This is a genomic window from Nocardia asiatica NBRC 100129, assembly GCF_000308415.1.
Taxonomy (GTDB): Bacteria; Actinomycetota; Actinomycetes; order Mycobacteriales; family Mycobacteriaceae; genus Nocardia; species Nocardia asiatica.
The window spans coordinates 1-115,343 of record NZ_BAFS01000209.1; the positions used below are offsets into that span (position 1 = coordinate 1).

The 115,343-nt window shown below is 67.4% G+C and carries 106 protein-coding genes, 1 tRNA gene, 1 other RNA gene and 5 pseudogenes (1 of these 113 running past the window's edge); 58 read left to right on the top strand and 55 right to left on the bottom strand.

Translation table 11 applies throughout. The features are described 5' to 3' along the window. The first annotated feature begins 100 nt into the window (after positions 1-100). From ON27_RS20010 to ON27_RS20030, 5 genes are all read left to right on the top strand, one after another. Positions 101-547 carry an ABA4-like family protein gene (locus ON27_RS20010; RefSeq protein ID WP_043729740.1) on the top strand — a complete coding sequence of 149 codons (447 nt, stop codon included), beginning with the start codon at positions 101-103 and terminating at the stop codon, positions 545-547. Continuing rightward, positions 547-1,077, top strand: a complete 531-nt coding sequence (locus tag ON27_RS20015; protein ID WP_043729742.1) for a DoxX family protein — start codon at positions 547-549, stop codon at positions 1,075-1,077. The genes ON27_RS20010 and ON27_RS20015 overlap by 1 nt, the downstream gene beginning before the upstream one ends. A 53-nt stretch (positions 1,078-1,130) precedes the next feature. Next, the gene (locus ON27_RS20020) at positions 1,131-1,676 is read left to right on the top strand and encodes a TetR/AcrR family transcriptional regulator (protein ID WP_043729745.1); all 546 of its coding nucleotides are present in this window, start codon (positions 1,131-1,133) and stop codon (positions 1,674-1,676) included. After that, positions 1,676-2,101: a DUF6463 family protein gene (locus ON27_RS20025; RefSeq protein WP_051046789.1), complete on the top strand. Its 426-nt coding sequence runs from the start codon at positions 1,676-1,678 to the stop codon at positions 2,099-2,101. The genes ON27_RS20020 and ON27_RS20025 overlap by 1 nt, the downstream gene beginning before the upstream one ends. A 92-nt stretch (positions 2,102-2,193) precedes the next feature. Beyond that, entirely contained in the window at positions 2,194-3,147 is a 954-nt protein-coding gene (locus ON27_RS20030) for an alpha/beta hydrolase (RefSeq protein ID WP_043729748.1), read from the top strand. Positions 3,148-3,152: 5 nt separating this feature from the next. Here the strand turns inward: ON27_RS20030 and ON27_RS20035 are convergent, their stop codons facing one another. Next, entirely contained in the window at positions 3,153-4,571 is a 1,419-nt protein-coding gene (locus ON27_RS20035) for an MFS transporter (RefSeq protein WP_051046790.1), read from the bottom strand. Positions 4,572-4,650: 79 nt separating this feature from the next. Between ON27_RS20035 and ON27_RS20040 the strand changes: the two genes are divergently transcribed. Next, entirely contained in the window at positions 4,651-5,271 is a 621-nt protein-coding gene (locus tag ON27_RS20040; RefSeq protein ID WP_043729759.1) for a TetR/AcrR family transcriptional regulator, read from the top strand. On the opposite strand, the gene ON27_RS20045 is transcribed toward ON27_RS20040, so the two are convergent. Continuing rightward, on the bottom strand, positions 5,256-6,353 hold the full coding sequence (locus ON27_RS20045; protein WP_245560020.1) for an MFS transporter: 1,098 nt from the start codon (positions 6,351-6,353) through the stop codon (positions 5,256-5,258). The genes ON27_RS20040 and ON27_RS20045 overlap by 16 nt on opposite strands. 41 nt (positions 6,354-6,394) lie before the next feature. Here ON27_RS20045 and ON27_RS20050 point away from each other — a divergent pair, with 41 nt between their 5' ends. Next, the gene (locus ON27_RS20050; protein WP_043729762.1) at positions 6,395-6,751 is read left to right on the top strand and encodes a LysR substrate-binding domain-containing protein; all 357 of its coding nucleotides are present in this window, start codon (positions 6,395-6,397) and stop codon (positions 6,749-6,751) included. Positions 6,752-7,001: 250 nt separating this feature from the next. Further along, positions 7,002-7,652, top strand: coding sequence for a TetR/AcrR family transcriptional regulator (locus ON27_RS20055; RefSeq protein ID WP_043729765.1), 651 nt, complete (start codon positions 7,002-7,004; stop codon positions 7,650-7,652). 132 nt (positions 7,653-7,784) lie between these two features. Here the strand turns inward: ON27_RS20055 and ON27_RS20060 are convergent, their stop codons facing one another. The 6 genes from ON27_RS20060 to ON27_RS20085 form a co-directional block, all read right to left on the bottom strand. Beyond that, entirely contained in the window at positions 7,785-8,096 is a 312-nt protein-coding gene (locus ON27_RS20060; RefSeq protein ID WP_043729767.1) for a hypothetical protein, read from the bottom strand. Continuing rightward, positions 8,089-8,655 (bottom strand): RNA polymerase sigma factor, encoded by a 567-nt coding sequence (locus tag ON27_RS20065; protein ID WP_043729773.1) that lies wholly within the window; start codon positions 8,653-8,655, stop codon positions 8,089-8,091. Before ON27_RS20065 ends, ON27_RS20060 begins: the two co-directional genes overlap by 8 nt. A 259-nt stretch (positions 8,656-8,914) precedes the next feature. Next, positions 8,915-9,793, bottom strand: coding sequence for a metal ABC transporter permease (locus ON27_RS20070; protein WP_043729982.1), 879 nt, complete (start codon positions 9,791-9,793; stop codon positions 8,915-8,917). Positions 9,794-9,819: 26 nt separating this feature from the next. Beyond that, the gene (locus ON27_RS20075) at positions 9,820-10,554 is read right to left on the bottom strand and encodes a metal ABC transporter ATP-binding protein (RefSeq protein ID WP_043729780.1); all 735 of its coding nucleotides are present in this window, start codon (positions 10,552-10,554) and stop codon (positions 9,820-9,822) included. Continuing rightward, positions 10,551-11,495: a metal ABC transporter substrate-binding protein gene (locus tag ON27_RS20080; protein WP_083887680.1), complete on the bottom strand. Its 945-nt coding sequence runs from the start codon at positions 11,493-11,495 to the stop codon at positions 10,551-10,553. Before ON27_RS20080 ends, ON27_RS20075 begins: the two co-directional genes overlap by 4 nt. 94 nt (positions 11,496-11,589) lie before the next feature. After that, positions 11,590-12,837, bottom strand: coding sequence for a cytochrome P450 (locus ON27_RS20085; RefSeq protein ID WP_043729783.1), 1,248 nt, complete (start codon positions 12,835-12,837; stop codon positions 11,590-11,592). A 231-nt stretch (positions 12,838-13,068) separates the two neighbouring features. Between ON27_RS20085 and ON27_RS20090 the strand changes: the two genes are divergently transcribed. Next, positions 13,069-14,433, top strand: coding sequence for a flavin monoamine oxidase family protein (locus tag ON27_RS20090; protein WP_043729785.1), 1,365 nt, complete (start codon positions 13,069-13,071; stop codon positions 14,431-14,433). A gap of 17 nt (positions 14,434-14,450) precedes the next feature. Here ON27_RS20090 and ON27_RS20095 read toward each other — a convergent pair whose 3' ends face one another. Next, positions 14,451-15,263, bottom strand: coding sequence for a DUF1206 domain-containing protein (locus tag ON27_RS20095; protein ID WP_043729788.1), 813 nt, complete (start codon positions 15,261-15,263; stop codon positions 14,451-14,453). A 183-nt stretch (positions 15,264-15,446) separates the two neighbouring features. Between ON27_RS20095 and ON27_RS20100 the strand changes: the two genes are divergently transcribed. The 4 genes from ON27_RS20100 (at position 15,447) to ON27_RS20115 (ending at position 19,971) form a co-directional block, all read left to right on the top strand. Continuing rightward, positions 15,447-16,256: an alpha/beta fold hydrolase gene (locus tag ON27_RS20100; RefSeq protein WP_043729790.1), complete on the top strand. Its 810-nt coding sequence runs from the start codon at positions 15,447-15,449 to the stop codon at positions 16,254-16,256. Continuing rightward, the gene (locus ON27_RS20105) at positions 16,253-17,509 is read left to right on the top strand and encodes a PP2C family protein-serine/threonine phosphatase (protein ID WP_043729792.1); all 1,257 of its coding nucleotides are present in this window, start codon (positions 16,253-16,255) and stop codon (positions 17,507-17,509) included. The genes ON27_RS20100 and ON27_RS20105 overlap by 4 nt, the downstream gene beginning before the upstream one ends. 186 nt (positions 17,510-17,695) lie before the next feature. Continuing rightward, complete coding sequence (locus ON27_RS20110) at positions 17,696-18,862, top strand: glycoside hydrolase family 18 protein (protein WP_245560021.1); 1,167 nt, start codon at positions 17,696-17,698, stop codon at positions 18,860-18,862. 491 nt (positions 18,863-19,353) lie between these two features. Next, positions 19,354-19,971 carry a hypothetical protein gene (locus ON27_RS20115; RefSeq protein ID WP_043729795.1) on the top strand — a complete coding sequence of 206 codons (618 nt, stop codon included), beginning with the start codon at positions 19,354-19,356 and terminating at the stop codon, positions 19,969-19,971. Between the two features lie 38 nt (positions 19,972-20,009). Here ON27_RS20115 and ON27_RS45595 read toward each other — a convergent pair whose 3' ends face one another. Further along, positions 20,010-20,591 (bottom strand): MarR family winged helix-turn-helix transcriptional regulator, encoded by a 582-nt coding sequence (locus ON27_RS45595; RefSeq protein ID WP_306306954.1) that lies wholly within the window; start codon positions 20,589-20,591, stop codon positions 20,010-20,012. A gap of 181 nt (positions 20,592-20,772) precedes the next feature. Between ON27_RS45595 and ON27_RS20125 the strand changes: the two genes are divergently transcribed. Further along, positions 20,773-21,483, top strand: a complete 711-nt coding sequence (locus ON27_RS20125; RefSeq protein ID WP_157227244.1) for a DUF3159 domain-containing protein — start codon at positions 20,773-20,775, stop codon at positions 21,481-21,483. Here ON27_RS20125 and ON27_RS20130 read toward each other — a convergent pair. Then, positions 21,435-22,478: a hypothetical protein gene (locus ON27_RS20130; RefSeq protein ID WP_157227245.1), complete on the bottom strand. Its 1,044-nt coding sequence runs from the start codon at positions 22,476-22,478 to the stop codon at positions 21,435-21,437. The two genes, ON27_RS20125 and ON27_RS20130, sit on opposite strands and share 49 nt — an antisense overlap. A 499-nt stretch (positions 22,479-22,977) precedes the next feature. Between ON27_RS20130 and ON27_RS20135 the strand changes: the two genes are divergently transcribed. Beyond that, complete coding sequence (locus ON27_RS20135; protein ID WP_157227246.1) at positions 22,978-24,093, top strand: serine hydrolase domain-containing protein; 1,116 nt, start codon at positions 22,978-22,980, stop codon at positions 24,091-24,093. 224 nt (positions 24,094-24,317) lie between these two features. On the opposite strand, the gene ON27_RS20145 is transcribed toward ON27_RS20135, so the two are convergent. After that, the gene (locus ON27_RS20145) at positions 24,318-25,136 is read right to left on the bottom strand and encodes an alpha/beta fold hydrolase (RefSeq protein WP_043729815.1); all 819 of its coding nucleotides are present in this window, start codon (positions 25,134-25,136) and stop codon (positions 24,318-24,320) included. A gap of 214 nt (positions 25,137-25,350) precedes the next feature. Between ON27_RS20145 and ON27_RS20150 the strand changes: the two genes are divergently transcribed. Next, positions 25,351-26,037, top strand: coding sequence for an AraC family transcriptional regulator (locus ON27_RS20150; protein WP_245560022.1), 687 nt, complete (start codon positions 25,351-25,353; stop codon positions 26,035-26,037). A 141-nt stretch (positions 26,038-26,178) separates the two neighbouring features. Here the strand turns inward: ON27_RS20150 and ON27_RS20155 are convergent, their stop codons facing one another. From ON27_RS20155 to ON27_RS41360, 3 genes are all read right to left on the bottom strand, one after another. Further along, entirely contained in the window at positions 26,179-26,382 is a 204-nt protein-coding gene (locus ON27_RS20155) for a hypothetical protein (RefSeq protein ID WP_068057770.1), read from the bottom strand. Between the two features lie 446 nt (positions 26,383-26,828). Further along, positions 26,829-27,986 (bottom strand): tyrosine-type recombinase/integrase, encoded by a 1,158-nt coding sequence (locus ON27_RS20160; RefSeq protein WP_157227247.1) that lies wholly within the window; start codon positions 27,984-27,986, stop codon positions 26,829-26,831. Positions 27,987-28,155: 169 nt separating this feature from the next. Next, positions 28,156-28,605: a helix-turn-helix domain-containing protein gene (locus ON27_RS41360; protein ID WP_083887683.1), complete on the bottom strand. Its 450-nt coding sequence runs from the start codon at positions 28,603-28,605 to the stop codon at positions 28,156-28,158. 197 nt (positions 28,606-28,802) lie between these two features. Here ON27_RS41360 and ON27_RS20165 point away from each other — a divergent pair, with 197 nt between their 5' ends. Further along, entirely contained in the window at positions 28,803-29,672 is an 870-nt protein-coding gene (locus ON27_RS20165; protein ID WP_043729832.1) for a hypothetical protein, read from the top strand. A gap of 530 nt (positions 29,673-30,202) precedes the next feature. Here ON27_RS20165 and ON27_RS20170 read toward each other — a convergent pair. Next, positions 30,203-33,448, bottom strand: coding sequence for a hypothetical protein (locus ON27_RS20170; RefSeq protein ID WP_157227248.1), 3,246 nt, complete (start codon positions 33,446-33,448; stop codon positions 30,203-30,205). Positions 33,449-34,181: 733 nt separating this feature from the next. Here ON27_RS20170 and ON27_RS20175 point away from each other — a divergent pair. Beyond that, on the top strand, positions 34,182-34,994 hold the full coding sequence (locus ON27_RS20175; RefSeq protein ID WP_157227249.1) for a hypothetical protein: 813 nt from the start codon (positions 34,182-34,184) through the stop codon (positions 34,992-34,994). Positions 34,995-35,267: 273 nt separating this feature from the next. On the opposite strand, the gene ON27_RS41365 is transcribed toward ON27_RS20175, so the two are convergent. Further along, entirely contained in the window at positions 35,268-38,111 is a 2,844-nt protein-coding gene (locus ON27_RS41365) for a PrgI family protein (RefSeq protein WP_083887684.1), read from the bottom strand. After that, the gene (locus ON27_RS43930; RefSeq protein ID WP_051046796.1) at positions 38,108-39,637 is read right to left on the bottom strand and encodes a TrbL/VirB6 family protein; all 1,530 of its coding nucleotides are present in this window, start codon (positions 39,635-39,637) and stop codon (positions 38,108-38,110) included. Before ON27_RS43930 ends, ON27_RS41365 begins: the two co-directional genes overlap by 4 nt. 10 nt (positions 39,638-39,647) lie before the next feature. Here ON27_RS43930 and ON27_RS39940 point away from each other — a divergent pair, with 10 nt between their 5' ends. Further along, the gene (locus ON27_RS39940; protein ID WP_051046797.1) at positions 39,648-40,016 is read left to right on the top strand and encodes a hypothetical protein; all 369 of its coding nucleotides are present in this window, start codon (positions 39,648-39,650) and stop codon (positions 40,014-40,016) included. Here ON27_RS39940 and ON27_RS20190 read toward each other — a convergent pair. Both ON27_RS20190 and ON27_RS39945 read right to left on the bottom strand, forming a co-directional pair. Next, complete coding sequence (locus ON27_RS20190; protein ID WP_051046798.1) at positions 40,003-40,407, bottom strand: pilin; 405 nt, start codon at positions 40,405-40,407, stop codon at positions 40,003-40,005. The genes ON27_RS39940 and ON27_RS20190 overlap by 14 nt on opposite strands. Further along, entirely contained in the window at positions 40,404-41,333 is a 930-nt protein-coding gene (locus ON27_RS39945; RefSeq protein ID WP_157227251.1) for a hypothetical protein, read from the bottom strand. The genes ON27_RS20190 and ON27_RS39945 overlap by 4 nt, the downstream gene beginning before the upstream one ends. A 473-nt stretch (positions 41,334-41,806) precedes the next feature. Between ON27_RS39945 and ON27_RS39950 the strand changes: the two genes are divergently transcribed. The 9 genes from ON27_RS39950 (at position 41,807) to ON27_RS20240 (ending at position 50,829) form a co-directional block, all read left to right on the top strand. Next, positions 41,807-42,454: a hypothetical protein gene (locus tag ON27_RS39950; protein ID WP_051046800.1), complete on the top strand. Its 648-nt coding sequence runs from the start codon at positions 41,807-41,809 to the stop codon at positions 42,452-42,454. Positions 42,455-42,503: 49 nt separating this feature from the next. Then, entirely contained in the window at positions 42,504-43,520 is a 1,017-nt protein-coding gene (locus ON27_RS20205) for a TRM11 family SAM-dependent methyltransferase (RefSeq protein ID WP_051046801.1), read from the top strand. Continuing rightward, positions 43,517-45,994 carry a type IV secretory system conjugative DNA transfer family protein gene (locus ON27_RS20210; protein WP_051046802.1) on the top strand — a complete coding sequence of 826 codons (2,478 nt, stop codon included), beginning with the start codon at positions 43,517-43,519 and terminating at the stop codon, positions 45,992-45,994. The genes ON27_RS20205 and ON27_RS20210 overlap by 4 nt, the downstream gene beginning before the upstream one ends. 120 nt (positions 45,995-46,114) lie before the next feature. Continuing rightward, on the top strand, positions 46,115-47,026 hold the full coding sequence (locus ON27_RS20215; protein ID WP_051046803.1) for a replication-relaxation family protein: 912 nt from the start codon (positions 46,115-46,117) through the stop codon (positions 47,024-47,026). Between the two features lie 7 nt (positions 47,027-47,033). Beyond that, complete coding sequence (locus ON27_RS42955) at positions 47,034-47,525, top strand: WXG100 family type VII secretion target (RefSeq protein ID WP_051046804.1); 492 nt, start codon at positions 47,034-47,036, stop codon at positions 47,523-47,525. After that, entirely contained in the window at positions 47,522-48,910 is a 1,389-nt protein-coding gene (locus ON27_RS20225; protein WP_043730017.1) for a WXG100-like domain-containing protein, read from the top strand. Before ON27_RS42955 ends, ON27_RS20225 begins: the two co-directional genes overlap by 4 nt. Continuing rightward, on the top strand, positions 48,907-49,164 hold the full coding sequence (locus ON27_RS20230; protein WP_043729844.1) for a hypothetical protein: 258 nt from the start codon (positions 48,907-48,909) through the stop codon (positions 49,162-49,164). The genes ON27_RS20225 and ON27_RS20230 overlap by 4 nt, the downstream gene beginning before the upstream one ends. A 133-nt stretch (positions 49,165-49,297) precedes the next feature. Next, the gene (locus ON27_RS20235; RefSeq protein WP_043729848.1) at positions 49,298-49,729 is read left to right on the top strand and encodes a YbaB/EbfC family nucleoid-associated protein; all 432 of its coding nucleotides are present in this window, start codon (positions 49,298-49,300) and stop codon (positions 49,727-49,729) included. 161 nt (positions 49,730-49,890) lie between these two features. Beyond that, positions 49,891-50,829, top strand: a complete 939-nt coding sequence (locus tag ON27_RS20240) for a phosphotransferase (protein WP_043729852.1) — start codon at positions 49,891-49,893, stop codon at positions 50,827-50,829. Between the two features lie 195 nt (positions 50,830-51,024). On the opposite strand, the gene ON27_RS40845 is transcribed toward ON27_RS20240, so the two are convergent. The 3 genes and pseudogenes from ON27_RS40845 to ON27_RS42425 form a co-directional block, all read right to left on the bottom strand. After that, positions 51,025-51,780 carry an HNH endonuclease gene (locus tag ON27_RS40845; protein ID WP_043729855.1) on the bottom strand — a complete coding sequence of 252 codons (756 nt, stop codon included), beginning with the start codon at positions 51,778-51,780 and terminating at the stop codon, positions 51,025-51,027. Continuing rightward, complete coding sequence (locus ON27_RS20250; RefSeq protein ID WP_218003019.1) at positions 51,777-53,216, bottom strand: AAA family ATPase; 1,440 nt, start codon at positions 53,214-53,216, stop codon at positions 51,777-51,779. Before ON27_RS20250 ends, ON27_RS40845 begins: the two co-directional genes overlap by 4 nt. A 209-nt stretch (positions 53,217-53,425) precedes the next feature. Then, positions 53,426-53,814 (bottom strand): annotated as a pseudogene (locus tag ON27_RS42425) (IS701 family transposase); the annotation flags it as partial. Positions 53,815-54,094: 280 nt separating this feature from the next. On the opposite strand from ON27_RS42425, the gene ON27_RS20255 reads away from it, so the two are divergent. Genes ON27_RS20255 through ON27_RS20265 form a run of 3 tightly spaced genes read left to right on the top strand, consistent with a single transcriptional unit; the run spans position 54,095 to position 60,208 of the window. Next, positions 54,095-57,049, top strand: coding sequence for a DEAD/DEAH box helicase family protein (locus tag ON27_RS20255; RefSeq protein ID WP_218003020.1), 2,955 nt, complete (start codon positions 54,095-54,097; stop codon positions 57,047-57,049). Beyond that, positions 57,042-58,649, top strand: coding sequence for a restriction endonuclease subunit S (locus tag ON27_RS20260; protein WP_063711350.1), 1,608 nt, complete (start codon positions 57,042-57,044; stop codon positions 58,647-58,649). Before ON27_RS20255 ends, ON27_RS20260 begins: the two co-directional genes overlap by 8 nt. Next, on the top strand, positions 58,646-60,208 hold the full coding sequence (locus ON27_RS20265; protein WP_043729865.1) for a class I SAM-dependent DNA methyltransferase: 1,563 nt from the start codon (positions 58,646-58,648) through the stop codon (positions 60,206-60,208). Before ON27_RS20260 ends, ON27_RS20265 begins: the two co-directional genes overlap by 4 nt. 146 nt (positions 60,209-60,354) lie before the next feature. Here ON27_RS20265 and ON27_RS45850 read toward each other — a convergent pair. After that, positions 60,355-60,639: pseudogene (locus tag ON27_RS45850) on the bottom strand (tyrosine-type recombinase/integrase); the annotation flags it as partial. 276 nt (positions 60,640-60,915) lie between these two features. Further along, positions 60,916-62,676: an HNH endonuclease gene (locus ON27_RS41385; protein WP_083887687.1), complete on the bottom strand. Its 1,761-nt coding sequence runs from the start codon at positions 62,674-62,676 to the stop codon at positions 60,916-60,918. A 171-nt stretch (positions 62,677-62,847) separates the two neighbouring features. Between ON27_RS41385 and ON27_RS20275 the strand changes: the two are divergent. Both ON27_RS20275 and ON27_RS45855 read left to right on the top strand, forming a co-directional pair. Next, positions 62,848-63,302: pseudogene (locus ON27_RS20275) on the top strand (transposase); the annotation flags it as partial. 77 nt (positions 63,303-63,379) lie between these two features. Continuing rightward, a pseudogene (locus ON27_RS45855) lies at positions 63,380-63,756 on the top strand (XF1762 family protein); the annotation flags it as partial. A gap of 126 nt (positions 63,757-63,882) precedes the next feature. Here the strand turns inward: ON27_RS45855 and ON27_RS42965 are convergent. The 10 genes and pseudogenes from ON27_RS42965 to ON27_RS20330 form a co-directional block, all read right to left on the bottom strand. Further along, positions 63,883-64,794 (bottom strand): hypothetical protein, encoded by a 912-nt coding sequence (locus ON27_RS42965; protein ID WP_157227252.1) that lies wholly within the window; start codon positions 64,792-64,794, stop codon positions 63,883-63,885. Positions 64,795-64,914: 120 nt separating this feature from the next. Then, on the bottom strand, positions 64,915-65,589 hold the full coding sequence (locus tag ON27_RS20290) for a hypothetical protein (protein WP_157227253.1): 675 nt from the start codon (positions 65,587-65,589) through the stop codon (positions 64,915-64,917). 761 nt (positions 65,590-66,350) lie between these two features. Then, positions 66,351-66,533 carry a hypothetical protein gene (locus ON27_RS20295; RefSeq protein WP_043729875.1) on the bottom strand — a complete coding sequence of 61 codons (183 nt, stop codon included), beginning with the start codon at positions 66,531-66,533 and terminating at the stop codon, positions 66,351-66,353. Between the two features lie 254 nt (positions 66,534-66,787). Beyond that, a tRNA-Ala gene (locus tag ON27_RS20300) sits at positions 66,788-66,860 on the bottom strand. A gap of 667 nt (positions 66,861-67,527) precedes the next feature. Next, a complete protein-coding gene (locus ON27_RS20305; protein WP_051046807.1) occupies positions 67,528-68,229 on the bottom strand; it encodes a DsbA family protein in 702 nt (233 codons plus the stop codon). A 673-nt stretch (positions 68,230-68,902) separates the two neighbouring features. After that, positions 68,903-70,094: pseudogene (locus ON27_RS20310) on the bottom strand (MFS transporter); the annotation flags it as partial. Further along, a complete protein-coding gene (pgm, locus tag ON27_RS20315) occupies positions 70,084-71,727 on the bottom strand; it encodes a phosphoglucomutase (alpha-D-glucose-1,6-bisphosphate-dependent) (RefSeq protein WP_043730029.1) in 1,644 nt (547 codons plus the stop codon). The gene pgm and the pseudogene ON27_RS20310, both read right to left, overlap by 11 nt. A gap of 47 nt (positions 71,728-71,774) precedes the next feature. Then, complete coding sequence (locus tag ON27_RS20320) at positions 71,775-72,074, bottom strand: hypothetical protein (protein WP_157227254.1); 300 nt, start codon at positions 72,072-72,074, stop codon at positions 71,775-71,777. After that, positions 72,071-72,433 carry a DUF190 domain-containing protein gene (locus ON27_RS20325; RefSeq protein WP_051046808.1) on the bottom strand — a complete coding sequence of 121 codons (363 nt, stop codon included), beginning with the start codon at positions 72,431-72,433 and terminating at the stop codon, positions 72,071-72,073. The genes ON27_RS20320 and ON27_RS20325 overlap by 4 nt, the downstream gene beginning before the upstream one ends. Before the next feature lie 515 nt (positions 72,434-72,948). Beyond that, positions 72,949-74,448 (bottom strand): MFS transporter, encoded by a 1,500-nt coding sequence (locus ON27_RS20330; protein WP_043729887.1) that lies wholly within the window; start codon positions 74,446-74,448, stop codon positions 72,949-72,951. A 117-nt stretch (positions 74,449-74,565) separates the two neighbouring features. On the opposite strand from ON27_RS20330, the gene ON27_RS20335 reads away from it, so the two are divergent. Together ON27_RS20335 and ON27_RS20340 are read left to right on the top strand one after the other, a co-directional pair. Beyond that, complete coding sequence (locus ON27_RS20335) at positions 74,566-75,246, top strand: TetR/AcrR family transcriptional regulator (RefSeq protein ID WP_043729890.1); 681 nt, start codon at positions 74,566-74,568, stop codon at positions 75,244-75,246. Positions 75,247-75,300: 54 nt separating this feature from the next. Then, complete coding sequence (locus tag ON27_RS20340; RefSeq protein ID WP_043729893.1) at positions 75,301-76,599, top strand: D-arabinono-1,4-lactone oxidase; 1,299 nt, start codon at positions 75,301-75,303, stop codon at positions 76,597-76,599. Positions 76,600-76,630: 31 nt separating this feature from the next. On the opposite strand, the gene ON27_RS20345 is transcribed toward ON27_RS20340, so the two are convergent. Further along, on the bottom strand, positions 76,631-77,377 hold the full coding sequence (locus tag ON27_RS20345) for an SIR2 family NAD-dependent protein deacylase (RefSeq protein WP_043729895.1): 747 nt from the start codon (positions 77,375-77,377) through the stop codon (positions 76,631-76,633). A gap of 108 nt (positions 77,378-77,485) precedes the next feature. Here ON27_RS20345 and ON27_RS20350 point away from each other — a divergent pair, with 108 nt between their 5' ends. The 3 genes from ON27_RS20350 (at position 77,486) to ON27_RS20360 (ending at position 79,754) form a co-directional block, all read left to right on the top strand. Further along, positions 77,486-78,397, top strand: coding sequence for an oxygenase MpaB family protein (locus ON27_RS20350; protein WP_043729897.1), 912 nt, complete (start codon positions 77,486-77,488; stop codon positions 78,395-78,397). Positions 78,398-78,881: 484 nt separating this feature from the next. Beyond that, entirely contained in the window at positions 78,882-79,295 is a 414-nt protein-coding gene (locus ON27_RS20355; protein WP_043729899.1) for an arsenate reductase ArsC, read from the top strand. 54 nt (positions 79,296-79,349) lie between these two features. Continuing rightward, positions 79,350-79,754, top strand: coding sequence for a VOC family protein (locus tag ON27_RS20360; RefSeq protein WP_043729902.1), 405 nt, complete (start codon positions 79,350-79,352; stop codon positions 79,752-79,754). A 49-nt stretch (positions 79,755-79,803) separates the two neighbouring features. On the opposite strand, the gene ON27_RS20365 is transcribed toward ON27_RS20360, so the two are convergent. Both ON27_RS20365 and ON27_RS20370 read right to left on the bottom strand, forming a co-directional pair. Further along, positions 79,804-80,568, bottom strand: coding sequence for a helix-turn-helix domain-containing protein (locus ON27_RS20365; RefSeq protein WP_051046809.1), 765 nt, complete (start codon positions 80,566-80,568; stop codon positions 79,804-79,806). A 76-nt stretch (positions 80,569-80,644) separates the two neighbouring features. After that, positions 80,645-81,052 (bottom strand): hypothetical protein, encoded by a 408-nt coding sequence (locus ON27_RS20370; RefSeq protein WP_157227255.1) that lies wholly within the window; start codon positions 81,050-81,052, stop codon positions 80,645-80,647. Positions 81,053-81,453: 401 nt separating this feature from the next. Between ON27_RS20370 and ON27_RS42970 the strand changes: the two genes are divergently transcribed. From ON27_RS42970 to ON27_RS20380, 3 genes are all read left to right on the top strand, one after another. Next, on the top strand, positions 81,454-81,615 hold the full coding sequence (locus tag ON27_RS42970) for a hypothetical protein (RefSeq protein WP_157227256.1): 162 nt from the start codon (positions 81,454-81,456) through the stop codon (positions 81,613-81,615). Beyond that, a complete protein-coding gene (locus tag ON27_RS20375) occupies positions 81,606-82,544 on the top strand; it encodes a serine/threonine dehydratase (protein WP_043729908.1) in 939 nt (312 codons plus the stop codon). The genes ON27_RS42970 and ON27_RS20375 overlap by 10 nt, the downstream gene beginning before the upstream one ends. Positions 82,545-82,648: 104 nt before the next feature. After that, the gene (locus ON27_RS20380; RefSeq protein WP_043729912.1) at positions 82,649-83,197 is read left to right on the top strand and encodes a thioredoxin family protein; all 549 of its coding nucleotides are present in this window, start codon (positions 82,649-82,651) and stop codon (positions 83,195-83,197) included. Here ON27_RS20380 and ON27_RS20385 read toward each other — a convergent pair. Beyond that, the gene (locus ON27_RS20385; RefSeq protein WP_043729915.1) at positions 83,178-83,450 is read right to left on the bottom strand and encodes a hypothetical protein; all 273 of its coding nucleotides are present in this window, start codon (positions 83,448-83,450) and stop codon (positions 83,178-83,180) included. The two genes, ON27_RS20380 and ON27_RS20385, sit on opposite strands and share 20 nt — an antisense overlap. Positions 83,451-83,589: 139 nt before the next feature. Here ON27_RS20385 and ON27_RS39965 point away from each other — a divergent pair, with 139 nt between their 5' ends. Then, positions 83,590-84,105, top strand: coding sequence for an ester cyclase (locus ON27_RS39965; RefSeq protein ID WP_051046810.1), 516 nt, complete (start codon positions 83,590-83,592; stop codon positions 84,103-84,105). 4 nt (positions 84,106-84,109) lie between these two features. Further along, entirely contained in the window at positions 84,110-85,096 is a 987-nt protein-coding gene (locus ON27_RS20395; RefSeq protein WP_245560024.1) for a hypothetical protein, read from the top strand. A 22-nt stretch (positions 85,097-85,118) separates the two neighbouring features. Here ON27_RS20395 and ON27_RS20400 read toward each other — a convergent pair whose 3' ends face one another. Both ON27_RS20400 and ON27_RS20405 read right to left on the bottom strand, forming a co-directional pair. Next, positions 85,119-85,733: a dihydrofolate reductase family protein gene (locus ON27_RS20400; RefSeq protein ID WP_043729917.1), complete on the bottom strand. Its 615-nt coding sequence runs from the start codon at positions 85,731-85,733 to the stop codon at positions 85,119-85,121. Positions 85,734-85,840: 107 nt separating this feature from the next. Then, positions 85,841-86,803 carry a GlxA family transcriptional regulator gene (locus ON27_RS20405; RefSeq protein ID WP_043729921.1) on the bottom strand — a complete coding sequence of 321 codons (963 nt, stop codon included), beginning with the start codon at positions 86,801-86,803 and terminating at the stop codon, positions 85,841-85,843. A gap of 152 nt (positions 86,804-86,955) precedes the next feature. Here ON27_RS20405 and ON27_RS20410 point away from each other — a divergent pair, with 152 nt between their 5' ends. Beyond that, positions 86,956-87,411: a hypothetical protein gene (locus ON27_RS20410; protein ID WP_043730043.1), complete on the top strand. Its 456-nt coding sequence runs from the start codon at positions 86,956-86,958 to the stop codon at positions 87,409-87,411. Positions 87,412-87,414: 3 nt separating this feature from the next. Here the strand turns inward: ON27_RS20410 and ON27_RS20415 are convergent, their stop codons facing one another. Together ON27_RS20415 and ON27_RS20420 are read right to left on the bottom strand one after the other, a co-directional pair. Beyond that, entirely contained in the window at positions 87,415-88,320 is a 906-nt protein-coding gene (locus ON27_RS20415; protein ID WP_043729924.1) for a universal stress protein, read from the bottom strand. Positions 88,321-88,399: 79 nt separating this feature from the next. After that, positions 88,400-88,798 carry a hypothetical protein gene (locus ON27_RS20420; protein ID WP_043729926.1) on the bottom strand — a complete coding sequence of 133 codons (399 nt, stop codon included), beginning with the start codon at positions 88,796-88,798 and terminating at the stop codon, positions 88,400-88,402. Between the two features lie 212 nt (positions 88,799-89,010). Here ON27_RS20420 and ON27_RS20425 point away from each other — a divergent pair, with 212 nt between their 5' ends. Then, a complete protein-coding gene (locus tag ON27_RS20425; RefSeq protein WP_051046811.1) occupies positions 89,011-89,919 on the top strand; it encodes an EamA family transporter in 909 nt (302 codons plus the stop codon). A 27-nt stretch (positions 89,920-89,946) separates the two neighbouring features. Here ON27_RS20425 and ON27_RS20430 read toward each other — a convergent pair whose 3' ends face one another. After that, positions 89,947-90,834, bottom strand: coding sequence for a helix-turn-helix transcriptional regulator (locus ON27_RS20430; protein ID WP_043729929.1), 888 nt, complete (start codon positions 90,832-90,834; stop codon positions 89,947-89,949). A gap of 101 nt (positions 90,835-90,935) precedes the next feature. Between ON27_RS20430 and ON27_RS20435 the strand changes: the two genes are divergently transcribed. Beyond that, the gene (locus ON27_RS20435; RefSeq protein ID WP_043730048.1) at positions 90,936-91,688 is read left to right on the top strand and encodes an SDR family oxidoreductase; all 753 of its coding nucleotides are present in this window, start codon (positions 90,936-90,938) and stop codon (positions 91,686-91,688) included. A gap of 201 nt (positions 91,689-91,889) precedes the next feature. Here the strand turns inward: ON27_RS20435 and ON27_RS20440 are convergent, their stop codons facing one another. The 3 genes from ON27_RS20440 to ON27_RS20450 form a co-directional block, all read right to left on the bottom strand. After that, on the bottom strand, positions 91,890-92,780 hold the full coding sequence (locus ON27_RS20440) for a phosphotransferase (protein ID WP_043729931.1): 891 nt from the start codon (positions 92,778-92,780) through the stop codon (positions 91,890-91,892). Positions 92,781-93,247: 467 nt separating this feature from the next. Then, positions 93,248-93,618, bottom strand: a transfer-messenger RNA (tmRNA) gene (ssrA, locus tag ON27_RS40850). A gap of 118 nt (positions 93,619-93,736) precedes the next feature. After that, the gene (locus ON27_RS20450) at positions 93,737-94,984 is read right to left on the bottom strand and encodes an MFS transporter (protein WP_083887693.1); all 1,248 of its coding nucleotides are present in this window, start codon (positions 94,982-94,984) and stop codon (positions 93,737-93,739) included. A 66-nt stretch (positions 94,985-95,050) separates the two neighbouring features. On the opposite strand from ON27_RS20450, the gene ON27_RS20455 reads away from it, so the two are divergent. From ON27_RS20455 to ON27_RS20465, 3 genes are all read left to right on the top strand, one after another. After that, a complete protein-coding gene (locus ON27_RS20455) occupies positions 95,051-95,416 on the top strand; it encodes a MerR family transcriptional regulator (RefSeq protein ID WP_043729938.1) in 366 nt (121 codons plus the stop codon). A 194-nt stretch (positions 95,417-95,610) separates the two neighbouring features. Beyond that, positions 95,611-96,924, top strand: a complete 1,314-nt coding sequence (locus ON27_RS20460; RefSeq protein WP_051046813.1) for an ABC transporter substrate-binding protein — start codon at positions 95,611-95,613, stop codon at positions 96,922-96,924. Positions 96,925-96,935: 11 nt separating this feature from the next. Beyond that, positions 96,936-98,234 (top strand): ABC transporter substrate-binding protein, encoded by a 1,299-nt coding sequence (locus ON27_RS20465; protein WP_051046814.1) that lies wholly within the window; start codon positions 96,936-96,938, stop codon positions 98,232-98,234. Positions 98,235-98,267: 33 nt separating this feature from the next. On the opposite strand, the gene ON27_RS20470 is transcribed toward ON27_RS20465, so the two are convergent. The 5 genes from ON27_RS20470 to recQ form a co-directional block, all read right to left on the bottom strand. Next, positions 98,268-99,131 carry a DMT family transporter gene (locus tag ON27_RS20470; RefSeq protein WP_174377860.1) on the bottom strand — a complete coding sequence of 288 codons (864 nt, stop codon included), beginning with the start codon at positions 99,129-99,131 and terminating at the stop codon, positions 98,268-98,270. Continuing rightward, the gene (gene smpB, locus ON27_RS20475; protein ID WP_043729939.1) at positions 99,128-99,601 is read right to left on the bottom strand and encodes an SsrA-binding protein SmpB; all 474 of its coding nucleotides are present in this window, start codon (positions 99,599-99,601) and stop codon (positions 99,128-99,130) included. Before smpB ends, ON27_RS20470 begins: the two co-directional genes overlap by 4 nt. A 56-nt stretch (positions 99,602-99,657) precedes the next feature. Then, a complete protein-coding gene (locus ON27_RS20480; RefSeq protein ID WP_043729942.1) occupies positions 99,658-99,900 on the bottom strand; it encodes a WLR motif membrane protein in 243 nt (80 codons plus the stop codon). Positions 99,901-99,967: 67 nt separating this feature from the next. Next, positions 99,968-101,047: a metallophosphoesterase gene (locus ON27_RS20485; RefSeq protein WP_043730063.1), complete on the bottom strand. Its 1,080-nt coding sequence runs from the start codon at positions 101,045-101,047 to the stop codon at positions 99,968-99,970. Positions 101,048-101,123: 76 nt separating this feature from the next. After that, positions 101,124-103,007: a DNA helicase RecQ gene (gene recQ / locus ON27_RS20490; protein ID WP_051046815.1), complete on the bottom strand. Its 1,884-nt coding sequence runs from the start codon at positions 103,005-103,007 to the stop codon at positions 101,124-101,126. A gap of 188 nt (positions 103,008-103,195) precedes the next feature. Here recQ and ON27_RS20495 point away from each other — a divergent pair, with 188 nt between their 5' ends. Then, positions 103,196-104,167, top strand: coding sequence for an NHL repeat-containing protein (locus ON27_RS20495; protein ID WP_043729945.1), 972 nt, complete (start codon positions 103,196-103,198; stop codon positions 104,165-104,167). A gap of 229 nt (positions 104,168-104,396) precedes the next feature. Here ON27_RS20495 and hisN read toward each other — a convergent pair whose 3' ends face one another. Together hisN and ON27_RS20505 are read right to left on the bottom strand one after the other, a co-directional pair. Further along, a complete protein-coding gene (hisN, locus tag ON27_RS20500) occupies positions 104,397-105,182 on the bottom strand; it encodes a histidinol-phosphatase (protein WP_043730067.1) in 786 nt (261 codons plus the stop codon). Between the two features lie 220 nt (positions 105,183-105,402). Then, entirely contained in the window at positions 105,403-105,999 is a 597-nt protein-coding gene (locus tag ON27_RS20505; RefSeq protein ID WP_043729946.1) for an NADPH-dependent FMN reductase, read from the bottom strand. A gap of 142 nt (positions 106,000-106,141) precedes the next feature. On the opposite strand from ON27_RS20505, the gene ON27_RS20510 reads away from it, so the two are divergent. From ON27_RS20510 to ON27_RS20540, 8 genes are all read left to right on the top strand, one after another. Beyond that, the gene (locus ON27_RS20510; protein WP_043729949.1) at positions 106,142-107,002 is read left to right on the top strand and encodes a helix-turn-helix transcriptional regulator; all 861 of its coding nucleotides are present in this window, start codon (positions 106,142-106,144) and stop codon (positions 107,000-107,002) included. 355 nt (positions 107,003-107,357) lie between these two features. Further along, positions 107,358-108,470: a peptide chain release factor 2 gene (gene prfB, locus ON27_RS20515; RefSeq protein ID WP_043730071.1), complete on the top strand. Its 1,113-nt coding sequence runs from the start codon at positions 107,358-107,360 to the stop codon at positions 108,468-108,470. Positions 108,471-108,531: 61 nt separating this feature from the next. Further along, on the top strand, positions 108,532-109,392 hold the full coding sequence (locus tag ON27_RS20520; protein ID WP_043729951.1) for a mechanosensitive ion channel family protein: 861 nt from the start codon (positions 108,532-108,534) through the stop codon (positions 109,390-109,392). A 16-nt stretch (positions 109,393-109,408) separates the two neighbouring features. Then, complete coding sequence (locus ON27_RS45395) at positions 109,409-109,534, top strand: hypothetical protein (protein WP_280411434.1); 126 nt, start codon at positions 109,409-109,411, stop codon at positions 109,532-109,534. Between the two features lie 84 nt (positions 109,535-109,618). Then, positions 109,619-110,308: a cell division ATP-binding protein FtsE gene (gene ftsE / locus ON27_RS20525; protein ID WP_043729953.1), complete on the top strand. Its 690-nt coding sequence runs from the start codon at positions 109,619-109,621 to the stop codon at positions 110,306-110,308. Next, positions 110,308-111,213, top strand: coding sequence for a permease-like cell division protein FtsX (gene ftsX / locus ON27_RS20530; RefSeq protein WP_043729956.1), 906 nt, complete (start codon positions 110,308-110,310; stop codon positions 111,211-111,213). The genes ftsE and ftsX overlap by 1 nt, the downstream gene beginning before the upstream one ends. Before the next feature lie 503 nt (positions 111,214-111,716). Next, positions 111,717-113,111: an acyl-CoA dehydrogenase family protein gene (locus ON27_RS20535; protein WP_373282772.1), complete on the top strand. Its 1,395-nt coding sequence runs from the start codon at positions 111,717-111,719 to the stop codon at positions 113,109-113,111. Positions 113,112-113,142: 31 nt separating this feature from the next. After that, positions 113,143-114,372, top strand: a complete 1,230-nt coding sequence (locus tag ON27_RS20540; protein ID WP_043729959.1) for an acyl-CoA dehydrogenase family protein — start codon at positions 113,143-113,145, stop codon at positions 114,370-114,372. A gap of 173 nt (positions 114,373-114,545) precedes the next feature. On the opposite strand, the gene ON27_RS20545 is transcribed toward ON27_RS20540, so the two are convergent. Then, a protein-coding gene (locus ON27_RS20545; protein WP_043729961.1) for a phosphatidylinositol mannoside acyltransferase crosses the window boundary here: on the bottom strand, positions 114,546-115,343 show its 3' portion. The gene runs 114 nt beyond the window's last position; 798 of the gene's 912 nt are visible here — the last part of the coding sequence; the start codon falls outside the window, past its right edge — the gene reads right to left on this strand; it ends in the stop codon at positions 114,546-114,548.

Here is a 115,343-nt window from a genome sequence, read left to right on the forward strand (position 1 = left end):
CGGCCTTCGCGGCCGTCGCGCTCGGCGCAGCGGTGTCCGCAGTCTTGGCAATGCGCGCGAAAGAAGTCGCCGTGCGCGGTCTCCCGATAGGAGCGAGCCGATGACCGAACTGCTGTTCGACCTCACCTTCTGGTTCGCCGCGCCGTTCTGGGCACTGATGATCCTGGCGCCGACGTGGCGGCGGACCGCCTCGATCGTCGCGTCACCGCTCATCTGCCTGCCGCCCCTGCTCGTCTACGCGGTAGTGATCGCACCCGAGATCGGCCCGTTCGCCGCCGCGCTCGTCGACCCGGAACTGTCCGGGCTGCGATCAGTGCTCGGCCAGGAGTCCGGGGCCGCGGCCGCGTGGGCCCACTTCGTGGCCTTCGACCTGTTCCTCGGCCGCTGGATCTTCCAGGACGGTCGTGCGCGCGGCCGCTCGCCACTGCTGATCAGCCCGCTGCTGCTGCTCACCATCCTGTTCGCGCCGATCGGCGTCCTGCTCTACCTGCTCATCCGGCTCACCCCGAAACCGGCGCCCGACCGGGCTCTCGCCATGGAGGCATGATGGAAACCCTCGTCGTTCTGCTCACCACCCTGTTGCTGCTGCGCACGGCAGGCGCCCTCGGCGCGCGCCGGTTCGGCGACTGGCCGACCTGCGGCGCCTACGCCCTCGGCGTGATGCTGATCATGACCGGCACCACGCATTTCCTCCCCGAGGCGTTCGCCGGCTCCCCCGCCCCGACCCATGCCGATTTCCTCCCGATGGTGCCGCCGTTCGTCCCGTTCCCCGGCCTGATGATCTACCTGACCGGGGTGCTGGAACTGCTCGGCGCGGTAGGCCTGTTCCTCGCCAGGACACGCCGGCCCGCGGGGCTGGGGCTGGCCGCCCTGTTCGTGGCGATGCTGCCCGCCAATATCCATGTGGCCGTATCCGGCATTCCGTTCAACGGCGCACCCGCGACACCCCTGTGGATACGCATCCCGGAACAGGCGCTGTACATAGGCATCGCCTTGTGGGCAGCGGGTGTCCTGCGGTTCCCGCGACAAGACCGAAGCCGTCAGGCCGGTAGCGCCGCGAGCCATCGGATGGCCTGATCGACGGCCATTCCATACGGTATGGTATGTTCGGGTGCGGCTGAGGAGGTCGGATGGGCAAGCGGGATTGGCTCGACGCCGGATTGGCGGTGCTGGCCGAGGACGGGGCACGGGCGCTCACCGTGGAGCGGTTGTGCGCCGACCTCGGCCTGACGAAAGGGTCGTTCTATCACCATTTCCGAGGCATGGCCGGTTACCAGGCCGACCTGCTCGACCACTTCGAGACCGAGTACACCGGTCGCTACATCACCGAAACCGAGCGGCACGACGCCCCGGCGGCCGACAAGCTGGCCCGGCTGGCGGATCTCGTACTCGCCGCCCAGGACGCGGACAACGCGGTAGAGATCGCCCTGCGCGCCTGGGCGATGCAGGACCCGCAGGTCTACCGAGTCCAGCAGCGTGTGGACCGCAGACGAGTCGAGTATCTCGAGTCCCTGTTGGGCGACATCGCCGCAGACGGCTCCGAGATCCGGCCTCTGGCGCGCCTGCTCTATCTCGCGCTGGTGGGCGCGCAGCAGGTCGTTCCCCCGCTGCCCGCCGCGGAGATCGCCGACCTCTACGCCTTGGTGCTGCGCCTGGCGATCCGGAAGGAGAACTGATGCCCGCGCTCGGCCCCTGGGTACCGCGCCTGATCTTCGCGACGGCGGCAATTCATTTCGGCTACGCGTTCATCCAGCCCAACGACTGGTCCGGCATCGCCGCCGGAGGATTCCTGGCGACCGCCTCCGACACCAGCGATCCCAGCTACTTCGCCCGCGACGCGAGCGTGTGGTTCATGATGTGCGGCATCGCGCTGCTGTCCATCGGCGCCCTCACCCGCAACGCGCTCACTGCCACCGGACGCGTTCCTGCGCACGTCGGCTGGTGCCTGATCGCGATCGGAATCCCTTTGACCGTCATCTATTTCCCGGTCACCGGTGGCTGGCTGATGCTCGCGATCGGAGCGGTGGCACTGGCCGCGGCCTACCGCCCAGGTCCAGCCTGGCCGGTGACGGCGCACCGGCGCGGACCCGCGCCGCACTGAAAATTATTGCTTGCGAGAGCATTTCACGCTGGCAATGATCGGAATCGCGTCAGTGGCCCGAGTACGGCGACCCGGGTGGGTACAACGGAATCGTGAGTGCTTCCAAGTATTTCGGTTCGCTCGTCAGTGCGCTGGCGACCGCTGTGGCGGTATCCGTCCTCTCCGTTCATCCTGCCCAAGCCGAATCCGCCCGGTCGCGCGTGGTCGCGGAAGTTCCGCTCGGTGGCTCGGCGTCCCAGATCGACGTCTACTCGCCGTCCATGGACCGGGTGGTCACCAATCGGGTGATCCGCGCGGCGGGCGGCGGGCCCGCGCCCACGCTGTATCTGCTCACCGGAATCGGCGGTGGGGTAGACGGGATCTCGTGGTGGGACGACACCGACGTCCGCGAGTTCTTCGCCGGCAAGCACGTCAACGTGGTGATGCCGGTAGGCGGCGCCTACAGCCTGTACACCGACTGGCTCGCCGACGATCCTGCGGTCGGACGCAATCGCTGGCAGACCTACCTCACGCGGGAGCTTCCGGTGGCGCTCGACACCGAACTCGGCGCGACCGGACGCAACGCGATCGCCGGAGTGTCGATGAGCGCGGCCTCCGCGATCGACCTCGCGATCCAGGCGCCCGAGGTGTACAGCGCGGTGGCGGCCTACAGCGGCTGCCCCTGGGCGGCGGACGCGGCCGGCGCGGCGATGGTCTCCGCGCAGGTCATCCGCGGCGGGGGCAACCCGGCCAACCTGTGGGGCTCGCCCGGCGACGCGATCTGGCGGGCACACGACGCGTTCGCCAACGCGACCGCGCTGGCCGGCAAGACCATCTACTTGTCGGCCGCGACCGGCACTCCGGGCCCGATCGACCGAGGTGGTCTGCCCTTCCCGCCGCTCGAGGCGATCGCGAGTTCCTGCACAGCGGCTTTCGCCGATCGCCTGGAACAGCTCGGGCTGCCAGCGATTCATGTCAACCGCCCGGAGGGCTCGCATACGTGGGGGCAGTTCGAGACCGACCTGCACGATTCCTGGCCCCACCTGGCCCGCGCGCTCGGCGCCTGACCGAACTATCTCGCCTCCTCGGCCAAGGCACTCGGTTCGGCCTCGGCGGCGGTCTCGGTAGACGGAACGCGCAGCACCAGGACCGTGAGAAGGCAGCCGAGCAGTGCCAGCGTGGCCGCGGCGGCGAAGCCCGCGCGGATCCCGTCCGCCGAAGAGCCGCCCGCTTTTTCGGCCACCGTCTGCGCGAGCAGGAGCACGGCCGTGACGCCGATCCCGGAGCCGACCCGCTGCGCGGTGTTGACAACGCCCGCGGCGATGCCGCGATCCGCCTCGTCCACCGCCGTGACGGCAGGCACGGTGACGCCCACGAACGCGGCCGGTAGCCCCAGGCCGAGAACGATCGCCCCCGGCAGCACATCGATGAGATATGAGGCCTGCTCGGGTAACCGGGCGAACCAGGCCAATGCCGCCGTCTGCAGCGCCATACCGGCGGTCAGCACACCGCGGGGGCCGATCTTCGCCAGCGCGAACGGGATGAGCGTACGGGAGACGACGATATTGACCACCGCGACCGGCAACACCGCCAGTCCCGACAACGTCGGACTGTAGCCCTGGATGTTCTGCAGATACAGGGCGAGCAGGGCGAACGCGGGCACGTGCGCCGCGCCGACGAGCGCGTTCACCGCCGAGGAACCACTCACCTGGCGAATCGCGAACAGCCGCAACGGCATCAGCGGGTGCGGGCTGCGCAGTTCGATGACCAAGAAGCCCGCGAAGAGGGCGGCGCCGAGGGCGAGCAGTGCCGAGGCCAGTGTCCGGGTGCCCGGATCGCCCCACGCGCCGATCGAGTAACCGATGATCAGCAGCGCGCCGGTTCCGGTGAGCGCACCGGGGACATCGAGCCTTCCCGCCGCGGCCGTGCTCGTGGAGTCCGAAGGCAGAGCGCGCAGCAGTGCCAGCGCGAGCAGCCCGACGGGCAGATTGATCAGGAAGATCGACGGCCAGCCGAAACCGTCGGTCAGCGGACCGCCCACCGCGGTGCCGATCGCCGCACCGGCGGCGCCCATCGCGCTCCACACTCCGAATGCCCGGCGTCGCGCGGCGGGATCGGTGAACGCGGTGGTCAGCAGCGCCAGTTGCGCCGGAATCACCACGGCCGCGCCGATGCCCTGCGCGGCCCGCGCGGCGATCAGCAGCCACGCCGTGCCCGCCAAGCCGGCCAGGGCGGATGCCACGGTGAAGACCGCCAGACCCACGCCGAACATGCGGCGCGGCCCGTACAGGTCCGCCGCGCGCCCGCCCAGCAGCATGAACCCGCCGAAGGCGAGCAGATAGGCATTCGTCACCCAGCCCAGCCCGGCGGCGCCCAAGTCGAAGTGGTTGCCGATCTCCGGCAGCGCCACGTTCAGCACCGTGGTGTCCAGGAAGATCACCAACTCGACCACGGTGAGCAACAGCAGCCGCAAGCGCCCTATCCCGCCCATCACACACACCTTTCACTAGAGCATCGGTATAGCGAGATAATTCACTAGAGCACCGCTTTAGTCAAGTAGAATGCCGTCCATGTCGAAGAACACCGGAGTGCGCGCGGCCCGAACCTCGGCCAACCGGGCTCGCATGCTGAGCGCGGCGCGGGAACTGTTCACCACCCGCGGCTACACCGCGACCACCATGAAGGCCATCGCCGATGTAGCCGGAATGGCCGTGCAGACCCTGTACTTCACCTTCGCCACCAAGCGCGCGATCCTGGCGGAGCTGCTCGACGTGGAAATCGCCGGCGACACCGAGCCCGTCGCCACGCTGGACCGGCCGTGGTTCGCCGAGGCCGTGGCCGCACCTCCGCTGGAGCAGATCCGGCTCCAGGTGGCGGCCGCCGGGGCGATCCTCGCTCGGGTCACTCCCCTGCTGGAAGCCGTCCGCTCGGCCGCGGCGACCGATACGGAATTGGCCGAACTGTGGCAGACCAATATCGCCCAGCGCCATACCGTGCAGCACCGCCTCGCCGCGGCGCTGGCCGCCAAATCCCCACTGCGCGAAGGAATCGACGCCGAGCGCGCCGCCGACATCGCCTTGGTCGTCCTCGCACCCGAGACCTATCACCTGCTCGTCCACCACCAGGGCTGGACCAGCCAGGATTGGGAGAAATGGGCCGTCGACGCCCTGGTCCGTCAGTTACTGCCCTGATCGACGAGCGGTCGCTTCGGATCGGGCCACTCCAGGAGCCGGGATCGCCGCATCCGCGACGCGAGGACGAGCGCCGAGCCGAGAGCGACGAGAAGCGCTGCCACAGCGAAGGTTCCGTGCGCGCCTCGCGCGACCTGCTCCGGCGCGGCGGTGGTGACATCGCCGGAGCCCGCCGCGATGGCGAAGACAGCACCCATGACCGATGCGCCGGTGATGAGACCCAGATTCCGGGCGAGATTCAGCATGCCGGAGACCACACCGCGTTGGTGCGGGGCGACGTCTTTCATTACGGCCGTGTTGTTGGCCGCTTGGAACAGCGCGTAGCCGGAAGTCGTGATCACCAATGGCAGCACGTATCCGATGGCCCCGATGGACGCGGGCAGCACCGCGAGCGTGGCGGAGCCGCCGATGACGCCGCCGAGCCCGACGACGACCATGGTCGCGGCGCCGAAGCGATCGGCGGCACGGCCCGCGGGCACACCGGTGAGCGCGGACACGACCGGGCCCGCCGACATCACCGGTCCGACGAGGGCGGGATCGAGGTGCAGGGCACGGGACAGGTGGAAGGGTCCCACGACGAGCGTGGTCATCACGACCATCGAGACCAGCGCACTGGTGGTCAGACCGGCGGCCAGGACGGGATCGCGCAACATCGCGAGGGTGAGCAGCGGCGCGGACACGCGGCGCTCCACTAGGACGAACAGTCCCAGGCACACCGCCGAAGCGCCGAGCAATCCGATGCCGAGCGGGCCGAACGACGTCCCCTCGATCGTCATGGCCAGCGCGTAGCCGCCCAGGGTGACGGCCAACAACACCGTGCCGAGAACGTCGAAACGCGCACGTGCCGCATCGGTCGCGGGGACGGAAACCGGCAGCACCCGGGTCGACAGCGCGAGTGCGAGCAGCCCGAGCGGCACGACGACGAGGAAGATGGCCCGCCAGCCGAATGCCGTGATGAGGATTCCGCCGAGGGAGGGCCCCAGCGCGGTGCCCACCGCCGACATCGTCCCGAGCATGCCCATGGCGCTGCCGGTGCGCTCCATCGGAACGATTTCCCCGACGAAGGCCATGGTCAGCGCCATCATGCACGCCGCGCCCGCGCCCTGCAGGCCGCGCGCGGCGAGTGATCGAGCGCGAGCTGCCCCCGGACATCGCGAGCACGCCGCTGTTCACCGACCGCTTCATCGGGGTGGTGCGCGGCGAGCATCCGCTCGCCACAGGGGTCGTCACGACGGCCCGCTATGCCTCCGCACGGCACGTGCACATCTCCCGGCGGGGATTGCGCGAGGGCCTGGTCGACGAGGCTCTGCACCCCACCGGCCATCGACGCGACATCGTGACGGTCGTGGACGGCTTCGGCGCCGCACTGGCGCTGGCACGAGCCTCGGACCTGGGCCGTAGTCGATCGCTCCCGGAAACGGCGATACCCGGGTGCCGCAGCTCGCCGCCTCGAGCTCACTGCATCCCCGACAAGCCATAGCCGTCCGACGTTCACACCCCCGAGGTCTCCTCGAACGCTTGCGGCAGCGATGCCCGATAGATGCGCAGCTTGCGAGCGCGGAGGATCGCCTACTCGGCCGACCACCCGCAGCGTCGCTTCCCTGCCGCCCGTTGAGCATCGACTCGTTCTCCCAAAACTAGCAGCGCAAGTTTCGCTCCACAGTGCGACTAGCGGCGCAAGTTCTTGTCGGCCGCCTGCGAGAATGCGGAAGACCGAAAAGGAGACGCCCATGGCCCGACCGCGGCGGCCGCTACTGACCCGCGACCGCATCATCGAGACCGCGCTCGCCCTCGTCGACGCCGAGGGACTCGCCGCCGTCTCCACGCGGCGGCTGGCCACCGAACTCGGGGTGCAGGGACCGTCGCTGTACAACCATGTGCGCACCAAGGACGACCTCATCGATGCCGTGGTCGACGCGGTACTCGGCGAGGTCGACATCTCGATGTTCGACGGACTCTCGGCCCGGAACCCGAACTGGCGCTCAGCACTGAGCGCTTGGGCACGCTCGTACCGGACCGCGATGGCCGCGCACCCGCACATCGTCCCCGCACTGGCCGGCGGCCCCCGCCACCGGCCCAACGCGCTGCGCATGGCCGACGCCGTCTTCGGCGGCCTCGTCGCGGCGGGCTGGCCGCGCCGCGAGGCCACGACGGTCGGGACCACCATGCGGTACTTCCTCACCGGAGCGTCGCTGGGCTCGTTCGCCGCAGGCTTCCCCGCCGACGCCGCAGTGTACGCCGACGCCTACCCGCATCTGAACGAGGCGCATCTGCTGGCCGAGCGGCAGCAACGGCTCGATCGGGACGCCTTCGAAGTAGGTCTGGAATCGCTGCTCGACGGACTGGAGAGCCGTTACCGGCTACTCGCCGGTGGCGGGTAACTCGATCGCCGCGAAATGCGGCGTCGCGAGGCGCGAACGGTCTGGAAACGCTGTGCGTCGGCGGCGGTCAGGGGAACGCGGCCATCTTCGAACGCTCGACCGCTCGTCCAGGAGACAGTCGGCCGGGCTGGGCTACCGGTCGAACTCGGCGCTCGATCGGCTGTCGCCGGGTCCGGACCGAACGTGCCCGGCACCGGTCAGCCGACACTGACCGTCCACACACGAACGCCGCAATCGGCCTCGGGAGACGGTCTGCATCAAGCCGATCGCCCAGCACGTCGGGCACCCGCGCAGCGCGAGCAGGCCCGCCGGTGCGAGCAGCAGGCTGTACGCGCCGAGCACAGGCAGCAGCGCGATCGCGCCGATCAGCGCACCGAAGCCGACGACGCCGCGGATCAGGTGCCGGGGCACCGAGGCGCTGGCGAAGTCGCGATCGTCAGTCATCACGTTCGTTCCTCTCCGAAGCCGGGTGCGGTGGGTTGCGCAGCTGGTGCTGGACCGCCGCCCGGGCGCGGTGCAGCCGTGACTTCATCGCCGCCAGGCTGAGACCGAGCCTGCCCGCGACCATCCGGCCGCTGTATCCCTGTACGTCGCGCATGATCAGCACTCGCCGCTGGTCGGCGGGCAGCGCGGCGATCGCCGCCGCCACCCGGCCCGCTTCCAGCCGCAGCACGGCCTCGTCCTCCGCCGACGCCACGGCGGAATCCGGCATCGGTTCGGGTCGCCGTGTCATCGTTCGCCACTGCCGCAGACACTCGTTGCGGACGATGCGGAACATCCACGACGCCAGCGCGCCGGAGGCCCGCAACGTCCCGATCTTGCGATAGAGGATGATCAGCGCTTCCTGTGCCGCGTCCTCCGCGTCTTCGGCGGAGGCGCACAGTGTGTGAGCGAACCGCCGCACGTGCGGGTAGGAGCCCGAGACCAGGGCGGTGATCGCCGCGGCGTCGCCTTCTCGCGCGGCGGTGACCAATCGCTCGTCGGGCCAGGTCCGGTCAGTCACGGGAGCGGCTCCGGCGACGCAGCAGCGTCACGCTACACCAGCAGACCAGCACGGCGGCGACAGCGACGGCGGCAATGATCACAACGACCTCCTCGATAGGTGCCGACCCGGTTACCGGCACGACTATGAGAGGACCGAACGTCACAGAAGGATTCACATCGATCACCGGACCGTCTGCGCCATGCGGAATCCGGGCAAGTGGTCCCACTGACCGACGCGAGTCCGCACAGCTCGAGGGCGTGGCCGCGACGGCCCCGGCTCACCCTCGAACGCTCACCGCGCTGCGCAGCCGGCGCGCCGCGGAGATCCGCCGCCCGATCACGCCCTGCCTGGGCGCGAACAGGTACACGGCCGTGAAGGCCAGCCCTTGGACGACCACGACCATGCCGCCGGGAGCCGTGTCGAGGTGGTAGCTCAGATACAAGCCCGTCACCGCGCAGGTCACCGACACGACGGGGGCGATGACCAGCATTCGGCCGAACCGGTCGGTGAGCAGGTAGGCCGTCGCGCCCGGGATGATCAGCATCGCGACCACGAGGACGACGCCCACCGCTTGCAGGGCGACTACGGCGGTGAGGGCCAGCAGGCCCAGCAATGCCGTGCCGAGCAACCGGGGACTGAGACCGATCGCGTGCGCGTGGGTGGGGTCGAAGGCGTAGAGGGTGAAGTCGCGGCGCTTGAGGACGAGCGCGGCGAGGGTGATCGCGGCCAGGATCACGACCTGGACCAGTTCGCCTCGGCTGACGCCCAGCAGGTTGCCGAAGACGATGTGGTTGAGGTCGGTCTGGCTGGGCGTCACCGAGACGAGCACCAGGCCGAAGGCGAACAACGTCGTGAAGACGATGCCGATGGCCGCGTCCTCCTTGATCCGGCTGGTGTCGCGGACCACGCCGATCAGCGCCACCGCCAGGAACCCGAACACGATCGCGCCCACCGCGAACGGCAGCCCGACGATGTAGGCCAGCACCACACCGGGCAGCACCGCGTGCGAGACGGCGTCGCCCATCAGCGACCACCCGATCAGCACCAGCCAGCAGGACAGCACCGCGCACACCAGTGCCGCGGTCACTGTGGTGGCCAGCGCGCGCACCATGAACTCGTAACGCAGCGGGTCGACGAAGATCTCGGTCAGGCTCATGCTTTCGTCCCACACTCGGCCGGGGTTCACACCCGGTTCATCACGTCCAGGCCGAATGCCCTGGCCAGGTTCTCCGGCCGCAGCACCGTATCGGGATCGCCTTGGGCCAGCACCGTTCGCATCAGCAACACCGCCTCGTCGGCCAGGCCGGGCAAGGCGTGCAGATCGTGCGTCGACACCAGGATCGTGGCGCCGTCGCCGGCGAGTTCGCGCAGCAGAGCGGTGATCGTGGCCTCCGACCGCTTGTCGACGCCCGCGAACGGCTCGTCGAGCAGCAGAACCGTGGCGCCCTGCGCCAGCCCGCGCGCGACGAAGGCGCGCTTGCGCTGCCCGCCGGACAACTGGCCGATCTGCCGGTCGGCCAGGTCGGTCAGTTCCACGCGTGCCAAGGCGTGCGCGACGGCGTCGCGATCGGCCCTGCGCGCGCGACGGGTGAAGCCGAGTCGGCCGTATCGGCCGGTCATCACCACGTCGCGCACCGAAAGCGGGAAGCTCCAGTCGACGTCCTCGCTCTGCGGGACATAGCCGAGGATGCCCGCCTTGCGTGCCGCCGACGGCGCGCCGCCGTTGATCCGCACCGTGCCGCGCTCGGGCCGGGCCAGACCCATGATCGTCTTGAACAACGTCGACTTGCCGGAGCCGTTCATCCCGATGAGTCCGCACACCCGCCCCGGGTGCACGGTCAGATCGACGTCCTCGAGCGCAGGCGTCTCGGCGTAGGCGACGGTGACCCCGCGCACTTCGATCGCGGGCGCGTTCACGGCCTGCGACCCGTCAGCGCGTTGCCGATCGTCTGCGCGTCGTGCCGGAGCAGGGCCAGGTAGGTCGGCACCGGTCCGTCGGCCTCCGACAGCGAATCGACGTACAGCACGCCGCCGAACGCCGCGCCGGTGGCCTCGACCACCTGGCGCATCGGCGCGTCCGACACCGTCGACTCGCAGAACACCGCGGGCACCCGCTGTTGCCGCACGAAGTCGATGGCCGAGGCGATCTGCTGCGGCGTGGCCTGCTGCTCGGCGTTCACCGCCCAGATGTACTTCTCGGTGAGGCCTGCGTCGCGGGCCAGGTAGGAGAAGGCGCCCTCGCAGGTCACCAAGGCGCGCTCGTTCGGCGGCAGTGCGTGCAAGGTGCGGGTCAGCTCGTCCTGCACCTGGCGCAGTTCGGTCTTGTACCGCTCCCCGTTGGCACGGAAGTCGGCCGCGTGGTCGGGTGCGAGATCGCTGAACGCGCGGACCATGTTGTCCACGTAGATCTGCGCGTTCTGCGGCGACATCCACGCGTGCGGGTTCGGTTTGCCCTGGTAGGCGTCCTCGCGGATCGGCATGGGGGCCACACCCTCGCTCACCACGACGTGCGGTACCCGCACGTCGGAGACGAACTGGGCGAACCACGCCTCCAGGTTCAGGCCGTTGTCCACGATCAGATCGGCCTTGGCCGCTTTCTTGATGTCGCCGGGCGTCGGCTCGTAGCCGTGGATCTCCGCTCCGGCTTTCGTGATCGACTCCACGGCCAGATGCTCACCGGCCACGTTCCTGGCGATGTCCGCCAGCACGGTGAACGTGGTGAGCACCACCGGGCGATCGTGCGATCCGGCCCCGCTTCCGGCGCAGGCGGTGAGCGCGCAGGCCAGCGCGGACACGACGATTGCCGCCGCCCATCGACGTGGAGACAGGGCGAGCGAACGGTGGAGCCGAACCTTCATACATGGAGATGATAATGTTCGCCTATCCGAACTTTCAAGTTCGAGTCATTGAAATAGGGGGTCGTCAGACGCGGCCCCGACACGGCGGCGCGCCCTACGGCAGCGGCAATGGCGGCGACTCGGGGAACACCACCGGCAGAGCGGTCAGCGCTCGATGGAACGGACCTGGACGCCAACTCAGCTCGTCGGCCGGTACCGCGAGGCGCAGTTCCGGCAGGGCGTCGAGCAGCTGATCGATGGCGTCCTGGGCGATCAGGTAGGCCAGCGAACTCGCCGGACACACGTGCGGCCCGCCACCGAAGGCCAGATGGGCGCGATTGCCCGCGTACCGCTCGGCGCTGATCGCGGGATCGGTGTTGCAGGCGGCGATGCTGATCACCACCGGCTGATGGGCGGGCAACCAGACGTCATCGATCAGGATCGGCTGCTTCGGGAAGCTGAAGCAGAAATTCGCCATCGGCGGATCGTTGAACAGCACCTCGTCCAGCGCGTCCCGGGTGGACAGGCTCCCGCCCAGCACACTGCCGCCGAACCGCTCGTCGGTGAGGATCAGCAACAGGGTGTTGACGATCAGATTCTGCTGCGGCTCGATTCCCGCGCCGTACAGCGTGCCCAGCTGGTGCACCATCTCGGTGTCGCTGAGCCCGGCCGGATGCGCGAGCATCCGGCTCGCGATGTCCTCGCCCGGTTCGGCTCGCTTCAGCAGTGTCAGCTCGCCCAGCGAATCGATGAGCAGCTTGTTCCCACGTTCGGCATCGACACCCTCGAAGATCGCGGCCATGCCGGTCGCGGCGCGCTGCGCGATCTCCGCCGGACAACCCAGCAAGGCGTTGAGCACCGCGAACGCCAGCGGAAACGCGTACTGACGCACCACATCCGCGGACCCGTCGGAGCAGAACGAGTTGATCAGCGGCACCGCCAGCCGCGCCACCGTGTCGCGCAGGCGGTAGAGATCCACCTTCTCCAGGCCCGCGACGTTGGCTTGCCGATAGCGGGCATGCTCGGCTCCGGCATTGCGCAACGCGTTCGGTCGCCACTGCATCATCGGCAGCACCGGGCAGTCGGCGGCGATGTTCTGCTGCCACGTGCGCGGATCGGCCGGAAAGTGCTCGGGATCGTTCACGATCCGCACGGCGGTGTGGTAGCCGATCACCAGGGTGGCCGGTACGCCGGGCGCGAGTTCCACCGGCGCCAGTGATCCGTACCGGTCCCGCATCCGCCGATAGGCGCTGTGCGGGTCCGCCGCGAATTCCGTTGCGAACAGCGGAATCCGCGGTCCGGCGGTGTCGATCGGCGAACCGTGCGGTGCACGGCTGTGCGCGGAGGACGGGGACGTCGTCATCGGAGCGGCTCCAGGCAGTCGGCAACAAGCTCCGTGAGCCTAGGCAGCTTGCCGACCGCGCGTACCGGAAACGACGGGAGATGCCCTGGAAACCGGTATTCGCTATAGAATTGCCGAAGATTCGCGTAGTCCTGATCGAAGGTTGTCCGCACCCGCTGGGTCGAGGTGCGCCGATCGAGCGCAGGTCGCGCGGCGGCCGTGCGCGGTACTGCGACACGAGGACGGCACGCTATGACAGACGTCGACTTTTGCGTAATCGGCGGGGGATTCGCGGGATTGACGGCGGCGCTGCGACTGAAACAAATGGGTCGCTCCGTCGCACTGCTGGAAGCCCGGGACCGGGTCGGCGGCCGCACGTTCACCGAAGTGCGCGACGACGGATCGTGGATCGATCGCGGCGGCGCCTGGATCGGCCCGGGTCAGGACCGCATCCAGGCACTGATGACCGAATTCGGGGTACGGAGTTACAAGCAGTACACCGACGGCGAAGCCATGATGGTGGTCGACGGCAAGCAGCACCGTTACACGGGCACTATCCCGTGGACCATGAGCCCATGGGCGGCGATGAACCTCGGCGCGGTGTTCCTGGAGTTGGGGCACATGTGCAAGTCGGTCCCCTTGGAAGCGCCGTGGGCGGCGAAGAAGGCCGACAAGTGGGATCAGGTCAGTCTGGCGCACTGGCTGGAAAGCAATATCCTCTCCAAGCCGGCGCACGATTTGCTCGAGACCGCCATTGCCGGTTGCTACACTTCCGCGGCTTCGGAGGTCTCGCTGCTTTTCGTGTTGTACCAAATGGCGTCCGGTGGCGGCCCGAGCTTCGTTCTGGGCATCAAAGACGCAGCCCAGGACTCCCGGCCGGTCGGGGGTATGGGCGCGATCTACCGGCCGATGGCGGCCGAACTGGGCGATTCGATCCACCTCGCGCAGCCGGTCCGGTGCATCCATCAGGACGCCGACGGGGTGCGGGTCCGCACAGCCGATCTGACGGTGCGCGCCCGGCGCGCGATAGTCACGGTTCCCCTGGCCATCGCCGACAAGATCTCCTACCAGCCGATGTTGCCCGTCGATCGCTCGTTCCTGCATCAGCGGATGCCGAGCGGGTCGGTCATCAAGATCTCCGTCGTCTACGACGAGCCGTTCTGGCGCGGCGACGGGCTGTCGGGCCAGTCGGCCGCCCCCGGTTCCCCGGCCACGATCACCATCGACGCGTGCACGGATACCGGGCGTCCGGGCGTGCTGTGCGTGATCATCGAGGGACCGATAGCGCGCCGAGTAGGCCGGCTCGACGCCGCGGAGCGCAGAGAAATGGTTCTCGGCGCACTCGTCGAGCGGTTCGGCCGGAAGGCAGGCTCACCCGTCGAGTTCATCGAGCAGAACTGGAGCGCCGAGCGTTACTCCGGCGGCGGGATGCTCAGCCACGCGCCGACCGGGGTGCTCACCCAATTCGGCCACGCGCTGCGCGAGCCGTGCGGCCGCGTCCACTGGGCAGGCACCGAGAGCTCCGCGGTGATGTGCGGCTGGATCGATGGGGCCATCCGCTCGGGCGAACGAGCGGCCAGCGAAGTGCTGGAGCACGAGACCGCCGTGGTGGGCTGAGCACGCGCCGGCCGACCCTACATCTTCGCGCTGCGAGCCATGACGAAGCTGTAGAGCCCATAGGTGATGATCCCCAGCCCGGCGACGAGCAGCAGTGCCACGCCGAAGGGTTGCGCGCCGAGCGTCTTCAAGGCGCCGTCGAGTCCCGCGGACTTGTTCGGATCGGATCGCGTCGCGGCCAGGATCACCAGCAGCCCGACCGCGGCGATCGCCAGCCCCTTCGCGAGATACCCGACGGTGCCCAGGCGCCGTACGAAAGCGCTCGGGCTCCCGTGCAGGTCATCGAGGAAGCTCTGGCTCGCTCCCTTGTACATGTGGTAGCCGCCGACCGCGATGATGATCAGCCCGCCCACCACGAGGGCGATCGTGCCCGCGGTGTTCTGCATCAGGCGTGCGGTGAGCCCGACGCTCTGGCTGCTGCTCGACTGTCCGCTGCCCTGCGCGAATCGGAAAGCGGAGAAAGCCAACGCGAGATAGACCGCGAACAGCGAGAACGCTTTGACGCGGTCGAAAGCTTCGGACTTCTTGCTGTCGGAATACGGTTTGGACGAGCTGCCCAGCACCGCCTCCACCAGCCGCCACAGCGCCAACAGCAGGAACGCGACCACGCCCAGCCAGAGCGTGACGGCACCGCCCGGCTTGTCGGCCAGTTCCGCCATGGCGCCGGATTGATCGGCGCTGCCCCCGCCACCGAGGGCGAGGCGGATGGCGATGTAGCCGACGAGCAGATGCACGATGCCGGACATGACGAAACCCGCGCGGGCGAGTCGCTCGAAGGCACCGTTCTGGGCGATCCGTCCGGCGGTGTCGGAAAGGTTCGTGTGAGCCATGCTGCATCTCCATACGGGTACTGCGGCCCGGGGCCGCTCGCAGAACATCGACCGGATACCCACGTCCGCCGGAAAAGCACGCGCCTTTTGAGTCCGATGGCCTCGGCTCGGGCGTCGCGCGCCCTCAGCAGGCACAACAGCGGGCAGCGGGCATTCGCGCCGGTTTTCTGCGAGGGTGGTCATGTGGAGGTACTGAGCAGACACCATGTGACCGTGACCGGTAGAACCGGTGCCCCGGTGGTGGTGCTCGCCCACGGCTTCGGATGCGACCAACACATGTGGCGCCTGGTGGTGCCCGCCCTGGAACGGGATTTCACCGTCGTGCTGTTCGATCACGTGGGCGCGGGCCGCTCGGACCTGTCGGCGTGGAGTCCGCAGCGGCACTCCAGCATGAACGGCTACGTCGAGGATGTGCTGGCGGTCCTTCGTGAATTGGAGCTGGGACCGGTGGTCTTCGTCGGGCATTCGGTCAGCGCGACCATGGGTGTGCTCGCCGCCGCGCGCGAGCCCGCCGCCTTCGCCGGGCTGGTGCTGCTGGCTCCCTCGCCGTGCTTCATCGACGATCCGTCCACCGGATACCGGGGCGGGTTCAGCGCCGCCGACATCGAGGAACTCCTCGAGGCGCTCGATGCGAACTATCTGGGCTGGTCGGGTGCGATTGCGCCGGTCATCATGGGCAACCCGGACCGTCCGGAGCTGGCCGAGGAGCTCACCAACAGCTTCTGCCGCACCGACCCGGAGATCGCGCGGGTCTTCGCACGCGTCACGTTCCTCTCCGACAACCGCGCCGACCTGGGCGCGGTGGGCGTGCCCACGCTCGTTCTGCAGTGCTCCGACGACGCCATCGCCCCGCTCGAGGTCGGAGCCTTCGTCCACGAACGGATTCCCGGCAGCAAACTGGTCACCCTCACGGCTACCGGCCACTGCCCCCAGCTCAGCTCTCCGGCGGAGACCGCCGCCGCCATCGCCGCCTTCGCCAGCGAAACCGGATGACGAGCGCGGCGGGCGACGGCGAAGCCGGCAGCGGCCCAGTCGCCGGGCCGGACGACCACGCGGCCTTCGCCGCCCTGCTCGAGGACAGCGTCGAGGACCTGTACGAGAACGCGCCCTGCGGATACCTCTCCACCTCGCTGGACGGCCGCATCGCCAAGGTGAACGCCACCCTGCTCGACTGGCTCGGCTACCAGCGCGAAGAGCTGGTCGGCCGCAAACATTTCTCGGAACTGCTCTCCGTGGGCGGCCGCCTCTATCACGAGACCCACTTCGCTCCCCTGCTCCGTATGCAGGGCGAAGTCCGCGGCATCGCCCTGGAAATGAAGACCACCGACGGTCGCCGGCTACCCGTCCTGGTGACCTCCCTCGTCAAAACCGGCAGCCAGGGCCAACCACTGCTGATCCGCACCACGGTCTTCGACGCCCGTGAACGCCGCGCCTACGAGACCGAGCTGCTACGGGCACGGCGGGAAGCCGAGCAGGAACGCGAGCGCCTGCAACGCCTGAACGCCACGCTGCAGACCACGCTGCTGCCGCCCGAACTCCCCGAGGTTCCCGGCCTCGAGGTCGCCGCGCACTACCACATCGCCTCGGCCGACGAGGTCGGCGGCGACTTCTACGATCTGTTCCCCATCACCGGCGACACGTGGGGGATGTTCCTGGGCGACGTCTGCGGCAAAGGCGCTCCCGCCGCGGTACTCACTTCGCTGGCCCGCTACACATTGCGTACGGCCACCGCCTACACCCGCGATCCGGCCGCCGTGCTCGACGCGCTCAACACCACTCTCACCGAGCGTTGTCACGGCCACAACCCACGGTTCTGCACGATCATCTTCGGACTGATCACACCCACTCCAGAACGCGGCGGCTGTGACATCGTCCTGGCCGGAGGCGGCCACCCGCCGGCCCTGCTCGCCCATCCCGACGGCAACCTCGAGGAGATGCACACTCGTGGTGGTCAGCTCATCGGGGCGATCCCGCACGCCCGAATCGTCACCAGAAGCTTCCGGTTGGAGGCCGGGGACACCCTGCTCCTCTACACCGACGGACTCACCGAGGCGCGCACCACCGCGAACGGCGGTCGCTACGGCGACCGAGCCCTCCTCGACTTCGTCCGCGCCCTGGCGCCGGCCACCGCCGCCCACACCATCGAAGCTCTCCGAGAACTGCTCGACTCCTTCGAATCCGGCCTGGAAGACGACACGGCCATCCTCGCCGTCCATGCGCTGCCGCCGACCGGCACCACACGCTGAGCACCCGACTCAGGCGCCGGAGGCTCTGTCGCCCCGCTGCGGCGCGTCGAGCGCGTGATGCCGGACGGACGCATACCGACGAGCTACCGATGCTCGGCCACATCGAGGAAGCTACGTTGCTTCGCAGCACCGAAGTCGTACTACCACTTGACATTCCGACAACCCGCAAAGGACGGTTGAACGCTGATGGGGAACAGTGGTTTCGTCGGGCGTGCGGCGGCCGAGATGCGACGAAGATGGCAACGGTGGTCGCGATTGCGCCGCGCCAACATGATCGGTTTGCTGGTCGCGGTGGTGCTGCTCACTCCGGTAGTCGCTGTGGCGGCCTTGCGGCTCGAATACACGGGTGAGCCCTCCGCCGATGCCCGCACGCGGAACCGGGATGCGGTCTGGCTGGGCCACGCCTGGGTGGACGGTCGCAAAACCGAAACCGATATCGACCAGCTGGCAGCCTTGGTAACCGACACCGGCATCAAGGATCTGTTCGTGCACACCGGGCCGCTGGAACACGACGGCACGCTGCGACGCGAATTGTCCCCGCGGGCAGACTGGTTCGTCGACGCGGTGCATCGTAAGTTGCCTCAGGTTCGAGTGCAGTCATGGCTGGGCGATGTGGTCCGACCCGAATTCGACGGATTGGACGTGGAAGATCCCGCTACCCGGGAGCGGATCCTCGCCTCCGCGGCACAGGTGCTCGACCTCGGTTTCGATGGCATCCATTTCGATCTGGAACCGATTCGCTCCGGTTCTCCGGGTTTTCTCGCGCTGCTCGACCGAACCCATACCGCGACGTCTGCACGACAAGTGCTGCTGTCGGTGTCAGCCCCGCAGATCGATCCCTTACCCGGGCTGCATGCGGTGGGCGTCGCACTCTTCGACCACGGAAAGTGGTGGTCGCAACAGTATTTCGCCGATGTGGCGCGTCGGGTGGATCAAGTCGCGCTGATGTCGTACGACACCGCGATGCCGACGAAAGCTCTCTACGGCGGATACGTCGCCCACCAAACAGCTCTCGCCTTGGCCGCCACCGCGACCGATGTCGACCTGTTGATGGGCGCGCCCGCCTTCTGGGCCGACGACCCGGGCCACCACGGTTCGGCGGAGACGGTCGCTGCGGCGATCCGCGGCATCCGCCTCGGACTCGATCGCCGATCACCGGGGCGGCAAGCATTCGGCGTGGGCGCTGTACGTCGACTTCGCCGCGACCCCCGCGGACTGGGCAGCCTATCGACGGGACTGGGGCAGTGCACCCTCCCACGGACCCGAAAAGCCCCTCGAGGGCCGATAGCCGAGTCTGCGCAGCGCCACCGCACCACGATCCGAACGGTCATCCGGGTGGACGAAGCGACCTGATCGATACAAGGCGGATCAGCCCGGACTCGCCACCGGAACCAAGCGAGGGTGAGGAATGCGGCTGGATTCGAAGCAAATCCTCCGGATCGAATCCCGGCAGCTCCGGACGGTCCTGTCCGATTCGCTGCGGCGAGTCCCCCTATCGGTCAGCATCGGCGAAGGGTCGGCACAGATGGGATAGCATATAGACAAGCTTCTTGCCTATAGTGGTGGGCAGCTGGCGATTCCAGCGGTCATTGCGGAGGAGATGGTCGTGTTTAAATACAAGGGCCTTGTCGGCCATGCGGCACCGGCCACGGCGGTGTGTCCCCATCGGCCTGGTGAACGATCGGCAGGCTCAGCCGCGATGCATGCGGTTATCGGCGCGGCCCCCATCGGTGGGTTCTCAGCGAAGCTCTCCGGTGAGCCAGGAACTCGAAGCGACTTGATCGGCATCGCGCATCGCAGCGAATCGGCGAACTGGGCGGCCTCGGCACCGGCTGGCGCCGGATATGATCGCCATCGCACAGATGGGATCGACGGCCGTGGCTGACGAAGCGACATCTTTCCCCAGGTATATAACTCACGATATCGAGCTTCCTCTGCATCTCCCGGTCGGCGAGTACTCGGAATTTTTGAGATGCGCCATCAAGACCGGCGAGTTGGCGATCGACAGGCTAGCGGACCTGCTGCGTCCGGGCACTCCGGACGATCCCTCCCGGGCAGTGTTCGTGCAGCGGCACGAGGTGCGGTTGGACAGGCTGGAGGAGATCAGTGGAAATTTTCTCCTCCACCACAGATATATGAATGCGGTCAAAAGGACGGAGGTCGTAAGGGAGTTGATCGCCAATTCCTCCGAGGCCGTGCGCGATGCCAAAGGTGAGGTTTCGACCATCCTCAGCCAGTCGCTTGGGCGCATCGAGGACTCCGTTCGGTCCCTCAACGAGAAGTTGGACTCTGCGTCCGTCGGCGCTGGAAACAGCATTCCGCTCCAGACCCAGGCAGACCTGGTCGAGGCTATAGACAGGACCCTCGGAACTGCGGTGGACGAGGTTCGCGGCGCCGCGGATAAGATACGTGAAGTGGTGCGTGATATCGACTGGCACAGTTCTCGAGTGGACGACAGCTAGGTGTCTGGACATCAATCGCGGTGTGTGGCCGGACCAGTTCAGCCCTGTCTGTCCACCAGGATGGTCAGGGTGCGATGCAGCTCGGTCATCCGCTCTGGGCCGAGAACGCTCTCCCACTCTCGTTCCAGTGCTCGCATGCTGCGGTGGAGCACGCGGGTGGCCATGCGGCCGCGTGGCGTGAGGCAGACCAGCTTGGCGCGGCGGTCGCCGGGGTCGTCGATGCGGGTGAGGTAGCCTGCGCGTTCGAGTGTTCCAACGACCTGTGCGGCGGCTTGACGCGTTACTCCGAGCTTGGCCGCCAGATCCGACGCCCGCACACCGCCACCCAACAGGAGAGGGAGCAACTGTAGGGCGTGCCGTGGGAGTAGATCGGGCATGCCGTTGTCTGCGAACGCTTCAGACAGTTTCAGGCTGTTCAAACGGGCAAGGCGGTAAACCAAGCCTGGGGGCGCGGCCGGGGGAGGCATGGTGGGGGGTTCGCTCACCCTGCGTATTCTGCCACTTGCAATATGACAGGTACCTTGCATAATAGTCGGGCGGCGACCAGGATGAATCCGTGACTCTACAGTCGCGCTGTTCCGCGCTCCTCCGCAGGCCCCAATGGATGGTCGATCATGCATTTACGAGGTATTCACTCGAAAGTTCTGCGGAACCGCGCACCAGGGTGCTGACCGTGGCCGTGCGATCGCCCTCAACTCGCCGGTGTCGATCGCGATGTTCGCGTGTGTCGGGTGAATGCCCGCCGGGGTCGCCAGTGAAGCCTGGCAGGGGTGCGCCCGGTTCGCGCAGACTGCCGGTCGTATGGTAATCGCGGCTTATCGTAAGGAATGGGCGGGGCGCATTGCCCGAGTGCGTATCGGGTTCGCCGCGCTGATCACGTCGCCGGACTTGTCGCTGACGGATGTTGTTCGTGGTAAACGTGGTCTGCTGGACGTGGCGTCGCCGCATCTGCTGTATGGCGTGGTGTATGCCGTGACTCAGGATGTGCCGGTTTCGGTGTGGTCGGCACTGATCTGGGGCGGTGGCCTGGTATCAGCTCGGATGATCTTTGGGCAACCCACACGACAAGCCGTCGGCGGACTCGCACTCGCAGTGTTGTCGGGACTGCTGGCTGTTACCACAGGCCGCGGTGTCGACTTCTATCTGCCGCACATGCTGCGCGGCATGGCATGGGGAGTGCTTCTGCTGCTTTCGCTACTGGGACGCCGCCCTCTTGTCGGTGTGCTCGTCGGGCCGGTGGTCGGCGGGACGGCCTGGCGTCAGGACCGGAACTTGCTGCGGGCTTATCGGCAGTGCACCGCCGTCTGGGCGGCCATAATCGGCTTACGGACGGCGGTGCACATACCGCTGTACTTCGCGAACAATGTTGTCGCTCTCGGGATCGCGCATCTACTCGCAGGGGTTCCGTTGTTCACTGTCATGGTGTGTGTCAACCTGCGGATTCTGCGCCGCGGCTATGCCGCTTACCGGGCCGGGCAGCCCGCGGCCTCTACTTCGGCCTTGGACGTGTAACGAATCTCGGGGTAATACGGCCCCATGCCCGACTTCGGGTCGTCGGGGTCAGCGTTCTGGATCGAGTGCCGAAAATCCTTGTCCGGCAGCATATTCCGCATAATCAACAGATTCGATCCGGAGTCGTTGGGCAGCCATCCGATGCCGCAGCCGCCGGTGGCATTCGCTGGCCGATCGTTCGAGGGTGACGCGACGATGGTGTAGAAGCCGTCGGCGTCAACAGCCGTCTCGTCATCGACGACGCATGCGGCAACGGCGGTCGAGACGGGGTTATTGCTGCACAGCGACCAGTACCGCACTTGCCCCGAGCCCATTATCGACTGCTTTTGGTACGTGGCCGGAGTGGTCGGCAGCTTTCCCCGGATCACCGCCACTCGGTTCGGCTCGAGGAGGGTGGCCAGGTACTTGTTGTCCGGGTTCGGGTAGTAGCCACCGCCCGCGGCCGGTTTCCAGTCCGATCCGTGCGGTGATGTCCTTCGGGCGGGCAGTCGCACCGGTTCAGGCGGATTCAGGGCGTGTGGATCGTAGGTCGTGTCGTCAGCGATACAGCCGGACAACTCGTGCTCCACACCATCGGACAGAGCGAAGGTGAGGCGGGGCAGTTTGGTGCCGCCCGTGGAATCGAGCCCCGCGTCAGGCCGGTAGACGCGGTAGGCGACTGGGATGACGCCCGTGACCTCACCCAAGTAGAGGGTGTTGGCCTCCGGCTGCGGAGGCGGGGCGCCCACTACGACGCGAACGGTGTACTCGCGCGCCGAGGCCTCGCGATCGGCGCCGCTGCCGAACGGGTTGACGCTGCCGGCATCGGCGGTGATGACCTGATCATTGAGCGCTCCGATCACCTCTCTCTTGGAGTAAGCCGTAAACGACATGTACCGCGCATGGGGAAAGGTGCCACGGATGGTCAGGATCGCCCCGGGAATCGCTGGCAGGATAGTCGTCCAATAGTTTGCGAATGTGTCCGGGAAGGCGGCGTTGACCGTGCCGGCACCCATCCGCGGGCTCCAGCCGCAGGCAAGGTTATCCGCGACACTACTGTCGGGAGCGGCCGCAGCGGGGGCAGGCCCTGTCGCAGCCGGCACGGCCATCGCGCATCCCAGGACCGCCGCCGATACCGCCGCCCGTACACCAGGGCGCCGACTTGGCGACACGCCTCCGGCTCGGGGATTAGCAAGGAGCTTTATTATTTTCAAGATAACTCTCCGTCGTAGATTGAGGCATCAGCCGATTTCCCTATTGTATAGGCAAGTATCTTGCCTATACTAGCGGAGGGCGTCTGGAACCTGGTTGCGGGCCGACCCGGCAGGCTCGTGCTCGAGAGCGAGGCTCATGAGCCCCTGGCCCGGTGTTGATTGGAGTTGTTACGTGCATCGGACAGATGGATACGAGGGATCGAGAACTGAGCCATGGATTTCGTGCGACACCGGCTTCTCCCAGATAGGTAGCCCATCGGCCGAGTCAATCGGTCGGCCGTCATCGGTGCGGTGGCGGCGCGTGGTCGCCGCGGCTGTCACCGCCCTCGTTGCGGCGTCGGCCTGCTCCATGCCTTCCACATCATCTGATGTTCGCCCGGAAGTAACAGGTGCCGGGGCCGTCTTTCCTGGTTCGGGATGGGAGCAGGCGGACCCAACCGATGCAGGTTTCGAGCCTGTGGTGTTGTCTACCCTCGTTTCCGAGGCGAAGGCAGCCAGCTCGTCGTGTCTGGCGGTTGTGCGCGACGGCAAGGTCGTGGTCGATGAGCACGGGCCGGGTCCGGATATGAATCCTCGAGAGGCGTTCTCGGTGACCAAGTCGTTGACCGGGCTTCTGGTCGGTGTCGCGGTGAGGCGTGCCGAGTTGTCTTTGTCCGACAGAGTCGCCGACTACATACCGCAGTGGCGTGAGACCCCCTCGGCGGGGGTGACGGTAGAACATCTCCTCACCAACACATCGGGTCGGGAATGGGATGCTGCAATCGACTACGGGGAGATGGCAGTGAGGGCGGCGGACAAGTCGGCGTTCGCTATCGGCCTCGGCCAAGAAGCCGAGCCAGGGACCGAGTGGGTATACAACAACTCGGCGGTGCAGGTGCTTGCAAAGGTCCTGCAGACAGCGACCGGGGTGCATCCATCCGACTATGCGGAGGAGCACATCTTCGGCCCACTCGGGATGGATGCTTCCCGACTCGGACGGGATCCTTCCGGCGGAGCGATGACGTTCATGGGCCTGAAAACGACCTGCCTCGACCTCGCTCGCCTCGGAGTCTTCATGCTTCACAATGGGAATTGGAAGGGCATGCAGATCGTGGACGCCGACTATATACGGGCCTCGGTTACCCCGAGTACCAACCACAACCGAGGCTACGGGCGCCTGTGGTGGGTGAATGCCGAGGGAGTCGTAGCATCACCTGCGCTCGCTGTCACCGGTCGAGGCGATCAGCAAATCCGTATGGGCCCGCTGGTTCCGTCCGCTCCCCGCGACACCTTCTGGGCATTAGGTTTCAACAACCAGATACTCGCCGTGGTGCCAGAACAAAACGTCGTGGCCGTCCGGCTAGGCCCGAAACCGCCCCCAGCAGCGCCGTTCGGGTTCCAACAGCTCACCATCAGTGTGCTCGAGGCGATCCGGTAACCCCTTGCGATAGAGGAAGCGATGACCAGCCTTGATCCGCGAACCATCGTGTACCGCTTGATATCTGGGATCATCCCGCAGGACGAGCGCGAGAGCCGGGACCGGACGACCGCGCTCGAACGGATCGACTCCGGCGCTCCGCTGTTTCGCATTGCCCGTCCGGCTACCCCGGACCCCCATTTGTGCGTATATACAGTGCCGCCGGCCAGGACGTTCGGGACGACCTAGAGTGCGCGGTCGAGAATCAAGCGGGCGAGGGCATCGCGGTCCTCGAGCATCGCGATATGCCCGACTCCGCGAAGGTATTCCAGCTTGGCACCCGGCACCGCCTCATACTGACGCGCCGATGCCGGGTCCCAACGAGGGTCGGAATCCCCGAAGATCACGAGGAGTGGCTTTCCGGCGTCGACGAGGCGCTGGGGCACGGTCCGCGCGGCGATGTAGTCGCCGTTGGCGGCGAGAATCGCGCGGAAAGCTCGATAGGACGTCCTTCGCAAGTCGGCCACAGCCCCGTCGGGCACCGTGATCGGAGCCGCCGCTGTCGCTGCCAGTCCGCGGCGGATCATCGAGTCGGTACGGATCGCCCACACGAGCGGACCGAAGGGCGGCGAGGCGAGTACCCGGATGATCGCCGGCTCGGGGAGAAGCGCTGCGTGACTCGGCCCCGTGCTGACCAGGACCAGGTCGCCGACCAGGTCTGGGCGACGCTCCACGAGGGCGGTAGCGACGTACCCTCCGCTGGAGTGGCCGACCACCTTCAGATTTCGGAGGCCGAGCTCGTCCAACACCGCCGCGGTCCGATCCGCCTGCTGCGGAACGGCGTACGTCGACGCCGCCGTGGACTGGCCGCATCCCGGAAGGTCGATCGTGATCACCCGGTACTTCGTGGCGAGCGACGGCACCACTGGCGCCCACATCGAACCGGTTGCGCCCGAGCCGTGGATGAGTAACAAGGGCGGTGCCGCCGGGTTCCCGTCGATGACGACGTGCAATCCGCGGACTGTCGTGTCATCGCGTGTCTGGGTGGGACTCGATTCGCTCATACCGACAGCTTCGTCGCGGGCTGTCACGCCGTATTGGACGAATGTCACGTTATCCCGCTCGGCTAGCCTGGGATGCATGACCGCAACGGGCGGATTGGACTGGGGTCGGGTCGACGTCGCCGTCCCGGTCGGACTACCGACTCCGGGAGTCCAGATGGCGGGTTTCCGGTACCAAGACGTTGGTCCCGTTGACATCACGATGATCCCGCATCCCATGGTGACGCTCCTGCTCGATCTCAGCGAGCACGGAGTCGTCTACGACGTTCTCGGGCGCCCGGTCACGGGGAACGCGATCGTCGGCCTCCGCGCCGGCGCCTTACGCATCACCAGCACAGGGGCCGGCGACGTCCTGCAGATCCGCGTGTCCCCTGTCATCGCCGCAGCGATTCTCCGAGACACCGACATCATCGGCGGCGCCGTGACACCGCTGCCGGAACTGTGGGGCGGCTGCGCTGCCATCTTGACCGAGCGACTCCGTTCGACGCCGTCGTGGGACGACCGGTTCGCAATCGCAGCCGCGTTCCTCCGAAGCCGGGTACCTCGCAAATTCGGTGTAGCACCCGAGATCGCGTACGCCTGGGACCAGACCGTCCGCACCAGAGGCCTGCTCCGCATCGAGACCCTTGCCGCAGAGACCGGCTGGACCCGCCAGCGACTCTGGTCTCGCTTCCGGACCCATATCGGGGTCTCGCCCAAGCATGCATCCGAACTCGTCCGCTTCGACCATGCCGCCCATCTCCTAGCGACAGGGCGCTCGCCTGCGGATGCCGCCGTCGAGGCCGGCTACGCCGACCAATCCCATCTTCACCGTCGAACCAAGGCGATTACCGATATGACCCCCACCGTCGTCGCGAGGGCACCGTGGCTCGCGATCGACGAAGTCGCCTGGCCGACAACCTGATCCCCGCAGCCGAACGAAGATCGACGGCCTATCCGACGGGCACATGAGACCGGAGTGAGCACCGCTCGTCCCGCGAGGTCAGCATGCGATCCCGCCAGATCTGCTGGGGCCGCGATCCCGTTGCGAGCTGGTCTGCTTCGTTCAGACTGCGCTTCGTGCCGACAACGCCCCAAGTGCACGTATGGCCTCCGCGGTCTCCCGCTGGGCTTCCGCCTGCGCGAGGGCAGCATGTGCCTGCGCCTGAGCGATCACGTTCCGCCGCTCCGCTCCGCTGACCGCCTCCCCGGCGGTGAGGCCACTGAGCAGTGCCTCGGCGCGCTGCTTGTGAGTGGTGTAGTCATCCATCGGGCGATTCTCGCACCCTGCCCCATCGTGGGCGATCCACCCCCGCACGCTCATCCGAGTACCGCCTCGAGCCGGCGGCAGCGGTCCCGGTAAACGCGGGGCCTTACACGCAAAACAGGTCAGGCCCGGTCGTAGACCGGGCCTGACCTGCTATCCCTGTGGAGCTAAGGGGACTCGAACCCCTGACCCCCACGCAGGGGTTCTAGATGTCTCGTGGTTCCCATCGCTTCCCGAAACATCCTCTGAACTGCGGGAACGGTACGGTGGTTGGTCCCGACGCTTCCCATTGGTTTCCGTGGTTTCCCGTTCAAACCGGGGGGTTAGCGCGGGGGCGGTCAAGTTTGCACGGTTCCCGGCGGCGGATGTCCTGCGGCCCCGTAGCGGTGCGGGGTGCCTGCCGGGCTGTGGGCCCGGCGGCAGGGCGTCGACAGATTGTCGCGGGTTTCCTACCTATTTTGGTTCCGGGGGTTGTCCTGGGCAGTGCCGGAGACGAATGGTGCTAGCTGGTTGAGAACGGCGGTGGAATCGGGGGCCAGCGCGGGCCGGTCGATGTAGTGCTGTTCGGTGGTGGCACTGTTGCGGTGTCCGGCCTGCCGCTTGGCCTGTTCGGGTCCGAACCCTTCAGCCACGGCGGTCAGGTTCGTCTTGCGGTAGGTCTTCGGGGTGATCCAGGCGTAGGTGGTTCCGCGTGCGGCGCGCCAGGTGCGACCGAAGTTATGAGGGTCGCGCCAGCCGCCACGCCGCGAGGGAAAGAGCGGAGTTTCGTCATCGGGATCCCAATCGTCGGCACCGAGTGCCCGCAGGGTCTCGATGGTGAACGTGGGTAGCACGACAGTGCGGTACCCGGCGTCGGTCTTGGTCCACTCCTGCCGGTACAGCCCAACGCCGGACACACGGACGATGGTGCCGCTGATGGTCATCTCCCACGGGGTCGCGGAGGTGTCGACATCGCAGCGACGGAACGCGAGGCATTCGCCCGGCCGGGCTCCGGTTCCCAGGAGTATGTCGGCGGCGTTGAGGATGTCGGGGTCGCGCGCAGGGCCGCGCGTGTAGGCGGGCGTGCCGGGGATCGCTTCCCCGGCGAGCCAGGTCTCGAGCTGGGCGCGTAGCCCGTTGCGGGTGATCTCGTCCATCGCTTTCGGTTTCGTCCTCTTGCGTTTGATCTTGCCGACTTCACGCATGGGGTTCTCACTAATCGCCCCGTGACGGACGGCCAGGCTCATCATGCCGGTGAGAATGAGCTTGTGGCACTGGGCTTTACGGGTGTGCCCGTTCTTCTGGATCATCTTCAGGTGAGCGTCGAGGTAGGAGGTGTCTGCCTCGAACAGTCGCACGCCGCTCATCGCCGTTTTGATCTTCACGGTGTCTTTGCGGGCACGTGGATCGTCGGAGGGTTCGATCTCCTCCCGATACCATTGCAGGGTTTGCGGGGCCACAGTCTCGTCGAGTTCCATTTCTTCAAGCCAGAGGTCCGCCAGTGCGGGGATCAGCGTGTTCCGGGTGACGGCACCGTTCCGCTGACCCCCCTCGGACTTGATCCGTTCCTGAACTACTTCTTTAAGGCGGTGCTCTGCGGCGGTTTTGCTGGTTCCCCATCCTTCCACCCGGACGGTTTCTCCGCTGTAGGAGCGGTATCGGGCCCGTGCCCGGAATTGCCGTGTTCCGAGTTTCGTGCAGCTTATCTTGCCGTATGTTCCAATTGCCAACGCCTGCCGAGGCATCTCTCCAGCACCTTTCCACACTGTTTGGTCTGCGATCCGGATCTGGTCGGATTCACGCGCTTTCCCCGAGTTCGAGCTGGGCTTCCTCCCAGGCGAGGAGGTCGCTGAATCGATATCTCCGATATCTGCCCATTCGAGCAAAGCGAGGACCTTTTCCGAGCGAGGCCCAGTTCGCGAGGGTTTTCTCAGGGATCTGCAATCGCTGAGATACTTCCTCCGTGCTGAGCCAGTGGTCCGTCACCGAATTCTGAATACTTCCATTTCCCGGCGACGGGCCTACATTCACGCTCGAAATCGGTGCACGGTCAAGCGGTTCGGTCGAGTTGTTTTTCGATCTGCTGCTATTTCCGCTGTTGCCGGCTCTGTGACTGGCAGCCAATCGGCGTGTCCGGTGCGGGGGAAGCGCGCCGCTCGCCCGGTCGGGGCTGGCTGGTGTTGTGTTCGAACCCGTGCGGTCACAGGACTGCAGGGGCGGGCAGGGTTCGGCGGGAGGTCGGGTCATCGTGGTAGCTCCAGACTGTCGGGTCGGACTGGTGTACTCACCTACTTCCGGAAAAATCGCCAATTGGGGACGCCCGGCCCATAGGTAATTCGTCACACCGCGCTATCAACCTCTCGTGTCGGTGGCTGCCCCTACCATGGACTGGTAGCGACCGCGCCAGGGGTGGACTGCGTCGCTACCCAGGGAGGGGTGAACTGATGGACCAGGCTCGGATCGCGACGACCGACGAGATCGTGGACGCGACAGATCTTCTGGCATGGGATCCGGATCTGGTGCAGCGCACCGACTTCACGTGCCCGTCAATCCTGTGCAGTGCGAAGCTCGCCGCGTGTGCGTGGCGTCCAGGCCAGAAGGTCAGGCCGTACTTCTCCGCCAAATGGGGCCATGCCACAGGTTGCGACGTCGACGGGCGGGTCAAGCTGGTGGATCCGCCGGAGCGGCCCGACGATCCCGAACCCCTTGAGGTCGTCGCTGGGTATGTGGCCAAGCTGGTCCTGTCCGATGTCCGACGTATCCAGTCACCGCAACCACCAGCCGACTCTGACGAAACGGAGCCAGTCTCCGAGCCACAGTCGGCAACGGTCACCGATCAGAACACTGTGCGGCTCGGTACATGCCGCACGATTCGCACTCTGTGCAGCACGTTCCTGCACAACCCACCGGAGCTGCGGGCAGCCATGAAACTCGACGTCCCCGGCGTTGACGCCACCCGGTATGCAACCGGGTTCCGTCGCCTGGAACGGTTCGAGATCCGCCGCTACGCCGAACAGCGCATCTTCTACGCGCCGATCCGATGGTCAGCAGAACCCACCGAAACACCTCGAGCACTCACTATCGACTTGTACTGCGGCGACAACGACCCCAGCGGGCTACTCGGACTCGCCCGCCGTATCAACTCCGCATCGACTGGACGCACTGGAGCCCCCGCCAACGCAACTCAGTCACTCGGGAAGTGGAGCATGCCCGCAGCGAAGGCCGACAGCGATACTCACCGGGCAGCCAAGCGGGCTGCTGGGCCTTCTTCCTTGGCAACCAGAACCCCGCAGATCCGGCGACGTTCCACGTAGACGACCACCGACTCGTCTGCTTCCTCGCCGCCGACGGTGTCCACCACGACAGCCAACAATCACCGTGGCGTACCCCCGGTTCAACCGCGGCACCCTCGCGTTGATCAACGGGCACAACGTCGACGGGCCACAGTCACCGCACCTTCTATGGGTCCGGATGTCATCGGTGACGGGGACGCGGTCAGTTGCCACTGCCCATAAGTAACCCGACATCAACGCCCGACACTGATGGCGCCTGACGATTGTCCGCCGTCCTGCTCGTCGAAAATCCCCAGGCACAGCAGGTTTCGACGTTAGCAGTTCGGCCGATGGAGCGGTACAACAATGGTCTCTGTCGGGATGCTGGGCTGGGCCGCTTCCGGCGTGGTGAGCAACGCGACGATCGTGATTGGCTGAACACAGTGCGGGCAGTCCCGGGTGGCAGTCGGCTGCGGCTCGTGAGCCGACGGCCGGTCGGGCGTGATGAGGGCGCGCTGCCGCAGAGCACGGTAGCTATCCAGGCCCTGAACTGGGGATGGCTACTGCCCTGGCTAACCAGCGACCGGCGGCACCTGCCCATCTGTGGGTAGCACTACGTTGCGTGCGGCAAAGTAGCCCAGGTCGATCAGACGCGCGCGCAGCTTGTGCGCTGATGTCGTTACTGCTGTCGGCCAGGAACGCAGCATTTCGATTGCTTTTTCTGCGATGTACTGGCGGTCCCATGGGTTCTCGGGATGGTCGAGCATTGCGAGGCTGATGGTGCAGCTGTCGTCGGTCCCGGGGATTCGCGCGATCCTGTCCGCGATCCACATCTGGTTGCCGATCCGGCTCCCGGTTACCGTGAGAGTATCGGCGGTCATCTGTAGCCAGCGGTCGTCGTCGATGTGCTTCACAAACGCCCACCGACCGGTTCCCTCGAGAACGACTTGCTTGTCGGCGACTGTGTCGGCGCTGATGAGGTGATCCCAGGTCTGGATGGCCCGTGTGAGTCGAACCGAGTCTGGGCCGGCATCTTGGACGAAGAAGGCGATTCGCTCAACCACCTGGGCCAACACCTGCGCCTTGCCGGCGAGACGGTCGATGATGGTGGCGATGTCGTAGCCGGGCTCGTTGCTCAGCAGACCGGTCGCGATGGCGGCGGTGGCATTGTCCACCTCGCGTTTGGCCGCGTTGAACAGATCATCGCGGCACGCGGCGCGAAGCCAAGGCGTGGGATAGCTCCACTTGACGGTGAGGTCGAAAGTCTGTCGACCGAACGGATCTTCTATGAACACGCAGCGCAGGCGGCTCTCGAGCCATTCGGTGGCGATTACTTCGAGGAGCGGACGATGGGATGCGATCACTGCGCGCAGCTCAAGCCCGGATGCGGTTGACAGGGCGATCACCATATCGAGCGTGGCGGTGAATTCGCGGCGGATGCTGTCACGATTGCGGCTTTCCCAGTGCGCCAAGGTCAGCAGCGTGAGCATGCCCTCGCCCCACGGAGAGTTGATGGCGCGCTCGAGCGGATCGGAGCTGACCTCGCCGGTGGAAGGTGCACTCGCAATCAACCTGGAACAGATGTCCCACAGCGTGTCGAGGTGTGCAGCTATGTCGCCGTCCTGGTTTGCCAGCGCCTGAACGAGGCCGAGCATCACCTGTTGGAAACCGTCCGGACCGGTCAGTCCTGCCCTCGGCTCCGAAGGGTCCGGCAATTCGAATGTCTGCTGAAGGCGAGGAACCGTGACGTCGAGGATCTCAGCGGTGCGAGGAACGGCGTCGTTGGGGTTGGCGCGTAAGCCTCGCAGGTAGGCCTCGACCAACTCTCCCGACTGTAGGCCGGTGAACACTTCAAGGCAGCAAGCGCTCCACGTCGCCGGATCGGAATTTACCGTTTCCTCGAAGGCGCCCTCGACCGCGAAGTACCGACGCGATGCCAGGCCATCACCGTCGGAGTTGTATGCGGCGAGCAGACCAATGGCCTCTGAAGGAGGTAGCGAGGACAGCCTCGACGTGGTCAGTGGGTGGTCGATCTCCTGAAACTCGATTTGTGGCCTCTGCTCGACAGTCAGCGCTGAGGTGTCGGGGCGGCCGAAGTGTTCGGACAGCCGGTCGACCGCTTCTGTCCATGCGCTCAGGACGCTTTCGGGCAGAATCGCAGCCCAGCGCCACATCCTGCGCCAATCCGCTGGAACGTAGTCCTCGTCGAGCCAGGCTGAGGGCGTTGCGGATGCCTGGACCCATGGCCCAAGGTCGTCTGCGGTGGGGCTGCGATCCATGATGCTGTTGACCAGGACCAGGTCCTCGGCCGTTGCGCCAGCCGACTTGATTCGCGTCGCGACGTGAGCGATTGCTTCGGGGAGGTGCTGGTCGGTTGCGGTCGCGAGGACTTGAGAGCGGAGCCGGTCACCGACTTCGCCTTCAACTCTCTCGACCCAAGCCCACAGTTCATCGAAGGAGACGTCGTGCTGCGGTGCGATAGAGATCATCCGCGACAGATGATGGGCAAACAACGGCAACGTCTGCGGACGATCAAGCATCTCCAGGCCCAGAGCCTCGACACCGAGCCAGCGCCACGCTGCCTTCTCCGACTCGTCCTTCGCCTTTCGCCGGGTCTTGCCGGCCAGCATGCGTCCGCGCTGGACAAAATTCTCAGGGGTCAAACCATCGACCAGATGGGACAAGATCTCGGCGGTCTCGTAGTCGGCCGACCGCGGGAACGGGCTGGTGTAGTTGAGCACCGCATCCGCGACCGAATCGACGAACGGATCATGCGGGTCAGCCTCCAGAGCCCCACGAACGGCAAGGGCTTGCACGGACCCGTTGTCTGCGTGCAACCCCGCGACCGCGGCCACTACGGATCGGCCTTCGGTCCCGAGATGGATAGCGACGCGCAGTATCTCGAAACGTGGATCGAGCCGCTGATCTGTCGGCAGCTGCACGACATCACATAGCACCCGCTCGAGTAGCTCGGCGACCCGAGCGGGAGGAATGTGTCCGGCACCGCCAGCCAACGCGGCAACCGGCCAACCCTCCTCACGCGAGGGCACTGTCACCAGGCCTGCCGAGTACAACGCCGACAGCCATGCCGGGTCTTGCACCTCGGCGAAAAACAGCCGCAGGTGGTGGCTGTTGGCGACCAGATGCTCCAACTTCTGGGTCTGCGTCGGGGAAGTCCATGGCTGCGCCGCCAAGTCCAGAATTTGATCGGCAACCTCGTCGGGTGGAGCAAACACTCGTCCGAACCACGCGAGAACCCGATCGAAGAGCCGCTCCGCTTGGAGGTCTGACAGGTCGCCGTGCAAGCCCTTGTTGGCGACATCGAGGAGTTCTTGGAATTCCGCCACCGGGTCCATCGCACTATCGAGGGGCTCGACACCGGCGCGGAACCGTAGCTGGGCGATGAGCCTGCGCGCGTAGCCCGAAGCGCGGGATTCACCCGACGCCACTTTCCGCATCACGGATTCGAATATCGCCCGCGCTGCCTCGCGGTCGGAATTGGGGCTGGAAACCTGTGCCTCGTAGGTGGCCCAGGCGGTGAGCACCAGCGGAAGTCCACCTTCGGCCGGATCATGGCTTCCGACAACACGATTTAGGGCTTCACGCAAGTTGTAGGCAGCGCTGGCGGCCAGACGGAGCCCACGAGTGTCGGTTTCCAGTTGCCGCAGCAGCTCTTGGGCGGTCCGTAGGCAGTTGATCACTTCGTCGGCGTCTTCGTCGCCGATTTCCATGCGCAGCCGATGTTGGACTGCTGGGGCGAGGTCGAGGACCGTGCTGTCCTCTACCTCGGTGCCGCCTACTGTGGAGTGTTCCTGCACATGAGCAGGTTAAGCGAGACGTCAACCCGGGTGAATAAACTTTGCGTACTTGCACGGTCGCTGTGACTGTCACGGAGACAGCTAGGTTTCTCCACCGGCGGACGTCCCCCCCGGCGTGCCTGACGCGAAGGTTCAGACTACCCCCCAGTTGTCGAACCACAGCGGCGGACGCTGCGGGTCTATGCCGCCGGCGAGGACGGTTGCCTACCAGGCCGTCGCCTTCGACGAGGTCGACCCGCGTCGGCACCTGGCGTAGCGGCCAAATGCGCGAAGTCCTCGGACGGGGCCAGACCCCGCGCCAGCGACTGGAATGCGCCAGCGCACCGACCAGCAGATGCGCGTGCCGACCCAATCCCCAGCCGACGGGCGGGTCGGGCAATTCGACTCAGTCCCACTGAGTTTACTCGCCCGGCGGGTGCTCGATGATCCCGACGTCACGGCCCTTCGCCGCGTGGCAGGGCTCGCAGTGCGCAAGCCCAAGGGTACGGATCGCCGGTGATCAGCGACGGATACGACCCGGTGAACCCCAGCGCGACGATCTCGTCGGGTGGAGCGAAGAGCGAGTTCGCCGCCGCCGTCGAGAGTAGAGCCCAGGCATAGCCTGCGCCTGGGTAGCTGGCGCGCGAATTCTCCTACAGCGGGGTTCGACCTCGCCGATAACGCCAAGCGGGGGTCGGGCCGTACCGTTGAATTCCCCTGGAAAGACGGGCAAGTTCGGTGATTCACTAATTCCGTGTCCGAACCGCAGGATTTACCCGCTGAGGTCATCGACGCCGTATGGGACAAGATCGGTCCTGCTGTCGACTCAATGCTAGAGCGTGTCCGTTCCATTCGCGCGTTTCACACCGCTGCAGGATCTGTTCTCGCGGGTGACGACGCAGGGCTCAGACCAACCCCCTACTCCGTTAGTGCGGCTGCGGTATCGTGTCTGACCTCGGCTATCGACCACCTACATGCGCTGAAGTCCTATGCCGTCGACGGACCCGTGCTCCACATCTCATCGCCGTTCAGCCTCGCCCGCGGAGCTCTAGAAAATCTGTCGATCGCGTACTGGATCCTGCATCCAGCCGATCGAACCGATCGACTGCAGCACGCCCTTCGGTGGTGGGCGCAGAACTTCCTGGATGCTGAGCGGGCTCTCCGCCCGGTAGGAGGTATAGCAGACGGCGCTACAGAATCGGCTCTACTCCAGCTGGAGGAACTGGCACGACGGACCGGCGTCACCGCCACCCTGATCCGCAAGGGCCACAGCAGTAGCGTGGCGGTGAAGTACACCAACCAGCACGCGATAGAGGCTCGGCAGGTCCTCTTTGCATGGCAACTGTGCTCCGGATTCGCGCACGGTCGAGGCTGGGCGATCCATGGAGTGTCCAGCGCCGAGACTATCCGCGTTGCCGGACAGGACGAACAGATTGTCCGGTTGTCGTCAAACGACACAGTCTTACTGTGGGTGACTCTTACCTCGCACAGGCTGGCCACAGAGGCGTTCCGCATTCTCGACCAGAAGTGTGGCGACATTTCCGGGCAAAGTTCGGCGGCCGAGTGACAGTGTGGAAGGCGCGAAGCGATTGGGTCGAAGCACCACTTCGTACGCAGAGAACCACCAGTTGGGTCCGGGGCCGATCGTTGTGTCCTGCGCGGCCACCCACAGCCGCCTGACACGAAACGATAGCCGCGAACATCCGTCGCCTGCGAACAAGGATCGCGGAGACGCTAGCTGGCGATCCTGCCTGCGTCACTCGAGTCACCGACCCGCCCTGAAACTACATCTCGACCGGTGATGAGTGGAATGTGCTGGCTCGGTGTGTGTTTGGATCAGTCATGGCCATCCGTCGAGGTCGATGTCGCTGTCGTCAGTGTCTGTGGTGGCGGCTAGTTCGCTGGGATCGGTGGTGATGAGCGCGTTTTCGGTGTGCGAGGCGAGGGAGCCGAACACCGCGCGGTCGGTGCCGCCGACCGCGAGCAGTCCCGATCCGCGTGCGGCCGAGAGCAGGAACTGCTGCTCACCCTCGGAAAGGTGGAAGGCGGTAGCGACCTCGTCGATGGCCTGGGGTGCCTGGCGCAGCAGGATCTGAGTCGCGGCGTTGGAGATGATCGCGCGCCCCAGCTCGGTTGAGCACACATCCGCGCAGTCCTGCGTGGCGACGGTTAATCCGGCCCAGTGTTTGCGGAAGCTCTTCGCTGCCCGGAACAGGAACGCTGCTCCGGCGGGCTGGCGAAGGAGCAGCCATGCCTCGTCCACGGTGATCATGCGGGGCCGCCGCTGCCCCGGATTCGACACCCGCCGCCACGTCGCATCCAACACGAGGAGTGTGCCGATGGTTTTCAGCTCGTCGGGTAGCTCTCGAAGCGAGAACACGATCAGCCCGCCCTGGGCCTCGGTGGCGGTCGGCCCGTCGATCAATCCCGCGTAGGCTCCCTCGCCGACGTAGGGGTGCAGCCCGGCCGCCAGTTCGGTGGCGGCGGCCGAGCCGAGCCGGTCGAGCTGGTCGCGCAACCCGCTCAACGTGGGCGCGGGGCGGGTCCAGGTGGCGGGGTCGTCGGTGATCCCGGCAGCGGCGTAGGTGGCGGCCAGCGCGGCGTCCAGGGCCGACCGTTGTGCGGCGGTCTGGTCCCCCAGCAGCACCTGGATCAGGGTGTGCAAGAAGAGCTTGCGGCGGGTGAGGGCATCGGTGGGAGCGCTGCGGCGGCCATCTGCTCGGGTGTGGACTTCCAGGTCGAACGGGTTGAGCCGCACCCCGGGAGCGCCGAGGCGGATGTGGGTGCCGCCCACGGACTCGGCGAGGCGCCGGTATTCGTCCTCGGGATCGATCACGACCTGCTCGATCCCGCGATACAGCGCACGCAGGATCTCGGTCTTGACCAGGTAGGACTTGCCCGCACCACTGCGCCCGAGCACGACAAGGTTGTGGTTGTGGGCCTCAGGGCCGAACCGGTCCACGAACAGCAGCCCGGAGGCAGCGTCGCGGCCGTAGAGAACGCCCTGCGGGCGGTCGGCCTGCGCCGGGTCGGCGGCGGGCAGTTGTGGGGAGTCGAAGGGGAACGCCGCGGCGAGGGCGGTGGTGTCGAAGGTCCGCTGCACCCGGATCAGATCGAGCCCGAGAGGCAACGTGGTGACCCACGCTTGAGCGGCGCGGTAGGACAGCGTGCAGGTGTCCACGAGCAGGCTCGCCGCCAGCGCCCGCGCGGCGGCGACCTCGTCGGCCAGTTCGGTTTCCGAGGCGGCGTGCACGGTGACGTACACCCCGACCCGGAACAGTCGCGCTTCGGCGCGCGCGACGCGGGCCGAGAGGTCGGCGGCGTCTTCGACGGCGACGTCGACCTGCGGGTCGGTCAGTCGGCCTCGGCCGAGGTCGTGCATACGGGAGGACTCGAGGCGTGCTTGTTGGCGGCGTAGGCGGGTGGCGGCGGTGGCCGGGTCGACGGGCTCGATGTGTACCGCGACCTCGACCCGGCCCGGGTGTGAGAGCAGCGGCGCGAGCCAGCCGGCCGTCACCTCGCGCGGGTATCCGGTGACCGCGAGCGTCGCGCTCCAATCGGATCCGATCTCGAGATGCCGGGTGCCGATGGTGAGGGATTCCGGCGCGAACCGGTCGAGGTCCTCACCGGTGAACGGGTCCGGTGCCCGGGTGTCGGGGTCGGTGGTGATGATCGTGTCGGCCGTGGTGATGTCGGCGGCGGCTGAGACAAGGCTCTCGGGGTTGGTGCAGCTGGTCAGCACTGCCGTGGCCTGTGTCTCATCGAGGGCGGTGACCGAGATACCCAGCGGGGAAAGCACATCGGCGGCCTCGTGCATGCGGCGCAGCAGCCGGGACTCGGCTGCACGGCGAGCACCGCTCGACAGTGCTCGCCGTGCCCGGCTCCGGCCGGGCAGCCGTGCGCGCAGCCCTGTGGCGGCCAGGGTCTCGGTCTGTTCGCGCCAGATCAGCAGTACCTGTCGGTGGACCGGGTCCTCGCGGGCGGTCAGTTCGGCGAGGTGATCGGCGTGGTCGAGTGCTGCGGTGGCGAGGTCGGGTGACATGTGTTCGGCGGCGGTGTGCAGGCCGGTGATGTGTTCGGTCAGGTCCAGGCGTGCCGAGCGGACGAGGATCTCTACGGGTTGGCGCAGGGTGTGTAGCCAGCCCGCGAGCTGACCGACGAGGCTGTCCTGTTCGGCTGGAGTGCGCAGGCTCAGGTTGAGGGTTCCGGTGACGGCGATGACGGCGAGTCCGTCGGCGCCGAGGTCGATCACCCCGACCCCGCCACCTCCACCACCGCTCGCGGTCACCGGCTCCGGTAGCCGTGCCGCCTGCGCGGTCAACGCGGCTGGTGTCGGCGGACGCGACCGGGTCCTGGTGGCGCGGTGGGAGATCCATCGCGGGGATTCCTGCACGCGCGTCCTGACGAGGCGGCGGGGGCGGAGTCGGTGGCGGATGGCGGCCACGAGCAACAGGTCGGCCGACAGTCCGTCACGGCGGGTGAGGACCGCGACGCCGACCACGACCAGGACCGGGGAGGCGACGGCGGCGAACACCGCAGGGGCGATCACGGTCCTGGTCGCGGTCCAGGCCGAGTACGCGATCAGGGCGGCGGTGGCGAGGACGGCGAGCTGGCGGGCGGTGAAGGGGCCCAGGATGCGGTCCGAGCGGTCGACGTCGGCGGGGATGCGCACGATGGTGCTCATCGCAGGGTGCCTCCTCTCGGTGCGCGTGGCGCGCGGCGGCGCACGGGCAGATCGGGCATGGGCAGATGCAGCTGCCGCCCCGTTGGGCGCGCCGGGGCGGGTGCGGGTGGCTGTGGTGGGTTCGGTGGCGGCGTTACGGGTTTGACGCGGGTGACCGGGAACGGCAGCGGGTACTGGCCGCTGCGGGTCGGCCGCAGCCGCGCGTAGGGATCGGCCGGGGTGGGTTCGGTGAAATCGAAGGCGAGCTGTTCGGGCCGCCGCCGGGGGCCGGGGCGTTCCGGTGGCGGGGCCGGTGCCGGGGGTGTGGGCCGGACCCGGCGCACCGGGATCGGGAGCGAGTACTGACCCCCGGCCCCGGCCCGGATGCCTCGGTACGGGTCTGGCGGGGTGAAGTCGAACGCGAGTTGCCGTCCACGCGGCGTCCGGGGCGGGCGAGGGGGCGTGGTATCGGTCGAGTCGGCCGGTGTCGGGCTGGGTTGCCGCGCGACGCGGCGCACTCCTTCCAGGGGCAGCATGAGCTGTCCGTCGTGTGTCGAGCGCGCCCGCGCATACGGGTCGGCAGGTCCGGCGCTGCCGGTGGCGGTGCGTGGTGCTCGCGGGACACGGGCGGGACGTGGGCCGCGCCGGGCCGGTGTCGCCGAGGCGGCGGTGCGGGCGCTGCTCGCGGTGGTGGCTCCTTTGAGGAGGCCGAGGGTTTTGTAGGCGATGAAGCCCCGCGCGATCGACCCGACGAAGCTGCGGCCTTGGCCGATCTTGAGCACCGACAGCAGCCAGAACGGGGTCTTGATCAACACGAACATCAACGCCAAAGCGACGGTGAGGTCGGCGATCTCGTTGGCGTCCGGGCCGAAGAGGTGCCATCCGCCCGGGGCGAGCAACACCCGCAGCACGGTCACCAAGATCAGTGACTGCACGACCTGGATCGCCAGGCACGCGGCGAACGAACGCCACCACCACCGCGCCACGCCGTCGATGCCGGGCAGTGCGTGACACATCAACGCCAGCGGTGCCGCCACGATCAGCACGATCGTGATCGAGACACGGATGACGTAGCTGATGAGCAGCACGAGCAGCATCACCACCAACGCCAGGTGCAGCAGCAGGAAAAAGCCGTGGCTCTGGTGGCTGGTCACCGCGAGCTCGGCCAGGGCATCGGCTGCCGACCCGGAGTCGACACCGTCTCCGGCCACCGCACCTGCGAGGGCGTTGGCGAACCCGATCCCGGCCGTGGCGATCATCATGCTCAACGCCCCGGTGACGAACCCGACCACCAGCCGGGGCGCGAGTTCGCGGATCGACCATTGGGTCTGCAGGGTCTCGCGCATCATCAGCAGCACCCCGGCCGCCATCACGACCAGGACGTAGAGGGCGGTGACGATCTGCCACGACTGGTTCCACAGCACACCGATCTGCGGTATCCGCCCCGGTTCAGGGGTGGTCAGCAGGGTTTCCGACAGCAGTTCGAGCAGCGGGTTGAGCGAGGACTCGACGATCCGCTGGAAGAACCCGTCGATCGCGTTCTCCACGCACCCGTTGATGTTGGTGACCCCGCACTCGGCCGACCCGGACCCCGACCCCGGCGTGGGGGTCGTGGTGCCGGGCGTGGTCGTGGTCGGCGAGGCCGGGGTCGGGGTGGTGGAGGGCGGGGTCACCCACCGGCTCGGCGGAGTTGTCGTGGTCGGTGGTGTGGTTGGCGGGGCGGGTGTGGCCGGTGTCGGGGTCACCGGCACGGTCGGTGTCGGTGTCGGGGGCTGGGCGGAGGCACCGGTAGCGCCGGTGACGGCGATCAGGACCGCGGCGAGAACCACCGCTGCGGCGGCAGCGGTGCGCGCGGTTCGTGAGTACTGGACGGGGACGGCTGCGGGTGGGGCCTGTGCCGAGGTGTTCACGGTCAGGCTCCGATGATGGACTTGAGAACGGTGACGATGACCGGTGCCAGCATCGCCAGCGCGTAGCCGAGGCAGGCGGCGCGGAAGGCGGTCTTGGCCTTCTCGGTCTCGCTGGGATCGCCCCCACCGAGCAGGTAGCGGGCACCGGCGATGGTCAGGAACAGGGTCGCCAGCCCGGCGAGGATTCCCACGATCCAGTTGCGCGCGTTGTTGATCACCTGATCCAGCGATGAGGCGACCGCCAGCACCGCCGTCTGCGGCGGTGCGGCCGTCGCCGATCCGGCCATGAGCATCAGCAGCGCCACGGTGGTGCCCAGCGCCGCGAGGATCCTCGGCCACCGGCGTCGCAGCACCAGCTGTCGAATCGGAGCCTGCGCCTGGCTGAGGTGTTTAGGGTGCGCGTTCATGCCGCAGCCTCCTGCCCGTGCTCGGTGCTCGACTGCACCGGTGCCGCAGAGTGCCGGTGCGGCCGGCGACCTCGCCGCGGTGACCGGGCGGGCGGCGCGAGGGCGGTGACCGCCTCGGCCTCGACTGTGCTCGTCCGCTGCGGGTCGACGTCCCGGCGGCGGTCGCTCAGCCACGCCAGCAGCGCGCGCTCGGCGCGGGGGCGCGCCTTGCGGAGCTTCCACAGCGACACCCCGCGCTCGGCCGCCAGCGCGGTCAGCGATCGCCCCTCCCATCGCGAGGCCGCGATGAGTTCGGCCGCCTCTTGCGAGATCACTCCAGCGGCCACGGCGTGTGCCAGGACTGTCTCGGGGTGGCCCGGCCCGGCCACGATCGCCTGCACCCGTTCACCGAGCGGGGCGAGGTCGCGATCGAGGTCTGCGACCACCGTCACGCCGGTTTGCTGCTGGTATGCCGCCCTGAGCATGGCGCGGTAGGCACCCCACCGCAGCCGATGCCACACGCCCGGCTCTTCCAAGCCGACGCGCCGGAGGTGCCCCAGAAAGGCGGTCAGCACTTCGGACTCGATGTCGTGGCCCGCGGTGTAACTCGGTGTCGCGTATTCGCGTGCGGTTCGCGACAGCATCGGTGCGGCCAGTGCGGCGCACACCAGCATCGCGTCCTCGTCCTCAGCGCGGACTCGTTCGAGCAGCCACACCCAGATCGCGTCGACCTCATCCATCGGTGTCACCGGATCCCACAGCCGCTCGCGCAGCTGCCCCCACGTCCGCACCGGACCGGCGGGGGCGGCCTGCGCTGTCGGCACCGGGCGCGGATCGGTGGGCAGCGCCTCGGCGGCGATCTTCTCGAAACCGGACCGCACCACGGCCAGCGGCAAGCCCGGCTTTTCGACCGGTATCCGATATTTCGCGACGTGCGTATTCGTCACCACAGATCTCCTTGATCGATCAAAACTTCCGACCTCACAAGGACACCGAACACCCCTATCCGAAAGGCATCCAAACCCTATCCAAACCACACCCAAACCTATCCGAAACATATCCAAGTCACATCCTGGGTGAGCTGGCGAATATCGCGCTACCAGATCGACACCCCTCCACCGCCCGAAGCGACCAACCGATCATCGGCCCTGCTACCAGCGGATGTGAATGTGCGGATAGGTCCAAGATATGACTTGGATATGTTTCAGATAGGGTGCGGATAGGCCCTCCTGACGCATGGGCAACCAGTCGAAAAGTTTCTCGAAAAATTTTTGACCACACCCTTGCGCCGAACAGAGTTCCGGCCCGCAATTTCCGGCATAGGAAATTCTCAGAAAAATTCTTGGATTGCCGTGTCCCGAAATCGGCTTTTTGGCGGAAGTAAGCGAGTACACACCGCTCTCTCGCTCAGGAGGCCGTTATGACCGCCAGCTCCCGCCGACCCCGTTCCACCTCCGCCGCCGTGCGGGTCCCCTCGACCCTGTGGGCGCTCGGTCCCGAGCCGCTCGATCCCGACGACCGCTGGCCCGACCGGGCTCTGGCCCACACGGTCACCGAATTCTCCGAACCGGGTTCGCGAGTGATGCTCCTCGGCTGGCCCGCCCCCGTCGCCCGGGGCGCGCTGCGGATCATCGAGCCCGACACCGCCGCAGCGCTCGCCGCGATCGGTGAGCTGGACCGCCACGGCCTCGACGCCCCCACCGACCGGAACTGGCCCGCCGAGCCAGTGGATCTGGTCATCGCGACCCTTCTCGCCGAGCACCTCGACCCGATCGCCGCCGCCGAGCACGTCACCGCGCTCGCGACCGAGGTGCTGGCGATGGGCGGTTTGCTGGTCGTTCTCTCCCGCTGCCGCCACAGCGACTCCGGCGTTCTGCACGACCCCGCCGGTTCGGTCGTGGCCGCCGCCCAGGCCGCCGATCTGCTCTACCTCCAGCACATCATCGCCGCACCCGTGCGCGGCACCACCATCACCGCCGCGCCCGCCGACCCGGCCGTCTCCGGCACCGCGCGCCACCGGGTCGCGCACACCGACGTCTTCGTCTTCCTCCAGCCCGCCCATGGCTGAGCCCACACAGCCCTTGCCCCGCTCGGACTCTCACGCGAAGGACGCCTCCATGACTGTCGATCCCATCGCCACCAACGCCGCCGACGTCGACTCCGCGACCCCCGCACAGATCCCTCCGGCGGCGCGGCCGGTGTCGGTGTGGGCGACCGCGCAGAACGCCCCGACCGCGCAGCGGCGGGGCCGCTACCACCCCGACAGCACCGCCCACCCCGCGAAGATGTTCCCCGCCATCGTGCAGCACGCGGTCGCCACCTACACCCGTCCCGGGGACCTCGTGCTGGACCCGATGTGCGGGATCGGCACCACCCTCGTCGAGTCCCTGCACCTGGGCCGCCGCGCGGTCGGCGTCGAATACGAGTCCCGGTGGGCGGAGCTGGCGCGCACCAACATCGACCTCGCCCGCGAAGCCGGGATCGATCTCGACGCGAATGTCTACCACGGGGACGCCCGCAAGTTGCCCGAGCTGATCCCGGCACAGCTGCGCGGCCAGGCGAGCCTGGTGATCACCTCACCGCCCTACGGCGACAGCTTGCACGGGCATGTGCGCGCCAACCGCAGGCAGCCGGTCCTCAAGACCAACCACCGCTACGGGCAGGTCCTCGACCGAGGCAACCTGGCCAACGTCGGACTCGGCCGCCTGCTCTCAGGATTCACCAAGATCCTCGCCGGGGCCGCCGAATACCTCGCCTCCGGCGGACATGTCGTGATCACGGCGCGGCCGTGGCGTCAGCACGCCGAGCTGGTGCCCCTGCCCAGCCACCTCTACACCTGCGGCGAGCTGGCCGGGCTCGTGCCGGTGGAGCGGTGCGTGGCACTGCTGGGCCGCCTGTCCGACGGCGAACTCGTCGCACGGTCGAGCTTCTTCCAGCGCGACTTCGTCGTCAAGCAGCGCTCGGCCGGGCTGCCGATTCACCTCATCGCCCACGAGGACGTCGTCATCCTGCGCAAGCCCGAGACCGCCACCGCCGTGTCCGAGCGCCGCCGCGCGAGCGGGCGATTCCCCTTCGGCACCTCCGCGACGCTGCCGACTCCCGATGCGACCGGCCCGGGATCGGTGGCCGCGTGAACATCGCACAAGCCCCCGAGCAGGGGTGGCTGGGCCGGGCGCTTGTCGCGCCCGGCCGGGCCTTGGCCGATCTGACCCACGCCGCCGAACGAATCGCCTCGACTGGGGATGGGCTCGTCGCTGTCCTGGCCGTGCTCGGGGTGCTCGCCGCGGTGCCGTTTCTGGGCCGGTGGCGTCGGCGCCGGCTGAGTGCACGTGCTCGCCAAATCACCGTGCTCACCCCACCCGAGGTCGACGCCAAAGGCGCGCAGGCGTTCTGGGCGCACCTCATCGGGCAGCTGCGGCCCGCCTGGGCGCGATTCCTTGTGGGGCAGCCGCATCTGGGGTTCGAGTACACCGTCACCCCGGAGGAGGGGGCCGCGATCCGGCTCTGGGTGCCCGGCGCGATCCCACCCGGTCTCATCGAACGCGCCATCGCCTCGGCGTGGCCCGGCGCACACACCGACACCCTCGAACCCGCCCGGCCCCCGCTACCGATCCCGGTGAAGGGTGTGCGGCGGGTCGTGGCCGGGGGCGAGTTGCGGCTCGGGCGCCGTGAGGGACTCCCGTTGAGTACCGATCACTCCGGTGATCTGGTGCGCAACCTGATCACCGCCGCCGACGACCTCGCTCCCGGGCAGGCCGTCTGCGTGCAGATCCTCGCCCGTCCGGTCACCGGCCGCCGCGTCGCGCGAGCCACCCGCGCCGCGGCGAGCACCAGCACCCGCGCTGGCCTCGTGGCAGGGCTGCTGCGCGAGGCCCTCACCCTGCTCACTCCCGGCACGAGCGCCGCCCGCGTCTCCCACACCGCCGCTGGTGTGGGAGACGCGCGGGCCACCGACCGCCAAACCTCCCTGGAATACAGTGCCGCCGCCCGCGCGGCAGCGGCCAAAGCGCGAGGGGCGCACTGGGAGACGGTCGTCCGCTACGCCGCCTCGATCCCGGTCTCCACCGATCCCGACGACATCGCGCCGAAAGCGCAGGCGCGAGCGGTGGCGCGCGGTCGCGCCGACGCTCTCGCCACGGTGTTCGGAGCGTGCACCGACCACAACTACTACCGGCGGCGTCGTCGCCTGCGCCTCGAGCGGTTGATGCGGCAGCGGCGTCTCGGGCGTGGGGATGTGCTGTCGGTGCCCGAGCTGGCCACGATCGCGCATCTGCCCACCGACGACGGGCTACCCGGCCTGCAGCGCGCCGGAGCCCGTGCCCTGTCCCCCGCCCCCGAGATCCCTGTCGGCGGCGAGCACACGAAACCGTTGGGCATGGCCGACACCGGAACTCGCCGCCCGGTCGCGGTCAAGATCTCCGATGCCCGCCATCACCTGCACATCCTCGGCCCCACCGGTGTCGGCAAGTCCACCCTGTTGGCGCGCACGATCCTCGATGACGCCGAGGCGGGGCGCGGGGTGATCGTGATCGATCCGAAGGGCGACCTCGTCACCGACGTCCTGTCGAGGTTGCCGTCGCGCATGGGTGAGCGGGTGGTGCTCTTCGACGCCGACTCGGCCGCGCCGCCGCCGTGTGTGAACCCGCTCGATATCGGCCGGATCGGGCGCGCCGGAATGGATCTGGCGGTCGACAACCTCGTGACGGTGTTTCACCGGATCTTCCATCAGTGGTGGGGGCCGCGCACCGACGACATCATGCGCGCCAGCCTGCTCACGCTGTGCGCGCAACCCGGCACCGCCACCCTGGCCGACCTGCCCCGCCTGCTCACCGAGCCCGCGTTCCGGGCGCGGGTCACCCGCACAGCGAAAGACCCGGTCCTGCGCGGGTTCTGGGATAGCTACGAGCAGCTTTCCGACACCGGCCGCGCTCAACTCACCGGCCCCTTGCTGAACAAACTCAGAGCGTTCCTGCTGAGACCGTTCGTCCGCTCGGCCATCGCGGGAGGACCCAGCACCGTCGAGTTCGCCGACATTCTCGACAACGGCGGCATCTGCCTGGCCCGTTTGCCGAAAGGCTCTCTCGGAGAGGAAACCTCACGCCTGGTCGGGTCGCTGCTGGTGGCGCGGACGTGGCAGGCGGTGACCGCACGGGCGCGGGTGCCCGCCGCCGACCGGCCCGACGCCGCCCTCGTGCTCGATGAGGCGCAGAACTTCCTCAACCTGTCCACCCCGATCGAGGACATGCTCGCCGAAGCCCGCGGACTGCGCCTGTCGCTGCTGCTGGCACACCAGAACCTCGGCCAACTCTCCCGAGAACTGCGCGACGGCATCTCAGCCAACGCTCGCAACAAGGTGATCTTCGCCGTCAGCCCCGATGACGCCCGCGACCTGGCCCGTCACACCGACCCCTTGTTGTCCGAGCACGACCTGTCCCACCTCGACGCCTTCCACGCCGCCGCCCGCCTGCTGGTCGACGGGCAGAACGCGCGACCGTTCACCCTCACCACCCGGCCCCTGGACCCGCCGATCCCCGGGCGCGCCCGCGAGATCGCCGCCGCCGCCCAAGCCCGCCTCACGGCGCAACCCCCGGACTCCCCACGGTCCTAGCCCCGCTATGCCCCGAGAAAGGCTCCCGTACCGATGATTTCCCGTCCCGACAGGCAAGCCGATACCCGTGCCCCGCGCCCGGCCTGGTCACCTACTACCAGCCCGGAAAAGAGTTCGGTGGTGCGTGCGTTGACCGGGCGCGACCGCTGGATTGTGCGCATGGTCTACGAGCACCGGGTCCTGACCACCGACCACCTCGCCGACCTGGCGTTCCCGACCGCCAAGATCGCCCGCCGCCGCCTGGCGATCCTGCACACCTACCGGGTCCTGGACCGATTCCGGCCCATGCGAACTCGTGGCACCGCCCCCTACCACTGGACCCTCGCCCCCGCCGGAGCAGCGATCCTCGCCGCGGAAGCAGGCGTGAGTGTGCGCGAGCTCGGCTACAACCACCAAACCACGCTCTCGGTCGCCCACAGCCTGCACCTGACCCACACCCTCGGCGTCGCCGAATGGTTCACCGCCCTGGTCACCCACCCCCACGGCGGGCAGGTGTCGCGGTGGTGGTCCCAAACCCGCTGCCAACGGCTCTGGGGCGACCTGGCCCGCCCCGACGCCCACGGCCGCTACACCTACGGCCAGGACCTGCTCGACTTCTTCCTCGAATACGACCTCGGGACCACCTCCCTGCCTCGGGTCGCGGCCAAGCTTCACGGCTACGGCGAACTGGCCCGAACCACCGGGGTCATCGTCCCGGTCCTGTTGTGGGTGCCGACCACCGCGCGGGAGGTCAATGCCCGTGTGGCTCTGCGGCGAACCTGGGAGCGGTTGCCCGACCCCGAGGCGGTACCGGTCGCTACCGCCGCCGCCGAGTTCCTCGGCTCCATCTCCGGGACCAGTCCGGCCGAGCAGGTGTGGCTGCCGCTGCACACCGACTCCGGCCGCAGGCACCTGCACGAACTCGGCACCGTCTGGCCGCGACGGACCCGACCCGAAGACGGCATCGACCCGGAGGTGACCTGGGCACCGCTGAGCGGAACCGTCGCCCTGGCCCCGCCGCCGCCGAGTCCCCCGGCTTCCGAGCACTGGTGAGGTAGCGATGCTGGTCAAGACACTCGGAGCGGGATTCGCGGGGTTCGTGTTCCTCACGGTCGTGATCGCGGCCGTGGTCAGCGCCGTCGTCGTGTTCGACCACGCGCTCACGCCCGCCCCGGGGGCCTCGACCGGCACCGGCTCGTCCCCGAGTACCGAAGCGCAACAAGATATCCCGGCCGAGATGCTCGTGCTCTACCAGGCCGCTGCCGGGGATTACCGCGTCGATCTGGCGGGAATGCAGGCCCTGGTCGATCAGGCCGCTGATCTGGAGACGCGAATCGATGATCGGCTACGCGACATCCAGTCGCGCATCGCCGACCTGCACATCAACTGGACCGGCCAGGTCGCCGACGCGCACCGCGCCGCCGCCACGGAATGGGCCAGCGGTGCGGCAGAGATGAACGCCGCTCTTGGGGAACTTCGGCAAGCACTGGGGCGGGCACGAACGGTCTATCACAGTGTGGGCCAGACGAACGTCGGGATGTGGCCCCGGTGACGGCACCGACCGTCCCGGTGATTGTTCACCGTGCTGATGAATATGGTTCTGCTGGCGACGTTTTCGGCCAGATGTCGACCGACATGGTGACCACGCACTCATCGCTTGTCGCGGTGTTGACTGCGTATGCGGGAATGGCCGGCAGTGACAGCGTCGGCGGGCAGTGGGCCGCCGGCTACGACGAGGCCGCGCAACTCGCGGTCTCGACGTCGTCGAAACTGGCGACCTCGTGTGGTCAGATCCGAGACTTGATTGTCGTCGGTGCTCACAATCATCAGGTGGCCGAAGCCGCGGCTGCTCACCGTGAACTCCCGCCGCCCCCAGCGCCGTCGCTGTCGGTGGATCCATGTCTGCCCGAGAGCATTCCTTCTGCGGCGGGCGACGGGATCCCGGAGCCGTTCGGGTGGTCGTTCATCAAGGATGCCGTCGGCTTCGGGTGGCCGAACGGGCACCAAGACCAACTGAACGCGGCCAAGACCGCCTGGCATACCGTTGCCGCCGACTTCCGCACGGTCGCCGGGCAAGTCCCTCACGCCGTCGACATGCTCACCAACCAGCAGTCACCCGAGATCGACATCGCGGTGACCACCTGTCGAGCGCGGCAATCAGATCTCCACACGTTGGCCGACACATGCCAGACCCTCGGGGATGCCTGCGGCGAGTACGCACACTACCTCGACGAAGCCCACCACCAGATCCTCGACGAACTCGAAGCTCTCGCCATCGAGACGGTCGCTGCCGAGGCCGCATTCGCAGTCCTCGCACCTTTCACCGCGACCGTGTCCGAATGGGTCGGCAATGCCGCCCTGGCCGGGCGAATCGCTGTGAAGGCTCGGCGTATCGCAACGATCATCGGCGAGCTCTCAGCGAGGGTGGCGAAAATCGTCACCAACACCGTCCGTCCCCTCGTCGAGCGGCTGAAACCTCTGCTCGAGAAGATCCGGCTCTGGGTGGAAGCGGCGAGAACCAAGTTCCTCGGTCGCGGCCGACCCGCTGCGTTGTACTCACGCTCCGGCGCCCTGTCGAACCGAGAAGTCCTCGAAGGCAATGTCGGACTACCCAGAACCATGGAAACGATCGAATACTACGCAAGACTGGCCGGTGTAGACCTCCGCGGCACCAAACTGGAAATCCTCGATGACGCCGACACAATCTCCTACCTGGACTTCCAAGGAGCTATCGCCAGAACCGACTCCCTCGGTGTACAGCTCGGGCCAGCGGCGTTCCAGGACGCGGAAACGCTTGTCCGCACGCTGGCACACGAGAGCGTGCACGTCCGGCAATACGCGGACGGTAGCATCAGCTCGATGACCAGCGCGCTGGAACAAGAAGCCTACGCAGCCGAGGACGCATTCGTCGCTACCTGGCGGAGGAACACACAATGACCGAATCGCGCTTGATCGTCGAAAGAGTCGACTTCCTCCCCACGCGCGCGCAATGGGTATTCGTCACCGGCACGCTGTCCGGCGACCCCGTCCATATCGGCGACACGGTGGCCGTCGAAGACGCGAACCAGCGAACCGTCACCACCATCAAATCCATCGAAATCCACAGTCCACCAGGCAAGACGACGATCGCGCTGGACGTCGCTCTCCGGCCGCTGATCACCACGGGCACGGTGATCAGCCGTCAGGGATGAATACAGGTGAGCGAGCAATTGTCACCCGCCCTGCCGGACACGGACTTCCTCGTCGCCGCCAAGGCTTCGTCGTGCGCCAAACCGAATGACCTATCTATTCGCCGCAGGTAGCCCAAGGAACCGACTCACAGCCATGACCAACCTCCAGCAATGGGAGCAGCGGCTCCAGCAAGACCTCGCCCAGATCCGCCGCAACGGCCAGCAACTCGCCAGGCAGGCAGCCAGCCTCCGGGGCCGCGGCGAAGTCCGCGGAGTCCTGATCGAAGTCGACACCACAGGCGAGATCACCGACCTGAAGATCGCACCCGGCGCCATGAAATGGACCAGCACCCAGCTCACCAGCGCCCTGCTCGACTGCCACCGCAAAGCCCGCACCGAAGTGCGAGCCAAAGCCGAACGCCTCCTGCAGAAAGCCGATCCCCGCATCCGCGACCAGGCCAAACTCCTCGAAACCCCACCCACACCCACAGGCCAGCGAAGCAGGCCGACCAGCGAAGCCGACGTCCAAGCCGCCGACGATGCGTACTTCGAACGCCGAAACCTGTACGGCGGCTGGACCGACTGATTTCGGCCCCACCACCTTTGCCGCCGTGTTCGGCCCAAGCTGCCTCTGCCGGTGTTCAGGGCGAGCGCCCCTCGCGAAACCGGCGGGCCCCGGACATAGTCCAGGCGCCTGCCTCGAATAAATGACTAGAGGTCCACGGCGCTCCAACCGATCATCGTGCAATGTCCGATAGTGAAGGCACCGCGAGTCGGATCGAGTGGCACGAGTTGCCGCAGCCGGTACGTACCGGGATCGAGGCCCGCCTCGGCGCGCCGGTGCGATCGGCGGTCACGCAGACGGGCGGGTACAGCCACGGCGCGGCCGTGCGGCTGCTGTTGAACGACGGCCGCAGAGCGTTCGCCAAGGTGATCAACCGTGATGACAAACTGTGCGGGATGTACCAGACCGAGGCACGCACCGCAGCGCGGCTACCGCCCACGGTCCCGACACCGGCGGTCCAGTTCACCGCCGAGCTCGCCGGGTGGTTCGTCATGGTATTCGACGACGTCGCGGGCCGCCATCCACGTCTCGATCAGCCGACCGAGCTGGATGCGGTACTCACGGCAGTGGAGCAGTTGGCGAACGTGCTGACGCCCAGCCCGATCCCCGATGTGCCCACGATGGCCGACAGCTACGGGCCAGAGCTGAACTGCTGGCGGCACTTCGCCGAGCACGGGGCGCCCGTCGACCTCGACAGCTGGTCGCTGCGCAATCTGGATCGGCTGGCCGAGTTGGAATCGACCTGGGCCGAACCCACAGGCGGCGTGACCCTGCTGCACACAGATCTGCGGCCGGACAACATGCTCCTTCGCCCCGACGGCACAGTCGTGGTGATCGACTGGGCGTGGCCCTGCGTCGGCGCCGCCTGGCTCGAACTCGTCTCGCTGGCACCCTCGATCGCCGCCAGCGGAATTGACCCCGACCCGATCCTTGCGGCCCATCCGCTGACCCGCACAGCCGACTCGGCCGCCGTCAATGCCTTTCTCTGTGCACTGGTCGGCTACTGGGCACACAACAGCCGCATGCCCCCACCTCCACATTCGCCGAAACTCCGCCATCACCAAGCATATTCGGCGCAAGTGTCGGGAGAATGGCTGCGTCGACGACTTGCATGGCCGTAGCTGCCACACGGCATTTATCGGTGACGAGTTTCTGATTCCGACGACAGCGGAGACAGATGCCTGCAGGGGTCGCGGGCTAGTGGTTGGTGCGCCAGCCGAGGCGGTTCATCAGCTCGAAGTAGGCGTCATCGGCGGCTTGGATCTCGTCCTCGCTCATCTGGCGCCGAGGTTGCGGTGTGGTGCGCCGCTGCGCGCTCAGGCTAGGATTGCCGCGCGCAACTCCTCGTCTCTCAGTAAGGCGAGGATGCCCGGGTCTGTATCGACGAAGGCTCCCTCGGCGCGCTCGGACGCGGCCTTGTGTAGGGCCGCGTGACATACATCGGCGAAGGGCTCATCACGCATGCACCAGGTGTAGAAGTGTATGTCGTCTTCATTCCCCAGGTCACGAGCGCGCGACCAGTTCTTAAGGAAAGACCCCAGCTTCATCCAGGCTTTTTGTCTGGCTCGGGGGCGCGGCTCCTTGTTGAGCCCGCACACCTCGATCGTCCATTGCCCTTTCTTCGAGCCGTCGACAGCGCGGTAGATACCACTCACCAACTGGAGATCGAGATGGTCGAATGGGTTCTCGCGTGTCGGATCGATCAGGAGTGATCCGAGCAATCCGTCACTCCGGTGCTTGTCGCGTTTGAACCGCGAGTTGCACGTCGAGCAGGCGAGCAAAAGGTTTGGCCAGTAGAACGTGCGCAGAGAGCAGTGAGACCTCGGTACGAAATGATCAACTGTGTCGGCCATATGGTTACCGCAATACATGCAGCAGTCCAGGCCAGGTGCCATGGCCTCAAGAGCGTCTTTTACTGGTTTATATACGTCACGGCGAATGGAGTCCCGTTTCCACATCCGCTCGGCGTGATCGGTACGGTCTGGGATTGAGGTGTCCGCAAGTTCCTGCGTCAGCTTCAGAAGCGAGGATTCCAACTCAGAATTCAGACGCGGTCGTACGATCTTGATCAAGAACCGCCTGCCCCCCGCCTTCTCACATCCAGGTCAAACTCCTCCAACCGTGTGGTCTGAGAGCTTGCCAATTTCCTGCGGAGTTCACGGAACCGTTGCAATGTGGCCTCGTCAGCTCGCCGGGTTGCAACCTGGTACTCAAGGTCTGCCAGTTCTTCTCGCATCTTCTCTGCACGGCGGGAAAACGGCCGCTCCAACCCGAAGAATTCCGACAGGACAGCGTCATCTCCCGTGCCATAGACGACCCTGCCGTAGATCTTCTCATCTACTACTTCGGGTGGAACCTGTTCAGTCGGGCCTGGTAGCCGAATCAACCCGCCAGGGTCGGCGGCTTGGCAGACATAGGGGCTGTGTGTCGTGACGATGAACTGGACGTTGGGAAAGTGAGTCTTGAGCCACTCGCCTATGCGCTGTTGCCAGGACACATGGAGATGCGCGTCGACCTCGTCTATGAGGACGACCCCGGGATACGGCAAATACGGCCGGGCGCCATCCCGGCGTAGCTCCAGCGTTCCGTAGGCTGCGTGCATCTGCCGGATGACATCGAGGACGAGTGCGGTGACGGTACGCAAGCCATCACTCATGCGCCGCAGTGCGATGACGGGTCCTTCATCATCGATGGACTGCAACCACAGCCCGCGTGAGGTAACCCGCTCTACACGGAAATCGCCGGGCAGCAGCCCATCGTTGATGAGGGCTAGAACCGATTCGAGCAGTTGGTCGGCTCCGGCCTCGCCTTCAAGCTGGCGCATGCGGATAGATATGAGCCAGTCGACCGACTCTACGAGGGCCGACTCTTCCTGGAATAGAGTGCGTAGGGCCATAGCTCGGTCGGGGTTCTGCGGATTGCGTTCATACAGACCCGTGCCGCTGAGCCGCCGGAAGGGGCCATACGCCGCGTGAAACCAGCCGGTTGGAGGCGACGGCGACCAAAGTAGATTGGCGAACCTGCTACCGGTATGTGCCGTAAAACTAACCTGGGTCGGGGGATGATCTTCGGGTGCGAGCGGCTCCCGATCCGGCTTCCATGTGACTGCTACCGTCACCTGACTAGTGGTCGAAAGAGCTCCGAGGTCGAACTCTGCATCCGCCTGGAGGGCCAACTCGACATAGCCACGGGTCTGCCCGTATGAGAGATGATCCTCGATCTCGTCGTCTAACTGGCTGGCCCGGTACGGCCCTGCCAGCGCCAAGCCAATCGCCCTCAAGAAAGTTGTTTTGCCCGAGCCGTTACGCCCAGCTAGCACCGTCCAGCCAGCGAAACCACCATCCGGGCGCGTGAAGTCAAGGTCGCAGGCCCGGGGGCCGTGGAACCCACGTACGCCGTCGAACCGGAGCCTTGTCACATACACCGGACTGCCCTTCCCGTGACCTTCCTGTTCATCCGAGGCCTTGGACCCGCGGCAAACTAACTGCCCAACTGTACGGGTGCTCACTGACAGTAGACGACCGCCATCCGGCGGGCCTTAATACTGCAACTGCACTCAGGTGAGTGGGTGACCGCGTCGTCGGTAGTGCGAGAGCCGGGCTTGATGTTGTCGGCGTCGTCGCCAGCGTGACCAGGCCCAGATATGGTCGGCGGGATTGAGTCGGGTCAGCACGAACGCGACCAGCAGGCGCCGGATCTCCGGTAGCGTAAGCGCGATCATGCCGTCCTCGCTGTCGGCGAGTCGCCCTTTGCAGCAACGGTTTTCGTGGCGGCTAGCCAGGCCAGGGGGGCGAGCATCGACAGGGTGATGTGGGCATACCAGGCCCCGCCATTTGCGGACCTGGTAGTGGTCGAGCCCGGCCCGGCCCTTGGCCCTGCTGAAACGCTTCTTCCACGTGCCAGCGCGACCCCGCGATCCAGGCCAGGTCGACCAATCTGGCGGTGGCCGGGCCGTAGCAGAGGTAGTAGGCGATCTCGGCCGGGTTGCCGATGCTGCGGCGGGCCAGCAGCCAGTGCCCGCGCCCGGACGCCCAGGTGCCGTCGATCTGGCGGCGTGCCCAGTCGTATTCGCGGGGTCCGTGCGCGCCGACACCGACCGACAATGGGTTCCAGGCCCGCCACCAGACCCGACACATACTCACCCGGCCGCCCCCGCGGCTCAGCACGGGTAAACCGTCCCCCAATCCTCACCGTCAACGAATCCAGCTCGGCCACAGCACGATCCAACACCACCCGACAGATCTACCAGCACCGAACCATACGAGTGCAGTTGCGTTATTAAGGCTGCGAAGCGGGTCGTGCATGTGTGCGGAAGTTGGTCTAATGGGTGGAAGACAGGATAGGTGGGCGGAACCGCGTCGTGACGATTGTCCAGAGGGGAGTGCCGTGAGCACTGCAGGCATGCTGGCGGGCTACGGAGCTGAACGAGTTCTGCGGGAGTCAGGGTGGCGCGTGTGCTCGCCAGCTGAGCGCGACCTCAAATCGGACGCAACAGCTGTCCGTACCGATCACCTGGATGCCGACCGCCTCTGCATCTACCTCCTCTACGTTGACAGAGATCTATGTGGACTTGTTGTGGCGGGACCCAATACCGCTGACCCCCGCGAACTCATCGCCGAGGCAGACCGACTTGCTGCCCCACTCGCCGAAAAGAACCCCAAACGTGCCTGGCAAGGCCGGCCACTGCCCTTCCGCTACGGAACCAACGGCGTCGTATGGCGCTTCCGAAATGCCCTCGATACCGAGGCTCTCGATGGCACGCCTGTTCCCGGTGCACCAGAGGGGGGAGCACGCGGCCGCCTCGTATTCGCTCCAGCCCGCCCGGCCACAGTCGCACGCTGGAAGCGTGAAGCCTTGCGCGCTCCCGATACGCCGACACTTCGCGCCCGGCTGCGGCACCTGCCCACCGTTCTCCTCGACCCGAAGCGGCAGCTGTACGACGCGCAACGCCGCGCGATTAAGGGCTTGGAACAATCTCTGGCTGAGGACAAGCCTCGGGCGCTCATCCAGATGGCGACCGGTGCTGGCAAGACATACACCGTCGTCCAGGCGAGTCACCGGCTACTTGAGCACGCGGGTGCCCACAGGGTGCTGTTCCTCGTGGACCGCACCAACTTGGGTGACCAAGCCTTCCTTGAGTACCGGGACTTCGTCCCGGCGGACTCCAAGAAACCGTTGCACGAGGAATTTCCGCTCAAACACCTGACGGGCGGAACATCAGGCCTCGCTGACTCTGACAAAATCGTGATCACCACAATTCAAAAACTGTGGTGCAAGCTGTCGGGCAGCCTCCTGCCCGAACCAGGCAGTGAAGAGGCGGGCGAGTACGAGGCGAATGGTGCCGGTGGACTCGGTGTCGGCCTTCCCCGCGTCCGCTACTCAGCTGATCTCCCGCCTGACTACTTCGACTTCATCGTCATCGACGAATGCCACCGTTCTATCTACGGCAGGTGGCGGCCAGTGCTGGAGTACTTCGACGCGCACATCGTGGGTCTAACTGCGACCCCGATCGGGCCGACGTTCGCCTTCTTCGACGAAAACCTGGTTAGCCAATACACATATGAGGAAGCGGTGGCCGACGAGGTCAATGTGGATTACGACGTCTACCGGATCTCGACCCGGATCACCCGCGAGGGTTCGACCATCCCGGCTGTGACCGAGACGGTCGCGCCTGACGGGACGATCGAGCAGTTGAACACGGTTCTGGCCCATGTGGACCGCCTGACGCGCGAACAGCACTGGCATCAGCAGGATGAGGACGACGAGTACACCCCGGCCGAGCTGAATGCCCGTGTGGAATCCACTAGTCAGATTCGTACGATCATCGGCACCTTCAAGAGCAAGATGTTCAGCGAGATCTTCCCGCCGGACGTGGATCCCGACACTGGCGACGTTCTACATGAGCGGACGGTCGTGCCCAAGACATTGATATTCGCGGCCACGGACAAGCACGCGGACACCATCGTTGACGAAGTGTTGCGCGCATGGGGTAAGGGGGACGACGGGGAAACTGGCTTTTGTAGGAAGATAACCAACACGGCGGCACAGACCGGCAAGGCTATCCGCGATTTCCGCAATAAGCCCGAGATCAGGATCGCTGTCACAGTCGACATGATCGCCACCGGTACCGACATTCCTGCCCTGGAGTGCCTGGTGTTCATGCGAGATGTTAGAACCTGGTCATATTTCGAGCAGATGAAGGGCCGCGGAGCCAGAACCATCAAGCCCGAGGACCTGAGGAAGGTCACCGAGGACGCTCTGTGCAAGGACCGCTTCGTGATCGTCGACACTGTGGGCGTTACTGAACACGCCATGGTCGACGCGCGACCGCTCGTACGGGACGGGCAACTCGAGATGCCGAGCCTGGAGCGACTGCTCAAGGCCTGCGCGGAAGGACGCCCCCTATCCCCAGACGACGCCGCCACCCTCGCCGGTCGGCTCAGCCGACTCGGGCAGCGGCTCGACGACGAGCAGCTCGCCCAGATCGAGGGAAGTGCAGGTGGCCGTAAGCTGACAGAGCTAGTGACGGGACTGGTCCTAGCGACTGATCCGGATCGCATCGCGAAGGAACGCGCGCAAACGGCTGTCGAGCACAGGACCGAAGCAGGTGTGGAGGAGTCCTTCAGCGATGCCATGCTGGCTGAGGCACTGCGCCCTTTTGTCGAGCTCGAGGCACTGCGGCAGGCTCTGCTGGAAGCTGCAAGAGCACGCCGCTGGATCAAGATCGACCACCTCAGCCAAGACGGCAATGTGATCGCCGAGGGTGTGACGGACGTCATGCGCGCCGAGCGGACGATTCAGGACTGGCGCACCTATATGACAGAGCACCGGGACCGGCTCACCGACCTGCGCATCGCCTTCGAGGAACGGCGGCCTCTGAGGGAGGTGCGGGACCGTATCGAGGAGATTCTTGGCGCTGTCCGGTCACCGCAGCAGCGCTGGACCCAGCAGCAGCTCTGGAAAGCGTACGTCGATCTCGGTCTTGCCCGTGCGGGGCGACGGCGGGGTGCAGGGCTTCCGGAACTATTGTCTGTTCTGCGGTTCGAGCTCGGACTGGACGAAGAGTTCCGGCCGTACCGGGATACTGTCGAGCTCCGTTTCCAGGAGTGGCTCGCGCGGCAGGAGGCGGCAGGGAGTACCTTCACCGACGAGCAGCAGGCGTGGCTGCGGCGGATCGTAAGCGTCGTAGCCACATCGGCTACCGTCTCGGTGGAGGCGCTGGACCAGCATGCGTTGTGCCGGGCAGTCGGTGGCTGGAGCAAGTTCAGGGAGGCGTTCGATGCAGGCCCTCGGACGCCGGACGAGTTGATCGACGAAATGGATCGGGAGCTGGGTGCATAAGGGCGGTAGCGAGGGCTTCAAAGCTGGGAGCTCCAACGAAGGCGCACTGCCGAACGGGTGGGCACGAGCGAGACTCGCGGACATTCTTAGCCAGCCGACAGCCCAGGGGCGTTCGGTGCGTACAAGTGATGATGATGAGGGTTTTCCGGTCCTCAGGCTCACAGCGCTGAGGAGCGACCGCATCGATTGCTCTGCATACAAGCTGGGCGATTGGACGGCTGAAGAGGCGGCCCCCTACCTAATCAGGCCTGGGGACTTCCTAGTCGGTAGAGGAAGTGGAACACTTAGTTTGGTAGGCCGGGGTGCGCTAGTCACGGATGTGCCAGAGCCTGTGGCTTTCCCAGACACTATGATTCGTATTCGAAGCTATCCGGACTGGGTTGAGCCGCTGTTCCTGGCGTATCTCTGGAATTCCCCAGTCGTCCGTCGGCAAATCGAGAAGTCAGCGAAGACGGGCACCGGCATCCACAAGATCAGCCAGCCCGAAATTCGGGGAATTGAGCTCCCGCTTCCCCCGACGGCCGAGCAACACCGGATCGCCAATGCCCTAAACAAGCACATGGCTCGGCTGGATGAGATCGAGGTCTGCCTGCGGGCTGCTCGTCAGCGTCTCGAGACGCTCCGCGACCTCGTCATGACGGCTGCGGCTACTGGCGCCCTCGCGGGGGAGGTCAAACAACAAGACATGCCCATCGCGGGCTCCCCAGCAACCACAGACACCCCGCTGCCTCCTCTCGCTGCTGGTTGGCGATGGGGCCGGCTTCAGGAGATCGCCGATGTCATCGGTGGCGTCACCAAGGACTCCAAGAATCAGCACGCCCTTGATCAGCGCGAGGTCCCGTATCTGCGTGTGGCCAATGCCCAGCGCGCACGGTTAGAGCTCGCGCAGGTAGCCACGATCCGCGTTCCACCGAAGACCCTCGAAAAGCTCCGACTTCGTCGCGGTGACCTACTGATGACGGAGGGCGGCGATCGGGACAAGCTGGGGCGCGGGTGGATCTGGGAGGACCAGATCGAGGATTGCATCTACCAGAACCACTTGTTTCGTGCACGGATTCTGAAGCAGGCTACTCACCCCAAACTCCTTGGCTGGTATGTAAATTCAGCAGCCCGCGCTTGGTTCGAGGCCAATGGCAAGCAAAGTGTGAATCTTGCTTCTATCAGCATCACCACCGTCAGGCAGCTCCCTGTTCCTCTGCCGCCAGCAGGGGAACAGGAGCAGGCGAAACTCGTCGAGCTCGGGGAGCAGGTCCTCGCACGCGTGGATCGCTTGATGTCCGTGTGCGATCAGGGTCTCGCTCACTGCGTCGAGCTCCGTAATGCTCTGCTCGAAGAAGCGTTCTCCGGTAGGCTCATCCCCCAGGACCCGGAGGACGAACCTGCCGAGCATTTCCTCATGCGCATTCGCGCCGAACGCGAGGTGGCTGGGGCCGACCGGAAACCAGCTCGGCGTCCGGCTGGTATCCAGAGCTCACCACAGCGCCCGGCCATGCCCAAGGTTCTTGCCCGAACGGACATTTCGCCACCAGATTCCTCTACCACTGGGACCCCCATCGCTGCAGGCGAGCAGACTACCCTTCCCCTGGAGTTCACCGCATGAAGTTGGAAGCCCGCCGTCTGGTCGACCGTCTCTGGAACTATTGCAACGTCCTGCGCGACGATGGAGTATCGAGCCTTGAGTACTTGGAGCAGCTCAGTTTCCTAGTATTTCTCAAAATGGCGGCCGAGATGGAGGCAGCCGACAAGACCCTCCCCCAACATAAGCGCCGACACGTTCTGCCGGACACCGAAGAGTGGCGCGATCGCGGGTGGTCAGAACTGCTCGACCTTACGGGTACAGCCTTGGAGGAGGCGTATACTCAGCTGCTCACTGATCTTGGCAAGCATGGGGAGGATCAAAACACCACTCTGGGCCTGATCTTCTACCGCGCCCGCAACCGCCTTCAGAATCCAGCCAACCTGCGCCGCCTCATCGTCGATCTGATAGACAAAGAGGATTGGTTCAGCGCTAGCAAGGACATCAAGGGCGATGCCTATGAGGCACTGATCGCCCGCAGCGCCGAGGACACCAAGGCCGGTGCGGGCCAGTACTTCACCCCTCGAGTGCTTACCGAGTCGATCGTGCGCTGCATGCGGCCGACCCCTGACGACACCATCACCGACCCAGCCTGTGGCACCGGCGGCTTTTTGCTCGCCGCGCACGATTACATCGTGCAGGAATACGGCGACCAAATGTCTACGGAAGAGTCAGCTCGTTTCGATGAGGGCGCGATCTGGGGCACCGAACTTGTCCCGGCAACCGCCCGCCTCGCTGCGATGAACCTCCTCCTGCACAAGATCGGCAGACCCGATGGCAAGCCCCTGATCCACGTGGAGGACGCACTCTCCAAGCCGCCTGCCAGGCGCGCCTCGTTGGTCCTCGCCAATCCACCCTTCGGTAAGAAGTCCTCGATCGTGATCACCAACGACAATGGTTCGGTCGGTCGCGAGAACACCTCGTATCACCGAAGGGACTTCTGGGAGTCCACAACCAACAAGCAGTTCAACTTCGTCCAGCATATAGCGAACTTGCTCACCGATAAGGGGCGTGCTGCTGTCATCGTTCCCGATAACGTCCTCTTCGAAGTCGGGCGGGGCACTAGCATTCGCCGTGAACTGCTCAAGCGGTACAACCTTCACACCATGCTTCGTCTTCCCGACGGCATCTTCTACGCGGGTGGGGTCAAGGCGAACGTGCTTTTCTTCAATTCGGCCCCATCTCGCCGCAGTGACGATGAGCCCCCGCGCACCGTGAAGCTGTGGGTGTATGACATGCGTACCGGCAACCGCTTCACACTGAAGCAGAATCCGTTACTACCAAGCCATCTGGTGGATTTCGAAAAGCGCGCGTTCGGGGTCGGTGAATGCGACCTTGACGTTGCCATCGCCCGTCGTGAACCCTCGGGACGCTTCCAGGTGTTCGACGGTGCCGAACTGGTAGCTACGAAGGACGTGAATCTCGACATCGGGCTGATCGAACGGGATGCAGTGACGGGCAAGTCCCTGAGCGAGCTGACAGTCGCACTGTCCGCCGACTTGCGCGGAGCGCTATGTGAACTGGTGGATCTGGCGGCCGAATTGAATATAGAGCTCCCGCCACCAACGCTTGAAACGACGTAACAAGCATCCGGAGTCCCTGAGTCGACTTCACCGACACCCCTGCCCGGATGGCGAGAAACGCTGCGGTGTGGCGCAACTCGTGCGGGTTGAGACCTGCGGGCACACAGGCCGTCTTCGACTCGCGCCCGGCGGTTCCACCAGTCGCGCCGGACATTGCGCAGCCGCAGCGGCTCGCCGTTGGCGGCGGGGAACACCAACTCATGCGGAGCCCTGTCCTCGGTCAGCTCCGTGATCATCGCCATAACCGACTTCGGCACCGCCACGTCGCGCGCCTTCCCGGTCTTGGTAGAGCCGTAGACCATCTCGCCGTTCACCTGCGTGACCGACCGATACACGCGCAGCCGCGAGCGCAGCACGTTCACGTCGGTGACCCGCAGCGCTGCCGCCTCGCCGAACCGCAGCCCGGTGTAGGCGAGGACGTAGACCAGCACCCGGCGCGCGTCGGCCGCGTTGAGCTGCGCGGCGTAGCGCTTCTCGCCGATCTTCTCGGCGTCGGCGGTGACGGTGCCCGCCGCCTTCGACGAACTTCGTCATCTACGACCGCGCTCAGGTGCTCACCGAGACCTTGAGCGCCGAGCTGACCAACACGCGCCCATCCGAAATCCCCTTGCACGAGAGAAACTTTTCGCCGTGCTTGCCGAGCAGGCCGCCTACAACGAGGCCGCCCGAGCGCTCATCGCGGCTGCGCTGGAGCGGCGCGCGAGCCTCTAGCGGGCCGCTCGGGCTTGGGCACAAGTCAGGCAGCGTACCTGTTTGCCACTATTTGGATCGGTAACAAAATCATGGTAGAACAACTTGCGGTGCCCTCTATTGCGCTCACATGCTCGGCAGTTCCGCCACCCATTCTTGAGCCTCGTGTTCTGCGGAGTGAATTCGTGCCCGGCCGGGCAGAATCGAGACACCGCATACTTCTCTTCATAACACACACGACAACGGCGTACAGTAGTCGGATTTCTCATATCAATGACATACTCATGCCCATGCTTAGGAATGTGACGAGAATTCAGTCGGCACAACACACAATTTCGCTGCCCCTTCGCTGTGTATTCCGTCGTCTCCTTGGTAAATTTATGACCGTTGACGCAATACTTCGGAGGCGGGTTCAACCTTCGACAGGTTAGACACCGGCGCTTCTTGACCGGGCCACCCGGGTCAGGGACGAACGAGTGCCCATAGTCCGGTATATGCGTCCGATCCCAGGTGCATTGCTGGCAATATCGTTTTCCGTCGCTTCCAATCCTCTTGTTCTCAGGCGTGTATTCGTGTCCCTTCGGACAGAACTGCGGCGTCGATTCCTCACGTTGCCGACAGATGAGGCACCGTCGGCGCAGATTGCTCACATTCTCGGGGTCGGCGACAAATTCGTGCCCGCGCTTTTCGAGGTGATACCGGTCCGTGTTGCACTGGCGGCATCGCCGATGGCCGTCTGGGCTGTAGTCTGTGTTCTCGTCGTCGTAGGGGTGGCCTTGTGGGCAGGCGAGGATCACCATTGCGGCACGCCTTAGGTTCTCGCCAATCGTCACCGCCTCAAGATGTCGGGGATTGCAACACAACGGAACGCCGCACAAGTGGTCAATCGTGAGGTTGAGCGCTGAACCCTCGCCGTTCGCAAGCTCATAGGCGAGGCGGTGTACTTGGACGACGCGCCCCTTACGTTTCTGGCCCGGCACCCGCACATACATGCGCCCGTACCCCATCTTGTTCTTGGAACCGGTCCATACTTGGCAGTCACCCGTGAGCCCGTACATAGTCCTGCCGCGCTCCGAGACCGACTGGGGAACAAGCCCCTTCCTCAACTTAACCGCCGGAGAAACGGCAGGTCCGCTCATGACGCCGTGCCCATCAAGATATGCGACTGCGACAGCGATGTTGGCCGCGACGGCTATCAGTTCACCGCACCCGCAACCGCATTTGACCTTGTTCGGGTCGCCGTATTTCTCCAAGCGCCGAAGGTGCGCCTGGCACAGTCCGCGCCCAGCGATTGGGCGTGGACATCCGTCGAGCTTGCATTCACGACCGACCACCGGGGCCTGCCGCACGGGTTGGTCAGCAGGCAGCCCCGCTGTGATCTCGGCTCTCTCAATATTGAATTTGCGAGCATTACACGTCCAATGAGCAGCGCGACAATTTTCCATCGTATGGGGGCCGCCTCTGGACAGCGGAATTACATGATCGACCGCCGGGGACAGCGGATCATGTTTGCCGCCAAGAACTCGGGATGTTCGCAACCTCTCCGGGATTAGCTCGCCACACAGGTGACATATCCAGCCGTCCCGCTCGAACACCTCCCGCGCGATGACAAGTTCCGTCTCAACCCCCCATTTCTTGGCGCGGTTGAGCGCGTCACGAGCCCGGATCAACTCCGCCTTACGGAGCTTGATGTGTTCCTCGCACCGCTGACGGCTCGGCCCGCGCCCCGTGGGCCGAGGGTCGAACATCACGTCGCAATCGGCGCACTTAATGAGCATGAGGCCTCCTCATCCCATTGGACCATCGCCCGGTGACAACATTCAGTGCTGCTGCACAGGTCGAACGCCCTGCCACCGCTAGGCTCAGGCCGGATTTCTTAGACGATGTCTCACATGGATGTAATTTGTTGTCGCTGCATCGTAGTGGGTTGTGCTACATGATGTTCGGTCGTGGTGGATGCGTTGTCGCGGCGGTTGGTGCCGGACGAGTTGTGGGAACTAGTGGAGCCGTTGCTGCCGGAGTTCAGCCCGCGCCCGCAGGGTGGCGGTGTCGCTCCGGTCGATCAGCGAGCAATGCTCATGGCGGTGGTGTACGTGCTGGCCAGCGGTTGTGCGTGGCGGATGCTGCCGCCGTCGTTCGGGGTGAGCGTGCCGACTGCGCATCGACGGTTCACGGTGTGGACCGATTCCCGGGGTCCCGTCAAGTGTGGCGGCGGCTACATCGGGCGGTGCTCGACGAGCTGGGCGGCCAAGGGCTGATCGACTGGTCGAGGGCAGTAGTGGACGCCGCGAGCGTAAAGGGGGGCGATCTGACCGGTCCGAATCCGGTCGACCGCGGCAAGCCCGGCTCGAAGCTGCACGTGCTGTCCGACCGGGCGGGAATTCCTCTGGCCGCGGCGGTTTCAACTGGTAAGGCGGGCGTATTCGAGCCCCGTGAATTCTCGCGGTGGGAACTAGATCCGTCGGATCGGGGGTCGGCGTGATGACGCGTTTCGATTCAGATCCAACGAAGCGTGCGGTGCTTAGCCTGTGTCCGGCATCCCTCGCTGAGGCAGTCGATTTTGTGCGACTGCACCACCGGCATCATCAGCCACCAGTCGGTCACAAGTTTTCGATCGGTGTCGCAGCGGATGACGTGATCACTGGTGTCGCCATCGTCGGCCGGCCGGTCGCTCGGCATCTTGATGACGGTTGGACGCTCGAGATTGTTCGAACCGCGACCGATGGAACGCCGAACGTCAACAGCATGCTTTATGGCGCTGCATGGCGGGCGACGAAAGCCCCGGATATACCCGCCTGATCACCTATAGCCAGCGCGGTGAGTCGGGAAGCTCATTGCGCGCAGCGGGTTATCGCGTTGTAGCGCAACGGAAAGCGCGTCAGGGATGGAGCTGTCCTAGTCGCCCGCGAATGGGGCAGTTCAGCACCCGTTGTTGCCCGCCGAAACATGGACCGAACCGGTTCGGTGTGGGGCACCACTGCGGGCTACGACTCGAACACACCGTCCAAGTAGCTCAGATCGACTTCGGCTCGCATGTCGACAAGGGTGTCCCCGTAGTCGAACTTCTCCGGGCGACGCCATCTCCATTCGTCGATGGACACCAACGAGCTTCCGTGCGTATCGACATACTCCACGTCGGGTCCGGCCACTTTCCGATACGCCTCTTGGACGGTGTGGTGGCAGGCCGATACCAGACCGGCGGAGGTTCGCCAGCGGCCAGTGCGGATTGCATCAGGAATGCAAACCAGGTTGCTCGACACCGTGCCGAGGTAGCTCTCGATCCCCGAGTGATGCAATTCGCGGGCGATCATTGTGTTGACCGTGAACTCAGCCGAGATCATCACCAGTGGCCCGGCGTGCAACGCGCTGTACCAGGACACTCCGCGCTCCTCCACCTCTGGCCCGGTCTCGAAACGCATGAAGTCGAACTGCGCACCTGGGTAAATGTCCGAGGTCCAAATGAAGTGCGTTCCGAAGTCTTGAGGCTGACCGGTGGTGGTATATCTGATCTTGCGCCTGTGCTCTAGGGGCACGTCGAACCGGGCTCCCGTCTGGGTCGCGAGCGCTCCGACGACTATCGACCAGTGTGCCAGCCGGAACAGGTCTCGTGCCGGTGGGAACCCCTCACCGCGCATGATCGACTCCAGGATGGGTGCGGCCGCCTTCTCGATCGGCTCCATCCAGCGCGAGTTGCAGTGGACGCACAGGATCTTCACGTTCATCTCGCGAACATCGCCAGGGACAAGCAGGTCCCGCTCCACGCCTCCCGACCTGACACTGGACGACCCCAGAGTCACCCTCATGGATTCGTTCGGGAGCGCGTCGCGAATCCTTTGATGAAATAGATGGGCACGAGTAAGTTTCGCGTCGGTTCCGCAGTAGAAGCACTCGGCCATGCATCCCCTCCTGACAGCGCTGGTGCCCGACGGCTCCAAACCGGTAGTCGTAACTCCTCGACAGGTCGTTATCGTGACGCCGACGTACCGAGTGCACGCTAGGCGCCTGCCCCGGGCAGGTTACGGCGCCGACCGCGTGCCATCCGGCGAAATCAGGCCCGGAGCGATCTTGTCGATGAGACTTTCGAACTCACCATCGGGATCGAACGGCCAACCGCAGTACCGATGGACCAGCACCAGAGCGTTCTGCACCGAACCAACAGCGAGCCTGACGAGCTTTTCCAATTCGGCCGAGGTAACCACGTTCTGCGTGCCGAAGTGGTCACCGTGGGCGATGAAACGCCGGCGGTCACGAATCGACGAGATCGTCGGATGAGTTTGATTCGACAGGTAAACGTAGAGCCCCTCGGCGACCACGCCGTCGATCGTTGCCAACCCGCTCCGGTGCAGGTAGTCGAAGAACCAGACCACCGTCTGCGTCAGGCCGAGGTTGCGCTGGCCGTTGATGGTCTTCGGCGAGTTGAAGTCCTCCCCGACCGTATCCGGGAACACCGCCTTGATCTCAGCACGCATCGCCTCGAACGCCTGACTCGCGCCCATGTAGCCGGGCGAATCCTTGCCAGCGAGTCGCTTCGCAGCTAACTTCCGGTCCACAGCACTCGTGTCGTGGTCGATGTAGGCGCGCGCCATACGATTCAACGCCGGATCAGAAGCCAGCTCGGTGTCGATCAACCAGCAGGCCCGCGCGCAGTTCTCGATCACCGTCCGTGCCAGCTGCGGCGGGGTGGCGATCACCTCACCTGCTTCGCAGACAACGGCAAGGGCCGCGCAGTTGTGCACTGCCAGTTCGAGATACGCGCACACAGTTTCCAGGACTAGGAGCTCGTCTCGGAGCTCGGTCCTCCCAGCGAAGACTGCCACGTCGGCCGCCGCGACAGAGCCCGCTGCGGGCGTCCAGTGGTGGTCGCGAGCGATCCGCAGGAAAGCTTCGCGACAACTCCGCAGGAGATGAGCGAGTTCGGACATCCGGGCCCGGAACTCCGGAGGCGATGTGTGGCTGTAACGCACCCTCGGACAGTACTTGCCATAACCGGCATGTCCTACCGAATTTCCTCCCATTGCCTGACGTTGAGCCCGGCCAACGCCTGAGCCGACTGCCGCTGCTCGCGGGCAGCGGTGGGGCGGCGGGTCCGGCGCGCGGTAACGACTACGAGTGCGCTGAGCCCTTCCTCAACGGCATGAACACAGCAATGTCATGTCTCGGCATCGATCCGGTCGCTGATGTAGTTCGTCCACTCGCCACCGGACAACCGCGACCAGTGCACCGCCGTGGTAGGTCCGAGTCCAGCATGCTGGCCAGCACTGCGGGCGGGCGCTCCGCAGCGAGCTGATAGAGCGCCGCCAGCCGCATCGGTCGCGGTTCGATGCCGACGGCGCGCAGCCGGCGCCGAGTGCAACCGGACCAATATGCCGACCTGCACGGGTGCTGGGGAACAGCCATCGAGATGGCAGGCGGCTGGCCGGGCTGTCCGAGATCGGAAGGGGCCACCGGGTGATCAAGGAAGAGAACGGTCCGGGAGTTCCATGCGGTCGTCGCCGAGTATGAGGGCAACAGCCCGGTTGCTCTGCTGGACGTCGTCGATGGTCAACTTCACTACTCGAACCAGGGGCTGTGCGTAGAGGACTACGAGCGCTCCAGCGACTCGGTCGGCAGGGTTCATGGTGTCGTCGGCGACCAACGGGCGAGCGATGACCCAACGCTGTTCGGAATCCGTCGGCGTACTGGGTTCGGCTCGGTTAGTACGGGGCAGAGTAAGTTCCCCGAAGAGGTGGCCACGCCGCTGGGCCCAGGCCAGGAACGATCGCATCCGGTGGCGGTGCGGGCCCGCACCAGCAAAACAGAATCCAGAGCGAAAACGGGGGGTAAACGCGGGGCCTGACACAAAAAGCAGGTCAGGCCCGGTCTCAGACCGGGCCTGACCTGCTATTTCTGTGGAGCTAAGGGGACTCGAACCCCTGACCCCCACACTGCCAGTGTGGTGCGCTACCAGCTGCGCCATAGCCCCTGGTTATTTGCGCTTCGGGCTTCCCCGCCGCGCTTGAATGAAGTTACACCAACGGTGTGTCGGCCACCAAATCGCCTCGATTCGGGGGTGACAGCGGGGACGGATGCGGCTACTATCGAACATGTGTTCGAAGTCGGTTCGATCGTAGGGGCGTCGGCGGAAGCCGGTTGGACGCTCGGAACGGGTAGAGCGGATGGGGTTGCCGGTTTGCCCCTTCCGAGCGTCCGGCGGGTGGGCGTCGCATCGAGGCCGGCGGCTTGCGGTGGACGCTGCCCGGGCGGTAGTCGGCGCTGGTCGCCTGTGTCGCCGACCAGCCGGAGCGGTGCCGGAATCACCAGAACGCGAGGGGTTTCGCGCAGGAAATGGTGAGACATCTCGAGGCGCGGTCTAGGGACAGGGGGCCGGATCGCGTTGTCGAGTGCGCGGGCCGGGCGGCGGCAGGTGGAGCCGTTGCCCGGCCCCAGGCCAACTGAAAACTCGGTGGGCGGCGATCTCGGGGGCTGGGGATGTCGGATCGCGCCGTCGAGTGGGGCCGGGGCGTCGATTTGGTGGAGTCGGCGTTCCCGGCCCTTCCGCTGTCGGGGACTGGCAGGAGCCTGATCACACACGTTCGGCGAGTCCGTGACCTCGAGCACGATCACGAGAAACGCTGGCGTCGGACCGCTGATCAAGCGGTGAGCGAGACCACCCAGTTCTCGTCATTGGTGTCGACTCTGGTCGTGCCGTCGAAAACCGCGGGCGTGGCCGCCGAGCCGCCCAGTGCCGCACCGAGCGCCGCCATCTCCGCCATGGCGGTGGTGCGTGCGGAGTCGACCTTGGCGCCGGTCGCGATGCACTGCCGCACGGGCTCGGCGGCGCCGGCGTCGCGGGCGATCGTGGCGAGTTCTTCGTTGCTCAGGTCGGCACCGCCCTCGCTGGGACGCTTGGTGGTGAACAGTTCGGTGTGGAACTTCGAGTAGACCGGCCCCGCACCCGCTTCGGCCACGCACTGGTTCGCGGCGACGGCACGGGTCGAGTAGTCCTTGCTCCGTGAGCGGCCGTCCAGGAAATTCACCAGGCGATAGCGCACCGCCAACGTGCCCGCGTCGATCTGCTGTGCGATCTCTTGGCCGTAGATGCGCTCGAGGCTGCCGCAGCCGGGGCACAGCGGGTCCTCGTAGACGTTGATGGTCTTCTTCGCGTCCGGGCGGCCGAGCAGGATCGCACCGTTCTGCTCGAGCACCGAGGGCACCGCTGGATCCCGCACCGATCCGTAGCCGTCGTTGCGGACGGCCGCCTCGTCGCGGCCCCACCGGATCGCCGCGATCACGATCAGCACGATGAGCGCGAGAGCGACCGCGCCCAGCGCATAGGTGGTCGTGCTGGACATCGGTCGTGGTGTGTAGTTCGAACGCGATTCGCTCACATCGACACTTTGCCGCAGCCGACCACCGCGCTCACCGCCGGGCCACGCATCCGCGATCCGGCAGCGGTCCCCACGCTCCGACAGAACGCCATATCAACCACCGAAGCCAAGCCCGTTCGGACGGCTTACGACGCTGCACTCGCCACCGGACGGATGACGCCGACCGAACGCGACCGCCCCCGACACCCATCGCCGCCGATTCAGCGTCTGCGGCGGCTACGTCGCTCCGGTCGCCTTGGTTTGCGGCGGGACATCGGTCGCCCCGAGGGGCTAGGGGTTCCCTCTTCGTCCGAGTCGACGACTGCGGCGGTGCCCGGCGCGGTCCTCATCTGCCTGGAATCGGCAGCCGTACCGCAGCGATCACCTGCCACGGCCGAGGGACGGCCCGTCAGCCCGTCTGACGCTCCTACTGACCTGACTGCGCCACCTGCCACCGATTCGGGCCGATCAGTCACCGCGCGCGAATCCTTCGTGCCCCCGTGACGATCACCCGGCATCGCACCGGACTCGGCCACCACGGGCACTGGACTGTCGGCCACCGGTGCGGCGGACACCTCGTTCACCGCACGGTCGATCCGAGCCGGTGGAGCCTCGGCGTCGTCCGCATCGCCGAGGCGTTCGGACGGCGCCTCCGCATGGACCGGACTCCCACGCCGCAGCGGTTCGGGGACGACGGCCCAGACGAGCGCGGCCACGGCCAGCAGAGCGCCGGTCACACCGAGCGCCAGCCCGTAGGACAACTGCTGGGCCAGAGCTCCGACCGCGATCGGCCCGATGACGGTGCCGAGGTCGGCCGCCATCTGGAAACCGGCCAGAACCGGCCCCCCGCGGGCCCGGGGGCCGATGATGTCGGCGACAGCCGCTTGCTGGGTGGGGGTGAACATGCCGGAACCGAGCCCCGCCACGAACGAGGTGGCCAGCAGCCAGGGAAGGCCGGTTGCCAGGCCGAGTCCCGCGGTTCCCGCCGCACACACCAGGGATCCGACGATCACGAACGGTTTCCGCCCCCACCGGTCGGACAATCGGCCCGCGGCGAACAGCACCGCGACGTTGCCCGCGGCGAACACCGTCAACGCGACACCCGCCATTCCGGGCGCTTGGTGCAGCACCTCGACGACGAGCAGCGGCACCAGCGCCATCCGGACGCCGAACACGGCCGCGCCGTTGGCGAAGTTCGACAGCAGCACCGCCCGGTACTCCGGCCGCGCCCAGCCCTCCCGGAAGGACATCATGCGCACGCCACCGACCGGCTCCGGCGCGGCAAGTTCCGAGTTCCGCAGACTCAGGTACACCACGACGCTGACGATCAGCAAGGCCACCGCGTAGATCACGAAAGGCCAGCGCAGCCCGAGCCCGGAGAGCCCGCCGCCAACCAGCGGTCCGCTCACCGAGCCCACCAGGAAGCTGGTCGACCACAATCCGGAGACCCGGCCGCGCTGTTCGGGCGGTGACATCCGGATCACCAGCGCCAGCGACGACACGGTGAACATGGTGGATCCGATGCCGCCGAGCGACCGCAGCACCATGAGCTGCCAGTAGCTCTGGGCCAGTGCGCTGGCGCCGGTGGACAGCGCGACGATCAGCAGCCCGCCGAGGTAGACCGAACGCTCCCCCAGCCGCTGCACCAGCCGCCCGCTCACCGGCGCGAACAGCAGACGCATCAGGGCGAACGCGGAGACGATCGCCGAAGCGGCCGCCACGCCGACGCCGAAGCCGCGCGCGAACTGCGGCAGCACCGGGGCGACCAGACCGAATCCGATGGCGATGACGAACGCGCCCCCGACCAGCACCCAGATCTCGGTGGGCAGGGGCTTGGATCTACCGGTCACCGGTCAGCGCCTGTCCCACCAATTCCTCCGCGGCCGCCTGCACCTCGGCGAGGTGCTCGGCGCCGTGGAACGACTCCGCGTAGATCTTGTACTTGTCCTCGGTGCCGGAGGGGCGGGCGGCGAACCACGCGTTCTCCGTGGTCACCTTGAGTCCGCCCAGCGGCGCCCCGTTGCCGCGCGCCCTGGTGAGCACGGCGGTGACCGGCTCTCCGGCGACCTCCTTCGTGGTGATCATGTCCGGAGTCAACTTCGCGAGCAGCTCTTTCTGTTCCCCGGTGGCGGGGGCGTCGATCCGCGCGTAGGCCGGGCTGCCATAGCGGCGTTCGAGTTCGACGTAGCGCGCCGACGGGCTCTGCCCGGTGACCGCGGCGATCTCGCCGGCGAGCAGCGCGAGCAGGATGCCGTCCTTGTCGGTGGTCCAGACGCTGCCGTCCATCCGCAGGAACGACGCGCCCGCGCTCTCCTCGCCGCCGAACGCGAGACTGCCGCTGAACAGCCCGGGGACGAAGAATTTGAACCCGACCGGCACCTCGTGCACGTCGCGGCCGAGCACGGAGACCACCCGGTCGATCATCGAGGACGTGACCGCGGTCTTGCCGATCTTGGTCAGCGCGTCCCAGCCCATCCGGTTGGCGACCAGGTACTCGATGGCCACGGCCAGGAAGTGGTTCGGATTCATCAGGCCGCCGTCGGGCGTCACGATGCCGTGCCGGTCGGCGTCGGCGTCGTTGCCGGTGGAGATGTCGTAGTCGTCCTTGATCGCGACCAGCGATGCCATCGCGTAGCGGGAGGACGGGTCCATCCGGATCTTGCCGTCGCCGTCGAGCGTCATGAACCGCCAGGTGGGGTCCACGAACGGATTGACCACCTCGAGCTCGAGGTCGTATCGCTGGCCGATCTCCTCCCAGTAGTCGACGCTGGCCCCGCCCATCGGGTCGGCACCGAGCCGGATGCCCGCGCCGCGGATCGCGTCCAGGTTCAGCACGTTGGGCAGGTCGTCGATGTAGTGGTCGAGGTAGTCGTACCGTTCCACGCCGGTGGCCAGGGCACGCTCCAGGGTGGTGCGCTTGACCTCGGTGAGTCCGTTGCCGAGCAGTTCGTTCGCGCGGGCGGCGATGGCGTCGGTGGCCGTGTTGTCGGCCGGGCCGCCGTGCGGCGGATTGTATTTGAAGCCCCCGTCGCGGGGCGGGTTGTGCGAGGGGGTGACCACGATGCCGTCGGCCTGGTGCTTGGCGCCGCCCCGATTGTGGCGCAGCACAGCGTGACTCAGCGCGGGCGTGGGGGTGTAGCGGTCGCGCGCATCGATCACCGCGGTCACGTCGTTGGCGGCGAGCACCTCGAGCGCGGTGGTCCAAGCGGGCTCGGAGAGGGCGTGGGTGTCCCTGGCCAGGTAGACCGGTCCGGTGATGCCGCGGGTGGCGCGGTACTCCACGATCGACTGGGTGATCGCCAGGATGTGCGCCTCGTTGAAGGCACCGTCCAGGCTGGAGCCGCGGTGGCCCGAGGTCCCGAACGCCACCCGCTGGGCCGGGTCCCGCGCATCGGGAACGCGGCTGTAGTAAGCCGTCACCAGGTGTGCGATGTCTTCCAGATCGGTGGGACGTGCGGGCCGCCCGGCTCGATCGTGGGCCATGGTCGGGTCTCCCTTCCGTATCGGCTGCGCCCGGCTCGTCATCAGGATCATGTCCACGACCGCCCGGTCACCGCCGACCCCACGGCCACGTCGTTCACGTCGGCCACCCGCCGGAACCTCTCGTCGCCGCACATGCTGAACGTGGTCGGCACGGTGCGGAAGCCTGCTTCCGCGGCGGCGAGCGGCAGATCGCCCGCCGGCGCGCCGCTCAGATCACCGAGCCGCGCCGAACCGACAATGGTAACGGCCGCCGTGCGCGGTGGCATCGGCGAGGCGAAATCGCCTGGCGCCGCTGGGCCTACGGGACATCCGGCGAGGGTGTCGCACCGGCCGCGCGGTCTGCTCATCGCTCACCTTCCTGCCACTGCTCCACCTGCGCCAACGTGACGTTGGCGGAGGTGAACAGCTCGGCATTCCGCTCGACGAAGGCGCGCAGGCGTTCCGGCTCGTCGACCAGCATCAGCAGCAGTGGAAGATGGTCGGCGACATCCAGGAGCCGAGTGGTGTGGACGTGCGAGGACGCGCCGTAACCCTCGATGCCGCGCCACACACTGGCGCCCGCCAGCCCGGTGTCCCGGGCCCGGCGCACGATCTCGTGATAGAGGGGCGTGTGCCGCCACTTGTCGTCCTCGTCGAGCAGCACGGTGAGCCGTGCGGCGGGCCGCCATCGGCCCGCCGTGGCAGCACCCGCCTGCGAACCACTCATCGCCTGACCCCCTTCCGTCGTGCCGTTCCCGTCGAATCGCCGAACCGAACCAGGTATCCACCGTGCCATGTCCGCGCCGGGCCCCGACCTCCCGGCCACGGCCACCACCACTCCCCGAGGCGGACGAGCGCGGGGAGCACCGCGCCCGGTCCGAGGAGTCTACGAACCCCGCGGGTGGGGTGGAGAAGGTGGTGCGACCGCCGGGTACGCCGAGGCAGGCAACGGCATTCAGCAGCCTCTTGGCTACCCACACCGCGGCGGCCGGAATCATCAGCCCGCCACCTCCGACCACGTCGTATCTTGCACCAAAAGCGAGGAGAGGGGAGCGCTCTTGGCAATCACACAGCCACAGGGCTTGACGGCCCCACGTCGCCCACGAGGCGAGTGCGTGGTCCCGTAGGGCCGAACCGGATTGCGCGCGCGGCGATTCGATGACGACGGCCGCCGCTCCCGCGACGAGGCGCGGGAACGGCGGCCGCTGGGTCCGCGATCGAATCGGCGGTGCCGCTGCCGGGTCAGTGAGCGAGTACCGGCTCTCCCTCGGCGGGCTCCGGCGTCGTGCTCGGCATGAGCACCGCGGTGAGAAGGCCGCCCGCGACGAAGATCGCCGTGGCCCACCAGAAGCTGGTCGTGTAGCTCTCGATCGCGGATTGCGCGAGGGTGAGCGGGTCCGGCTTGCGGGTGGACAGGTAGTCGGTCGCCGCGGAGGCCGCGATGGTGCTCAGCAGCGCCGTGCCGATCGAACCACCGACCTGCTGGCTGGTGTTGATCATGGCCGAGGCCACACCCGCGTCCTCGCGCTGGACGCCGGAGGTCGCGCCCTGGAAGGCGGTCGACATCGCACCGCCGAGACCGAGACCGAGCAGGACCAAGGCGGGCAGGATGTGGGTGACGTAGCCGGTGTCCAAGCCGATCCTGGTCAGCCAGGCCATGCCTGCCGCCGCGATCAGGAAACCTCCGCTGACCACGATCTTCGGGCCGAGTTTCGGCAGCAGCAGCGAAGGGGCGGTGGTCGAGGAGACCACCATGGCCGCGACCATCGGCAGGAACGCCACGCCGGTCATGATCGGCGAGTAGCCCAGGGTCAGCTGCATGTAGTAGGTGAGGAACAGGAAGATCGCGAACATCCCGATGCCCATGACGAAGACCGTGAGGTAGGAGGTGCCGCGCATCCGGTCGAGCACGATCCGCATCGGGAGCAGCGGATGCGCGACCCGGGTCTCCAGCCAGGCGAACACCGCGATCAGCGCCGCGCCGCCGAGCAGGAACGCGAGGGTGACGCCGTTGGTCCACCCGTCCGATTCCGCGTGCGAGAACCCGTAGACGATGCCGAACAGGCCCGCGGTGACCACGACCGTGCCGGGGATGTCGAGCTTGGGCCGCTCGGTGCTCGCGTGCTTGGCCAGCAGCAGCACCGCGCCGACCAAGGCGACGGCCGCGAAGGCCAGGTTCACGAACATCACCCAGCGCCACGACGCCCATTCGGTGAGCGCGCCGCCGAGCAGCAGGCCGATCGCGCCACCGGTGCCCGCGACGGCGCCGAAGATGCCGAAAGCCTTCGCGCGCTCGGACGGTTCGGTGAAGGTGACGGTGAGCAGCGAGAGAGCGGCGGGCGCCAGCAGCGCGCCGAAGACGCCTTGCCCGACCCTGGCCGCGACGAGCATCTCGAAGCTGGTGGCCGCGCCACCGACGGCGGAGGCGACCGCGAATCCGACCAGACCGACGATGAAGGTGTTGCGCCTGCCGAACAGGTCGCTGAGGCGTCCGCCGAGCAGCAGCAGGCTGCCGAACGCCAGCGCGTAGCCGGTGACCACCCAGGAGCGGTCGCCGTCGCCGAAGCCGAGGTCCTGCTGCGCCGCGGGCAGCGCGATGTTCACGACGGTCGCGTCGAGCACGACCATGAGCTGGGCGACGCCGAGGACGGCGAGCACCCACCAGCGCAGCGCGTGTGAACCGCGCCTGCCGCTTCCCGTCTGCTCGGGGGCCGGAGCCCCACGGTCGATGGCGGTAGTCATGTGTCCCCTTTGTCCGAAGCCTTTATCCGGAGGCAATTCCTCCGCTTGATGCAAGAAGCTACCACCATAACGGAGACAACGCCTCCGGTTAATCCCCGAGGTTGATAGAATGAAGATGTGAATCACGCCACGGTCGCCTCTCCCCCCCGGCGCCTGCGGGCCGATGCCGCGCGTAACCAGCAGCGGATCATCGCCGCGGCCCGGGAATTGTTCGCCGACCACGGACTCGAGATCACCCTCGACGACGTGGCCGAGCGCGCGGGTGTGGGAGTCGGGACGGTCTACCGCCGCTTCGCGAACAAAAAGGAACTGATCGTCGAGGTCTTCGACCAGAACCTGAACGATTTCGCCGACGCGGCCGACGCCGCCTACCGGCACCCGGATCCCTGGTTCGGACTCGTCGAGTTCTTCGAATACGCGTGTCGGCACATGGCCACCAATCGCGGGTTCAGCGAAGTGATGCTCGAACTCGAAGACGACGAGACCGACCGCTTCACGGTGGTGCGCGACCGCATCAAGCCCACCGTCACCGCCATCTGCGCCCGGGCGCGCGACGCGGGCGTGCTCGCCGACGGCATCGAACCCTCGGACTTCTTCGCGCTCGTGCACATGGTGGACGGCCTCGCCGAGTTCGCCAGGCCGGTCAACCCCGATGTCTGGCAGCGGTATATGGCCATCATGCTGAACGGCGTGCGCGGCGACGGCACGCCCCGCCAGCATCTGGTGGTCCCGCCACTGACCGACGACGAAGTCGAGCACGCCAAGCAGCACCTGACCTGCGGCTGGCGCAAGCGGTAGCGAAATCGAACCGTAAGTAGCGCGCGTCACGTGCGCTCCCGTAAAGTTGGTCACATGACCAACTCGTGGGTGAACTGGGCAGGCGATCAACAGTGTGCGCCCGCGATCCTCGCCACGCCGCGCTCCGTCGAGGAAGTGGCCGCCCTGCTCGCCGAGGCGGAAGCCGACGACCGGACCGTCCGCGTCGTGGGCGCGGGCCATTCGTTCACCGACGCCGTTCTGACCGACGGCACACTTGTGAGCTTGGCGAAGCTGAACCGCGTGCTCGACGTCGACCGGGCCGGCGGCCTGGTCCGGGTGGAGGCGGGCATCAGCCTGAACGCCGCCAGCACCGCCCTGCACGAGCACGGCCTGGCCTTCCCCAATCTGGGCGACATCGACGTGCAGACCGTCGCCGGCGCCACCGCGACCGCCACCCACGGAACCGGCGCGACCTTACAGAACCTCTCCGCCGCGGTGCACTCGCTCGAACTGCTGCTGGCCGACGGCAGCCGGGTCGAAGTGAACGAGGACACCGATCCCGACGGCTGGCGGGCCGCGCGGGTCGGCATCGGCGCGCTGGGCGTCGTCACCGCCGTGACGCTGCGCATGGTGCCGTCTTTCGTGCTGGAGGGGGTCGAACGACCGATTCCGGTGGAGGATGTGCTGGCCGACCTGGACTCGTTCGTCGACGGCAACGAGCACTTCGAGTTCTACATGTTCGCGCACAGCCCGCTGGCGCTGACCAAGCGCAACAACCGCGTGGCCCTGCCGGAGCAGCCGCGCGCCAAGGCGGTGGACTGGTTCGCCGACATCCTCATGTCCAACTATCTGTTCGACGCGCTGTGCCGATTGAGCCGCAGGCAGCCGCGCCTGGTGCCGTTGATCCACCGCAGCGCCGCCTACGCGGGCAGCTACCGGCGTCAGGTGGACCGTTCCTACCGGGTCTTCGCGTCGCCGCGCCTGATCCGCTTCACCGAGATGGAGTACGCCATCCCGCGCGAGCACTCCGCCGACGCGATCCGCGCGATCAAGGAACTGGCGACCGAATTCGACACGCCGATGCCCATCGAGGTGCGCTGGGTCGCGCAGGACGACGCCTTTCTTTCCCCCTCGTGCGGTCGCGACACCTGCTACATCGCGGTGCACCAATACCGCGGCATGGACTTCGAGCCGTACTTCCGGGCCTGCGAGGCGGTTTTCGACCGCTACCAGGGGCGTCCGCACTGGGGCAAACGCCACTTCCAGACCGCGGCGACACTGCGCGAGCGCTACCCCGACTGGGCTCGGTTCGCCGAGGTGCGCCGTCGCTTCGATCCGAAAGGGCGTTTCGCCAACCCCTACCTCGACCGGGTACTGGGTCCGGTCGGCTGAGTTCGATCCACCGGCGGCAGCGCCGCCTCGATCACTCGGCGAGCAGCTCCGCGACCAGGCGCGGCACCGCCGTGCCGATGGGTTCGCGAATGATCTCGGTGGCCATGGCGTCGTACGGCGTCGGCTCGGCGTTGACGATCACCAGGTCGGCGCCACCGCGCACCGCGATCGAGCACATCGACGCGGCGGGTTCCACCTGCAACGACGTTCCGATGGCCAGGAAGATGTCGCTGGTCTCCGCGACGAGCGCGGCCTTGGTCACGGTGCGACGGTCCATCTGCTGACCGAACATGATGGTGGCGGATTTGAGGATGCCGCCGCAGCCGGGACAGGGCGGGTCGGGTTCGCCCGCGGCCACCCGCTCCAGGGTGGCCGCCATCGAGGTCTGGTAGTCGCATTCGATGCAGACCACTTCGAACATGTTGCCGTGGATCTCGATCACCCGCTCCGGCGCGGACCCCGCCCGCTGATGAAGCCGGTCGATGTTCTGGGTGATGATGGTGACCGCCCGCCCGGCGCGCTCCAGGTCGGCGAGGGCGTTGTGGGCGGCATTGGGCACCGCCTGCCAGGCCGGATTGTCTCGCCGTGCGAGCCAGGAGCGTTCTCGAAGGGCCTCGTCGGCTACGTAGTTCTGATAGGTCGACAGCAGTTCGGCGATCGGATCCTTGGTCCACACTCCCTGCGGGCCGCGGAAATCGGGAATGCCGGAATCGGTGGAGATACCCGCGCCCGTGAGCACTCCGATCCGGCCGGTACGACTGCGCCACTCGGTCGTCATATCCGCACAGCCTAGGCGGCGGCGCGCCCGCCGGCACGGATAGACGATGAGAGATTTGTAGGGTTATCATCTCATTGTATTGAGTTCGGCCGATCAAGGGAGATCACGATGACCGCGTCCGTCGCACGCGAATCCACCGGCGCGCGAACGCTGCCGCCCCGCCGCCCGATCGAACCGGGCACGCAGATGTGGGACCAGACCGGACTGGTCACCTTCTCCCTCACCGCGGGCTCGGCCTTCCTCTTGCAGACCATGGAGCCCACCATCTCCGCCGTGGTCGACGAGTACTCCACTTTCCGCACCGATCCGATGGGCCGCGCCATGCGCAGCCTGGCGTCGGTGATGATGTGGGTCTACGGCGGCGAGGAAGCGCTCGCCGAGGCGGATAGGCTGCGCGAACTGCACGCGTCGCTGAACACCACCGACGCCGACGGGGTCCGGCACACCGCACTGTCCAGCGGCCCGTGGGCCTGGGTGCTGCACACCGGCACGTTCGCCTTCACCGAGAGCGCCAAGTACTTCGCCAAGCGCCCGCTCACCGAGGCGGACAAGGAGGCGTATTTCCAGGAGACGCTGCAGTTGTTGCGCAACTTCTCGGTGGCACCCAAGGAAATTCCCGCGAACTATGCCGAGTTCGAGAAGTTCTTCGACGACACCGTCGCGAACCATCTGGTCGCCACCGACACCGCCCGCGACTACCTGCGGGTGATCCGCTCGGTCGCGCCGCCGAAGCACCTGCCGCGCGCGCTGCGTCCGGCCTGGAAGGCGGCGGTGGCGCCGATCGGCTGGCTCCAGTACTTCGTGACGGTCGGCACCACACCCGAGGTCGCCCGGCAGAAGCTGGGCCTGACCTGGACCGAGGCCGACCAGCGCAAGTTGCGCGTGATCGGGTGGCTCATCGCGCGACTGGTGCCGCTGCTGCCCGAGCGGTTGCGCTATTTCCCGATCGCCTACGAAGCACGCCGCCTCGAACGCGACCGGCAGCGGCTGCGCAAGATGATCGACCTGCGCCCGATCTGATCTCTCGGGCGCGCCGCCGCGAAGTCCCGTCCTGTCGTCACATCCGCTGAATTCCCCGCACCCCGGTCGACTCGAGTCGACCGGGGTTGCTCGGGTTGTACGCACGATCGCGCAAGTACGTCGGATCGGCATCGCGCGGCCGCTACGGCGCCGAAGCACCACGACGGGCGGTCGCCGAGCCGAGCACAGACGTCCGCCTCCGACGGTGCGCTCCCGTACGTTTCGACAGGCGAGCGCTGCGGAACTACCGTCCGGTCCACTCCGCCGGCACGGCCGACGCCGGGACCGCAACAGCTGTGCCGCAACGGATTCGAGCCGCTGACCTGCGGCGCACGCTCGCGCGCGCACGCGATGGCACGGCGCGCCGTAACGATTCACGGCGCGCTGGTATACGTATCTCGTACCCTACGACAGCGTTTCGGCTCACACCGGCCGGACGGCCAGCACACTCATGCTCCACTCTGCACATCGAAAGGCGCTCTCCATGTCCCACAAGCCCAGTGTGCTGTTCGTCTGCGTGCACAACGCGGGCCGCTCGCAAATGGCCGCCGGGTTCCTCACCGCCCTCGCGGGTGACCGGTTCGACGTGCGGTCGGCGGGCAGCGCCCCTGCCGAGACGCTCAACGCCACCGTGGTGGACGCGATGGCCGAGATCGGCATCGACATCTCCGGCCGCACCCCCAAACCGCTCACCATGGACGCGATCGGCATCTCCGACGTGGTGGTCACCATGGGCGCGGGCGATGCCTGCCCGTTCTTCCCCGGCATCAGCTACCGCGACTGGATGCTGCCCGATCCCGCGGACCAGACCCTCGACGTGGTGCGCACCATTCGCGACCGCATCCGCATCCTGGTGGAGAACCTGATCGCCGAACTCGTCCCGGCGCCCGCGCGCTGAGCGCTGTCCGATTCGTTCAAGACGGCGCTGCGCAGCGCTGCCTACGCTGCCGGTATGACTCCCCAACTCGACGTCATCGGCATCGTCGTCCGTGACATGGCCGCCTCCATCGCCTTCTATCGCCGCCTCGGGCTCGACATCCCGCAGGGCTCCGAACAGGAAGGGCATGCCGAGGCGGCCCTGCCCAACGGTTTGCGGCTCGCGCTCGACACCGAAGCGGTCATCGCGTCGTTCCACACCGGGTGGACGCCGCCGACCGGGGCGGGCCGGCTGGGTATCGCCTTCCGATGCGCCGATCCCGCCGAAGTCGACGCCGTGTACACCGAACTCGTGGACGCCGGATACCACGGCGAGCTGAAGCCGTGGGACGCCTTCTGGGGGCAGCGCTACGCGGTGGTGCTCGACCCCGACGGCAACGGCGTCGACCTGTACGCCGCGCTCCCCACCAGCGCAGAATAGAGCCCGTTCGGGACCGCTACCCCTGAGCGAGCGGTCCGCCCGCCCACGGTCAGGTCCATCGCGCCGGTATCCGGTTCGGTGACGGCACTCGCGCTGCGAATCCTTCAGGAGCGCGCGAGAGCAATTCGCTCAGCGGCATTCCCGCCAGCGCGCGCACCTCTCGGGACAAATGCGCTTGGTCGGCGAAACCGGCAAGCGTGGCGGTGTCGGCGAGCGGTACGCCGCCGCGCGCGGAGGCAAGCGCGCGTTGCATGCGCAGCACCCTGGCCAAAGTCTTGGGGCCATAGCCGAAAGCGTCCAGGGAGCGCCGGTGCAGGGTGCGCTCGCCGAGCCCCGCCGCCTCGGCGACCGCCGCCACCGGCCAACCGGCCGTCAGCGCGCCGACCACCCGTCGCAGGAGCGAATCGGCCGGTTCGGCGCCGGCCGCGCGCCGCAGCACGATCCCTTCGAGCACTGCCGCCGGATCGTCGGCGTCCCCGAGCCGGCCGACCAGCGACCGAACCGCCGCGGACGGCCACAGTTGGGCCAGATCGACCCGCTGATCGCGTAGCTCGCGCGCGGAGACGCCGAGCAACGCAGGCGCGGTGCCCGGGAAGAATCGGACGCCGACGTACCGGCCGCCCACCGACACCCGGGGATGATGGGCGCGAGTATCCGGCCCCGCGACGACCAGCCGCCCGGCCATCCAGATCAAGTCCATGCACCCGTCGGGCAGCACCGGCAGCGCCGGGCCACGGCCATCGACGGTCTTGGTCCACAGTACGGCGCCCTCGTACCGTGACGGCCGCTCACGATAGGCGGCTACCTCGTTCACGCCGCCGACGCTACGCCGGACCACCGACAGGCGCGCCCGCTGGGCAGGCAGGGCGTTCGCGCGGCGGGAAGGGCAATCAGCGCTGCGGCGGGGCGATCGGGACGATCTCGCGCGGCACCACCCGCAGGTAGGGATCACGATGCGCCGCGGCGATCTTCGATTCCGGATCTTTGCACGCGACCGTCACGTCACTGTTCGGGGCGGAGGAGAACGTCCACACCGTCACCCATTCGGCTCCGCCGATCGTCTCGGGCTTCTTCGCCTCCGACGAACGCAGATCTTCGTTCCGACCGGAACTATCGGTCACCGTGCAGCGAATGCCGTTCGCGTCCGCCCCCCACGCCACGGGCGCCTTGATATCGAGCACCGCGTCAGCCGGCACCGGCACTTTCTTCGCATCGCCCAGCAAAATACGGATCCCGCTGTCGGCCGCCGCCTCGTCACGCGCCTCGCTCGTCGTCACCGAAGCGCTCGCGGCGGCCACCGCACTCGTCGACGTCGATTCCCCGCTCGCCGACGGTTCGTCGGAGCACCCGGATACGGTGGCGACGACCAGCGCGGGAAGCGTCATCCAGCTCAGTTTCACAGTCAGACCTCTCGTCGCGCCCGCACGCCAGGCGATTGATTCGGATCAGCCAGGCACTGAGCATGACAACGGAGAACAGGAAAATCTCGGATACACGCCGAGATATCGGCAATCAGACCGCAATCCCACGAAACCGCCCTTATGAGAATAAAATCGTGCCGGATTATCACCCCCTCGAACGATCACGAGTCAGGTCCGGGCAATCGATGTGCGGCGGAATGGTTCTCGTATCTCGGCGCGGCGGTCCGGCACCGGCTGGCTAGGATCGCACCCATCGTCCGCCGCCGCTGGGAGACCCGATGACCGCGCCCGTCCCGTTCGCGCCGATCGAGGCCGCGCTCCCCGACGGCATCGCCGACGCGTACCCTGCCCGCGCGGACGACGGTAGGGCCACCACGGCGAGACTCTCGTCGGAGTTCGCCCCGCACCGCCGCGAAAGCCGAGCCGCCGCATGGAACTGACCTACAGTGACGTGAAGGCCGCCGCCGAACGGGTAGCCGGGCTGGTCCGGCCGGTCGCCGTGGCGCAAGCCGACCATGCGGGCCAGTTGTGGTTCGCCCTGGAATTCCTGCAGTACACCGGGAGCTTCAAAGCCCGCGGCGCGCTGAACTTCCTGCGCACGCATCGAGAGAACGGCACGCTCACACCGGTGGGCGTGACGATCGCTTCCGGCGGCAATGCCGGACTCGCCTGTGCGTGGGCGGCCCGGAGCCAGGGTGTGCCCGCCACAGTGTTCTTGCCGACCACCGCGCCCCGGGTCAAGGTGGATCGCCTCGCCGCCTATGGCGCCGACGTGCGTCTGGTGGGCGCCCAATACGCCGACGCGCTGGCGGCCAGCCGCGATTTCGCCGACGCCACCGGCGCCCTGCTCTCGCACGCCTACGACAACCCCCTCATCGCGGCGGGCGCGGGCACCCTGATGACCGAGATCCACCAGCGCATCCCGGATCTCGACGCGGTTGTGGTCGCCGTCGGCGGAGGCGGGTTGTTCGCCGGGGTCGCCACCGCCGCCGCCCGCTACGGCATCCGGACCGTCGCGGTGGAGCCCACCCGCTGCCGCGCGTTGCACGCCGCGATCGCCGCCGGAGCGGTCGTCGACGTGGAGGTCGACTCGGTCGCCGCCGACTCGCTGGGCGCCCGGCGGGCCTCGGAACTGGCGCTGACGGCCGCACGGCGCTACGAAGTGGACTCGGTGCTCGTCGAGGATGCCGCGATCGTCGCGGCGCGCCGCGGTCTGTGGGCCGAACACCGCCTCGCCGTCGAGCACGCCGCGGCGACCGCCCTGGCGGCGGTACTCGGCGACGAACCCGCGTTCCGGTCCGCGCCGGGCGAGCGAGTGTGCGTGGTGCTGTGCGGAGCCAACACAGATCCCTCGGAGCTGGCCGGGTAGGACCGTCCGCCACGCCGTGTGACGGTTCATCGACGTATTTCCGACGAATCGGACGACACGGCGTTAGGCTCGCTGTCGTCTTCGATCCCGACGGAAGGCACAGCATGGCGCATACCTCCCATATGGTTCCCATCGGCACCCCGCTACCCGACTTCTCCCTCCCCGATCTCGACCAGCGGATCTACTCCAGGGACGACTTCGCGGACGGACCGGGTCTGCTGGTCGTCTTCGCCTGCAACCACTGCCCGTACGTCAAGCACATCGAGGCGGCGCTCGGCGAGCTGGTCGACTCGCTGCCGTCCATGCCCACCGTGGCGATCTGCACCAACGACGCGACCGCCTACCCGGACGACGCGCCGTTGCGGCTGCGCGACCAGGCGATCCGCGCGGGGTGGACCTTTCCCTACCTCGTAGACGAAGCCCAAGAGGTGGGGCGGGCCTTCCGCGCCGCGTGCACCCCCGACTTCTTCCTCTACGACGCGAACCTCGAACTGGCCTACCGCGGCGCCTTCGACGAATCGACGCCCGGTAACGGGAAACCACTCACCGGCGACGACTTGCGCACGGCCGTCGAAGCCGTACTCGCGGGCGGGCCCGCCCCCGAACCGCACCGGCCCAGCATGGGTTGCTCGATCAAGTGGCGCGACGCCTGAGCCCCTTCCCGCGTTCGCGCACGCGCCGAAGCGCGGTGCGCCAAGCCAACTGCGGCACCGCGGCCGACCACCGGGCGAACTCGCCGAGATTGCCCGGTTCCACCACGGTGCGGGCCTGTCGCGCGGTGGCGGCCAGCCGGACGGCGCGCGTTGCCTTGCTGACGTGGCCCGCGTCGAGGGCGGTCATCCCCGGATAGGTCACGATCGCGACCCGCACCGGCTTGTCCAGCACGCGACCCTCGGATTCAGTCATCGTCCACCCCGTTCGCCGAACTCTGCGAGAAGAGAAGATAACAAGCGTTTCATTGTGTCGAATCGGTGTCAATCGCCGCCGGGAGCGCCATGATGTGTGCGGCGGAGCAACCCCGCCGTGTTCCGAGAAAGGACTGCCGGTGACCGATTCAGCTGACCCGGGCTCGGTCGCGCGTCGTTATGTCGAGGCGGTCGGCGCGCAGGATTGGCAGACCGTCGCGGACTGCTGGCGGCCCGGCGCGCTCGACGTGTTCGTCGGCGTCGCCGATCTGCGCGCGCCCGGGGAGATCGTGGCGTTCTTCCGCGATGTGCACGCCGCGGTGCCCGACCTGACGGTGCACATCCTGTCGGTCACGGCGCAGGACGAGCGCGCCGTGGTGCACTGGCGGATGCGCGGCCGGTTCGACGGCACCGTGCCGCTGATCGGGTTGGCGCCGAACGGAAGACCGCTCGACCTGCTCGGCACCGACGTGTTCGTGGTGCGCGAGGGGCTGATCGAGTCGAACACCGCGATCGTCAACGGACTCGAACTAGCCCGGCAGCTCGCCGTGCTGCCCCCGCAGCACTCGATCGGCGAACGAGTGCTGTTCGGTCTGGCCAATTCGATTGCCCCACTGAGCAAAGCGCTCCGCGCGCGCAACCGTCCCCGACGATGATCCGGTGCTGCCGAACCGGCCGCGGTCCGGCACACTGTTCGGCGACACCGGGGATCGAAAGGGGTGGACGTTGGCGACGATCGTCCTCGTACACGGCATCGCGCAGGAACAAGAATCGGCCGATACCTTGGAGGCGCGCTGGTTGCCCGGACTCGCGGGCGGGGTGCGCAATCACGGCGCCCCGGCGCTCGCGGATCGCCTGTGGCGCAATGGTTCACCCGGTGACGTGTCGACCCGCATGGCGTTCTACGGCAATCGGTTCCTGGTCGAAGGCGCGCAAGGCACGGGCGCCGAACTCGATGAGGCGCAGCTGGACCTGATGGAGCAGCTCGCCGCCGAATGGCTGGCGACCGCCGCGGCACACGCGGGCGACGAGCGGGACCGGGCGACCGCGCGCCGCCTCGGCACCGCCCCGCCACCCGGCGCGGTGGCGCAGGGAACGCAGGCGAGGCTGCGGCCGGCGCTCAACGCGCTGATGCGGTTGCGATGGTTCGCGCCGTTCGGCTTCGGGTTGGCGCAGAAGTTCGTCATTCGCGCCCTGTCGCAGGTCGCCCGCTACTTCACCGACGACGACGTGCGCGAGTACGCCCAGCGGCAGGTGCTCGACCAGATCGGCCCCGGCACCCGCTTGGTCGTCGCGCATTCGCTCGGCAGCGTGGTGGCCTACGAGGCCCTGCACCGCACCGACCACCCCGTGACCCTGCTGACCATGGGTTCGCCGCTGGGCCTGCGCACGGTCGTCTACGACCGGCTGCGCCCGCAGCCCAGCACCGTGCCGAAAGCGGTGACGTGCTGGCACAACCTGGTGGACGAGGACGATCTCGTCGCGGCGCACCTGGATCTCACGCCGTTCTTCCCGCCCTGCCCCGGCGGTGCTGTCGTTCCGGTCACCGAGCAGCACTTCGACAACGGCGCGTCGCCGCACGACTCGACCAGCTATCTGATCAAGGCGGTCACCGGCGGCATCGTCGCGAAAGCGCTCGAACACTAGACCTGGCCCGCCCCGCGCCCGACTACCGAACGCTCTGCGCCAGATGGGCTTTCGCGTCCTCGTAATCCCCTGCGGGCGCCGCCTCGTCGCGGGTGTAGACCAGGTGCAGCACGCCGGTGTCGAAGGTCTGCGAGGACAGCAGGCGCAGCGCGACCGTGGGTGCGCCGTCCTGGAACAGGCGCTCGCCCTTACCGACCGCGATCGGGTGCACCAGCAGGTGCAGCTCGTCCAACAGTCCGGCGGCCAGCAGTTGACGGACGACCGAGACCGAACCGCTCATGCCGATGTCCCCGCCCGGTTCGTTCTTCAACGCCGTCACCGCTTCGATCAGGTCGCCGCGCAGCGCTTCGGAGTTGCGCCAGGTGAAGTCGAGATCCTGGCGGGTCACCACGATCTTGCGCGCGTCGCCCAACTTCTCGGCGAACGCCGCGTCCGCACCGCCCGCCGCCTCGCGCTCCGGCCAGGCGCCCGCGAAACTGTCATAGGTCACGCGGCCCAGCAGCAGGGTGTCGGCGGCGCCGAGCTGGGCATCGACCGCCGCGCCCATGGCGTCGTCGAAGTACGGGAAGTGCCAGTCCTGCGGGTCTTCCACGACGCCGTCGAGCGCGATGAACAGACCTGCGGTGATTTTCCTCATGTGCGTTGCTCCTGGTTCAGATGGCGATGTGGTCGCTAGATCCGACGGGACGGCGCACGAGAACTCATCGGTCGTCCGCACGATGCGGCTTCGCCCGTAGCGCGCAGCTACCCGGCTCGGTTCGCACCCGAGCCGTGGAAGGCCGCCCGGTAGCTGTGCGGACTCGTCCCGACCACCCGTTTGAAGCGATCGCGGAACGCGGTCGGCGAACCGAACCCGACCTGGCCCGCGATCCGGTCGACGGGGTGACTGGTGGCTTCGAGCAGATGCTGGGCCTGCCGGATGCGCGCACGCAGCAGCCACTGCAACGGCGTCGTCCCGGTGTGCTCGCGGAAGCGTCGGTTGAGCGTTCGGGTGCTCATCCCGGCATGGGCGGCGATGTCGTCGAGGGACAGGTCCCGCGCGCAGTTGTCCTGGATCCACCGCAACACCGGCTCCAACGCCGAACCGCGCGGCGTCGGCGGCTGGTCGTGCACGATGAACTGCGCCTGCCCGCCTTCTCGCTCCAGCGGGACGACGGATTTCCGCGCCGCGTCGGCCGCGACCGCCGAGCCGTAGTCCTTACGGACCATGTGCAGGCACATGTCGATGCCCGCCGCCGCGCCCGCCGAGGTGAGCAGCGAGCCGTTGTCCACGTACAGCACGTCCGGGTCCACGTCGATGTCCGGGTGCCGGGCCGCGAGCGCCGCGGCGGCGAGCCAGTGCGTGGTCGCGCGGTGACCGTCCAGCAATCCGGTCGCGGCCAGGATGAAGGCGCCGGAGCAGATCGACGCGATGCGGGTGCCCGCGGCCGCCGCCCGGCGCAGCGCGTCGATCACTTCGTCCGGCACCGGCAGGCCCGGGTCGGCGCAGCCCGGCAGGACGATCGTGTCCGCCTCGGCCAGCGCGTCGAGGCCGCGCGGGGCGCGCAGCGTGAACACTCCGGCGTCGACCGCCGGTGCGCACGCGCAGACCAGCACGCGGTAGGCGGGCCTGCCGTCGGGCAGCCGCGTGCGTCCGAACACCTCCACCGGCGTGCCCAGATCGAAGGCGATCACCTGGTCCAGAGCGAGTACGACCACGGTGTGCATGGCGATAGCGTAGTAGGCCGGTCGTTTCCCGCCAATGCGATGAGCTGCGGATCTGGCAGATATAGGCGGTTAACGAGAATGGCGAGAATTGATCGGTATATGGCACTTTCGCCAATTCCGGCGGCCCGCCGTCCTGGCTAGTGTCGACCGCCGTGACGAAGTTCCTGCTCTCGGTCCACGTGCTCGCCGCGATCATCGCCGTCGGCCCCGTAACGGTGGCGGCCAGCATGTTTCCCGCCACCACCCGCCGCGCCCTCGCCGAGCCCGGCACCGGCCACAATCCCGCCGTCCTCGGCACGCTGCATCGCATCTGCCGGGTCTACGCCCTGCTCGGCCTCGTCGTCCCGGTCTTCGGTCTGCTCACCGCGCTCAGCCTCGGCGTGCTCGGCGACACCTGGCTGGTGGTGTCGATCGGACTGACCGCCGCCGCGGCGGGTGTGCTCGGACTGCTCGTGCTGCCCGGGCAGCAGAAGGTGCTGGCCGACCTCACCGGGACCACCCCCACGCTGATCCGCCGCCTCGCCATGGACGCCGGTGTGTTCAACCTGCTGTGGGCGGTGGTCACCGTCCTGATGATCGTCCGGCCGGGTTCGACGACCGGAGCGTGAGGTTCAGTCGGGCAGGTAACGGACCTCCATCGTGCGGTCGCGAACGATCATGATGGGGCAGGCCACCGACAGCAGCAGCGCCTGGCTGGTCGAACCGAACAGCATGCCGGCGAACCCGCCGCGGCCCCGGCTACCGACCACGAGCAACTGGGCCTGCTCGGAACGTTCGAGCAGGCAGCGCTCGGGCCGGTCGGTGACGATCTCGCGCCGGATCTCCACCTCGGGGAACCGCTCCTGCCAGCCGGCCAGGCTTTCCGCGAGCACGATCTGTTTCTCGGCGTCGGCCGCGTGTTCGGCGGTCGCCGCGCCGAGCTCGACGCCGGTCCACACATGCAGCGCCAGCAGCCGCACATTCCGCGCCGAGGCCTCGTGCAGCGCCGCTTCGATGGCGGGCTCGCTGACCTCGGTGCCGTCCACCCCCACGATGACCTGCTGTTTCCTGGCTTCCGCGGTGAGCGGCGCCCCCTCCCGGACCACGACCACCGGGCAGCGCGCCCGCCGCGCCAGCGCAGCGCTCACCGATCCGAGCAGGGCGCGCCGCACGGTGCCGCGCTCGCGGGTGCCGACGACCATCATCCGCGCCGCGCCGGTGCGATCCAGCAGCGCCGGACCGACCGGCTCGTGCACCAGTTCGGTGCTGACCTCGATGTCCGGCAAAGGCCGGACCGCGATCTGCGCTTCCTCGCGCGCGGTGTCCAGCACCCAGCGGCCGTGCCCCTCCAGCCGCGCGTAGTCGGTGCTGGTGAGCGGTTCGGTCACGCCGGGGCCGTAGTCGGCGACCGGATCGAGGACGTGCACCAGACGCAGCGGCGCCCGGTGCTGCGCGGCGGCCTGCGCTCCCCACGCGACCGCCGCCGCGGAGCCGGCGGACCCGTCCACACCGACGACGATCGGGGCGTTGCTTCGCATGCTCACTTCCTCTCCGGACGACAGACCCAACTCGGCCGCGAAAGCGTCCGATCACCACGGGGCTGCGCTGACGCCGGCGTCAACCGCCGAGAACGGCGCAGGCGTAGCCGAGATGGACGCCTTCACCGACCCGGAGGTCGATGCTCGCCACGTAGGGCGCGTAGGGTTCCTGCACCACGCTGATCGTGTGCGGTCCCTGCGTGGCGGGCACCCAATCGATCAAAGCGACCCCGCCGGAGGGCCGAACCACGCCGAACGGAACACCGTTGTCGTAGAACACGACCGGGGCGACGACATCGGTCACGGTGGCTCGCGCGGTGTACAGGCAGCCCGTCCCGTAGTTCGTCGCCATACCGAAGTTGACGCCGGGATACATTCCGACCTGGGTCACCGTCGCTCCGGCCGAGGGCGGTTCGCCCATCGTGATCGCCGCGACGGCTCCGATCGCCGCCGCTACCGCACCACCTCGTCTGCGCATCGAGTAGGTCCTATCGTGAGTCGCTCTTCGTCGAACGGACACCGGTCACGCGCACCGGCGCGACCACTAGATCCTCACTCCGGCATGGCCTCGGCGGGGCGCGAACCGCCGAATCTCGATCGCATCGGCACATTCGGCTCCGCCTGGCCGGTCGTGTCGGCCCCACGTGATTGTGTGTCCGGAGGTCTTCCTGAGAGCGACGGAGGTGCGGCTTGGTAGCGATCGATTTCGAGCGGAAGGTGCGCGGACCGAGGCCGGCGCCGGTCGGGCGTTCGGTCGCGGCGCAGGGGCTCGGTGGCGTGCCGCCGACGGCGCTGGTGCTAACGGGCATCGTCAGCGTGCAGGTGGGCGCGGCGGTGGCGAAACAACTGTTCTCGACGACCGGCGCGGCCGGGGCGGTCATGCTGCGGCTGGTCTTCGCCGGAATCGTCCTGCTGGTGATCTGGCGCTCGTCACTGCGGGTGGCGCGGGGTGCGCTGCCGGTGGTACTCGGGTACGGGGCGGTGCTCGCGCTGATGAATCTCTCGTTCTACGCGGCGATCGACCGGATTCCGCTCGGCATGGCGGTGACCATCGAATTCCTCGGACCGCTGACCGTCGCGCTGGCCGGATCGCGGCGCTGGATCGATCCGCTGTGGGCAGTGCTCGCCGGATCCGGGGTACTGCTGCTCACCCGAGCCGACGGCGACGTGGACTGGGTCGGAGTGCTGTTCGCGCTGGCCGCCGCCGCGTGCTGGGCGGGTTACATCCTGCTCAGCGCCGCGCTCGGCGAGCGGACCAGCGGTGGCGGCGGGCTGGCGCTGGCCATGGCTTTCGGCGGGCTGATCATGCTGCCGGTCGGCGTCGTCGACGCGGGCGCCGCGCTGTTGCAGCCCGCGGTGCTCGCCACCGGATTCGCGGTGGCGCTGCTGTCGTCGGTGCTGCCGTATTCGGTGGAGCTGGAAGCGCTGCGACGGATTCCGCCTCGCGTCTTCGGAGTGCTGATGAGCCTGGAGCCCGCGGTGGCGGCGATCGCGGGATTGTTCGTCCTCGGCCAGGTCATGAACCTCGGGCAGTGGGCGGGCGTGGCGTGCGTGGTCGCGGCCTCGGCGGGGGCCACGCGAACCGAGGCGCAGGATTGAACCGCCGTTCGGGCGCGGATCTGCCCTTCAGCGCTGCTGCCGGGGCACACCCGGCTGCCCGCTGTCCCGGTGCTCGGGACGAGCGGTCTCGGTGTCGTCGGCGATCAAGCTGCCGAGCAGGGCGAGAGAGCGCTCGGAGGGCGATCCCGGTTCCGCGTGATAGGCGATGAGCAACTGGCCCGGCGCGCCGTTGACGCTGAACGTCTCGTAGGACAGCGTCAGATCTCCGACCATGGGATTACGGAACTGTTTGACGCCAGCGGTCTTCGCCCGGACGTCGTGGCGCGCCCACAACTGCCGGAACTCCTCGCTCTTCAGCGACAGCTCCCCCACCAATTCGGTCAAGCGCGGATCGTCCAGGTCGGCGCCCGCGGTCGCCCGCAGGCTCGCCACGGTGTCGGCCGCGATGGTCGGCCAATCGGCGTAGAGATCGCGCGCCTCGGGATCGAGAAAGACCATGCGCACCTGGTTGACGCCCGGCACAGAGCACGAGTTGACCGCCGCCGCCAGCGGATTCGCCGCCAGCACGTCCAGGTGTCTGCCCAGCACCAGCGCGGGCGTATTCGACCACGCGTTCATCAGGCGCACCAGCCCCGGCGCTACCCGCTCCGGCCGTCGCTGCGCCCGGGCCCGCTTGACCGTGGGCCGCGCCAGCTCCCGCAAGTGCGCCGTGCCCTGCTCGTCCAGTGCGAACACGCGCGCCAGCGCGGCGATGACCTGTTCGGAGGGATGCCGGTCACGGCCCTGTTCCAGGCGCACGTAATAGTCGGCGCTCACCCCAGCCAGCAGGGCGATCTCCTCCCGGCGCAGTCCGGCGACCCGCCGCTGACCGCCGCCGGACAACCCGAAATCCTCCGGCCGGACCAGCTGGCGGCGCGCCCGCAGGAACGCGCCCAGTCGATTGTCGGACTCCATGATCCGAGCCTAAATGAGCGGCCGCGCGCCTGGGTGGCCCCGCGACTACCAGGAAGTCCGCAGCCTGTCAGGCGGGCGAGCGGAGGCGCAACGTAGTGGACATGACGAACAACAACCTCACCGGCCGCGTCGCGGTCGTCACCGGAGCATCGAGTGGAATCGGCGCCGCGACCGCGCGGCAGCTCGCCCAGGGCGGCGCCAAGGTCGCCCTGCTGGGCAGGCGCAAGGATCGCATCGAAGACCTCGCCGCCGAGATCGGCGGGGATGCGCTCGCGGTGGTCGCCGACGTCGCCGACCGGCAGTCCGCGCGGGACGCCGCCGCCACGGTGCGGGCCGCGTTCGGGCCCGTCGACCTGGTCGTCGCGAACGCGGGCGTGATGCTCGCCGCGCCGTTCGAGTCCGCGCTCACCGACGAGTGGGACCAGATGGTCGGCACCAATATCAACGGTCTGCTCTACACCGCCAGGGCGTTCATCGATGACCTGCTCGCGGCCGCGGCCGAGGGCGGGCAAGCGGATCTGGTGCTGGTCGGCTCGATCGGCGGCCACACGGTCTTCCCCAACTACGCCGTGTACACCGCCACCAAGGCCGCGGTCGCGCACCTGACCCGCAACCTGCGAGCCGAGTTCGGGCCGCGCGGCGTGCGGGTCAAGAACATCGAGCCGGGCTTCGTCGGCACCGAACTCGGCGCGGGGATGCGGGACGAGCAGCAGCGCGCCGGGCTGGAACAGTGGCGCACGGCGATCAAGATCCTGGAACCCGGCGACATCGCCGCCGCGATCACCTACACGGTCGGGGTGCCCGAGCACGTGAACATCGCCGAACTCGTCGTCGTCCCGACCCAGCAGGGCTGATCACCGGCTCATCTGCTCGGAAGTCCGGCGGATGACCGACGTCGCCCCCGGTGTCGCGCCGCGCCCGGCCCGAAGACGCCTCTGAAGGCCGGGACGCGGCGCGCACCTGGGCGATATCCCCTCCGGTGCCGGGCACGCGCGCACGGCAACCTGGTGAGCGGTCGTCCGGGGTGCCTACGCTCGGCTGCGGAACCCAGGCGCCTAGCCGAGGTCCGCCCAACCCGGCCAAGGCCGCATGCCCTCGTCGCCGCGGATGTACGCGAGGCGGCACAGCGCCTGCCGCTGGTAGGTCGGGTCCACGGCGGCGGCCCGCATGGACCGCAGGGCCATCTTGAACTCCTGGATGTCGCGCAAAAGGTAGAAGCCGTCCCAGCGCATCACGTCGCGGCCGTACCCGCCGCAGAATTCGGCGTACTGCTCGGCGGTGATCTTGCGGGCGGTCCAGCACTCGATCGCGGCCTGCACCAGATCCCACTCCGGCGGGCCGATCATCGCCCCTGCCATGCCGACCAGGATCACGTCTCCGTCGTCACCGACCACCACGCTCCGGCCCCAGTCGGCGCCTTGCACCACCGACCAGGGCAGGCCCGCCGGGAGCGTCTTCCAGCGGCCGCGCAATTCCTCCAAGTGTTTGTGCAGCCATCGCCGGTCGTCCTCGGACACGGTCCGCGCGGCGGCGATCTCCTGCTCCACCCGCGCCAGAGGCGCCATCCGGCGCAGCTCGAACCCGGGCAGCGGCAACCGGTGCAGTTGCCCCAGCGCCCGGGCCACTTCGGCAGGCGTGCCGGGATGATGCGGCGGCAGGTCCTGCCAGAAAGTCACCGGGCACCCGTCGACCACCACCGGCTGCGGGATGTCGGGGACCAGACGCGCCGCCGAAACCCCACAGGTCTCCAGCCATCGAGCCACGGCGACTTCCCGCCCGGTCACCAGCTTTTGCCCGCGCTCGCCGATCCGCACGACGATCCCGTCGCGCAGCCGGTAGACGCCCTGCGTCCCCGCTGGCTCGGCATCGCCGACATCGATGCCGACACTCACGCACGCGGCACGCAGAATCGACCGCATCCCGTCACCCGCTATCCCTGCGGTCATGTCAGCCTCCCAAGCCCCGCGCTCCCCTCTCGGGAGCAGAAACGCATCTCGGCTTCGAGCGTCATAACAGCCATCCAGATACCGGGGGGCTAACACCCCATTTTGCCTGCTCAGTGGACATTACCCCGGCAATTCCACAGCAATCAGCAACCAAACAGAATCCGCCCACTTCGCCCGAATTGCCGCTTTGTCCGACTGAGTCGATAGCCCCCGGGGCACTCCCGAACGGGCGTCTGCGAGCGAAGGGGAAGAAGAAGCGGGCTGCGCACTGGGGGCGTACGTCAACGACGGAAGGGCCAGCGCGCGTACAACTGGAGCTGCCGGGAATCGAACCCCGGATCAGACCCCTGACAGGGGTAGCGATCCGGGCTCCACCCGCGAAAAGACATCACTGTGATTCACGATGAATCACCCTCTTTCAGCGGAACGAGCGAGGCCCATGCCCTCCATGGGCATGGGCCTCGCACTCGTGGAGCTGCCGGGAATCGAACCCGGGTCCTCCGCCGCGTCTTCAGGGCTTCTCCGTGTGCAGTCCGCTGTGCCTCTACTCGGATCTCCGGGTCCCGCGGACAAGCCCGGATGACGATCCCAGTCGCTGTTCGATGTCCCGCCCTACTCCGCGACCGAGTAGGACGGTTAGCCCTCTAGCTGATGCCGGCACCGGAGCCGAGGGCATGCCCCGGGCCGACAGAGACGCTCTGCTGGTTAGGCAGCGAGAGCGTACTCGCGCTGATTGGAATCGGCGCTTAATTGGTTGCAACGACGCTTACGGTGGTCTCTTGCCTGCACCGACACGCTTCCCCTGAATCAACGTACGCAGTCGAAACCGTTCAGCCCCGTACGCCCCGGCACCTTGCCGGCTGTTCATGTTAACACCGGTCAGGACCGGAATCATCCCATTATCCCTTGGTGGCGGCCACCACACCCGACAGTGTCGGCGGCTGCCATGCCGGAGGTCATCGGCGCAGGTCAGCTCGGCTGGCGCCCGGCGCGCGGCGCTCCCCGTCCCGGCCCCGCCCCCTGACTCCGACCCGACCCGGCCCTGCCCACATGCTGGTCGCGGTCGTCCCACGCGGGGCGCGGGTAGCCACGACCGTCATGAGCAGGCCGCACATGGTCAGGCCCGCTGCTGCGAGGTAGATGGGCCTGGGGCCGGCAGTGGAGTCGGCGATCAGGCCGCCGAACAGGCCGGCGCAGGCGGCTGCGACCTGGTACCCGGAGGCGTTGACCGCCATCGCCAATGTCGGGGCGTCGCCGGCGGTCATCATCACGCGAGCCTGCATGCCGGGGATGATCGCGAAGCCGAACAGACCGATCACGACAACTGCCACCCCGGTAAGGGCTGTCGAGGTCGCAACGAACCAGGTGCCGACAAGGGTTGCGGCCAACAGGCCGAGGAAGGCGGGTTGGAACAGTCGCGGGTTGCGATCGTAAAGCGTGCCGCCGACGAGGTTGCCAATCGTCGCGCCGACACCGTAGGCGAGCAGGAGAATCGGCAGACGGGTCGTGGAGTGACCACCCAGATCCGTGAGAAGGGGCGCGAGGTAGCTGAACACCATGAGCACGCCAACGTTGCCGACCGCGGTGATGGCCAGCGCCAGCAGCACCGGCGCTTGTCGCAGCACTCGCAACTCCGAGGCCGCGGAGGCCCGACCCTCCTCACGGGGCGGGGTGAGTTGCCAGAACACCAGACCCAGGCCGATCAGGCACTCAACAGCAATCGCGGCGAACGTCGAACGCCAACCCCACTGACCGCCGATCTGGGTGCCGATGGGCGCGCCGAGGATCATGGCCAGGTTCATCCCGAACGCCAGCCGGGCAACCATGGTCCCGGCTCGCTCAGGTGGCGCGGACTGCACCGCGATCACGATGGCTTGGGCGAAAAATGTCGAGGTCACCAGTGCGGTGATCACCCGGGCTGCCAATAGCAAGGAGAACTCGGGAGCAAGAGCGGAGACCGCATTCCCGACGACCGCGACAGCGAGCAATCCCAACATCAGTGGTTTCCGGTCGGCACCGGCGGTCACCGCCGTGAGCACCGGGCCGCCGATGATCATGCCGACGGCGTACGCCGTGACCGACAAACCCGCGGTGCCGACGGTGACCCCGAGGTCGGTGGCGATCTCGGGCAGGATCCCGGCCACCACGAACTCGCCGGTGGTGATGCTGAAGACGCAGAACATGAGGATGGCAAGTCGAAGCATGACCAGCAAGGTAAACTCTCACGTCGACGTGAGAGTCAAGCCCCGAGTCGTGAACGGAGCAGCCAGGTGAAGATCGGCGAACTGTCAGATCGGACCGGAGCCAGCGTCCGAGCGTTGCGCTACTACGAGGAGAAGGGCGTCCTGACCCCGGACCGGACCCCCAGCGGATACCGAATCTTCGCCGACTCCGACATCCACAAGGTGGCGCACATCCAAACCCTGCTCGCGGCAGGCCTCGGCATGGACCTCATCGGCGAAATCCTGGCGTGTCTGTCCGGCGAATCCCTCCTGCTGGACCAGTGCCGTGAACGTCTCGAAGCAGAGCGTCGCCGGATCACCGGCGACATCGACCAACTCATCCACACCCGATCACTGTTGGACGAACTGCTCGCCACCACTCGACGAGACACTTCTGAACCATCCGTCGCGTAACCACCAGCCCGACTGTCACAAACGTCCTGCCCCGCCACCTCTACCCGTTCGCGAACACCGCGCGTTCCACCGCTAGGGCATTCCCGGATGCTGGTAGCCGATTCTCCCGGCGCGACGGCAAACCCGACTTACACTGCACGAGCCGAACGATCGGCTCTGAGCAGCGGATCTCGATTTCAGACTAAGGAAACACTTTGGCAGTTCGTATCATTCGGAACAGGTTGCTGCGCCTGTCCGCCCTCACCGTCATCGCCGGGCTCGTCCTGGCGGGTTGCTCCGCCTTGCGAGACAAGTCGGCCGAAGCGTTCGAGCCGGGGGTCACCAAAGACCCGTGTCCGAACGCCGTCGACAACCGCAAAGGGTGTATCCACCTCGGCGTGCTGTCCGATCTGACGAGCGGGCCGTTCGCCGCGCTGGGCAAGGACATTCACAACGGCCAGCTGGCGTTCTGGAAAGCCGTGAACGAGGCGGGCGGCATCGGCGGCAAGTACGAGGTGGACATCGCCACCCACACCGAGGACACGAACTACGATCTGCAGAAGCACGCCGAGGCCTACCGGCGGATCGAGCCGCACGTCCTGGCGCTGTCGATGAGTTTCGGCACCGTGCAGACGCAGAAGGTACTTCCCGAGATGGACGCGGCGAACATGGTCGCCATCGCCGGAACGCTGTGGTCGGGTTGGCAATTCGAGAACAGCGACAAGGGCCTGCTGCTGGAGTCGGGCTACTCCTACTGTTCGGAGGCGATCATCGCCCTGGACTGGATCGCCGAGCACCTGGCGAAGCCGAACTCGATCGCCACGGTGAGCTACCAGGGCGACTACGGCGGCGACTATTCCACCGGCGCGAAGAAATGGGCTTCCGCCAATCGCGTCGACATGGTGGCCCACATCGACACCGAGCCGAACACCCAGATCGGCAATCAGGACGCGGCGGTCGCCAAGATCCTCAACGCCGGAGCGGATCTCGTCCTGCTGGCCACCGGGCCGGCGGAGGCCGGCGAGATCATGGGCAAAGCCGCGCTGGCCGGCTTCCCCGGCCGATTCCTCGGCTCCGGCCCGACCTGGAACGGCGGCCTGTTGAAAAGTCCCGCGGCGACGGCGATCACCGCACGCTACAACATGACCTCGCCGCTGGACGGCTGGGACGGCACCAGCTCGGGCGCCAAGAAGGCGCGGGCCTCGGCCACCAGGGAGCCCTCGACCTGGGGCTACAGCGCGGGCTGGATGTTCTCCTATCCAATGAAGGCGTTGCTGACCCGCGCGGTCAACGAGGGCAAGCTGACCCGCAAGGGCGTCCGGGAAGCGGTGCACGGCCTGCGCGTCGACTACGAGGGTGCGATACCCGAATATGTCTACGGCGCGGCCAAACCCGACCTGACCCGCCAGCGGGCGGTCATCGAAGCACCGGAACAGACCGCGCCGCTGGGCGCGAAAACCCTGGCGGTGGCGTATCACGGCCCGACTCAGGACCGTATCACCCTCACCGAGCCCTGCGTGCAGCCGTAAGAGAGCCAGATATGTCTTTCCACGAATTCTTTCCTCGGTTACTTCGACCAGCAGCCGCTGCGCTCGCACTCGGGCTCGTACTGACCGCCGGGTGTTCGACCGCGACGCCCGCCGCCGCGCCGGGCGTCACCCGCGAACCATGTCCACACGCGATCGACCGCGACAAGGGCTGTATCTATCTGGGCGTGCTGTCGGACCTGAACAACGGTCCCTTTGCCCCCCTCGGAAGGTCCCTGCAGGAGGGGCAGCTCGCGTTCTGGAACGAGGTGAACAAGCAGGGCGGCATCGGCGGCTACGAGATCGACATCACCGCCTACACTCGCGACACCGCCTACGACCCGCGCAGGCACGTCACCGAATTCGAGAACGTGGCGCCGCACGTGCTGGCGCTGGCGATGAGTTTCGGGACCGCGCAGACGCTGGCGGTCCTGCACGAGATGGACGAGGCGAATCTGGTGACCGGGGCGGGCACGCTGTGGTCGGGCTGGCAGTATCGCTCCACCGACCGCGATCTGGTGCTCGACGACGGATTCTCGTACTGCACCGAAGCCGTGCTCGGCCTGGACTGGTTCGCGCAGAACCACTATCAGCCCCGCACGGTCGGCGTGGTCGCCTACCGCGGCAACTACGGCGGCGACTACGCCAGCGGGGCGCTCAAGTGGGCGTTGGACAACGGCGCGACGATCACCGCGCGCATCGACACCGGTCCCAACACCGAGGTAGGGAACCAGGACTACCCGGTCACCGCGATCATGGCCGACCCGCCCGACGTGGTCCTGCTGGCCACCGGGCCGGGCGAAGCAGCCGAGATCGTCGGCAAGCTGGCGAGATCCGGCTACCAGGGCCGATTCCTGGGCTCCACCCCGACCTGGAACAGCGCGCTGCTCAAGTCTCCGGCCGCGCCCGCGCTCACGGCGCTGTACAACTACACTTCGCCGTTCGACGGCTGGGACGGAACCAGCACCGGGGCCCAGCGCGCCAGGAACGCCGCGACCAGCGAACCGACGAACTTCGGCTACAACCTGGGCTGGGCGATCTCCTATCCGATGAAGGCCCTGCTCACCAAGGCAGCCGAGACGGGCACTCTGGACCGGCCGAGCCTGCGCAAGGCCCTGGCCGGGCTCACCGTGGATTCCGAGGGCATGGCGGCGCCGCAGACCTACGGCCGGGACGAACCCGACGTCGCGGCGCAGCGCGCGGTGGTCAACGAACCCGACCCGTCCACGTCACTGGGTTCGCGCACGGTGGTCGCCGAATACCGCAGCCCCACGCTGAAGCGGATAGCGATGCGGGAGCCCTGCACGAGATGATGCGCCACCGGCGGACCGCGGTGCCAGGCCCAGTCACGCCGCGGCGATGAGCGCGACCGCGGCCAGCGCGAGGACCAGGCCGACCTGCTGCTGCCGGTGGACCCGCTCACCGAGCAGCACCATCGCCAGCAGCACGGTCACGGCCGGATACAACGAGCCGATGACGCTCACCAGCGACAGCAGTGATCCGTGGAAGGCGTACAGCAGCGCCGCGTTGCTGATGACGTCCAGCACGCTGATATAGCAGGCCAGCCGCAGCGGCTCCCCGCGCAGCCGGCCGGACTCCCTGGCGACCAGCGCGGCGAGCCAGACCACCCCGGTGGCCGCGACGCGCTGCATGAGCAGCGGCCACAGCCCCGACTCGGCCGAGGTCTCGTGCAGGAAGACGAAGGCCAAGCCGTAGGCGGCGCCGGAGCCGATGGTGAGCGCGGCGACCTTGCGGGTGAACCGCAGCTCGCGTCCGCCGATGATCTCCTCGGTCACCTCGTCCGGCGATTCCCGGCTCACCAGGAGCACCGCGACCAGCGCGAACACGACGCCGGCGAAGGCGAGCGGGCTGGGACGCTCGCCGCTCAGCAGCCCGGTGAGCACCGGAATGCCCGCCACCAGCACCGCCGTCAGCGGCGACACCACCGCCATCGGCCCGTCGGCCAGCGCGGCGTAGAACCACCACACCGCGACGCCGCTGGTCACCCCCGCCGCGGCGCCCCACACCAGCGACGCGGCGTCCGGGCTCCCGGACACGAACGGGAGCACGGCGAGCACCAGCAGCACCGAGAACGGATAGGAATAGATGACCACGCGCAGTGCGGTCACCCGCCGCGAGGCCACACCGCCGTAGAAATCGCTCACGCCGTAGCCCACCGCGGCGGCCAGCGCGAGCAGGACGGCGGTCAACGCATGCCTTTGACCCGCCGTCCCAGCTCGCGGGTGACCTCTCGCTCGGCGGTGCGCCGCGCGAGGTCCTGGCGCTTGTCGTAGTCCTGCTTACCCCTGGCCAGCGCCAGCTCGACCTTCACCTTGCCGTCGGAGAAGTACATCGACAGCGGCACCAGCGTCTGGTTGCCCTCCCGCGACTTGCCGACCAGTCGCTCGATCTCGCGCTTGTGCAGCAGCAGCTTGCGCACCCGGCGCGGCGCGTGATTGGTCCAGGTGCCGTGGCTGAACTCGGGGATGTGCAGCCCACGCAGCCACACCTCGCCGTTGTCCACCGTCGCGAAGGCGTCCACCAGCGAGGCCTTGCCCTCACGCAGGCTTTTCACCTCGGTGCCGACCAGCGCGATCCCGGCCTCGTAGACGTCCAGGATCGTGTAGTTGTGCCGCGCCCGGCGGTTGGTCGCGATGACCTTGCGCCCCTTCTCCTTCATAACGGTCCACTCTAAGTGACCCGGCAACCGTATTATTCCCGCAGGTCGCAGACGCCCTAGCCGCTCGGATGCAGGACGATGTAGAGGGCGAGCACGGCGAGGAAAGCGACGAGCAGGATCACCGTCGACATTCGCGGCGCGCCGGGACGTGCCGGCGGCGGCCTGCGCCGCAGCCATACGTTCTCGACCGACGGATCGCTGCTGCTCCGGACAGGCGGCGGCGCGTCCGGGGCCTCACCCCCTGAAGAGCCGGAGGAAATCTCTTCACCCGCATCGCTGGAACCCTCACCCGGTGCCATAGCCAGCACGGTAGCCGCCACAACGGCGATCTGCCGCAATTCCCGCGCCGCGCAACAGAGTTGGAACTCAGGCCAGGCGCCGCCGGAACGCCTCGCTGGAGGCGCCGCTCGCCAGGTCGACCGTGTGCACGCCCAGTTCGACCCCGCCCTCCGCGAGGTCGAGGACCATGAAGCCCAGCTCGTGATAGGTCTCGTACAGCGCACCGTGGCCCGCGCTCGGGCTCGGCCGCGGCTCGGGACCGACCGTCTTCGCGGCGGCGCCCGACACGATCTGCCTGGTTCCCTTCGACGTCGCGGTGGGCTCCAGCACCTGCAGCGAGTGATCGTGCCCCGACAGGATGAGCTGGCACCGGCCGAGCACGTGGTCTTCGATGAAGCGTTTCACGTGCACGCCGTTGATCGGCTCCAGTGCCAGACCCTCGTAACGGCCCGCGTCTCCGTGCGGGCCGTTGCTCAGATACGGCTGGTGCGTACAGGCGATCTTCCACGTGGCGGACGATTCGGCGAGGGCGCGATCGAGCCAGTCGCGCTGCTCGTTCATGAACTGCCCGTCGACCGCCCAATACGGCGAGAAGATCGGCGGCACGTAGGCGGCCAAGGGATTGACGTCGAGGACGAAGAACTCTACGACAGGGTCCCGCTCCGGGATCCGCACCGAGTAGTAGCGGCTCGGCATCCACCAGCGCCGCGAGTTGGCGTGGTACTCGACCTCGGCGTTGCCGCGCAGCAACCAACCGCCGTCGCCGCCGAGAACCGAGCTGTTGTCGTGGTTGCCCAGCACCATCAGCCACGGGAAGTCCAACCCCGCGTTGGGGTTCTCGAACTTGTCGGCGAACTGCGCGTCGGCCGCGCCGGCCGGTCCGTGCTCGTAGATGTTGTCGCCGAGACCGAGTGCCAGCGAGACGGGTTCACGGCCGTGATACGCGCGCATGGCATCGGCGACCGCCCACTGGGTGCGGGTGCCGGTGCCCGCGTCGCCCGTGACCAGCACCCGCACCCGGCGATCGGCCGGGAAGGGGAACTTGGTGACGCCCTCGGCGACGGGCACCGCATGCGCGGGTGTCCGGCCGATCAGCGTCGCCCCCGCCGCGAGGGCGGCCGCACCGCCCAGGAACTCCCGGCGCCCGATCGTCTCGCTCTCGCTCACGCTGTCCTCCACAGTCTTCGGCGCTCCCGGACGCCGACCATCCTCGCCCATCGGTGTGCCGCGCGCAGAGGACGGCTCACGCGGCGGCGAGTACTTCGAGCACCTGCTCGCCGTATTTCGCGAGCTTGTTCTCGCCGACACCGCTGACGCCGCCGAGCTGCGCCATACTCGTGGGCTTGCGGGCCGCTATCTCGCGCAAGGTGGCGTCGTGGAAGACGACATAGGCGGGAACACCCTGTTCCTTCGCCGTCGCCGCGCGCCATTCGCGCAGCTTCTCGAATAGCGGAAGATCGGTGGGTGTCAGGTCGGCGGCTGCCGCCTTGGCGGCCTTCGCGGCCCGGGCGGGCTTGGGCGCGCGTTCGGGCTCCCGGCGCAGCAGGACTTGCCGTCCGTCGAACAGCACCTCGCTGCTGGCCTCGGTGAGCGTCAGTACGCCGTACTCGCCGTGGACGGCGAGCAGCCCGTGCGCCAGCAATTGCCGCACCACACCGCGCCATTCCGTATCCCGCAGGTCGGTGCCGATGCCGAAGACCTTCAACTCGTGATGGTCGTGCTGTACGACCTTGGGGTTCTTCTTGCCGAGCAGGATGTCCACGATGTGGCCGGCGCCGAAGCTCTGGCCGCGTTCGCGCTTCAACCGCAGCACCGCGGACAGCAGCTTCTGCGCGGCCACCGTGCCATCCCAGGATTGCGGCGGTGACAGGCAGGTGTCGCAGTTGCCGCAGGGCAACCCCGGCTCGCCGAAGTAGGCGAGCAACTGGGTCCGGCGGCAGGCGACGGTCTCGCACAGCGCGAGCATCGCGTCCAAGTGCAGCTGCAGCTGGCGGCGATGGGCGGCGTCGCCCTCGGAGTTGTCGATCAGCTTGCGCTGCTGCACCACGTCGTTGAGCCCGTAGACCATCCACGCCGTGGAGGCCAGTCCGTCGCGACCGGCGCGACCGGTCTCCTGGTAGTACCCCTCGACCGACTTCGGCAGATCCAGATGGGCGACGAAGCGCACGTCGGGCTTGTCGATGCCCATGCCGAACGCGATGGTCGCCACGACGACCAGACCGTCTTCGCGCAGGAAGCGCGACTGGTTCGCCGCGCGGGTCCGGTGGTCCAGACCCGCGTGGTACGGCACCGCGGAGATGCCGTTCTCGGTGAGAAAGGCCGCGGTCTTCTCCACCGAATTGCGGGAAAGGCAGTAGACGATCCCGGCGTCGCCCGCGTGCTCGGTGCGGATGAATTCCAGCAACTGGCGCTCGGGACGGTTCTTCGGCTCGATCCGGTATTGGATATTGGGCCGGTCGAAGCTGGACACGAAACGGCGGGCGCCGCCGAGGTCGAGACGCTGGATGATCTCGTCGCGCGTCTTCTCGGTGGCGGTCGCCGTCAAAGCGATTCGCGGGATATCCGGCCACCGCTCGTGCAGCACGGAAAGCGCGAGGTAATCGGGACGGAAGTCGTGACCCCACTGGGAGACGCAGTGTGCTTCGTCGATGGCGAACAGCGCGATCTCGCCGCGGTCGAACAGCTGGGCGGTCGAGTCGAGGCGCAACCGCTCCGGCGCCAGGTACAGCAGGTCGAGTTCGCCCGCGACGAATTGCGCCTCGACGGCCCGGCGCTCGTCGGGATACTGGGTGGAGTTGAGGAAGCCCGCGCGCACGCCGAGGGCGCTGAGCGCGTCCACCTGGTCCTGCATGAGGGCGATCAACGGCGAGATCACCACACCGACGCCGGGGCGCACCAGAGCGGGCACCTGATAGCAGAGCGACTTGCCGCCGCCGGTCGGCATGAGCACCAGCGCGTCGCCGCCGTCGATCACGTGCCGCACGATGGCGCCCTGGTCACCACGGAAGCTGTCGTAACCGAAGACTCGGCGTAGCACCTGTTGCGCCGCAACGGATCCGGCGTCCGATCCGGACGCGTCTTCGACCGCTACAGCCGCGAAATCATCGGGGGGATTCACCCGGCCCATCCTACGAGCGCCCGGACGGCGCGGTGCCGGTGCGGTTCGGCGTCCGCCCTGCTCGACAGCGGAGTTGTGCACATGTGCACAACCAACGACGAAATTCTCCGTCATGCCCCGCTGACCTGGGTGAATCCTCACCTGGGCGAAAATTCCCCGCCCTGCCTGCCTCCTGCCGCGCTGTTATGTTGTGGCCCATGGCAACAGGAATCGGAACCAGGGCCCGCGCGGTGCTGCTCACCGCCGTCGCGGCGGCCGCCGCGGTCACCGTGGCACTGCCTGCCGCACGGGCGCAGGCATATCCCGCGACGTGCTCGGACGGCTGGGAGGCCGGCACCGTCGTCGCGGGAGTCGGCAACCTGGAGAATCTCGATTCCGACGGGCACGGCGGTTTCTACGTCACCGGACTGATGGACGGTTACCTGGCGCATGTCGACCGCGCCGGGCAGCTGGAGAAGCTGGTCACCGAGGTGCACCGCCCGGCTGGCGTGCGCGTCGCCGGACGCTACGTCTACTTTCTCACCGGCGACGGGATCAGCGAGCCCCCGGGCACGCTCCAGCGCTACGACATCGAGACCGGTGCGGTCAGCGTGCTGCTCACCGGGCTGAACGGGCCGAACGGCTTGCTGATGCTACCCGACGGCAGCCTGCTGTTCACCACCATCGGCCTCAACGGCCCGAACGGGATCTCCCGCTACTGGCCCGAGACGAACGAGTACGAGCGGGACTGGTCGAGTCTGCCGCCCGCCAACGGCCTCGCGCTGGCCGCGGACGGCGAGTCGGTCTACGTCGACACGCTGACGATGCAGATCCTGCGGGTCCGGCTTGACGACCCCGCACACCCCACGGTCGTCTCCGGCGTCCCGGACTTGATCGCGCTGCCCGACGACATGGAGGCCACCCGGGCAGGCGCGCTCTTCGTCGCCGACCATATGCTCGGCGCCGTCTATCAGGTGGACACGACCACCGGCGCCACCTGCGCGATCATCACCGGCTTGATCAAGCCGGGCCCGTCGCGCAATCCACCGGACGGCGCCACCTCGGTCCGCATCGACCGCGACGGTGATTGCTGGGCGCTGTTCGTCACCAGTATGGACGGCACGCTGCGGCGCCTGCGTCCACCGGCGGGCGTCGACCTCACTCCAGCGAACCCCACGCGGGCCCGATAGTTCTACCTGCGTGAGGTCGTTTGTGCCCATTGGGAGAGGGGGCGAGTCCGCGCCATTGTGACGGCCGACGCCGTGGACAGGGCACACGCACGTCGCCCCCGCTGAGGAGGCTCCCGCAGGTCCGAGCTGCCGATCTGACGCTCGACAGCCGATTCGCGAGACGGACGGTAGACGACCAGTCCGCGACCATGTCCGGGCGGGACTTGGTCGACAGCGCGAAACGGAGCGGTCACCCGCGCAGTCGGTCCAGAACCGCGTCGTGGAGCAGGCCGTTGGTAGCGATGGCGTCGCCGCCGTGCGGACCGGGTTTGCCGTCCAGCGAGGAGAAACGCCCGCCCGCTTCGCGGACGATGATGTCCAGGGCCGCCAGATCCCACAGCGAAACCTCCGGTTCGGTGGCGATGTCGACCGCGCCTTCGGCGAGCAGGCAGTAGCTGAAGAAATCGCCGTAGCCGCGGACCCGCCACACGTCGTCGGTCAAGGCGAGGAAATGCTCGCGCAGCCCGCGCTCGCGCCAGCCGGAAAGACTGGAGAACGCCAGGCTGGCCGAGCCCAGGTCACCGACGGCGGAAACCGAGATCTGTTCGGCTGCCCGCTTTTCGAAGCTGGACCAGGAACCCGACCCCGCGGCCGCCCACCAGCGCCGGACCAGGGCGGGCGCGCTCACCACGCCGACAACCGGTTCGCCGTCTTCCAGCAGTGCGATCAGCGTCGCCCAGACGGGCACCCCCCGCACGAAGTTCTTCGTGCCGTCGATCGGGTCGACCACCCATTGCCTTCCGCTGAACTCGGCAGCGCCGCCGAACTCCTCACCCAGCACCGCGTCGTCCGGCCGGGCCTCGGACAGCACCTGCCGGATCGCCCGCTCCACGGCCAGGTCGGCGTCCGAGACCGGCGTCAGATCCGGCTTCGCGTCGACCTTCAGGTCCAGCGCACCGAAGCGAGCCCGGGTGATCGCGTCGGCGGCATCGGCCAGCCGCAGGGCCAGTTCGAGATCGGAGGAATACACAGCCACGCCCCGCACCCTATCGGCCCGCCCGGTCACACCCATTCCGGTCCCGGTGACGCGCAGCCGAGCCGACACCTCGTCCATGCGAAGGACTCGGATGAGTCGGCGGTGTCCGCCTTCACCGCCGATGGACACAGAATGAGCGGGCCCATCCCACGCTGAACCACAATCGGCGGCCTCCCGCCGGGTGACGATCGACCCGGCGCTCACACCGCGCTCTCCGCGCTCAGCCCACGCGCTCCAGCGACCGGGCCGCGGTCAACGCGCTCGCCCACCAGTGCAACTGGTCGAGCAGCGCCGTCGCGGCCTCCGCGAATGCTTCGGGCTCCAGCAGCTTCCCCTCTTCGTCGAAGAGCAGGTAGTAGCGCGGGAACGACACATAGTTCCGCACCGTGTGCGCGTTGAGTTCGTTGAAGATCTGCCGCAGGTGCTCGATCGCGAGCAGGCCGCCGGAGGCCCCGCTGTAGCCGACGAAACCGATCGCCTTCGCGTCCCACTGGGTGAAATGCCAGTCGATGGCGGCCTTGAGCGAGGCCGGGACGCTGCGGTTGTAGTCCGGCGTGACGATGACGAACGCGTCGGCCGCGTCGAGCCGCCGGGTGAGCTCTGCCATGCCGTCCGGGCGCGGTGGATTCGGCTCGAGCGCCGGGGGCACCGCGGGCAGGTCCAGCGGAAGGTGCGCATCGGCCAGATCGATGACATCCACCTCGAAGGAACCGTGCCGCCGCGCCTGTTCGGCGAACCACGACGCCACGACCGGCCCGAAGCGTCCCTCCCGGACGCTGCCGATGATCACCGCGAGCTTCAGTGGGGTGTCGGACATGCTGTATCTCCTCGGATCTCGGAGCGACCCGGGCGGGCCGCCGAACTCAATCTGCTGCGCGGCGCGCCGGGCAGGGAGACCGCCGCAAGAGTGGTAGTGACAGGGACACCCTCGCGGCGTCGAGCCTTGTTAGGTTCGACGGGTGAGCGACAACGAACTCGGGCTCTTCCTGCGCACCCGCCGCGAAGCGGTGACGCCCGCCCAGGTCGGCCTGGCCGCCGGTCCGCGGCGGCGCACCCCTGGCTTGCGCCGCGCCGAACTGGCCACCCTGGCCGGGGTGAGCGTGGAGTACGTCACTCGCCTCGAGCAAGGCCGCGACCGGCATCCTTCGCCTCCGGTGCTGTCCGCGCTCGCCGACGCGCTGCGGCTGAGCCCCGCCGAGCGCATCCATCTGCACCGGTTGAGCAAGTCGGTGGACAGCGGATTCACCTGTATGGGCGACGCGCAGCCGCTGCGCGAGGTGCGGCCGACCGTGCGCGCGATCCTGGCGAGACTCGAACCCGCGCCCGCCGTGGTGGTCAACCGCCTCACCGAAGTCCTCGCCTACACCGACGGCTACCACCGGCTGATGGCGCCGACCGGTCTGTTCGACGGACCCCATACGCCGCCGAGCCTGGCGCGTCTCGTCTTCTGCCTGCCCGGCGCCCGGGACTTCTACGCGGACTGGGAGCACGTCGCCGACGAGACGGTCGCCACATTGAAACAGGGGCCGTTCCGCTCCGACCCGCACATCGCCGCCCTCGCCGACGAGTTCACCGTCACCGTGGGCCCTGCCTTCACCCACCGTGTCGACACCGTGCCGAGCTTGGCCGCCGCCACCGGCGTCACCCGTCTGGTCCACCCTGAGACCGGTTCGCTGCGCCTGGCCTACGAGTCGCTCGAACTCTCCGCCGACGACGACCAGCGGGTGATCGTCTACGTGCCCGCCGACGACGCCACCGCCGCCGCGCTCGACGCGCTCGACGGACGCCGCCCGGGCGGACTGCACGCCGTCTCGGGCTGAACGGGCGACGAGCCACGTACCGAGTGGAGTTCGACACACCGCCCGCGCCGACCCGGTCCGACAAGACGACCGATCGGGCGCGGCGGGCCTCCCCGCGCAGGGCGGCACGGTCACCTTCGCCACGAATTCCAATCACCAACTGCGCCAAGCGTGGTCGCCGTTTAGGGTGATAACCCATGAGGCGTCCGTCACAGTTCACCCGCCCGTGGCAGGGTGCGAAGCGAGCGTGTGACGTTCCGGCGATCCGTCCGCTCGGCCCGCGAACGGCGTCACCGGGCCGCGCCGATGCCGTCCCTGGTCATCAGGCGCGCACTCGTGTGCTGCCCGTGCGGAGGGGCAGCTAGGCTTGACCATCGTGCATCCTGACGTTTCCGCTGATCTCGCCGCACTCGACGCCATTTTGAAGACGGTCGAATCGGTCCTCGACATCGACGAGCTGCGCCGTCGTATCGACGAACTCGAGCATCAGGCCGCCGACCCCGAGCTGTGGAACGACCAGGACCACGCCCAGCGGGTCACCAGTGAGCTGTCCCACGTCCAGGGCGAATTGCGCCGGGTGGAGGAGCTGCGCCAGCGCCTCGACGACCTGCCGGTGCTCTACGAACTGGCCGAGGACGAAGAGGGCGAGGCCAAAACCGCCGCGCTCGCCGAGGCCGACGCCGAGCGTGCCGCGCTGCGCGGCGACGTGGAGGCCATGGAGGTCCGCACGCTGCTGTCGGGCGAGTACGACAAGCGCGACGCGCTGGTGAACATCCGGTCCGGCGCCGGTGGCGTGGACGCCGCCGACTGGGCCGAGATGCTGATGCGCATGTACATCCGCTGGGCCGACCGGCACAAGTACGGGGTGGAGGTCTACGACACCTCCTACGCCGAAGAAGCGGGCATCAAGAGCGCCACCTTCGCGGTGAAGACGCCCTACGCCTACGGCACGCTGTCGGTCGAGATGGGCACGCACCGGTTGGTGCGGATCAGCCCGTTCGACAACCAGGGCCGCCGCCAGACCTCCTTCGCCGAAGTCGAGGTGCTACCCGTGGTGGAGACCACCGACCACATCGAGGTGCCGGAGACGGAGATCCGCGTCGACGTGTATCGCTCGTCCGGCCCGGGTGGCCAGAGCGTCAACACGACCGACTCCGCGGTTCGCATCACCCACCTGCCCACCGGCATCGTGGTCACCTGCCAGAACGAGAAGTCCCAGCTCCAGAACAAGATCTCGGCCATGCGGGTGCTGCAGGCCAAGCTCCTGGAGCGCAAGCGGCAGGAAGAGCGCGCCGAGATGGACGCGCTGAAGACCAACGAGGGCGCGTCCTGGGGCAATCAGATGCGCAACTACGTGCTGCACCCGTATCAGATGGTCAAGGACCTGCGGACGAACTACGAGGTCAACAACCCGTCGGCGGTGCTCGACGGGGACATCGACGGGTTCATCGAGTCGGGTATCCGCTGGCGAATGAGGGATAGCGAATAAAGCGATGAGCTGCTTCAGGAGTTGCGGTTTCCGCTGGAGAATGCGAGAGCAGGCGAGCTAGATGAATGTCGCGGGAATCCAGGCGATCGCGTCCACCGGTTTCACCACCTGGCTACGCGGTTCCGGCCTGGAGGTCGTGCTGCTCATACTCGGGGCCATCCTGTTCAGCCGATTCGCCACCTATGTCAGGGACCGGATCACCCGCAAGATCGACGCGGGCTTCCGCAGCAGTGACGCGCTGGTGCGCACCGAGGCGGCCAAGCACCGCCACGCGTTGGCGCAGGTGATCACCTGGGTGGTGCTGACCATCGTCTACGTGCTGATCACCATGGAGGTGCTGCGGCGGCTCGGCTTCGCCGTCACCGGGTTGGTCGCGCCCGCCGCGGTGCTCGGCGCCGCACTCGGTTTCGGCGCGCAGCGCATCGTGCAGGACATCCTCGCCGGATTCTTCCTGATCACCGAGCGGCAGTACGGATTCGGCGATGTGGTCCGCATCGCGGTGACTGGAGCCGCGGACCAGGCGGAGGGTACGGTCGAGGACGTCACGCTGCGGATCACCACGCTGCGCAACGCGGACGGCGAAGTGATCACGGTGCCCAACGGCCAGATCGTGAAAGTCACGAACCTCTCGAAGGACTGGGCGCGCGCCGCGATCGACGTGCCGGTGGCCGCCAGCGCCGACATCACCAGGGTCAACGAGATCCTGCACGAGGTGGGCACGAAGGCATACCAGGACGCTCGCCTGAAGCCCCTGCTGCTCGACGAGCCCACCGTGATGGGTGTGGAAGACCTCACCGTAGACCAGATGAACATCCGGATGGTTGCCCGGACGTTGCCGGGTAAACAGTTCGAAGTCGGACGCGAGCTGCGGGTGCGAGTCGCCGCGGCACTGCGCCGGGAGGGAATCAGTGAGACCACGTAAATCCACCGCGATTCTGATGACAACCTGGGTTGCCACGTTCGTGCTGTACGTATTCGTCAAACCGGACGAGACGAGCACTACGCCGGCCACTCTCGTCAATGCCGTTCCCGCAGCGGTGTTCACGGAAACGCCGGACCGCTGAGCCCGGCCGGACGCGCCGGCGCCGCGCTGTCACCCACGGTTGACGACGCTGGCCGCACCCGGTTGCTGGTTAGACTGGCTCCCCGTGATCACCATGCGGAACGTGACCAAGTCGTACAAGACCTCGACGCGACCCGCGCTGGACAACATCACCGTCGATGTGGGCAAGGGCGAGTTCGTCTTCATCATCGGACCGTCCGGCTCGGGTAAGTCGACCTTCATGCGGTTGCTGCTGAAGGAGGAGACGCCCACCGCGGGCGAGATCAAGGTCGCCGACTTCCGGGTCGACCGGTTGCCCGGCCGCAAGGTGCCCAAGCTGCGCCAGCGCATCGGGTGCGTCTTCCAGGACTTCCGGCTGCTCCAGCAGAAGACCGTGTACCAGAACGTCGCGTTCGCGCTGGAGGTGATCGGCAAGCGCCGCCAGTTCATCGACCGCACCGTCCCCGAGGTGCTCGACATGGTCGGCCTCGGCGGCAAGGCCGACCGGCTGCCGACCGAGCTCTCCGGCGGCGAACAGCAGCGGGTGGCGATCGCGCGGGCCTTCGTGAACCGGCCGCTGGTGCTGCTGGCCGACGAACCGACCGGCAACCTCGACCCGGACACCAGCGGCGACATCATGATGCTGCTGGAGCGGATCAACCGCATCGGCACCACGGTGGTGATGGCCACCCACGACAACCACATCGTCGACGCGATGCGCAGGCGGGTGGTGGAGCTCGATCACGGCCGCCTGGTGCGAGACGAGGCGACGGGCGTCTACGGGGTGGGCCGGTAATGCGCGCGAGCTTCCTCTTCGGCGAGGTCCTCGCTGGCCTGCGCCGCAATGTCACGATGACCATCGCGATGATCCTGACCACCGCGGTCTCGCTCACCATGCTCGGCGGCGGCCTGTTGGCGGTGCGCATCGCGGACAAGACCGAGCAGTACTTCCTCGACCGGCTCGAGGTGCGCCTGTACCTCACCGAGGACGTCTCGGCCAACGACCCGGACTGCTCGCAGGACCCGTGCCGGGCGCTCATGGCCGATCTGAAGGCGACCAGCGGCGTGGAGTCGGTCCAGTTCCTCAACCGGGCGGAGGCGGTCCGGGAGGCCAAGGAGAAGACCTTCAAGGACCAGCCGGAACTCGCCAAGTACGTCAGCGAGACGCCGCTGCCCGCGTCGCTGCGCGTGAAGATGGAGAACGCCGAACTCTATCCCACGATCTACGAGAAGTTCTACGACCGCCCCGGCGTCGGCATGGTGCGCAACGACAAGGACATCGTGGACCGGCTGGTCAGCCTGTTCGACGGGTTGCGCAACGCGGCGTTCGGCCTGGCCGTGCTGCAGGCGCTGGCCGCGGTGATGCTGATCGCGAACATGGTGCAGATCGCCGCGTTCACCCGCCGCACCGAGGTCGGCATCATGCGGCTGGTCGGCGCGACCCGCTGGTATACCCAGTTGCCTTTCCTGCTCGAGGCGGTGGCCGCGGCGCTGGCGGGCTCGGTGCTGGCGATGCTGGGCCTGCTCATCGCCCGCCCGCTGGTGATCGACCGCGCCCTCGGCGACCTGTTCGCCAGCAAGGTGTTCCCGCGCATCACCGGCGAGGACATCGCGATGACCGCCCTGGTCATCGCCCCGGTCGGCATCGTCTTCGCGGCGATCACGGCCTACGCGACGCTGCGCTACTACGTGCGCGAGTGATCGCCCGAGCCGGTGGCCGCCGAGCCACCGGCTCGACCGCGGGCAGTTGAGCCCGCTTCGATCGTCCTCGGACGCACAGCACCAGGTCGGTTAATTCCAGTCGACTCGGAACGAATCGGCAGGTCGGCGGCGGAGCCGCGCTGCGGCTTCAGCACGCGGGCGAGACGGTGATGGCCCACGCTGCGCTCGGGGCCGTAAGTCTCGATGGATGTGTCGGTATCCCACACACTTGATTTGCTGGAGCCGAGCCGCTGCGCGGTTCCGATACCCAGGCCATAGCTTCTGCACCGGATCAGGCACGGATAGTGCGGCCGACCTGGGAACAGCGGTGGCGCGGACGACGGCGGGTCGTCGACTGCCCACCTTTGGGCACTCGTCCAGCAAAGCGCGGATTTCTTGCGTATTCTTCCCCCTCGACGCCGTTCTTACTCAGCAGTAAGATAGCCTTACTCCGGAGTAAGATAGCTGGGGACAGACCGCACCGAACCCATCCGAGAAAACAGGTGATGATGAGCACTCGAGACAGCGCAACGAAGCGACGTCCAGACACGTCCGCGGTCGGCCTGAACCAACCCAAGCGGGATTGGATGGGCGCGGCGATGCGGGTCATGACGACCCTCACCGGGTCGGAACTCGCCGAGAAGTACAACCTGCGCAAGCCGATCGAGCGCGTCACCTACGAGGGCACCAAGACCGGCTTCCGCACGCTCGGCGCCGCGACGCGCGCCTTCGCCAAGGTCGCGGGCACCGGCGCGCCGAAGCGCCTGGCCTCCAACGAGGCGAAGAACAAGGACTTCTTCGACCTGACGCCGACCGACGAGCAGCAGATGATCGTCGAGACGGTGCGGGAGTTCGCCGCCGAGATCCTGCGCCCGGCCGCCTACGAGGCCGACAACGCCGCCGAGGCGCCGCGCGACCTGCTCGAGCGCGCCGCCGAACTCGGCATCACCTTGATCAACGTCCCCGAGGAACTCGAGGGTGCGGCCTCCGAGCGCGGCGCGGTGACCAACGCCCTGGTCGCCGAGGCGCTCGCGCACGGCGACATGGGTCTGGCCCTGCCCATCCTGGCGCCCAGCGGTGTCGCGGTCGCGCTCGCGCAGTGGGGCAGCGACGCGCAGCAGAAGACCTACCTGCCGTCGTTCACCGGCGAGAACGTGCCGCAGGCCTCGGTCGTGATCAGCGAGCCGCGTCCGCTGTTCGACCCGTTCGCGCTCGACACCAAGGCGGTGCGCTCGCCGAGCGGCTACCGCCTCTCGGGCGTGAAGAGCCTGGTTCCCGCCGCGGCCGACGCCGAGCTGTTCCTGGTCGCCGCCGAACTCGACGGTCGCCCGGCGCTGTTCATCGTCGAGTCGGACGCGCCCGGCCTGGTGGTGGAGGCCGACCCGAGCATGGGTCTGCGCGCCGCCGGCCTGGGCCGGCTCATCCTGGACAACGTCGCGGTCGGCGCCGACGCCGTCCTGGGCGACGGTGACGCCGCCACCCGCGCCGAGGAGTACGCCGACGCGGTGCGCCTGGCCCGTCTCGGCTGGGCTTCGCTCGCCGCGGGCACCGGTAAGGCCGTGCTGGACTACGTGATCCCGTACGTCAACGAGCGCGAAGCGTTCGGCGAGCCGATCTCGCACCGCCAGGCGGTGGCGTTCATGGTCGCCAACATCGCGATCGAACTCGACGGGATGCGGCTGGTCACCCTGCGCGGCGCTTCCCGCGCCGAGCAGGGCCTGTCCTTCGGCCGCGAGGCGGCGCTGGCCAGGAAGCTCGCCACCGACAAGGGCATGCAGATCGGCCTCGACGGCGTGCAGCTGCTCGGCGGTCACGGCTTCACCAAGGAACACCCGGTCGAGCGCTGGTACCGCGATCTGCGGGCCATCGGCGTCGCCGAAGGTGTCGTGCTCATCTAACCGGCCCGTTCCGTTTTCAGGAGACCTCCCCATGATCAACCTCGAACTCCCCAAGAAGCTGCGGGCCAGCGCGAACCAGGCGCACCAGGTCGCGCAGGAGATCTTCCGCCCGATCTCGCGCAAGTACGACCTCGCCGAACACGACTACCCGGTCGAGCTGGACACCATGGCCGCCATGGTCGAGGGTCTGGCCGACTCGGGCACCCAGAAGATCGGCGGCGCCGCCGGCGGCCGTTCCGACGACAGCGAAAGCGACCGCCACGCCACCGAGCTGCTCGGGAACACCAACGGCGGCAACATGTCCGCCCTGCTGAACGCGCTGGAGACCTCGTGGGGCGATGTCGGCCTCATGTTGTCGATCCCCTACCAGGGCCTGGGCAACGCGGCCATCGCCGCCGTCGCCACCGACGAGCAGCTCGAGCGCTTCGGCAAGGTGTGGGCCTCGATGGCGATCACCGAGCCGTCCTTCGGTTCCGACTCCGCCGCCGTGTCCACCACCGCCGTGCTCGACGGCGACGAGTGGGTGCTCAACGGCGAGAAGATCTTCGTCACGGCCGGTCAGCGCTCGACCCACATCGTGGTGTGGGCGACGGTGGACAAGAGCCTCGGGCGCGCGGCGATCAAGTCGTTCGTCGTGCCGCGTGACGCTCCCGGCCTCTCGGTGGCGCGGCTCGAGCACAAACTCGGCATCAAGGCCTCGGACACCGCCGTGCTGCTGCTGCAGGACTGCCGGATTCCCAAGGACAACATCCTCGGCAGCCCGGAAGTCAACGTGGAGAAGGGTTTCGCCGGGGTCATGCAGACCTTCGACAACACCCGCCCGCTCGTCGCCGCGATGGCGATCGGCGTCGCCCGCGCCGCGCTGGAAGAGTTGCGCTCGATCCTGACCGCGGCCGGCGTGGAGATCTCCTACGACACCCCGGTCAACAACCAGCATGCCGCCGCCGCCGAATTCCTGCGGATGGAAGCCGATTACGAGTCCGCCTACCTGCTCGCCCTGCGCGCGGCCTGGATGGCCGACAACAAGAAACCCAACTCGCTCGAGGCGTCCATGTCGAAGGCGAAGGCTGGCCGCACCGGCACCGACGTCACGCTCAAGGCCGTCGAACTGGCCGGCGCGATCGGCTACTCCCAGCGCACCCTGCTGGAGAAGTGGGGCCGCGACTCGAAGATCCTCGACATCTTCGAAGGCACCCAGCAGATCCAACAGCTCATCGTGGCGCGCCGCGTCCTCGGCAAGACCAGCGCCGAGCTGAAGTGACGCCGAACTAGGCGATCCGACGACGAATTCCGGTGCGAGCTTCTCGGACTCGCACCGGATTTTCGTTTCCTGAGCAACGATTGAAGCGAATGACGGTTCCAAGGGCCACATTTGGCGATAGTGCGGCTATGGACGTCCGAGAAGACGGAGGGCAGCTCGAACACTCCGATCGGTCAGTCCGGCTGACTCCGGGCGCGGCGAGCGAGCTGATCTGCGGTGAAGTCGGCTGTCCAGAGCGGTTGGAGCATGTGCCAATCGGCGGGATGCGCGGCGATACCGGCGGCGAATCGGTCTGCCAGCGCCTGGGTGGTATCGCGCACTCCACGGCTGGTGTCGATGGGGGCATCGACACGAACTCCCCATCCGTCGGGGGTGTACCAGCAGTGCACGGGAAGCAGCGGCGCGCCGGTGTCGATCGCCAGTCGCGCCGGACCGGCCGGCAGCCGAGCCGGTTCACCGAAGAAGGCGACCGGCACTCCCCGGCCCGACAGGTCGCGTTCACCCAGCAGCCCGACTATTCTTCCCTGCCGGATACGGGCGATCAGCTGGGGGAACGGCGGCGCCGCGGCGCCGGTGAGCGGGATGATCTCGAACCCCAGGCTCTCGCGGAAGCGAACGAAACGCTGGAACAGCGATTCCGGCGCGAGCCGCTCCGCGACGACGGTGGGCGAGCCCACGCGCTGCACCAGCCACACTCCCGCCAGGTCCCAATTACCGCTGTGCGGTAGGGCGAGTACGGCGCCGGTGCCGCGTTCGACCGCTCGGTGGATGTGTTCGAGCCCGGTGGCCGAGGATTCGATGGTGTCGGCCAGTCGTACCGGGTCCATCGACGGCAGCCGAAAGGCTTCGCGCCAGTAGCGGGCATAGGAGCGCAGGCTCGCCCGGACCAGCGTGTGCGGCACCTCCTCGGGTGTGGTGCCCAATACCCGGGCGAGATTGCGGCGCAATTGGTTCGGGCCACCGTCGCGGCC

Excerpts from the sequence above, each read along its gene's own strand:
- ON27_RS20010 (WP_043729740.1), top strand. The coding sequence starts at position 101 with ATGACCGAACTGCTGTTCGACCTCACCTTCTGGTTCGCCGCGCCGTTC.
- ON27_RS20015 (WP_043729742.1), top strand. The coding sequence starts at position 547 with ATGGAAACCCTCGTCGTTCTGCTCACCACCCTGTTGCTGCTGCGCACG.
- ON27_RS20020 (WP_043729745.1), top strand. The coding sequence starts at position 1,131 with ATGGGCAAGCGGGATTGGCTCGACGCCGGATTGGCGGTGCTGGCCGAG.
- ON27_RS20025 (WP_051046789.1), top strand. The coding sequence starts at position 1,676 with ATGCCCGCGCTCGGCCCCTGGGTACCGCGCCTGATCTTCGCGACGGCG.
- ON27_RS20035 (WP_051046790.1), bottom strand. The coding sequence starts at position 4,571 with ATGGGCGGGATAGGGCGCTTGCGGCTGCTGTTGCTCACCGTGGTCGAG.
- ON27_RS20040 (WP_043729759.1), top strand. The coding sequence starts at position 4,651 with ATGTCGAAGAACACCGGAGTGCGCGCGGCCCGAACCTCGGCCAACCGG.
- ON27_RS20045 (WP_245560020.1), bottom strand. The coding sequence starts at position 6,353 with ATGGCGCTGACCATGGCCTTCGTCGGGGAAATCGTTCCGATGGAGCGC.
- ON27_RS20055 (WP_043729765.1), top strand. The coding sequence starts at position 7,002 with ATGGCCCGACCGCGGCGGCCGCTACTGACCCGCGACCGCATCATCGAG.
- ON27_RS20060 (WP_043729767.1), bottom strand. The coding sequence starts at position 8,096 with ATGACTGACGATCGCGACTTCGCCAGCGCCTCGGTGCCCCGGCACCTG.
- ON27_RS20070 (WP_043729982.1), bottom strand. The coding sequence starts at position 9,793 with ATGAGCCTGACCGAGATCTTCGTCGACCCGCTGCGTTACGAGTTCATG.
- ON27_RS20080 (WP_083887680.1), bottom strand. The coding sequence starts at position 11,495 with ATGAAGGTTCGGCTCCACCGTTCGCTCGCCCTGTCTCCACGTCGATGG.
- ON27_RS20085 (WP_043729783.1), bottom strand. The coding sequence starts at position 12,837 with ATGACGACGTCCCCGTCCTCCGCGCACAGCCGTGCACCGCACGGTTCG.
- ON27_RS20090 (WP_043729785.1), top strand. The coding sequence starts at position 13,069 with ATGACAGACGTCGACTTTTGCGTAATCGGCGGGGGATTCGCGGGATTG.
- ON27_RS20095 (WP_043729788.1), bottom strand. The coding sequence starts at position 15,263 with ATGGCTCACACGAACCTTTCCGACACCGCCGGACGGATCGCCCAGAAC.
- ON27_RS20105 (WP_043729792.1), top strand. The coding sequence starts at position 16,253 with ATGACGAGCGCGGCGGGCGACGGCGAAGCCGGCAGCGGCCCAGTCGCC.
- ON27_RS20110 (WP_245560021.1), top strand. The coding sequence starts at position 17,696 with ATGGGGAACAGTGGTTTCGTCGGGCGTGCGGCGGCCGAGATGCGACGA.
- ON27_RS20115 (WP_043729795.1), top strand. The coding sequence starts at position 19,354 with ATGATCGCCATCGCACAGATGGGATCGACGGCCGTGGCTGACGAAGCG.
- ON27_RS45595 (WP_306306954.1), bottom strand. The coding sequence starts at position 20,591 with ATGCATGATCGACCATCCATTGGGGCCTGCGGAGGAGCGCGGAACAGC.
- ON27_RS20125 (WP_157227244.1), top strand. The coding sequence starts at position 20,773 with ATGGTAATCGCGGCTTATCGTAAGGAATGGGCGGGGCGCATTGCCCGA.
- ON27_RS20130 (WP_157227245.1), bottom strand. The coding sequence starts at position 22,478 with ATGGGTGCCGGCACGGTCAACGCCGCCTTCCCGGACACATTCGCAAAC.
- ON27_RS20145 (WP_043729815.1), bottom strand. The coding sequence starts at position 25,136 with ATGAGCGAATCGAGTCCCACCCAGACACGCGATGACACGACAGTCCGC.
- ON27_RS20150 (WP_245560022.1), top strand. The coding sequence starts at position 25,351 with ATGGTGACGCTCCTGCTCGATCTCAGCGAGCACGGAGTCGTCTACGAC.
- ON27_RS20155 (WP_068057770.1), bottom strand. The coding sequence starts at position 26,382 with ATGGATGACTACACCACTCACAAGCAGCGCGCCGAGGCACTGCTCAGT.
- ON27_RS41360 (WP_083887683.1), bottom strand. The coding sequence starts at position 28,605 with ATGACCCGACCTCCCGCCGAACCCTGCCCGCCCCTGCAGTCCTGTGAC.
- ON27_RS20165 (WP_043729832.1), top strand. The coding sequence starts at position 28,803 with ATGGACCAGGCTCGGATCGCGACGACCGACGAGATCGTGGACGCGACA.
- ON27_RS41365 (WP_083887684.1), bottom strand. The coding sequence starts at position 38,111 with ATGAGCACCATCGTGCGCATCCCCGCCGACGTCGACCGCTCGGACCGC.
- ON27_RS39940 (WP_051046797.1), top strand. The coding sequence starts at position 39,648 with ATGTTGGTGACCCCGCACTCGGCCGACCCGGACCCCGACCCCGGCGTG.
- ON27_RS20190 (WP_051046798.1), bottom strand. The coding sequence starts at position 40,407 with ATGAACGCGCACCCTAAACACCTCAGCCAGGCGCAGGCTCCGATTCGA.
- ON27_RS39950 (WP_051046800.1), top strand. The coding sequence starts at position 41,807 with ATGACCGCCAGCTCCCGCCGACCCCGTTCCACCTCCGCCGCCGTGCGG.
- ON27_RS20205 (WP_051046801.1), top strand. The coding sequence starts at position 42,504 with ATGACTGTCGATCCCATCGCCACCAACGCCGCCGACGTCGACTCCGCG.
- ON27_RS42955 (WP_051046804.1), top strand. The coding sequence starts at position 47,034 with ATGCTGGTCAAGACACTCGGAGCGGGATTCGCGGGGTTCGTGTTCCTC.
- ON27_RS20230 (WP_043729844.1), top strand. The coding sequence starts at position 48,907 with ATGACCGAATCGCGCTTGATCGTCGAAAGAGTCGACTTCCTCCCCACG.
- ON27_RS20235 (WP_043729848.1), top strand. The coding sequence starts at position 49,298 with ATGACCAACCTCCAGCAATGGGAGCAGCGGCTCCAGCAAGACCTCGCC.
- ON27_RS20240 (WP_043729852.1), top strand. The coding sequence starts at position 49,891 with ATGTCCGATAGTGAAGGCACCGCGAGTCGGATCGAGTGGCACGAGTTG.
- ON27_RS20265 (WP_043729865.1), top strand. The coding sequence starts at position 58,646 with ATGAAGTTGGAAGCCCGCCGTCTGGTCGACCGTCTCTGGAACTATTGC.
- ON27_RS41385 (WP_083887687.1), bottom strand. The coding sequence starts at position 62,676 with ATGCTCATTAAGTGCGCCGATTGCGACGTGATGTTCGACCCTCGGCCC.
- ON27_RS42965 (WP_157227252.1), bottom strand. The coding sequence starts at position 64,794 with ATGGCCGAGTGCTTCTACTGCGGAACCGACGCGAAACTTACTCGTGCC.
- ON27_RS20305 (WP_051046807.1), bottom strand. The coding sequence starts at position 68,229 with ATGTCCAGCACGACCACCTATGCGCTGGGCGCGGTCGCTCTCGCGCTC.
- pgm (WP_043730029.1), bottom strand. The coding sequence starts at position 71,727 with ATGGCCCACGATCGAGCCGGGCGGCCCGCACGTCCCACCGATCTGGAA.
- ON27_RS20320 (WP_157227254.1), bottom strand. The coding sequence starts at position 72,074 with ATGAGCAGACCGCGCGGCCGGTGCGACACCCTCGCCGGATGTCCCGTA.
- ON27_RS20325 (WP_051046808.1), bottom strand. The coding sequence starts at position 72,433 with ATGAGTGGTTCGCAGGCGGGTGCTGCCACGGCGGGCCGATGGCGGCCC.
- ON27_RS20330 (WP_043729887.1), bottom strand. The coding sequence starts at position 74,448 with ATGACTACCGCCATCGACCGTGGGGCTCCGGCCCCCGAGCAGACGGGA.
- ON27_RS20340 (WP_043729893.1), top strand. The coding sequence starts at position 75,301 with ATGACCAACTCGTGGGTGAACTGGGCAGGCGATCAACAGTGTGCGCCC.
- ON27_RS20345 (WP_043729895.1), bottom strand. The coding sequence starts at position 77,377 with ATGACGACCGAGTGGCGCAGTCGTACCGGCCGGATCGGAGTGCTCACG.
- ON27_RS20350 (WP_043729897.1), top strand. The coding sequence starts at position 77,486 with ATGACCGCGTCCGTCGCACGCGAATCCACCGGCGCGCGAACGCTGCCG.
- ON27_RS20355 (WP_043729899.1), top strand. The coding sequence starts at position 78,882 with ATGTCCCACAAGCCCAGTGTGCTGTTCGTCTGCGTGCACAACGCGGGC.
- ON27_RS20360 (WP_043729902.1), top strand. The coding sequence starts at position 79,350 with ATGACTCCCCAACTCGACGTCATCGGCATCGTCGTCCGTGACATGGCC.
- ON27_RS42970 (WP_157227256.1), top strand. The coding sequence starts at position 81,454 with ATGACCGCGCCCGTCCCGTTCGCGCCGATCGAGGCCGCGCTCCCCGAC.
- ON27_RS20375 (WP_043729908.1), top strand. The coding sequence starts at position 81,606 with ATGGAACTGACCTACAGTGACGTGAAGGCCGCCGCCGAACGGGTAGCC.
- ON27_RS20380 (WP_043729912.1), top strand. The coding sequence starts at position 82,649 with ATGGCGCATACCTCCCATATGGTTCCCATCGGCACCCCGCTACCCGAC.
- ON27_RS20385 (WP_043729915.1), bottom strand. The coding sequence starts at position 83,450 with ATGACTGAATCCGAGGGTCGCGTGCTGGACAAGCCGGTGCGGGTCGCG.
- ON27_RS20400 (WP_043729917.1), bottom strand. The coding sequence starts at position 85,733 with ATGAGGAAAATCACCGCAGGTCTGTTCATCGCGCTCGACGGCGTCGTG.
- ON27_RS20405 (WP_043729921.1), bottom strand. The coding sequence starts at position 86,803 with ATGCACACCGTGGTCGTACTCGCTCTGGACCAGGTGATCGCCTTCGAT.
- ON27_RS20415 (WP_043729924.1), bottom strand. The coding sequence starts at position 88,320 with ATGCGAAGCAACGCCCCGATCGTCGTCGGTGTGGACGGGTCCGCCGGC.
- ON27_RS20420 (WP_043729926.1), bottom strand. The coding sequence starts at position 88,798 with ATGCGCAGACGAGGTGGTGCGGTAGCGGCGGCGATCGGAGCCGTCGCG.
- ON27_RS20430 (WP_043729929.1), bottom strand. The coding sequence starts at position 90,834 with ATGGAGTCCGACAATCGACTGGGCGCGTTCCTGCGGGCGCGCCGCCAG.
- ON27_RS20435 (WP_043730048.1), top strand. The coding sequence starts at position 90,936 with ATGACGAACAACAACCTCACCGGCCGCGTCGCGGTCGTCACCGGAGCA.
- ON27_RS20440 (WP_043729931.1), bottom strand. The coding sequence starts at position 92,780 with ATGACCGCAGGGATAGCGGGTGACGGGATGCGGTCGATTCTGCGTGCC.
- ON27_RS20450 (WP_083887693.1), bottom strand. The coding sequence starts at position 94,984 with ATGCTTCGACTTGCCATCCTCATGTTCTGCGTCTTCAGCATCACCACC.
- ON27_RS20465 (WP_051046814.1), top strand. The coding sequence starts at position 96,936 with ATGTCTTTCCACGAATTCTTTCCTCGGTTACTTCGACCAGCAGCCGCT.
- smpB (WP_043729939.1), bottom strand. The coding sequence starts at position 99,601 with ATGAAGGAGAAGGGGCGCAAGGTCATCGCGACCAACCGCCGGGCGCGG.
- ON27_RS20480 (WP_043729942.1), bottom strand. The coding sequence starts at position 99,900 with ATGGCACCGGGTGAGGGTTCCAGCGATGCGGGTGAAGAGATTTCCTCC.
- recQ (WP_051046815.1), bottom strand. The coding sequence starts at position 103,007 with ATGGGCCGGGTGAATCCCCCCGATGATTTCGCGGCTGTAGCGGTCGAA.
- ON27_RS20495 (WP_043729945.1), top strand. The coding sequence starts at position 103,196 with ATGGCAACAGGAATCGGAACCAGGGCCCGCGCGGTGCTGCTCACCGCC.
- ON27_RS20505 (WP_043729946.1), bottom strand. The coding sequence starts at position 105,999 with ATGTCCGACACCCCACTGAAGCTCGCGGTGATCATCGGCAGCGTCCGG.
- ON27_RS20520 (WP_043729951.1), top strand. The coding sequence starts at position 108,532 with ATGAATGTCGCGGGAATCCAGGCGATCGCGTCCACCGGTTTCACCACC.
- ON27_RS45395 (WP_280411434.1), top strand. The coding sequence starts at position 109,409 with ATGACAACCTGGGTTGCCACGTTCGTGCTGTACGTATTCGTCAAACCG.
- ftsX (WP_043729956.1), top strand. The coding sequence starts at position 110,308 with ATGCGCGCGAGCTTCCTCTTCGGCGAGGTCCTCGCTGGCCTGCGCCGC.
- ON27_RS20540 (WP_043729959.1), top strand. The coding sequence starts at position 113,143 with ATGATCAACCTCGAACTCCCCAAGAAGCTGCGGGCCAGCGCGAACCAG.